General features: G+C 65.7%; 120 protein-coding genes, 1 tRNA gene and 2 pseudogenes (2 of these 123 running past the window's edge). 82 read left to right on the top strand and 41 right to left on the bottom strand.

All coding sequences use genetic code 11. The features are described from left to right. Positions 1-580 carry the 3' portion of a 2-dehydro-3-deoxygalactonokinase gene (locus EGM87_RS16110; protein ID WP_137709729.1) on the top strand. The gene continues 323 nt to the left of window position 1, outside the view, so 580 of the gene's 903 nt are visible here — the last part of the coding sequence; its start codon lies off the left edge, out of view; its stop codon occupies positions 578-580. A gap of 135 nt (positions 581-715) precedes the next feature. Here the strand turns inward: EGM87_RS16110 and EGM87_RS16115 are convergent, their stop codons facing one another. Both EGM87_RS16115 and EGM87_RS16120 read right to left on the bottom strand, forming a co-directional pair. Further along, complete coding sequence (locus tag EGM87_RS16115; protein ID WP_171010007.1) at positions 716-868, bottom strand: hypothetical protein; 153 nt, start codon at positions 866-868, stop codon at positions 716-718. A 7-nt stretch (positions 869-875) separates the two neighbouring features. Further along, positions 876-2,912 carry a hybrid sensor histidine kinase/response regulator gene (locus EGM87_RS16120; protein WP_229742745.1) on the bottom strand — a complete coding sequence of 679 codons (2,037 nt, stop codon included), beginning with the start codon at positions 2,910-2,912 and terminating at the stop codon, positions 876-878. A 146-nt stretch (positions 2,913-3,058) separates the two neighbouring features. On the opposite strand from EGM87_RS16120, the gene EGM87_RS16125 reads away from it, so the two are divergent. From EGM87_RS16125 to rpsI, 4 genes are all read left to right on the top strand, one after another. Beyond that, positions 3,059-4,105 (top strand): COX15/CtaA family protein, encoded by a 1,047-nt coding sequence (locus EGM87_RS16125; protein WP_044661330.1) that lies wholly within the window; start codon positions 3,059-3,061, stop codon positions 4,103-4,105. After that, on the top strand, positions 4,102-4,419 hold the full coding sequence (gene cutA, locus EGM87_RS16130) for a divalent-cation tolerance protein CutA (protein WP_044661331.1): 318 nt from the start codon (positions 4,102-4,104) through the stop codon (positions 4,417-4,419). Before EGM87_RS16125 ends, cutA begins: the two co-directional genes overlap by 4 nt. Positions 4,420-4,556: 137 nt before the next feature. Further along, complete coding sequence (gene rplM, locus EGM87_RS16135; RefSeq protein ID WP_007686594.1) at positions 4,557-5,036, top strand: 50S ribosomal protein L13; 480 nt, start codon at positions 4,557-4,559, stop codon at positions 5,034-5,036. Beyond that, positions 5,036-5,563, top strand: coding sequence for a 30S ribosomal protein S9 (gene rpsI, locus EGM87_RS16140; RefSeq protein WP_044661332.1), 528 nt, complete (start codon positions 5,036-5,038; stop codon positions 5,561-5,563). Before rplM ends, rpsI begins: the two co-directional genes overlap by 1 nt. Positions 5,564-5,700: 137 nt before the next feature. Here the strand turns inward: rpsI and EGM87_RS16145 are convergent, their stop codons facing one another. Then, complete coding sequence (locus tag EGM87_RS16145; protein WP_044661333.1) at positions 5,701-6,879, bottom strand: M23 family metallopeptidase; 1,179 nt, start codon at positions 6,877-6,879, stop codon at positions 5,701-5,703. A gap of 526 nt (positions 6,880-7,405) precedes the next feature. Here EGM87_RS16145 and rpsL point away from each other — a divergent pair. The 29 genes from rpsL to EGM87_RS16290 all read left to right on the top strand — a co-directional run bounded on the left by rpsL (position 7,406) and on the right by EGM87_RS16290 (position 26,325). Continuing rightward, complete coding sequence (gene rpsL / locus EGM87_RS16150; RefSeq protein WP_007686591.1) at positions 7,406-7,777, top strand: 30S ribosomal protein S12; 372 nt, start codon at positions 7,406-7,408, stop codon at positions 7,775-7,777. Positions 7,778-7,792: 15 nt separating this feature from the next. Next, positions 7,793-8,263, top strand: coding sequence for a 30S ribosomal protein S7 (gene rpsG, locus EGM87_RS16155; RefSeq protein WP_007686590.1), 471 nt, complete (start codon positions 7,793-7,795; stop codon positions 8,261-8,263). Between the two features lie 174 nt (positions 8,264-8,437). Then, positions 8,438-10,510 (top strand): elongation factor G, encoded by a 2,073-nt coding sequence (gene fusA / locus EGM87_RS16160; protein ID WP_044661334.1) that lies wholly within the window; start codon positions 8,438-8,440, stop codon positions 10,508-10,510. Between the two features lie 136 nt (positions 10,511-10,646). After that, on the top strand, positions 10,647-11,837 hold the full coding sequence (gene tuf / locus EGM87_RS16165; RefSeq protein WP_025547259.1) for an elongation factor Tu: 1,191 nt from the start codon (positions 10,647-10,649) through the stop codon (positions 11,835-11,837). A gap of 208 nt (positions 11,838-12,045) precedes the next feature. Then, positions 12,046-12,354, top strand: coding sequence for a 30S ribosomal protein S10 (gene rpsJ / locus EGM87_RS16170; RefSeq protein ID WP_007686587.1), 309 nt, complete (start codon positions 12,046-12,048; stop codon positions 12,352-12,354). Positions 12,355-12,628: 274 nt separating this feature from the next. Next, the gene (rplC, locus tag EGM87_RS16175) at positions 12,629-13,384 is read left to right on the top strand and encodes a 50S ribosomal protein L3 (protein ID WP_025547262.1); all 756 of its coding nucleotides are present in this window, start codon (positions 12,629-12,631) and stop codon (positions 13,382-13,384) included. Positions 13,385-13,386: 2 nt separating this feature from the next. After that, positions 13,387-14,010: a 50S ribosomal protein L4 gene (rplD, locus tag EGM87_RS16180; protein WP_025547264.1), complete on the top strand. Its 624-nt coding sequence runs from the start codon at positions 13,387-13,389 to the stop codon at positions 14,008-14,010. Then, positions 14,003-14,320: a 50S ribosomal protein L23 gene (locus tag EGM87_RS16185; RefSeq protein WP_007686581.1), complete on the top strand. Its 318-nt coding sequence runs from the start codon at positions 14,003-14,005 to the stop codon at positions 14,318-14,320. The genes rplD and EGM87_RS16185 overlap by 8 nt, the downstream gene beginning before the upstream one ends. A gap of 2 nt (positions 14,321-14,322) precedes the next feature. Next, positions 14,323-15,159 carry a 50S ribosomal protein L2 gene (gene rplB / locus EGM87_RS16190; RefSeq protein WP_007686579.1) on the top strand — a complete coding sequence of 279 codons (837 nt, stop codon included), beginning with the start codon at positions 14,323-14,325 and terminating at the stop codon, positions 15,157-15,159. 5 nt (positions 15,160-15,164) lie between these two features. Further along, a complete protein-coding gene (gene rpsS / locus EGM87_RS16195; protein WP_007686576.1) occupies positions 15,165-15,443 on the top strand; it encodes a 30S ribosomal protein S19 in 279 nt (92 codons plus the stop codon). Further along, complete coding sequence (rplV, locus tag EGM87_RS16200) at positions 15,443-15,829, top strand: 50S ribosomal protein L22 (protein ID WP_025547267.1); 387 nt, start codon at positions 15,443-15,445, stop codon at positions 15,827-15,829. Before rpsS ends, rplV begins: the two co-directional genes overlap by 1 nt. A gap of 5 nt (positions 15,830-15,834) precedes the next feature. Next, positions 15,835-16,530 carry a 30S ribosomal protein S3 gene (gene rpsC / locus EGM87_RS16205; RefSeq protein WP_021239758.1) on the top strand — a complete coding sequence of 232 codons (696 nt, stop codon included), beginning with the start codon at positions 15,835-15,837 and terminating at the stop codon, positions 16,528-16,530. A 21-nt stretch (positions 16,531-16,551) separates the two neighbouring features. Next, a complete protein-coding gene (rplP, locus tag EGM87_RS16210) occupies positions 16,552-16,983 on the top strand; it encodes a 50S ribosomal protein L16 (RefSeq protein WP_007686573.1) in 432 nt (143 codons plus the stop codon). A gap of 3 nt (positions 16,984-16,986) precedes the next feature. Next, positions 16,987-17,190, top strand: coding sequence for a 50S ribosomal protein L29 (rpmC, locus tag EGM87_RS16215; RefSeq protein ID WP_013847759.1), 204 nt, complete (start codon positions 16,987-16,989; stop codon positions 17,188-17,190). A 15-nt stretch (positions 17,191-17,205) separates the two neighbouring features. Next, the gene (gene rpsQ, locus EGM87_RS16220; RefSeq protein ID WP_006960320.1) at positions 17,206-17,469 is read left to right on the top strand and encodes a 30S ribosomal protein S17; all 264 of its coding nucleotides are present in this window, start codon (positions 17,206-17,208) and stop codon (positions 17,467-17,469) included. Positions 17,470-17,669: 200 nt separating this feature from the next. Continuing rightward, the gene (gene rplN, locus EGM87_RS16225; protein WP_007686569.1) at positions 17,670-18,038 is read left to right on the top strand and encodes a 50S ribosomal protein L14; all 369 of its coding nucleotides are present in this window, start codon (positions 17,670-17,672) and stop codon (positions 18,036-18,038) included. Continuing rightward, complete coding sequence (gene rplX, locus EGM87_RS16230; protein WP_025547274.1) at positions 18,038-18,349, top strand: 50S ribosomal protein L24; 312 nt, start codon at positions 18,038-18,040, stop codon at positions 18,347-18,349. The genes rplN and rplX overlap by 1 nt, the downstream gene beginning before the upstream one ends. After that, a complete protein-coding gene (gene rplE, locus EGM87_RS16235; RefSeq protein WP_037481563.1) occupies positions 18,349-18,921 on the top strand; it encodes a 50S ribosomal protein L5 in 573 nt (190 codons plus the stop codon). Before rplX ends, rplE begins: the two co-directional genes overlap by 1 nt. Before the next feature lie 52 nt (positions 18,922-18,973). Continuing rightward, on the top strand, positions 18,974-19,279 hold the full coding sequence (gene rpsN / locus EGM87_RS16240; protein ID WP_025547277.1) for a 30S ribosomal protein S14: 306 nt from the start codon (positions 18,974-18,976) through the stop codon (positions 19,277-19,279). Positions 19,280-19,291: 12 nt separating this feature from the next. Next, a complete protein-coding gene (gene rpsH / locus EGM87_RS16245) occupies positions 19,292-19,687 on the top strand; it encodes a 30S ribosomal protein S8 (RefSeq protein ID WP_025547278.1) in 396 nt (131 codons plus the stop codon). After that, positions 19,687-20,220, top strand: a complete 534-nt coding sequence (rplF, locus tag EGM87_RS16250; protein WP_025547280.1) for a 50S ribosomal protein L6 — start codon at positions 19,687-19,689, stop codon at positions 20,218-20,220. Before rpsH ends, rplF begins: the two co-directional genes overlap by 1 nt. Before the next feature lies 1 nt (position 20,221). After that, a complete protein-coding gene (rplR, locus tag EGM87_RS16255; protein WP_025547282.1) occupies positions 20,222-20,575 on the top strand; it encodes a 50S ribosomal protein L18 in 354 nt (117 codons plus the stop codon). Between the two features lie 2 nt (positions 20,576-20,577). Further along, positions 20,578-21,294, top strand: a complete 717-nt coding sequence (gene rpsE, locus EGM87_RS16260; RefSeq protein WP_044661335.1) for a 30S ribosomal protein S5 — start codon at positions 20,578-20,580, stop codon at positions 21,292-21,294. A 6-nt stretch (positions 21,295-21,300) separates the two neighbouring features. Beyond that, positions 21,301-21,477 carry a 50S ribosomal protein L30 gene (rpmD, locus tag EGM87_RS16265; RefSeq protein WP_013847753.1) on the top strand — a complete coding sequence of 59 codons (177 nt, stop codon included), beginning with the start codon at positions 21,301-21,303 and terminating at the stop codon, positions 21,475-21,477. 155 nt (positions 21,478-21,632) lie between these two features. Further along, positions 21,633-22,157, top strand: coding sequence for a 50S ribosomal protein L15 (gene rplO / locus EGM87_RS16270; protein WP_025547286.1), 525 nt, complete (start codon positions 21,633-21,635; stop codon positions 22,155-22,157). Between the two features lie 250 nt (positions 22,158-22,407). Continuing rightward, complete coding sequence (gene secY, locus EGM87_RS16275; RefSeq protein WP_013847751.1) at positions 22,408-23,772, top strand: preprotein translocase subunit SecY; 1,365 nt, start codon at positions 22,408-22,410, stop codon at positions 23,770-23,772. A 48-nt stretch (positions 23,773-23,820) separates the two neighbouring features. Beyond that, complete coding sequence (locus tag EGM87_RS16280; protein WP_048576451.1) at positions 23,821-24,477, top strand: adenylate kinase; 657 nt, start codon at positions 23,821-23,823, stop codon at positions 24,475-24,477. A 96-nt stretch (positions 24,478-24,573) separates the two neighbouring features. Next, positions 24,574-25,113: an SRPBCC family protein gene (locus tag EGM87_RS16285; protein ID WP_137709573.1), complete on the top strand. Its 540-nt coding sequence runs from the start codon at positions 24,574-24,576 to the stop codon at positions 25,111-25,113. Positions 25,114-25,284: 171 nt separating this feature from the next. Then, positions 25,285-26,325: an acyltransferase family protein gene (locus EGM87_RS16290; protein WP_137709572.1), complete on the top strand. Its 1,041-nt coding sequence runs from the start codon at positions 25,285-25,287 to the stop codon at positions 26,323-26,325. A 177-nt stretch (positions 26,326-26,502) separates the two neighbouring features. Here the strand turns inward: EGM87_RS16290 and EGM87_RS16295 are convergent, their stop codons facing one another. Continuing rightward, complete coding sequence (locus EGM87_RS16295) at positions 26,503-27,147, bottom strand: glutathione S-transferase family protein (RefSeq protein WP_137709571.1); 645 nt, start codon at positions 27,145-27,147, stop codon at positions 26,503-26,505. A gap of 498 nt (positions 27,148-27,645) precedes the next feature. On the opposite strand from EGM87_RS16295, the gene EGM87_RS16300 reads away from it, so the two are divergent. The 4 genes from EGM87_RS16300 to EGM87_RS16315 all read left to right on the top strand — a co-directional run bounded on the left by EGM87_RS16300 (position 27,646) and on the right by EGM87_RS16315 (position 31,830). After that, positions 27,646-29,601, top strand: a complete 1,956-nt coding sequence (locus EGM87_RS16300; protein ID WP_137709570.1) for a ribonucleoside-diphosphate reductase subunit alpha — start codon at positions 27,646-27,648, stop codon at positions 29,599-29,601. Positions 29,602-29,623: 22 nt separating this feature from the next. Continuing rightward, positions 29,624-30,079, top strand: a complete 456-nt coding sequence (locus EGM87_RS16305; protein WP_137709569.1) for an endonuclease domain-containing protein — start codon at positions 29,624-29,626, stop codon at positions 30,077-30,079. A 5-nt stretch (positions 30,080-30,084) separates the two neighbouring features. Continuing rightward, positions 30,085-31,140, top strand: coding sequence for a ribonucleotide-diphosphate reductase subunit beta (locus EGM87_RS16310; protein ID WP_025547297.1), 1,056 nt, complete (start codon positions 30,085-30,087; stop codon positions 31,138-31,140). 189 nt (positions 31,141-31,329) lie between these two features. After that, entirely contained in the window at positions 31,330-31,830 is a 501-nt protein-coding gene (locus tag EGM87_RS16315) for a glycine zipper 2TM domain-containing protein (protein WP_137709568.1), read from the top strand. Between the two features lie 68 nt (positions 31,831-31,898). On the opposite strand, the gene EGM87_RS16320 is transcribed toward EGM87_RS16315, so the two are convergent. Next, on the bottom strand, positions 31,899-32,474 hold the full coding sequence (locus EGM87_RS16320) for a thermonuclease family protein (protein WP_137709567.1): 576 nt from the start codon (positions 32,472-32,474) through the stop codon (positions 31,899-31,901). 116 nt (positions 32,475-32,590) lie between these two features. On the opposite strand from EGM87_RS16320, the gene EGM87_RS16325 reads away from it, so the two are divergent. After that, the gene (locus EGM87_RS16325) at positions 32,591-32,983 is read left to right on the top strand and encodes a globin domain-containing protein (RefSeq protein WP_025547301.1); all 393 of its coding nucleotides are present in this window, start codon (positions 32,591-32,593) and stop codon (positions 32,981-32,983) included. A 27-nt stretch (positions 32,984-33,010) separates the two neighbouring features. Here the strand turns inward: EGM87_RS16325 and EGM87_RS16330 are convergent, their stop codons facing one another. Next, complete coding sequence (locus EGM87_RS16330) at positions 33,011-33,316, bottom strand: hypothetical protein (protein ID WP_137709566.1); 306 nt, start codon at positions 33,314-33,316, stop codon at positions 33,011-33,013. Between the two features lie 135 nt (positions 33,317-33,451). Between EGM87_RS16330 and EGM87_RS16335 the strand changes: the two genes are divergently transcribed. From EGM87_RS16335 to EGM87_RS16355, 5 genes are all read left to right on the top strand, one after another. Continuing rightward, entirely contained in the window at positions 33,452-33,832 is a 381-nt protein-coding gene (locus EGM87_RS16335; RefSeq protein ID WP_025547304.1) for a RidA family protein, read from the top strand. 5 nt (positions 33,833-33,837) lie between these two features. After that, entirely contained in the window at positions 33,838-34,194 is a 357-nt protein-coding gene (locus tag EGM87_RS16340) for an ArsC family reductase (RefSeq protein ID WP_025547306.1), read from the top strand. An 11-nt stretch (positions 34,195-34,205) separates the two neighbouring features. Beyond that, positions 34,206-35,243 (top strand): glycerophosphodiester phosphodiesterase, encoded by a 1,038-nt coding sequence (locus EGM87_RS16345; protein WP_410483117.1) that lies wholly within the window; start codon positions 34,206-34,208, stop codon positions 35,241-35,243. Positions 35,244-35,282: 39 nt separating this feature from the next. Next, positions 35,283-35,708 (top strand): RrF2 family transcriptional regulator, encoded by a 426-nt coding sequence (locus EGM87_RS16350; protein ID WP_013848211.1) that lies wholly within the window; start codon positions 35,283-35,285, stop codon positions 35,706-35,708. Positions 35,709-35,875: 167 nt separating this feature from the next. After that, a complete protein-coding gene (locus tag EGM87_RS16355; RefSeq protein WP_025547311.1) occupies positions 35,876-36,532 on the top strand; it encodes an MBL fold metallo-hydrolase in 657 nt (218 codons plus the stop codon). A 2-nt stretch (positions 36,533-36,534) separates the two neighbouring features. On the opposite strand, the gene EGM87_RS16360 is transcribed toward EGM87_RS16355, so the two are convergent. Continuing rightward, the gene (locus EGM87_RS16360) at positions 36,535-36,966 is read right to left on the bottom strand and encodes an MAPEG family protein (protein ID WP_025547313.1); all 432 of its coding nucleotides are present in this window, start codon (positions 36,964-36,966) and stop codon (positions 36,535-36,537) included. A gap of 207 nt (positions 36,967-37,173) precedes the next feature. Between EGM87_RS16360 and rpmF the strand changes: the two genes are divergently transcribed. From rpmF to EGM87_RS16385, 5 genes are all read left to right on the top strand, one after another. Continuing rightward, positions 37,174-37,353: a 50S ribosomal protein L32 gene (rpmF, locus tag EGM87_RS16365; RefSeq protein WP_013848214.1), complete on the top strand. Its 180-nt coding sequence runs from the start codon at positions 37,174-37,176 to the stop codon at positions 37,351-37,353. A gap of 68 nt (positions 37,354-37,421) precedes the next feature. Further along, positions 37,422-38,447: a phosphate acyltransferase PlsX gene (gene plsX / locus EGM87_RS16370; protein ID WP_253719162.1), complete on the top strand. Its 1,026-nt coding sequence runs from the start codon at positions 37,422-37,424 to the stop codon at positions 38,445-38,447. After that, positions 38,444-39,412 (top strand): beta-ketoacyl-ACP synthase III, encoded by a 969-nt coding sequence (locus tag EGM87_RS16375; RefSeq protein ID WP_137709564.1) that lies wholly within the window; start codon positions 38,444-38,446, stop codon positions 39,410-39,412. Before plsX ends, EGM87_RS16375 begins: the two co-directional genes overlap by 4 nt. A 573-nt stretch (positions 39,413-39,985) precedes the next feature. Beyond that, positions 39,986-40,282: an integration host factor subunit alpha gene (ihfA, locus tag EGM87_RS16380; RefSeq protein ID WP_007687990.1), complete on the top strand. Its 297-nt coding sequence runs from the start codon at positions 39,986-39,988 to the stop codon at positions 40,280-40,282. Positions 40,283-40,354: 72 nt separating this feature from the next. Then, positions 40,355-40,708, top strand: coding sequence for a MerR family transcriptional regulator (locus EGM87_RS16385; protein WP_044661346.1), 354 nt, complete (start codon positions 40,355-40,357; stop codon positions 40,706-40,708). Between the two features lie 120 nt (positions 40,709-40,828). On the opposite strand, the gene EGM87_RS16390 is transcribed toward EGM87_RS16385, so the two are convergent. The 3 genes from EGM87_RS16390 to EGM87_RS16400 all read right to left on the bottom strand — a co-directional run bounded on the left by EGM87_RS16390 (position 40,829) and on the right by EGM87_RS16400 (position 44,589). Next, positions 40,829-41,371: a SixA phosphatase family protein gene (locus EGM87_RS16390; protein WP_137709563.1), complete on the bottom strand. Its 543-nt coding sequence runs from the start codon at positions 41,369-41,371 to the stop codon at positions 40,829-40,831. A gap of 72 nt (positions 41,372-41,443) precedes the next feature. Further along, positions 41,444-44,179 carry an ATP-dependent DNA helicase gene (locus EGM87_RS16395; RefSeq protein ID WP_061939318.1) on the bottom strand — a complete coding sequence of 912 codons (2,736 nt, stop codon included), beginning with the start codon at positions 44,177-44,179 and terminating at the stop codon, positions 41,444-41,446. A 53-nt stretch (positions 44,180-44,232) separates the two neighbouring features. After that, on the bottom strand, positions 44,233-44,589 hold the full coding sequence (locus tag EGM87_RS16400) for a PilZ domain-containing protein (RefSeq protein ID WP_025547324.1): 357 nt from the start codon (positions 44,587-44,589) through the stop codon (positions 44,233-44,235). Positions 44,590-44,829: 240 nt separating this feature from the next. Here EGM87_RS16400 and EGM87_RS16405 point away from each other — a divergent pair, with 240 nt between their 5' ends. After that, on the top strand, positions 44,830-46,410 hold the full coding sequence (locus tag EGM87_RS16405; protein WP_061939316.1) for a lysine--tRNA ligase: 1,581 nt from the start codon (positions 44,830-44,832) through the stop codon (positions 46,408-46,410). A gap of 218 nt (positions 46,411-46,628) precedes the next feature. Here the strand turns inward: EGM87_RS16405 and EGM87_RS16410 are convergent, their stop codons facing one another. The 3 genes from EGM87_RS16410 to EGM87_RS16420 all read right to left on the bottom strand — a co-directional run bounded on the left by EGM87_RS16410 (position 46,629) and on the right by EGM87_RS16420 (position 48,999). Further along, on the bottom strand, positions 46,629-47,099 hold the full coding sequence (locus EGM87_RS16410) for an RcnB family protein (RefSeq protein WP_025547327.1): 471 nt from the start codon (positions 47,097-47,099) through the stop codon (positions 46,629-46,631). Between the two features lie 193 nt (positions 47,100-47,292). After that, the gene (locus tag EGM87_RS16415) at positions 47,293-47,970 is read right to left on the bottom strand and encodes a prolyl hydroxylase family protein (protein ID WP_137709562.1); all 678 of its coding nucleotides are present in this window, start codon (positions 47,968-47,970) and stop codon (positions 47,293-47,295) included. A 114-nt stretch (positions 47,971-48,084) separates the two neighbouring features. Continuing rightward, entirely contained in the window at positions 48,085-48,999 is a 915-nt protein-coding gene (locus EGM87_RS16420; protein ID WP_048576442.1) for an RcnB family protein, read from the bottom strand. Between the two features lie 221 nt (positions 49,000-49,220). Here EGM87_RS16420 and EGM87_RS16425 point away from each other — a divergent pair, with 221 nt between their 5' ends. The 3 genes from EGM87_RS16425 to EGM87_RS16435 all read left to right on the top strand — a co-directional run bounded on the left by EGM87_RS16425 (position 49,221) and on the right by EGM87_RS16435 (position 53,224). Continuing rightward, complete coding sequence (locus EGM87_RS16425) at positions 49,221-49,760, top strand: biliverdin-producing heme oxygenase (protein WP_410483100.1); 540 nt, start codon at positions 49,221-49,223, stop codon at positions 49,758-49,760. Continuing rightward, positions 49,753-52,320 (top strand): HWE histidine kinase domain-containing protein, encoded by a 2,568-nt coding sequence (locus tag EGM87_RS16430; RefSeq protein ID WP_137709561.1) that lies wholly within the window; start codon positions 49,753-49,755, stop codon positions 52,318-52,320. The genes EGM87_RS16425 and EGM87_RS16430 overlap by 8 nt, the downstream gene beginning before the upstream one ends. Before the next feature lie 94 nt (positions 52,321-52,414). Continuing rightward, on the top strand, positions 52,415-53,224 hold the full coding sequence (locus tag EGM87_RS16435; RefSeq protein WP_137709560.1) for a DODA-type extradiol aromatic ring-opening family dioxygenase: 810 nt from the start codon (positions 52,415-52,417) through the stop codon (positions 53,222-53,224). Between the two features lie 21 nt (positions 53,225-53,245). Here the strand turns inward: EGM87_RS16435 and EGM87_RS16440 are convergent, their stop codons facing one another. The 3 genes from EGM87_RS16440 to EGM87_RS16450 all read right to left on the bottom strand — a co-directional run bounded on the left by EGM87_RS16440 (position 53,246) and on the right by EGM87_RS16450 (position 55,701). Next, positions 53,246-53,782 (bottom strand): (2Fe-2S)-binding protein, encoded by a 537-nt coding sequence (locus EGM87_RS16440; protein ID WP_025547336.1) that lies wholly within the window; start codon positions 53,780-53,782, stop codon positions 53,246-53,248. Beyond that, entirely contained in the window at positions 53,779-54,255 is a 477-nt protein-coding gene (locus tag EGM87_RS16445; RefSeq protein ID WP_025547338.1) for a DUF2721 domain-containing protein, read from the bottom strand. The genes EGM87_RS16440 and EGM87_RS16445 overlap by 4 nt, the downstream gene beginning before the upstream one ends. Before the next feature lie 237 nt (positions 54,256-54,492). Further along, complete coding sequence (locus tag EGM87_RS16450) at positions 54,493-55,701, bottom strand: LL-diaminopimelate aminotransferase (RefSeq protein WP_025547340.1); 1,209 nt, start codon at positions 55,699-55,701, stop codon at positions 54,493-54,495. A gap of 139 nt (positions 55,702-55,840) precedes the next feature. Here EGM87_RS16450 and EGM87_RS16455 point away from each other — a divergent pair, with 139 nt between their 5' ends. The 4 genes from EGM87_RS16455 (at position 55,841) to EGM87_RS16470 (ending at position 60,369) form a co-directional block, all read left to right on the top strand. After that, positions 55,841-57,580, top strand: a complete 1,740-nt coding sequence (locus tag EGM87_RS16455; RefSeq protein WP_137709559.1) for a PHA/PHB synthase family protein — start codon at positions 55,841-55,843, stop codon at positions 57,578-57,580. 153 nt (positions 57,581-57,733) lie between these two features. Then, on the top strand, positions 57,734-58,633 hold the full coding sequence (locus EGM87_RS16460; RefSeq protein WP_137709558.1) for a phasin family protein: 900 nt from the start codon (positions 57,734-57,736) through the stop codon (positions 58,631-58,633). A gap of 330 nt (positions 58,634-58,963) precedes the next feature. Then, the gene (locus EGM87_RS16465; RefSeq protein WP_025547343.1) at positions 58,964-59,794 is read left to right on the top strand and encodes a sulfite exporter TauE/SafE family protein; all 831 of its coding nucleotides are present in this window, start codon (positions 58,964-58,966) and stop codon (positions 59,792-59,794) included. A 209-nt stretch (positions 59,795-60,003) separates the two neighbouring features. Continuing rightward, positions 60,004-60,369, top strand: coding sequence for a hypothetical protein (locus EGM87_RS16470; RefSeq protein WP_025547345.1), 366 nt, complete (start codon positions 60,004-60,006; stop codon positions 60,367-60,369). 146 nt (positions 60,370-60,515) lie between these two features. Here the strand turns inward: EGM87_RS16470 and EGM87_RS16475 are convergent, their stop codons facing one another. The 6 genes from EGM87_RS16475 to ung form a co-directional block, all read right to left on the bottom strand. Then, entirely contained in the window at positions 60,516-61,406 is an 891-nt protein-coding gene (locus EGM87_RS16475; protein ID WP_137709557.1) for a transglutaminase family protein, read from the bottom strand. Further along, positions 61,403-63,874, bottom strand: a complete 2,472-nt coding sequence (locus tag EGM87_RS16480; protein WP_137709556.1) for a circularly permuted type 2 ATP-grasp protein — start codon at positions 63,872-63,874, stop codon at positions 61,403-61,405. Before EGM87_RS16480 ends, EGM87_RS16475 begins: the two co-directional genes overlap by 4 nt. Next, on the bottom strand, positions 63,871-67,200 hold the full coding sequence (locus EGM87_RS16485; RefSeq protein ID WP_171407202.1) for a transglutaminase family protein: 3,330 nt from the start codon (positions 67,198-67,200) through the stop codon (positions 63,871-63,873). The genes EGM87_RS16480 and EGM87_RS16485 overlap by 4 nt, the downstream gene beginning before the upstream one ends. Positions 67,201-67,312: 112 nt before the next feature. Then, positions 67,313-67,744, bottom strand: coding sequence for a DUF488 domain-containing protein (locus tag EGM87_RS16490; RefSeq protein WP_025552249.1), 432 nt, complete (start codon positions 67,742-67,744; stop codon positions 67,313-67,315). Positions 67,745-67,783: 39 nt separating this feature from the next. Further along, on the bottom strand, positions 67,784-68,044 hold the full coding sequence (locus EGM87_RS16495) for a hypothetical protein (RefSeq protein ID WP_137709554.1): 261 nt from the start codon (positions 68,042-68,044) through the stop codon (positions 67,784-67,786). After that, positions 68,041-68,736, bottom strand: a complete 696-nt coding sequence (ung, locus tag EGM87_RS16500; RefSeq protein ID WP_137709553.1) for a uracil-DNA glycosylase — start codon at positions 68,734-68,736, stop codon at positions 68,041-68,043. The genes EGM87_RS16495 and ung overlap by 4 nt, the downstream gene beginning before the upstream one ends. A 79-nt stretch (positions 68,737-68,815) precedes the next feature. Between ung and EGM87_RS16505 the strand changes: the two genes are divergently transcribed. From EGM87_RS16505 to EGM87_RS16515, 3 genes are all read left to right on the top strand, one after another. Further along, entirely contained in the window at positions 68,816-69,787 is a 972-nt protein-coding gene (locus EGM87_RS16505) for a serine hydrolase (RefSeq protein ID WP_137709552.1), read from the top strand. 65 nt (positions 69,788-69,852) lie between these two features. Beyond that, entirely contained in the window at positions 69,853-70,221 is a 369-nt protein-coding gene (locus EGM87_RS16510; RefSeq protein WP_137709551.1) for an Mpo1-like protein, read from the top strand. 264 nt (positions 70,222-70,485) lie between these two features. Beyond that, positions 70,486-71,541 (top strand): GNAT family N-acetyltransferase, encoded by a 1,056-nt coding sequence (locus tag EGM87_RS16515; RefSeq protein WP_137709550.1) that lies wholly within the window; start codon positions 70,486-70,488, stop codon positions 71,539-71,541. Here EGM87_RS16515 and EGM87_RS16520 read toward each other — a convergent pair. The 3 genes from EGM87_RS16520 to EGM87_RS16530 are packed head-to-tail and all read right to left on the bottom strand — an operon-like array spanning position 71,519 to position 74,755. Beyond that, the gene (locus tag EGM87_RS16520; RefSeq protein ID WP_137709549.1) at positions 71,519-72,379 is read right to left on the bottom strand and encodes a cupin-like domain-containing protein; all 861 of its coding nucleotides are present in this window, start codon (positions 72,377-72,379) and stop codon (positions 71,519-71,521) included. The genes EGM87_RS16515 and EGM87_RS16520 overlap by 23 nt on opposite strands. Next, positions 72,376-73,491, bottom strand: coding sequence for a GNAT family N-acetyltransferase (locus EGM87_RS16525; protein WP_137709548.1), 1,116 nt, complete (start codon positions 73,489-73,491; stop codon positions 72,376-72,378). Before EGM87_RS16525 ends, EGM87_RS16520 begins: the two co-directional genes overlap by 4 nt. Positions 73,492-73,525: 34 nt before the next feature. Beyond that, a complete protein-coding gene (locus tag EGM87_RS16530; protein WP_044662997.1) occupies positions 73,526-74,755 on the bottom strand; it encodes a polyhydroxyalkanoate depolymerase in 1,230 nt (409 codons plus the stop codon). 125 nt (positions 74,756-74,880) lie between these two features. Between EGM87_RS16530 and EGM87_RS16535 the strand changes: the two genes are divergently transcribed. Next, the gene (locus EGM87_RS16535) at positions 74,881-75,537 is read left to right on the top strand and encodes a glutathione S-transferase (protein ID WP_103001475.1); all 657 of its coding nucleotides are present in this window, start codon (positions 74,881-74,883) and stop codon (positions 75,535-75,537) included. A 51-nt stretch (positions 75,538-75,588) separates the two neighbouring features. Here the strand turns inward: EGM87_RS16535 and EGM87_RS16540 are convergent, their stop codons facing one another. Both EGM87_RS16540 and EGM87_RS16545 read right to left on the bottom strand, forming a co-directional pair. After that, positions 75,589-76,314: a glutamine amidotransferase gene (locus tag EGM87_RS16540; protein ID WP_048576291.1), complete on the bottom strand. Its 726-nt coding sequence runs from the start codon at positions 76,312-76,314 to the stop codon at positions 75,589-75,591. 71 nt (positions 76,315-76,385) lie between these two features. After that, positions 76,386-76,625: a CBU_0592 family membrane protein gene (locus EGM87_RS16545; protein ID WP_044661366.1), complete on the bottom strand. Its 240-nt coding sequence runs from the start codon at positions 76,623-76,625 to the stop codon at positions 76,386-76,388. 493 nt (positions 76,626-77,118) lie between these two features. Here EGM87_RS16545 and EGM87_RS16550 point away from each other — a divergent pair, with 493 nt between their 5' ends. From EGM87_RS16550 to EGM87_RS16565, 4 genes are all read left to right on the top strand, one after another. Next, positions 77,119-78,129, top strand: a complete 1,011-nt coding sequence (locus EGM87_RS16550; protein ID WP_099186370.1) for an NAD-dependent epimerase/dehydratase family protein — start codon at positions 77,119-77,121, stop codon at positions 78,127-78,129. A gap of 342 nt (positions 78,130-78,471) precedes the next feature. Then, a complete protein-coding gene (locus EGM87_RS16555; protein ID WP_044661368.1) occupies positions 78,472-79,479 on the top strand; it encodes a KpsF/GutQ family sugar-phosphate isomerase in 1,008 nt (335 codons plus the stop codon). A gap of 342 nt (positions 79,480-79,821) precedes the next feature. Further along, a complete protein-coding gene (locus EGM87_RS16560) occupies positions 79,822-80,631 on the top strand; it encodes a 3-deoxy-manno-octulosonate cytidylyltransferase (RefSeq protein ID WP_137709547.1) in 810 nt (269 codons plus the stop codon). Positions 80,632-80,683: 52 nt separating this feature from the next. Next, positions 80,684-81,274, top strand: coding sequence for a histidine phosphatase family protein (locus EGM87_RS16565; protein ID WP_137709546.1), 591 nt, complete (start codon positions 80,684-80,686; stop codon positions 81,272-81,274). Positions 81,275-81,476: 202 nt separating this feature from the next. Here the strand turns inward: EGM87_RS16565 and EGM87_RS16570 are convergent, their stop codons facing one another. The 3 genes from EGM87_RS16570 to EGM87_RS16580 are packed head-to-tail and all read right to left on the bottom strand — an operon-like array spanning position 81,477 to position 83,316. Further along, entirely contained in the window at positions 81,477-82,040 is a 564-nt protein-coding gene (locus EGM87_RS16570; RefSeq protein WP_137709545.1) for an LptA/OstA family protein, read from the bottom strand. Further along, positions 82,040-82,687 carry an LPS export ABC transporter periplasmic protein LptC gene (locus EGM87_RS16575; protein WP_044661371.1) on the bottom strand — a complete coding sequence of 216 codons (648 nt, stop codon included), beginning with the start codon at positions 82,685-82,687 and terminating at the stop codon, positions 82,040-82,042. The genes EGM87_RS16570 and EGM87_RS16575 overlap by 1 nt, the downstream gene beginning before the upstream one ends. Before the next feature lie 11 nt (positions 82,688-82,698). Further along, the gene (locus EGM87_RS16580) at positions 82,699-83,316 is read right to left on the bottom strand and encodes a ribonuclease D (protein WP_025552208.1); all 618 of its coding nucleotides are present in this window, start codon (positions 83,314-83,316) and stop codon (positions 82,699-82,701) included. A 247-nt stretch (positions 83,317-83,563) separates the two neighbouring features. Here EGM87_RS16580 and EGM87_RS16585 point away from each other — a divergent pair, with 247 nt between their 5' ends. Together EGM87_RS16585 and EGM87_RS16590 are read left to right on the top strand one after the other, a co-directional pair. Then, positions 83,564-84,388 carry a cold-shock protein gene (locus tag EGM87_RS16585; RefSeq protein WP_137709544.1) on the top strand — a complete coding sequence of 275 codons (825 nt, stop codon included), beginning with the start codon at positions 83,564-83,566 and terminating at the stop codon, positions 84,386-84,388. A gap of 243 nt (positions 84,389-84,631) precedes the next feature. Next, the gene (locus EGM87_RS16590; RefSeq protein WP_137709543.1) at positions 84,632-85,252 is read left to right on the top strand and encodes an ATP-binding cassette domain-containing protein; all 621 of its coding nucleotides are present in this window, start codon (positions 84,632-84,634) and stop codon (positions 85,250-85,252) included. Between the two features lie 16 nt (positions 85,253-85,268). On the opposite strand, the pseudogene EGM87_RS16595 reads toward EGM87_RS16590, so the two are convergent. Then, positions 85,269-85,652: pseudogene (locus tag EGM87_RS16595) on the bottom strand (transposase family protein); the annotation flags it as partial. A 22-nt stretch (positions 85,653-85,674) separates the two neighbouring features. Continuing rightward, a protein-coding gene (locus EGM87_RS16600; RefSeq protein WP_101756503.1) for an IS3 family transposase occupies positions 85,675-86,846 on the bottom strand; the annotation gives its coding sequence in 2 pieces (ribosomal slippage) (positions 85,675-86,594 and positions 86,594-86,846; 1,173 coding nt in all). 67 nt (positions 86,847-86,913) lie between these two features. Here EGM87_RS16600 and EGM87_RS16605 point away from each other — a divergent pair. Further along, positions 86,914-87,303, top strand: a complete 390-nt coding sequence (locus tag EGM87_RS16605) for a hypothetical protein (protein WP_171010004.1) — start codon at positions 86,914-86,916, stop codon at positions 87,301-87,303. 93 nt (positions 87,304-87,396) lie between these two features. Here EGM87_RS16605 and EGM87_RS16610 read toward each other — a convergent pair whose 3' ends face one another. Next, entirely contained in the window at positions 87,397-88,812 is a 1,416-nt protein-coding gene (locus EGM87_RS16610) for a helix-turn-helix domain-containing protein (RefSeq protein ID WP_137709541.1), read from the bottom strand. Positions 88,813-88,935: 123 nt separating this feature from the next. Between EGM87_RS16610 and EGM87_RS16615 the strand changes: the two genes are divergently transcribed. Next, entirely contained in the window at positions 88,936-89,103 is a 168-nt protein-coding gene (locus tag EGM87_RS16615) for a hypothetical protein (protein WP_007682549.1), read from the top strand. A gap of 61 nt (positions 89,104-89,164) precedes the next feature. Here the strand turns inward: EGM87_RS16615 and EGM87_RS16620 are convergent. The 4 genes and pseudogenes from EGM87_RS16620 to EGM87_RS16635 form a co-directional block, all read right to left on the bottom strand. Beyond that, positions 89,165-90,165 (bottom strand): annotated as a pseudogene (locus EGM87_RS16620) (inorganic phosphate transporter). An 18-nt stretch (positions 90,166-90,183) separates the two neighbouring features. Continuing rightward, positions 90,184-91,299, bottom strand: coding sequence for a DUF47 family protein (locus tag EGM87_RS16625; RefSeq protein ID WP_044661376.1), 1,116 nt, complete (start codon positions 91,297-91,299; stop codon positions 90,184-90,186). A gap of 106 nt (positions 91,300-91,405) precedes the next feature. Next, positions 91,406-93,520: a TonB-dependent receptor domain-containing protein gene (locus EGM87_RS16630; RefSeq protein WP_137709540.1), complete on the bottom strand. Its 2,115-nt coding sequence runs from the start codon at positions 93,518-93,520 to the stop codon at positions 91,406-91,408. 127 nt (positions 93,521-93,647) lie between these two features. Beyond that, positions 93,648-94,562 (bottom strand): LysR substrate-binding domain-containing protein, encoded by a 915-nt coding sequence (locus tag EGM87_RS16635; RefSeq protein WP_048576279.1) that lies wholly within the window; start codon positions 94,560-94,562, stop codon positions 93,648-93,650. A gap of 110 nt (positions 94,563-94,672) precedes the next feature. Here EGM87_RS16635 and EGM87_RS16640 point away from each other — a divergent pair. The 7 genes from EGM87_RS16640 (at position 94,673) to EGM87_RS16670 (ending at position 100,434) form a co-directional block, all read left to right on the top strand. Next, positions 94,673-94,746: transfer RNA gene (locus EGM87_RS16640), tRNA-Gly, on the top strand. Positions 94,747-94,773: 27 nt separating this feature from the next. Further along, on the top strand, positions 94,774-94,968 hold the full coding sequence (locus EGM87_RS16645) for a DUF4169 family protein (protein WP_044661379.1): 195 nt from the start codon (positions 94,774-94,776) through the stop codon (positions 94,966-94,968). 173 nt (positions 94,969-95,141) lie between these two features. After that, positions 95,142-96,086, top strand: coding sequence for a hypothetical protein (locus EGM87_RS16650; RefSeq protein WP_244309641.1), 945 nt, complete (start codon positions 95,142-95,144; stop codon positions 96,084-96,086). Between the two features lie 160 nt (positions 96,087-96,246). Further along, the gene (locus EGM87_RS16655) at positions 96,247-97,464 is read left to right on the top strand and encodes an argininosuccinate synthase (protein WP_103000800.1); all 1,218 of its coding nucleotides are present in this window, start codon (positions 96,247-96,249) and stop codon (positions 97,462-97,464) included. Positions 97,465-97,638: 174 nt separating this feature from the next. Continuing rightward, positions 97,639-98,289, top strand: coding sequence for an EF-hand domain-containing protein (locus tag EGM87_RS16660; protein WP_137709539.1), 651 nt, complete (start codon positions 97,639-97,641; stop codon positions 98,287-98,289). Positions 98,290-98,362: 73 nt separating this feature from the next. Beyond that, positions 98,363-99,082, top strand: coding sequence for a response regulator (locus EGM87_RS16665; protein WP_025551099.1), 720 nt, complete (start codon positions 98,363-98,365; stop codon positions 99,080-99,082). Continuing rightward, positions 99,079-100,434 (top strand): sensor histidine kinase, encoded by a 1,356-nt coding sequence (locus EGM87_RS16670; RefSeq protein ID WP_137709538.1) that lies wholly within the window; start codon positions 99,079-99,081, stop codon positions 100,432-100,434. The genes EGM87_RS16665 and EGM87_RS16670 overlap by 4 nt, the downstream gene beginning before the upstream one ends. 533 nt (positions 100,435-100,967) lie before the next feature. Here the strand turns inward: EGM87_RS16670 and arsC are convergent. The 4 genes from arsC to aroQ all read right to left on the bottom strand — a co-directional run bounded on the left by arsC (position 100,968) and on the right by aroQ (position 103,690). Further along, positions 100,968-101,312 (bottom strand): arsenate reductase (glutaredoxin), encoded by a 345-nt coding sequence (gene arsC, locus EGM87_RS16675; protein ID WP_137709537.1) that lies wholly within the window; start codon positions 101,310-101,312, stop codon positions 100,968-100,970. Between the two features lie 6 nt (positions 101,313-101,318). Then, entirely contained in the window at positions 101,319-102,665 is a 1,347-nt protein-coding gene (gene accC, locus EGM87_RS16680; RefSeq protein ID WP_025549844.1) for an acetyl-CoA carboxylase biotin carboxylase subunit, read from the bottom strand. Between the two features lie 14 nt (positions 102,666-102,679). After that, positions 102,680-103,165: an acetyl-CoA carboxylase biotin carboxyl carrier protein gene (gene accB / locus EGM87_RS16685; RefSeq protein WP_025772776.1), complete on the bottom strand. Its 486-nt coding sequence runs from the start codon at positions 103,163-103,165 to the stop codon at positions 102,680-102,682. An 84-nt stretch (positions 103,166-103,249) separates the two neighbouring features. Next, the gene (gene aroQ / locus EGM87_RS16690) at positions 103,250-103,690 is read right to left on the bottom strand and encodes a type II 3-dehydroquinate dehydratase (RefSeq protein ID WP_044661384.1); all 441 of its coding nucleotides are present in this window, start codon (positions 103,688-103,690) and stop codon (positions 103,250-103,252) included. A 110-nt stretch (positions 103,691-103,800) separates the two neighbouring features. Here aroQ and thiS point away from each other — a divergent pair, with 110 nt between their 5' ends. The 6 genes from thiS to EGM87_RS16720 form a co-directional block, all read left to right on the top strand. Beyond that, entirely contained in the window at positions 103,801-104,826 is a 1,026-nt protein-coding gene (thiS, locus tag EGM87_RS16695) for a sulfur carrier protein ThiS (protein ID WP_099185234.1), read from the top strand. A 226-nt stretch (positions 104,827-105,052) separates the two neighbouring features. Then, positions 105,053-105,763 carry a CoA transferase subunit A gene (locus EGM87_RS16700; protein ID WP_044661385.1) on the top strand — a complete coding sequence of 237 codons (711 nt, stop codon included), beginning with the start codon at positions 105,053-105,055 and terminating at the stop codon, positions 105,761-105,763. Between the two features lie 64 nt (positions 105,764-105,827). Beyond that, on the top strand, positions 105,828-106,661 hold the full coding sequence (locus EGM87_RS16705) for an HAD family acid phosphatase (protein ID WP_137709535.1): 834 nt from the start codon (positions 105,828-105,830) through the stop codon (positions 106,659-106,661). 1 nt (position 106,662) lies between these two features. Continuing rightward, entirely contained in the window at positions 106,663-107,298 is a 636-nt protein-coding gene (locus tag EGM87_RS16710) for a CoA transferase subunit B (protein WP_137709534.1), read from the top strand. Positions 107,299-107,406: 108 nt separating this feature from the next. Next, positions 107,407-107,847 carry an HIT family protein gene (locus EGM87_RS16715; protein ID WP_044661388.1) on the top strand — a complete coding sequence of 147 codons (441 nt, stop codon included), beginning with the start codon at positions 107,407-107,409 and terminating at the stop codon, positions 107,845-107,847. A 30-nt stretch (positions 107,848-107,877) separates the two neighbouring features. Continuing rightward, positions 107,878-108,489 carry the 5' portion of a glycosyltransferase family 4 protein gene (locus EGM87_RS16720; protein WP_044661389.1) on the top strand. It continues 687 nt past the right edge of the window, so 612 of the gene's 1,299 nt are visible here — the first part of the coding sequence; its start codon is at positions 107,878-107,880; its stop codon lies beyond the right edge, outside the window.

Consider the following 108,489-nt stretch of genomic DNA (forward strand, 5'->3'; position numbering starts at 1 on the left):
CGCCTGCACCGGGACGACCGGCGCGCCCGACCTCATGCGCGGAGAGGAAACGCAGATATTCGGCGCCATCGCGCGCGATCCGGCGCTGGGGCAGGGCCGCCGGCTCATCGTCCTGCCCGGCACCCACAATAAATGGGCGGTGGTGCAGGATGGCCGCGTCACCTCCTTCCGCACCATGCCGACGGGGGAGCTTTTCGCCCTGCTGCGGGATCGTTCCACCCTGGGCGCGCCGGCCGACCGGCCCGATCCGGCGCAGGAGGCGCAGGGCTTCGCCGACGGCCTGCGCCGGGCGGAGGAGGAGGGGCGTCTGCTCTCCTCCCTGTTCGCCGCGCGCAGCATGCGGCTGCGCGACGGGCGTTCGGCGGACTGGTCGGCAGGCTATCTGTCCGGCCTGCTGATCGGGTCGGAGGTCGCGGAAATCCTCGCCACGTCCGGACTCGCCACGTCCGGACAGGCGGACGACATATGGCTGATCGGGGACGCCCGACTCTCGGTGCGCTACGCCCAGGCGCTGGGCAGGCGCGGCGTGCCGAGCGAGACGCTGGACGGCGACGCCTGCTCGCTCGCCGGCCTGTCCTGATGGGGGCCTGTCCTGATGGGGGCCTGTCCTGATGGGGGCTGTCCCGATGGGGGGCTGTCCTGACGAGGACCGGGGAGGAGAGAGGCTGTTCCCGCCGCCCCATCCGCCAACGCCCCATCCCCCCAATGCCCCATCTCACGGAGACCCCTCATGACCCTGGACGACCTGCTGGCCGAAGGCGCGCCGCCCATTTGCGCGATCCGGCGCGGCATCGGGCCGGAGGAAGCGCTTGCGGTTGGCGCCGCCCTGATAGGGGCGGGCATCCGCATTCTCGAACTTCCCTTCCACTCGGGCTTCACCCCACCTGCCGCGCTCCGTTCCGGTCCAGCATGTCGCGCACCTTGGCGGCCAGTTCGGCATAGGTGAACGGCTTGGTCAGCAGTTCCACGCCCGGATCGAGCCGCCCGTGATGGATGATGGCGTTGCGCGCATAGCCGGTGGCGAACAGCACCCTCAGCCCCGGCCGCTCCGCGCGCGCCTGTTGCGCAATGTCGGCCCCGGTCATGCCGCCGGGCAGGATGACGTCGGTGAACAGCAGGTCGATGGACTGCGAAGCGCTGTCCAGCGCCTGCAAGGCCGCCGCGCCGTCATTCGCCTCGATCACCCGATAGCCCAGTTCCTTCAGCACATCGACGGTATAGGCGCGCACCTTCTCGTCATCCTCGCACACCAGCACCGTCTCGTCGCCGCCGCATATCGGCGCGGCGCGGTCCACCGACCCGGTGTCGTTGTCCGGCAGCGGACCGTAGAAGCGGGGAAGGTAGATCTTGACCGTCGTGCCATGGCCGCTTTCGGAATAGACGCGGATATGGCCGCCGGACTGCTTGATGAAGCCATAGACCATCGACAGGCCAAGGCCGGTGCCCCGCCCGACCTCCTTGGTGGTGAAGAAGGGTTCGATGGCGTGGCTCAGCACCTCCTCGTCCATGCCCTCGCCCGTATCGGACACGCTGATCAGCACATATTGGCCGGGCTTTACCTCCACCTCCTGCGCGGCATAATCCTCGTCGATATGGGTATTGGCCACCTCTATGGTCAGCTTGCCGCCGTCCGGCATGGCGTCGCGCGCATTCACCGCCAGGTTCAGCAGCGCATTCTCCATCTGGTTGACGTCGATCTCGATCGGCCAGATGCGCGCGCTCTGGATCGTCTCCACCTCTATCGTCTCGCCCAATGTGCGGTTGAGCAGGTCGGACATGCCGCTGACCAGCCGGTTGGGGTCGATCCGCTCGGGCGCCAGCGGCTGGCGGCGGGAAAAGGCGAGCAGCCGCTGCGTCAGCAACGCGGCGCGCTCCGCGCCCGCCATGGCATTGTCGGCGGCGCGCCGCAGCCGCGCCTGATCCTCGTGAAGGCCGCGTTGCAGCAGTTCCAGATTGCCGGTGACGATCTGCAGCAGATTGTTGAAGTCATGCGCGACGCCGCCGGTCAACTGGCCCAGCGTCTCCATCTTCTGCGCCTGCCGCAGCGCCTCTTCCGCCTCCGCCAGCGCCCGGGCATGGGCGCGCTGCTCGGTCACGTCGCGGGCGACGCAATAGATAAGGTCGTTTTCCGGCACCGCCGTCCAGCTGAAATTGCGGTAGCTGCCGTCCTTCGCCCGGAACCGGTTTTCGAATCGCACCGTCGGCATGCCCCGCGCCAGCCCGGCGATCTCCCCCTTCGTCTTCTCCAGATCGTCGGGATGCTCCATCCATTCGGACGTGCGCCCGATCAGGTCCGCCTCGCTCCATCCCAATATTTCGGTCCAGGCGGGGCTGGCGGCCAGCCAAGTGCCGTCCCGGTCGGCGACCAGGAACGGGTCGCGCGCCAATGCCCAGAGGCGGGCGCGATCGGCGCGCATCTCCTTTTCCGCGACCACCCGCTTGGTGGTCTCGCTGACGATGCACAGCGCGCCGCCGACGGAGCCGTCCGTCTCGAACACCGGGGAATAGTTGATGTCGAAGAACACCTGTTCGCCCTGTCCGCCGTCCCGCTCGATATAGAAGGGGCGGTCCTTGGCATGCACGGACTGCCCCTGGTCGACGACGGAACGCAGCAGCGGCTCCAGATCGTCCCACAGTTCCGTCCACCCCTCCCGCGCCGGGCGGCCCAGCACGCGGGGATGCTTGTCCCCGATGGTGGGCGCATAGGCTTCGTTGTAGAGCGCGCAGAGATCGGGGCCCCAGAACAGCACGATCTCCGCCTGCGACGACAGCATCAGCCGGACGGTCGACACCAGCGCCGGGGACCAGCCGTGCACCGGCCCCAGCGGCGATCCGGCGTCGATGCGCGCGGTCAGGGCGCCCAGCGGCCCCTGCGCGGCGATCATCTCCGCTATGCCCGGCGCGCCGCTCATCGATTATCCTCGGTCAGCCTGTTCATAGGGCGAGATACGCCTGTCCGGCGCTTTGTATCCGTTCAGGCAGAAGGCGTTACGACCTTTTGTCCACCGGTCAGGGTTATCCTTGCAACAGGCGAAACAAGCGCGCATGGATCGGCGCCATGACCGCGACGACCCTGAGCCGCCCCGCCACCGCCGTCCCACGCCCCGCGCCGATCGCGCGCTGGCTGCTGACGGTCGCCGCCCTCGTCTTCTGCATGGTCGTGGTCGGCGGCATCACCCGCCTGACCGAATCCGGCCTGTCGATCACGCAATGGAAACCGATCAGCGGCGCCATCCCGCCGCTGACCCACGACCAGTGGATGGAGGCGTTTCGCGCCTATCAGCAGATTCCCGAATATCGGCAGTTGCGGCAGGGCATGACGCTGGGCGATTTCCAGTTCATCTTCTTCTGGGAATGGGTGCACCGGCTGCTCGGGCGGCTGATCGGCGTCGCCTTCGCGCTGCCGCTGCTCTGGTTCGCGTGGAAACGGGCGATCCCGCAGGGCTATGGCTTCCGTCTCGTCGCGCTGCTGGCGCTTGGCGGGCTGCAGGGCGCGATCGGCTGGTGGATGGTGGAATCGGGCCTGTCGGTGCGCACCGACGTCAGCCATTACCGGCTGGCGGTGCATCTGCTGACGGCGCTGTTCATCATGGGCGGGCTGATCTGGACCGCGCTCGACCTGCTGACCCGTGCGAACACCCCCTTCGCCAGGCCCGCCATGCTCCATCCCTTCGCGGTGGTCGCGCTGCTGGCGCTGCTGGTGCAGCTCATGTTCGGCGCCTTCACCGCCGGTCTGGACGCGGGCTATGTCTCCAGCACCTGGCCGCTGATGAACGACCATCTGGTGCCGGAGGGGATCGAATGGCTGGGTTCGCTCTGGGCCACCCTTTCCAGCGATCCCTATCTCGTCCATTTCATCCATCGCTGGTGGGCCTGGGTCGCCGCGATCCTGCTGGTCATGCTGGCGCGCATGGCGAAGCAGGCGGGGCAGCGCGGCCCCTCCATCGCGATCAACGCGGCGGTGGGCACGCAGGTCGCGCTCGGCATCGCCACGGTCATTAGCGGCATCGCCCTGCCGCTGGCGGTGCTGCACCAGGCGGTCGGCGCGCTGGTGGTGGCGTCCGCGACCTGGGGCGCCCATGCGCTGGGGGAACGCCGGGGATGAGCGCCGTCGCGCTCGTCTACACGCTGTTCGGCTCGCGCGAGGCCGCGACCCGCATCGCCCGCCAGCTGGTGGAGGAAAGGCTGGCCGCCTGCGCGAACCTGCTGGGGGAGGCGACCTCCATCTACGAATGGAACGGCGCGGTCGATACCGCGGCGGAGGTGCCCGTCCTCTTCAAGACCGCGCCCGCCCGCCGTGACGCGCTGATGGCGCGCATCGCGGAACTGCACGATTATCGGGTTCCGGCGATCCTCGCTCTGCCCGTAGACGCCGCCCACGCCGCCTTCGCCCGGTGGGTGGACGATCGGACGGGCTGATCGACAGGTATTATTTTACCCGTCAGCAAAGCCGCCGAATCTCTTGACTTGCGCCCTTCCACCCGTCATTAGCCCGCATCTTCCGAAAGCTGGAAACAGCCTTCAATTCACTGTTTCATTCTTGGAGTATTGGCACCATGAAGGCGCTGATGAAGACCACCAAGCCGGCGACCCCGGCCACGGTCGAAAAGAAGTGGGTCCTGATCGACGCGGAAGGCCTCGTCGTCGGCCGCCTCGCCTCGACCGTCGCGAACATCCTGCGCGGCAAGCACAAGCCGAGCTTCACCCCCCATGTCGATTGCGGTGACAATGTCATCATCATCAACGCGGAAAAGGTGAAGTTCACCGGCCGCAAGCTGACCGACAAGGTCTATTACAAGCACACCGGCTATGCCGGCGGCATCAAGGAAACCACCCCCCAGAAGGTTCTGGAAGGCCGTTTCCCCGAACGCGTCCTGGAAAAGGCCGTCGAGCGCATGATCCCCCGCGGTCCGCTGGGCCGTCAGCAGATGCGCAACCTGCGCATCTTCGCCGGCGCCGAACATCCGCACGCCGCGCAGAACCCCGAAGTGCTCGACTTCGCGTCGCGCAACCGCAAGAACAAGGTGGGTGCATAATGTCCGATAACCGCCAGTCTCTGTCCGACCTCGCGTCGCTGACCGCTAACGCTCCGGCCGCTGCCGAAACCGTCGCCGCCGACGCGCCGATCGCTCCGGTCCAGCCCTCGGCTCCGCTGCGCGCCCAGGAAATCGACAGCCTCGGCCGCGCCTATGCGACCGGCCGCCGCAAGGATGCCGTCGCCCGCGTCTGGGTGAAGCCCGGCACCGGCAAGATCACGGTCAACGGCCGCGATCAGGAAATCTACTTCGCCCGCCCGACCCTGCGTCTGGTGATCAACCAGCCCTTCGGCGTCACCGAGCGCGAAGGCCAGTATGACGTGATCGCCACCGTCAAGGGCGGCGGCCTGTCCGGCCAGGCCGGCGCAGTCAAGCACGGCATCGCCCAGGCGCTCGCCAAGTACGAGCCGGCGCTGCGCAGCGCGGTCAAGGCCGAAGGCTTCCTGACCCGCGACAGCCGCGCCGTCGAGCGCAAGAAGTACGGCAAGGCCAAGGCCCGCCGCAGCTTCCAGTTCTCGAAGCGCTGATCGGTTCGACCGTTACGAATGCAAGGGAAGGGGTCGGGTTTCCGGCCCCTTTTCCTTTTGGGGCAGATGAACCCCCGGCAGGCAGGGCGCGCGGATCAGGCGGAGCTGGAAATCCGGATCAGCCGAAAGCAAAAGCGCTAACCGCGGCCGCCGACATCCGCCAGGCGCGCCGTGGCGATCTGCTGGATCTGGAGGACATCCTTGCGCGCCTCCAGGAAGCGGCGGGGATTGATGGCATTGCCGTTCACCCGCACCTCGAAATGAAGATGCGGCCCCGTGGAGCGGCCTGTCGATCCCATCCGCGCAATGGCGTCGCCGCGCGCCACCTGCTGGCCGACCCGCGCGCTGAAGCCCGAAAGATGGGCATATCGGGTCAGGATGCCATTGCCATGGGTGACCTCGACCACATTGCCATAGCCGTTGCGCTGGCCCACGAAGCTGACCTTGCCCGATGCGGCCGCCAGGATCGGCTGGCCCATGCTGCCGGGAAAATCCAGACCCGCGTGAAAGGCCGCATGGCCGTTGAACGGATCGCTCCGATAGCCATAGCTGCTGCTCAGCATCGGCGTCGCCGTGGGCTTGCCGGAGGGGATGGCGAGCAGGCTCCCTTCCAGAAATTCCATGCGGGACAGCGCCTGGGCGAGCTTTTCGAACTCGTCCGGCAGGACGTCCTGCCCTTCCCATGGCACGAAAGGGCCGCCCTGTGCGCGGGCCGCCGTGCGGGCGAGGCTGTCGGGATTGAGGCCGAAGCTGCGGATCGCGGCGGCGGCCTTGTCGGCACGATGCCGGACGGCGTCGGTCAGCAGGGCGGCAAAACGGCGCTGCCGTGCGTCGATCCGGAACAACGGCGCCGCTTCGGGCGCGACGCTGATCTTGGTGTCGAGCTTGGACGTGCCGTTCCTGGTTCCGCTGTCGGCCTTGCCGACCACATCGCCGGCCGGGGCCGCGCCCTCCTGACCGAAATGCGTGCGGTAGAGGTCGTCCATGAAATCCTGGCGTTCCTGCAACTCCTGCGCGAGCTGGTCGACCGACTTGCGGTAGCGCTCGACCTGGCTGGCGCTGTTGGCAACGGCCTTGTCACGGGCGGCGAGGGCGGCGCGCTCCTGCTCGATCTCCGCGTTGTTGGCGGCCATGGACAGGGATAGCGCAAGCCCACCGATCAAGGCGGAAGAGAGCAGGCCGACCGTGGCGAGCTGCGCCCTGCGCGAGATACGGATGAACTTCACCTGGCCGCCGGAGCGCAGGAAAATCTCCCGTTCCGGACACAGCTTCGAACACCGGGCAGTCATGCCGGCCCAGAGGGCGGCTGCCCCCATCTTGCTCCATTGCGACAATTGCGACCCCGCGTGCTTTTTTAGTGAACGGGGCGCTAACAAAAGGAATCGAGTCGCGCGAATCCGGGGGAGCGGAGTCGTGACGAGTCGAAAGATGAACGGGGTGAAACGTGGAACCGGGCAAAGGGTTCCGGTCCCCCGCGAAATTTTTGCCGGCGCTCTCCGCCCTTCGCAAACCGGCCTCGCCAGCCTCTGCGGCGCTGGATAGAAAGGCGTCATCTCCTGGCGTCCCCGCCACGTCGGATCGGGACGGGGCGGATCGTCGGGCCTGTTCTTGACCGGCGGCCGCCACATGGCTATAGGCGCGCCTGCCCAAAGGCCGGAATGGACGGATTCGTTCGCGCCGAACCCCGGTCCTCAGGGCATCAGAGCTGAACATTGCCGGTGCTCTTGCGGCTCCGGGCGGGTTTCCGCCGGAGCCTTTGCTGTTTGGAGGCGATTCGTTTTCCAGGCCGCAAGGAACGCGGGAATGCATGCGGTAAAGTAACTGAAAGAGGTGAAGGGCTTCATGCCAACGATCAACCAGCTGGTCCGCAAGGGCCGCGAACTGCAGAAGACCAAGTCGAAGGTCCCTGCAATGGAAGCGAACCCGCAGAAGCGCGGCGTTTGCACCCGTGTCTACACGACGACCCCGAAGAAGCCGAACTCGGCTCTCCGCAAGGTGGCGAAGGTGCGCCTGGTCAACCAGCGCGAAGTCATCACCTACATTCCGGGCGAAGGCCACAACCTTCAGGAGCACAGCGTCGTGCTGATCCGCGGCGGCCGCGTGCGCGACCTTCCCGGTGTGCGCTATCATGTGCTGCGCGGCGTTCTGGATACCCAGGGCGTCAAGGACCGCAAGCAGAGCCGTTCGAAGTACGGCGCCAAGCGTCCGAAGTAAGGGGAGACCAGTAATATGTCACGTCGTCGTCGCCCCGAAAAGCGCGTCATCCTGCCCGATCCCAAATTCGGTGATGTCGTGCTGTCGAAGTTCATGAACAGCATCATGCAGGACGGCAAGAAGGCCGTCGCCGAGTCCATCGTGTACGGCGCTCTCGACACTGTCGAGGCGAAGTCCAAGAAGGACCCGATCGCCATGTTCCATGACGCGCTGAACAATGTGAAGCCCGGCATCGAGGTCCGCAGCCGCCGCGTCGGCGGTGCGACCTACCAGGTCCCCGTCGAAGTGCGCCCGGAGCGCGCCCAGGCGCTGGCGATCCGCTGGCTGATCACCGCGTCGCGCAACCGCAGCGAAACCACCATGGCCGCCCGCCTGTCGGGTGAACTGCTGGACGCCGCCAACAACCGCGGCAATGCCGTCAAGAAGCGCGAAGACACGCACCGCATGGCGGAAGCGAACCGCGCCTTCTCGCACTATCGCTGGTAATCCGGCGCTGGAAAAAGGCGAAGCGGGCGCCCATATCGTCCGCTTCCTCTCATGGTTTCGAAAAATCGGTCCGTTCGCCACGGGTGGCTACCCATGGCGGACGGATTGGTTTAGGGGCCACGCGCAGATTTAACGAATCCCCAACCGCCGGCGCGCCGGCAACGGAGAAGCATCATGGCCCGCAGCCATCCGCTCGAACGCTATCGCAATTTCGGTATCATGGCGCATATCGACGCCGGCAAGACCACCACGACCGAGCGTATCCTTTACTATACCGGCAAGTCCTACAAGATCGGCGAAGTCCATGACGGCGCCGCCACCATGGACTGGATGGAGCAGGAGCAGGAGCGTGGGATCACCATCACGTCGGCTGCGACGACCTGCTTCTGGAACGATCATCGCCTGAACATCATCGACACCCCCGGCCACGTCGACTTCACCATTGAAGTCGAGCGTTCGCTGCGCGTGCTCGATGGCGCGGTCGCCGCGTTCGACGGCGTCGCGGGCGTTGAGCCGCAGTCGGAAACCGTGTGGCGCCAGGCGGACAAGTACAAGGTTCCGCGGATGTGCTTCATCAACAAGCTCGACCGCACCGGCGCCAACTTCTATTATTGCGTGCAGACGATCATCGACCGTCTGGGCGCCACCCCGGCCGTCCTCTATCTGCCCATCGGCGCGGAATCGGACTTCAAGGGCCTGGTCGACCTGGTCGAGAACCGCGCCATCATCTGGAAGGATGAGAATCTGGGCGCCGAGTTCACCTATGAGGAGATTCCGGCCGACCTCGCCGACAAGGCCGCCGAATATCGCGAGAAGCTGATCGAGCTCGCCGTCGAACAGGACGACGATGCGATGGAAGCCTATCTGGAAGGCAATCTGCCCGACGTCGCCACGCTCAAGAAGCTGATCCGCAAGGGCACGCTGGGCCATGCCTTCGTGCCGGTGCTGTGCGGTTCGGCGTTCAAGAACAAGGGCGTGCAGCCGCTGCTCGACGCGGTGGTCGACTATCTGCCCTCGCCGCTCGACATTCCCGACGTTCAGGGCATCAACCCCGATACCGACGAGCCCGACAGCCGCAAGACGGCCGACGATGCGCCCTTCTCGGGTCTGGCGTTCAAGATCATGAACGACCCGTTCGTGGGTTCGCTCACCTTCCTGCGCGTCTATTCGGGCACGCTGACCAAGGGCAGCTATCTGAACTCGGTCAAGGACAAGAAGGAAAAGATCGGCCGCATGCTCCTCATGCACGCCAACTCGCGTGAGGACATCGACACCGCCTATGCCGGCGACATCGTCGCCCTGGCGGGCCTCAAGGAAACCACCACCGGCGATACGCTGTGCGCCGAGCGCCAGCCGATCATCCTGGAGCGGATGGAATTCCCCGAGCCGGTGATCGAGCTGTCGGTCGAACCCAAGACCAAGGCCGACCAGGAAAAGATGGGCATCGCGCTCAACCGCCTGGCCGCCGAGGATCCGTCCTTCCGCGTCTCGACCGACCACGAATCGGGCCAGACCATCATCAAGGGCATGGGCGAACTGCACCTCGAAATCCTCGTCGACCGCATGAAGCGCGAGTTCAAGGTCGAGGCCAATGTCGGCGCGCCGCAGGTCGCCTATCGCGAATATCTCGCGAAGAAGGTCGACATCGACTACACCCACAAGAAGCAGTCGGGCGGCTCGGGCCAGTTCGGCCGCGTCAAGGTCACCGTCATCCCCGGCGAGCGCGGTTCGGGCTACCAGTTCTTCGACGAGATCAAGGGCGGCAACATCCCGCGCGAATATATCCCGTCGGTGGAAAAGGGCTTCCGCGAGACGGCCGAGACCGGTCATCTCATCGGCTTCCCGATCATCGACTTCGAAGTCCACCTGACGGACGGCGCCTATCACGACGTCGACTCGTCGGCCCTGGCCTTTGAAATCTGCGCCCGCGGCGCCATGCGCGAGGCGGCCGCCAAGTCGGGCATCAAGCTGCTTGAACCGATCATGAAGGTCGAGGTCGTGACCCCGGAGGAATATCTGGGCGACGTCATCGGCGACATGAACAGCCGCCGCGGCCAGATCCAGGGCACCGACAGCCGCGGCAACGCGCAGGTGGTCGAGGCGATGGTCCCGCTGGCCAACATGTTCGGCTATGTGAACCAGCTTCGCTCGTTCACCCAGGGGCGCGCGAACTACTCGATGATCTTCTCGCACTATGACGAAGTGCCGCAGAATGTGGCGGACGAGGTCAAGGCGAAGATGGCCTGATGAATTTCCCGGGCCGGGCCGCGCAAGCGGCTCGGTTTTGGGCTGGCATTCTCTAAATTTGCTGCTATGGACGCGCCTTCGCGAGGCGCGGCCGAGCGGTCAGACCAAAGCTGATTTGATTAGAAGGTAGGATAAAATGGCTAAGGCTAAGTTTGAGCGGAACAAGCCGCACTGCAACATCGGCACCATCGGTCACGTCGACCATGGCAAGACCTCGCTGACCGCGGCGATCACCAAGGTGCTCGCCGAAACCGGCGGCGCGACCTTCGTCGACTATGCCAATATCGACAAGGCGCCCGAAGAGCGCGAGCGCGGCATCACCATCTCGACCGCCCACGTCGAATATGAGACCGAAGCCCGTCACTACGCGCACGTCGACTGCCCGGGTCACGCCGACTACGTCAAGAACATGATCACCGGCGCGGCCCAGATGGACGGCGCGATCCTCGTCGTTTCGGCCACCGACGGCCCGATGCCGCAGACCCGCGAGCACATCCTGCTCGCCCGCCAGGTCGGCGTGCCGCAGCTCGTCGTGTTCATGAACAAGGTCGACCTCGTCGACGATCCGGAAATCTTGGAACTGGTCGAGCTGGAAATCCGCGAGCTGCTGTCGTCCTACGACTTCGACGGCGACAACATCCCCGTCATCCCCGGTTCGGCCGTCAAGGCTCTGGACGGTTCGAACGACGAAATCGGCAAGAACGCCGTTCTGAAGCTGATGGCCGCTGTCGACTCGTTCATCCCGCAGCCGGAGCGTCCGGTCGATCGTCCGTTCCTGATGCCGATCGAAGACGTGTTCTCGATCTCGGGTCGCGGCACCGTCGTGACCGGCCGCGTCGAGACCGGCATCGTCAAGGTTGGCGAGGAAGTCGAGATCGTCGGTCTGAAGGATACCCGCAAGACCACCGTGACCGGCGTCGAAATGTTCCGCAAGCTGCTCGATCAGGGTGAGGCCGGCGACAACATCGGCGCGCTGATCCGTGGCGTGGGCCGTGAAGAAGTCGAGCGCGGTCAGGTTCTGGCCAAGCCCGGCACCATCACCCCGCACACCGAGTTCGACGCGGAAGTCTACGTCCTGTCGAAGGAAGAAGGCGGCCGTCACACTCCGTTCTTCGCCAACTATCGTCCGCAGTTCTACTTCCGCACCACCGACGTGACCGGCGAAGTGATCCTGCCCGAGGGCACCGAGATGGTCATGCCCGGCGATAACGTGAAGCTCGGCGTGAAGCTGATCGCCCCGATCGCGATGGACGCGGGTCTCCGCTTCGCCATCCGCGAAGGCGGCCGCACCGTCGGCGCAGGGGTTGTCGGCACGATCTCGAAGTAATATAGGACCGCAGCGGCGCGAATCGCCTGATTCGCGCCGCTGAGTTTTTTACCGCCCCGGATCGCCTTTCTCCGGCTCCAGTCGAGCTAGAAGGGCAAGGAACGGGGCGGATATTTTTTGGTTGGCGCATTTTCATAAATCATCGGCTGCTCCGGCTGATTTCTGAAAATGCTCCGGGTTTTGGCTCTTTCGCATCGGTACAGGAACAATGGACAGCAACATCCGCATTCGCCTCAAGGCGTTCGATCATCGCGTGCTCGATCAGGCGACCGGCGACATCGCCGACACCGCCCGCCGCACCGGCGCCCTTATCCGCGGTCCGATTCCCCTTCCGACGCGCATCGAAAAGTTCACGGTCAACCGTGGCCCGCACATCGACAAGAAGTCGCGCGAGCAGTTCGAGGTCCGCACCTACAAGCGCATGCTTGACATTGTGCAGCCGACGCCGCAGACGGTCGACGCGCTGATGAAGCTGGATCTGGCTGCCGGCGTGAACGTCGAAATCAAGCTGGCCTGAAGCCGGCAAGTCCCTGCCAACCCGCAAGGTGGGCAGGGTATCGGGCATTCCGCTGGCCGGAAGCTCAAAAGACACAGGGATACCGCACGGCCTCTCCGGTGAACCGGAAAGGGCTCGTGGTCCTGGTCCCCCGTCGCTGGTCCCGAATAGGGGTCGGCATCCAACCCGGACGGGGTGATCTATATTGGGGTTGGGCCGCGAGGGAGAAATCCTGAGCGGTTTTTTCGTTGGATACGCCCGCTGCTAAGGCGGGCCTCTATGGGAGTAATCGGTGATGCGCACAGGCGTGATCGCTAAGAAAGTCGGGATGACCCGTCTGTTCCAGGAGGACGGACGTCATATTCCGGTTACGGTTCTGGCCCTTGAGGGCAATCAGGTCGTGGCCCGCAAGGAAACCGATCGCGACGGCTATGTCGCGGTTCAGCTCGGTGCGGGCGTCGCGAAGGTCAAGAATGTCGCCAAGCCGCAGCGCGGTCACTTCGCCAAGGCGGAAGTGGAGCCGAAAGCGCGCCTGGTCGAATTCCGCGTTGCCGAGGATGCGCTCCTCGATGTCGGCGCCGAGATCGCGGCCGACCACTTCATCGCCGGCCAGCTGGTCGACGTTGCCGGCCACACCCAGGGTAAGGGTTTCGCCGGCGCCATGAAGCGCTGGGGCTTCGGCGGTATGCGCGCCACCCACGGCGTCTCGATCAGCCACCGTGCCCATGGTTCGACCGGTAACCGTCAGGACCCGGGCCGCGTCTTCAAGAACAAGAAGATGGCCGGTCACATGGGTGACCGCGAGCGCACCCAGCAGAATCTCGAAATCGTCCGCACGGACGTCGAGCGCGGCCTGCTGTTCGTCAAGGGCAGCGTCCCCGGCGCCAAGGGCACCTGGCTGACCGTCTGCGACGCCGTCAAGGTCAAGCGTCCAGCCGACGCTCCCTATCCGGCGAGCCTGAAGCAGGCTGCCAACAGCAACAACGCTCCGGCCGAAACGCCCGCTGAAGAAGCGGCCGCTCCCGAAGCGACCGAAGGCCAGGAGGGCTAATCATGAAGGTCAAGGTACAGACCCTCGATGCCGCAGCCGCCGGTGAAGTGGAACTGAACGATGCCGTGTTCGGCGTCGAACCCCGCACCGACATCCTGCACCGCGTCGTCACCTGGCAACTCGAAAAGCGTCGCGCCCCGGCCCGCGCCACCCGCGAGCGTTCGGACGTTGCCCGCACCGGCAAGAAGTTCGGCCGCCAGAAGGGCGGCGGCACCGCCCGTCACGGCGACCGCAAGGCGCCCGTGTTCATCGGCGGTGGTAAGGCGCACGGCGCCCGCGCCCGCACCTTCGGCCACGACCTCAACAAGAAGGTTCGTGCGCTCGGCCTGAAAATGGCCCTGTCGTCGAAGGCCAAGGACGGATCGCTGATCGTTCTCGACAATCTCGACGTGGCGGAAGGCAAGACCAAGGCTCTGGTCGCGCACCTCGCCAAGCTGAACCTCAACAAGGCTCTGTTCATCGACGGCGACGCGGTGAACGTCAGCTTCGCGAAGGCTTCGGCGAACATCGTCGGCGTGGACCTGCTGCCGGCCGTCGGCGCCAATGTCTACGACATCCTTAAGGCGGATTCGCTGGTGCTGACGCGCGCCGCGGTCGAAAAGCTGGAGGCGCGTTTCAATGGCTAAGAAAGAAGCCGCGACCGTCGACAACCGTCATTATGACGTCGTTGTCGCGCCGGTCATCACCGAGAAGTCGACCCTTCTCTCCGAGAACAACGCCGTGGTCTTCAAGGTCGCCAACGATGCGTCGAAGCCGGAGATCAAGGCCGCCGTCGAAGCCATTTGGGGCGTGACGGTCAAGAGCGTGAACACGCTGGTCGCCAAGGGCAAGACCAAGAAGTGGAAGGGCAAGCCCTATACGCGCTCGGACGTCAAGAAGGCGATCGTTCGCCTGGCCGATGGCCAGTCGATCGACATCACCGAAGGAGTGCGCTGACCATGGCGCTTAAGAGCTACAACCCGACCAGCCCCGCCCAGCGCGGCCTGATCCTCGTCGACCGCAGCGCGCTGCACAAGGGCAAGCCCGTCAAGGCGCTGACCGAAGGCAAGCGCAAGACCGGCGGCCGCAACAACAAGGGTCATGTGACCTCGCGCGGCATCGCCGGCGGTCACAAGCAGCGCTACCGCATCATCGACTTCAAGCGTCGCCTGTGGGACGTCGAGGGCACGGTCGAGCGTCTGGAATATGACCCCAACCGCACCGCCTTCATCGCGCTGGTCAACTATCCCGACGGCACCCAGGCCTATATCCTGGCGCCGCAGCGTCTGGCTCCCGGCGACAAGGTCGTCGCGGGCAAGAAGACCGACGTGAAGCCGGGCAATGCGATGGAACTCGGCCAGATGCCGGTCGGCACCATCATCCACAATATCGAGATGAAGCCCGGCAAGGGCGGTCAGCTCTGCCGTTCGGCGGGCACCTATGCCCAGCTCGTCGGCCGCGATCGTGGCATGGTGATGGTCCGCCTGTCCTCGGGCGAGCAGCGCTACATCCGTTCGGACTGCATGGGCACCGTCGGTGCCGTGTCGAACCCGGACAACGCCAACACCAATCTCGCCAAGGCCGGTCGCAATCGCTGGCTCGGCAAGCGTCCGCTGACGCGCGGTGTGGCGAAGAACCCGGTCGACCACCCGCATGGCGGTGGTGAAGGCCGGACCTCGGGCGGCCGTCATCCGGTCACGCCCTGGGGCAAGCCGACCAAGGGTGCGCGCACCCGCCACAACAAGGCGACGGACAAGTTCATCATCCGTAGCCGCCACGCGAAGAAGAAGAGGTAAGCGAGATGGCTCGTTCCGTCTGGAAAGGTCCGTTCGTGGACCTCAGCCTTCTGAAGAAGGCGGAAGTGGCGCAGGACGCCGGTGGCCGTTCGGGTCCGATCAAGACCTGGTCGCGCCGTTCCACCATCCTGCCGCAGTTCGTCGGCCTGACGTTCAACGTCTATAACGGCCGCAAGCATGTGCCGGTCTCGGTGAACGAGGACATGGTGGGTCACAAGCTGGGCGAATTCGCCCCGACCCGCTACTTCCCCGGCCACGCCGCCGACAAGAAGGGCAAGCGCTAATGAGCAAGGAAAAGGCTCCCCGTCGCGTTGCTGACAATGAGGCGCTGGCCGTCGGCACGCAGATCCGCGGTTCGGCCCAGAAGCTGAACCTGGTCGCCACGCTCATCCGCGGCCGCAAGGTCGAGGACGCGCTGAACATCCTCGCCTTCTCGAAGAAGGCGATGGCGGTCGACGTGCGCAAGGTGCTGGCTTCGGCCATCGCCAATGCGGAAAACAATCATAATCTGGACGTCGACTCGCTGGTCGTCGCGGAAGCATCGGTGGGCAAGAGCTTCACCATGAAGCGCTTCCACGCTCGCGGCCGCGGCAAGTCGACCCGGATCCTGAAGCCCTTCAGCCGCGTGCGCATCGTCGTTCGCGAAGCAGCTGAAGAAGCGGAGGCGTAAGAGACATGGGTCACAAGAGCAATCCGATCGGTCTGCGTCTGCAGATCAACCGTACCTGGGACAGCCGCTGGTTCGCGGAAGGCGCCGACTATGGCCGCCTGCTGCTGGAGGATCTGAAGATCCGCCAGTATATCATGAAGAACCTGCCGCAGGCCGCGATCTCCAAGGTCGTGATAGAGCGTCCCGCCAAGCTGTGCCGCGTGTCGATCTACGCTGCCCGCCCCGGTGTCATCATCGGCAAGAAGGGCGCGGACATTGAGAAGCTGCGCAAGAAGCTGGGCAGCCTGACCTCTTCGGACGTCAGCCTGAACATCGTCGAGATCCGCAAGCCGGAAATCGACTCCAAGCTCGTCGCGCAGGGCATTGCCGACCAGCTGGAGCGCCGCGTGGCGTTCCGCCGTGCAATGAAGCGCGCGGTGCAGAGCGCCCTGCGTCTCGGCGCCGAAGGCATCAAGATCACCTGCGGCGGCCGTCTGGGCGGCGCGGAGATCGCCCGCGTGGAATGGTATCGCGAAGGCCGCGTTCCGCTGCACACGCTGCGCGCGAATGTCGACTATGCCGAAGCCGAAGCGCACACCGCTTATGGCGTCTGCGGCATCAAGGTCTGGATCTTCAAGGGCGAAATCCTTGGTCACGATCCGATGGCTACCGACCGGCTGATGCTGGAGGCTCAGACCTCCGGCGTGCGCCCGGCGCGCTGAGAATAAGGTAGGTATAGCGTCATGCTGCAACCGAAGAAAATGAAGTTCCGCAAGACCTTCAAGGGCCGGATCAAGGGCGACGCCAAGGGCGGTTCGGCCCTGAACTTCGGCGCTTACGGTCTGAAGGCTCTGGAACCCGAGCGCGTCACCGCCCGCCAGATCGAGGCGGCCCGCCGCGCGATCCAGCGTCACCTTCGCCGTCAGGGCCGTCTGTGGATCCGCGTGTTCCCTGACGTGCCGGTGTCGAAGAAGCCCGCCGAAGTCCGGCAGGGCAAGGGCAAGGGTTCGGTCGAATATTGGGCGGCCCGCGTCAAGCCCGGCCGCATCCTGTTCGAACTGGACGGCGTTCCCGGCCCGCTCGCAGCAGAGGCCTTCTCGCGCGCCGCGATGAAGCTGCCCATCAAGACCAAGGTCGTTGCCCGCCTCGGCGACACCTCGCACCTGGAGGGCTAAGCCGTGGCGAACGTTGCCGACCTCAAGACCAAGACGGACGACGAACTGTCGACCGAACTCAACAACCTGAAGCGCGAGCAGTTCAACCTGCGCTTCCAGGCGGCCACCAACCAGCTGGAAAAGCCCAGCCGCGTGCGTGAAGTCCGCCGGTCGATCGCGCAGATCAAGACCCTTCAGTCCGAGCGTTCGCGCTCGGCTGCGAAGTAAGAAGGAAATCACACGATGCCCAAGCGCGTGCTGACGGGAACGGTGGTTTCCGACAAGACCGACAAGACGGTGGTGGTTCGCGTGGAGCGCAAGGTTAAGCATGCGCTCTACGGCAAGATCATCCGCCGTTCGAAGAAGTACCATGCCCATGACGAGGGCAATGTCTACAAGGAAGGCGAAACGGTCCGCATAGAGGAGACCGCTCCGATTTCCAAGCTCAAGACCTGGAAGGTCATCGAGCGCGTGGACACCCACAAGTCGCCGGAAACGGCGGCCTGAGGGAGGCTCGCTGAGCCTTTGAAGAAAAGTGTCGCGCGGGGCTGGCCTTTTCCGCCTGGAAAGGGTACAGGCCCGCGCTTCGCGTAGAGTCAGATGGCTCCTCAAAGGAGAGTCAGATGGTTCGCCAAGGGCTCTAGTGCAGTGAAATTCGGAACCGCCGGGAATTGTCCCGGTAGGCCAAATAAGAAGGAACCGGATCCATGATCCAGATGCAATCCAATCTTGACGTCGCTGACAACAGCGGCGCCAAGCGCGTCCAGTGCATCAAGGTGCTGGGCGGCTCGAAGCGTCGCTTCGCGAGCGTGGGCGACATCATCGTCGTCTCGATCAAGGAAGCTGCGCCTCGTGGCAAGGTGAAGAAGGGTGACGTGCACCGCGCCGTCATCGTGCGCACCGCCAAGGACGTGCGTCGCGCTGACGGTAGCGTGATTCGCTTCGACGGCAATGCCGCCGTGCTGATCAACAAGAACGAGGAGCCGATCGGCACCCGTATCTTTGGCCCGGTCGTTCGCGAACTGCGCGCCAAGAAGCACATGAAGATCATCTCGCTCGCCCCCGAGGTGCTGTAATGAGCGCTGCCAAGATCAAGAAGGGCGACAAGGTCGTCATCCTGGCCGGCAAGGACAAGGGCCGCACCGGCGCCGTCCTGCAGGTGCTGCCGAAGGAGGACAAGGTCCTCGTCGAAGGCATCAACGTGCATGCGCGTCACCGCAAGCCCGACCAGGCGAACCCGCAGGGCGGCATCGAGCGCAAGCCCGCGCCGCTCCACATTTCGAACGTCGCTGTCGCCGACAAGGATGGCAAGCCGACCCGCGTCCGCTTCGAGGATCGCGACGGCAAGAAGGTCCGTGTCGCCGTCAAGTCCGGTGAGGTGCTGTAATGAGCGACAAGTACATCCCGCGCTCGAAGGCGCTCTATGACGCCGAAATCGCCAAGGCGATGACCGAGAAGTTCGGTTACAAGAACGTCATGGAAGTGCCGAAGATCGAGAAGATCACGCTCAACATGGGCGTTGGCGAAGCCACGCAGGACAAGAAGAAGGTCACTTCGGCCGCCGAGGAAATGGAACTGATCGCCGGCCAGAAGCCGGTCATCACCAAGGCCCGCAAGTCGATCGCGCAGTTCAAGCTGCGTGAAGGCATGCCGATCGGCGCCAAGGTCACGCTGCGCCGCGAGCGCATGTATGAGTTCCTTGATCGCCTGATCAACATCGCTCTGCCCCGCGTGCGCGACTTCCGCGGTCTCAACCCGAAGAGCTTCGACGGCCGCGGCAACTATGCCTTCGGCATCAAGGAGCAGATCATCTTCCCCGAGATCAACTATGACCGCATCGACAAGGTGCGCGGCATGGACATCATCGTGACCACCACGGCGAAGACGGACGAGGAAGCGCGCGAACTGCTGCGTCTCTTCGGCTTCCCCTTCCCGCTCGAAGAGAAGCAGGCGGCCTGAAAAGGTCCCGCTTCTCTTTCCAACCGTTAGGCTAAGAAAGAGAACTTAAGTCATGGCGAAACTGAGTTCGATCAACAAGAATGAGCGCCGCAAGAAGCTGGTGAAGAAATATGCCGGCCGCTATGCGAAGCTCAAGGCGATCGCAGCCGATACCGCGCTCGACGACACGGAGCGTCTGATCGCGCGTCTGAAGATGGCGGAAATCCCCCGCAACGGCAACCCGACCCGCGTGCGCAATCGCTGCGAGCTGACGGGCCGTCCCCGGGCCTATTACCGCAAATTCCGTCTCTGCCGCGTGCAGTTGCGTGATCTGGCCAACAAGGGCCTGATCCCCGGCGTCACCAAGTCGAGCTGGTAAGGATCATTTGAGATGGCATTGACCGATCCCCTGGGTGATATGCTCACCCGCATCCGCAACGGGCAGCAGGCGAAGAAGGACAGCGTTGTGTCCCCCGCTTCGAAGCTCCGCGCCCGCGTGCTCGACGTGCTGCAGCGCGAAGGCTATATCCGCGGCTATTCCGAGGAACTGCTCGGCAAGCATGCCGGCCTGCGCATCGAGCTGAAATATTTCGAGGGCCAGCCGGCGATCAAGCATGTCGCCCGCGTGTCCAAGCCGGGCCGCCGCGTCTATTCGGGTTCCAAGGAACTTCCCGTCGTGCGCAACGGCCTTGGCATCACCATTGTCTCGACGCCCAAGGGCGTTCTGTCCGACGCCGAAGCGCGCGAGCAGAATGTCGGCGGCGAAGTGCTGGCGGAGGTGTTCTGATGAGCCGTACTGGTAAGAAGCCGGTTGCCGTCCCCGCGGGCGTCACCGCGGCCATCGCCGACGGCCAGCTTTCGGTGAAGGGTCCCAAGGGCACCCTGTCGCTGCCGCTGGCCGACGAAGTCACCTACAGCATCGAGGAAGGCTCGATCGCGGTGAAGCCTGCCAATGACAGCAAGCGCGCCCGCGCTTTCTGGGGCATGCAGCGCACGCTGATCCAGAACCTGATCACCGGCGTGACGGAGGGCTTCTCGAAGAAGCTGCTGATCACCGGTGTCGGCTACCGCGCCAATGCCCAGGGCAAGACCCTGAAGCTGCAGCTCGGCTATTCGCATGACGTCGACTTCGCGGTGCCCGAAGGCATCGAGATCAAGACCCCGGACAACACCACGGTCGAGATCAGCGGCATCGACAAGCAGCAGGTGGGTCAGGTTGCCGCCGAGATCCGCCGCTGGCGCAAGCCCGAACCCTATAAGGGCAAGGGCATCAAGTACGCCGGCGAGTTCATCTTCCGCAAGGAAGGGAAGAAGAAGTAAGATGGCAAAGCTTTCCCTCTTCGCGCGGCGTCGCCGCCGCGTCCGCACCGCGCTCAAGGCTGTTTCGGGCACCCGTCCGCGCCTCAGCGTCCACCGTTCGGGCCGTCACATCTACGCCCAGATCATCGACGATGCGCAGGGCAAGACCCTGGCCGCCGCGTCGACCCTGGACAAGGATGTCCGCGGCAATACCGGCGCCACCGCCGATGCCGCTGCGGATGTCGGCAAGCGCGTTGCCGCTGCGGCGACCGCCGCCGGCGTCACCCGGGTCGTCTTCGACCGTGGTGGCTTCCTGTTCCATGGCCGCGTCAAAGCGCTGGCCGATGCGGCCCGTGAAGCCGGGCTGGAGTTCTGATCATGGCTGACGAAAACGATATCCAGGCCCAGCCGGGCGCACCCGCGGCCGTTGAAGGCGGCGAGCAGACCGAAGGCCGGGGTCCCGGTCGGGGCCGTGGCCGTGGCGGCGACCGCAACCGTGGCGAGCGTGGCGGCCGTGGCCGTCGCGACGACCGTCGCGGCAATCGTGACGAGGAACAGGGTGAGGAGCTGATCGAGAAGCTGGTTCACATCAACCGCGTCTCGAAGACGGTGAAGGGCGGCAAGCGCTTCGGTTTCGCCGCTCTGGTCGTCGTTGGTGACGGCAAGGGCCGTGCGGGCTTCGGCCATGGCAAGGCGCGCGAAGTGCCCGAAGCCATCAGCAAGGCGACCGCTTCGGCGAAGAAGGCGATGGTCCGCGTTCCGCTGAAGGAAGGCCGCACCCTGCACCATGACGGCAAGGGCCATTTCGGCGCCGGCAAGGTGACCGTGCGTTCGGCGCCTGCCGGTACGGGCATCATCGCGGGCGGTCCGATGCGCGCCGTGTTCGAAAGCCTCGGCGTCGCTGACGTCGTGACCAAGTCGAACGGCACGTCGAACCCCTACAACATGATCCGGGCGACCTTCGAGGCGCTGGGTGAACAGGTCAGCCCCAAGGCGGTGGCGCAGCGTCGCGGCAAGAAGGTTGCCGACCTGCTCCGTCGCGGCGGCGCCTCGGCCGAAGTCGCCCAGGCGGATGCCGAAGCGATTGCGGAGTAAGACATCATGGCGAAGATCAAGATCAAGCAGATCGGCTCACCGATCCGCCGTCCCGAAGCCCAGAAGAAGATTCTGATCGGCCTCGGCCTTGGCAAGATGCACCGCGTGGTGGAGCTGGAAGACACTGCGGAAGTCCGCGGCGCCATCGCGAAGCTGCCCCATATGGTGGCGGTGGTGGACTAAACCGTCATCCCGGCGCAAGCCGGGATCTCAAACCGCTGGGCGCTTCTTCCAACGGGATGTGCCCAGCCTCACGAGGCCCCGGCATTCGCCGGGGCTCCAGCCCGGTCCTGGTGGATCGGGCCTTCGCGCGAACATAGCGAAAGCGAGTGCAGATTATGACCAAGCTTAACGAACTCAATGACAATGCCGGCGCCCGCAAGGGCCGGATGCGCGTCGGCCGTGGTATCGGCTCGGGCAAGGGCAAGACCGCCGGTCGCGGCCAGAAGGGCGCGAAGGCGCGTTCGGGCGTCAGCATCAACGGCTTCGAAGGCGGCCAGATGCCGCTCCACATGCGTCTGCCGAAGCGCGGCTTCAACAACATCTTCGCCAAGGATTACGCGATCGTGAACCTCGGCGCGGTGCAGAAGGCGATCGACGCCGGCAAGCTGGACGCCAATGCCACCATCGACCACGCGGCGCTGAAGGCGGCCGCCCTGGCCCGTGGCGGCAAGGATGGCGTGCGTCTGCTCGGCAAGGGCGAGCTGACGGCCAAGGTCAACCTGCTCGTCGCCGGCGCGTCGAAGGGCGCTGTCGAAGCCGTCGAAAAGGCTGGCGGCAAGGTCGAAGTGATCGCCGTCGTTCCCGCCGCTGAAAAGGCCGCCGCCAAGAAGGGCAGCGCCAAGGCCGCGAAGAAGGCGTGAATTAAGCCGTAAGGCTTGCAAGCATGGCCCCGCTGCCCGATATGGGTGAGCGGGGCCACGTGTTTTGGGGACTCCGGAACCCTCGACGTCCGTATCGAGTGGAGGCTGAGCCTGTCGACAGGCGCAAGGCCATTCGGAATGGACGGGGTGCAATTCCCGGTTCGACAGCGCCCCATCGCCCCGCTAAGGGGTTAGCGATTCCGCTCCGGGCTTTCCAAATCCCGGCAAGATGTTTTGAAGGGCAGCCAAGATGGCATCGAGAGCCGACCAGCTCGCATCCAATCTCAGCCTGGCGAAGTTCAGCCAGGCGACCGACCTCAAGAAGCGCCTGTGGTTCACCCTGGGCGCGCTGATCGTTTTCCGCTTCCTGAGCTTCGTGCCGCTGCCGGGCGTCGATCCGACCGCGTTGTCGCAGCTTTACAAGCAGACCAATGGCGGCATCCTCGACATCTTCAACACCTTCTCGGGCGGGTCGCTCTCGCGCATGAGCCTGATCGCGCTGGGCGTGATGCCTTATATCACGGCGTCGATCGTGGTGCAGCTCGCCGCCTCGCTCTCGCCGCAACTCGCGGCGATCAAGAAGGAAGGCGAAAGCGGCCGCAAGAAGCTGAACCAATATACCCGCTACGGCACGGTGGGCCTGACCGCCGTCCAGGGCTATTTCATCGCCGTGGGGCTGGAAAGCTTCGGCGCCCAGTCGGGCGTGCAGGCGGTGGTCGATCCGGGCTATCTGTTCCGCGTCGCGGCGGTGATCTCGCTGATCGGCGGCACCATGTTCCTGATGTGGCTGGGTGAGCAGATCACCTCGCGCGGCATCGGCAACGGCGTCTCGCTCATCATCATGGCGGGCATCGTCGCGCAATTGCCGGTGACGCTCAGCAACCTGTTCAAGTCGAGCAGCACGGGCGCGATTTCCGGCCTGGTCATCTTCCTGGTGATCGTTCTGGGCTTCGGCCTCATCGCCTTCATCTGCTTCATGGAGCGGGCGCAGCGCCGGGTGCTGATCCAATATCCCAAGCGCCAGACGCGCCAGGGCCTGATGCAGGCCGACCGCAGCCATCTGCCGCTGAAGGTCAACACGGCGGGCGTGATCCCGCCGATCTTCGCCAGCTCGCTGCTGCTGATGCCGCTCACCGTCTCGCAATTCGCCGGCCAGACCGTGGCGGGCGAGAGCAGGCTGGGCGATTTCGTGCTGACGCTGAACCAGTATCTGTCGCACGGCAGCCCGGTCTATATGGCGCTCTACGGTCTCGGCATCGTCTTCTTCTGCTTCTTCTACACCGCCGTGGTGTTCAATCCGGAAGAGACGGCCGACAATCTGAAGCGCAATGGCGGCTTCATTCCCGGCATCCGTCCGGGCAAGAACACCGAAAATTATCTCGACTATGTGCTCACCCGGATCACGGTGATCGGTGCGGCCTATCTGGCCTTCATCTGCCTGGTGCCGGAATTCGTGATCGCCCGGGCGGGCATTCCCTTCTACCTTGGTGGGACTAGCCTGTTGATCGTCGTCAATGTTACGGTCGACACCGTGACGCAGATCCAGAGCCACCTGCTCGCCCATCAATATGGGGATCTGATCAAGAAGGCGAAGCTGAAAGGGCGTCTGCGCTAAGCAGCGCGGAACGTTAAAAAGCGCGAAGAACAGGGGAGAATGCGCGACATGAATATCATTCTGCTCGGCCCTCCGGGCGCCGGCAAGGGAACGCAGGCGACGCGCCTGGTGGATAGCCGGGCCATGGTGCAACTCTCGACCGGCGACATGCTGCGCGCGGCGGTGAAGGCCGGGACGCCCATCGGCCTCAAGGCCAAGGCGGTGATGGAGGCCGGCGAACTGGTGTCGGACGAGATCGTCTCCGGCATCATCGGGGAGGCGCTGGATGCCCTGGCGCCCGAAACCGGCGTGATCTTCGACGGCTATCCGCGGACCGAGGCGCAGGCCCATTCGCTGGACGGCATATTGGCCGACCGCAACCGCACCCTAGACCATGTGATCGAACTGGAAGTGAACGAGGATGCCCTGGTAGAGCGCATCACCGGCCGCTTCACCTGCGCGACCTGTGGCGAGGGCTATCACGACAGCTTCAAGCAGCCCAGGGTCGAGGGCGAGTGCGACAAGTGCCATGGGCACGAGTTCAAGCGCCGTCCCGACGACAATGAGGAGACCGTCCGCACCCGCATGGCCGAATATCGCGCCAAGACCGCGCCGATCCTGCCGATCTACGAAGCGCGCGGCATCGTCTCGCGGGTCGACGGCATGGCCGATATGGACGATGTGACGGTCGCGATTGCCGCCATATTGGACGGCAAAGGCGCCTGACACCTCTCCGTTCGCGCCGGATTGTCGCATTCGGCCGCTCGGCAAATGCGGCAATCGGCATTAGGCTACCCTCCTGATCAGGGAAGGGAAGGCGCGATGGGAAAGCATCGGATATGGATATGGGCTGGCGTGGCGATGGCTGCGCCGGCCCATTCTGCCGTCACGGGCAGCAGCGATCATGGCTTCGCCGTGGAGAACAGCGTCCACATCTCCGCCGACGCGGCCACCGTCTATCGGCTGTTGGGGCAGCCGGGGCGCTGGTGGAGCGGGCAGCATACATATAGCGGCGACGCCGCCAATCTCAGCCTCGATCCCATAGCCGGCGGCTGCTTTTGCGAGAAGGTGCCGGGAAAGGACGGCAGGCCGGGCAGCGTCGAACATGGCCGCGTGATCCAGGCGCAGCCCGACAGGCAGTTGCGCCTGTCCGGAGCGCTGGGGCCTTTGCAGGCGGAGGCGGTGACCGGCACGCTCACCTACGACATTGCGCCCGACGGCCAGGGCGCGCGTGTCGGGATGAGCTATGTCGTCGGCGGCTATCTCCGCACCGGTGCGGCGGGCATCGCTCCGATCGTCGACAGGGTGCTGGCCGAACAGTTGCAGGGGCTGAAACGCGCCGCGGAAGCAGGCGGGCAATAGCTTTCCATCCCGGTTGCCCCGCTGACGCGCAATGCCATGCCAGCCGATAGGCCAACGGGCGCGCAACGGGCCTCGTCGCGCCACCGCCGCTTTTTTCCGGAAATGCCGCCGAGCTGCGCGTTAACCACGATATTAACGGTATGATTGCTGTTCTGTTGCTATGGCGGACTCATGACGGGGCCGCGCCCTTCCACCCGCCGCCTGACGGAATTGGACGCCTTGCGGGGGCTGGGCGCGCTGTGCGTGCTCGTCTTCCACTATTCGACGCGCTTCCATGAGCTGTTCCCCCAGGCGGCCCATGTGCCCTTCCGCTTTCTGGGCGGCAATTACCGGGTGCTGCTGTTCTTCGCCATCTCCGGCTTCGCGATCTTCTTCACGCTCGATCGCATCCGCACCACCGCCGATTTCCTGATCAACCGTTTCGCCCGGCTCTATCCCGCCTATCTGGTCGCCATGCTGCTGACGCTGGGCGTCGAATATCTGGCCCATGTCTCGCAACTGCTGATCGGGCCGGGCGCGATCCTGGCCAATGTCACCATGCTGCAGGGCTTCGCCTTCCTGCCGGAGGTCGACGGCGCCTATTGGACGCTGACGGTAGAGATCGCCTTCTATGTCTGCATGCTGTCGATCTGGAAGTGGACGGGCCTTAGGCGGCTGGAACCCGTACTGCTCGCCTGGCTGGCCCTGCGCTGGCTCTATGCGCTGTGGCCGGGCATGCCGGAGCGGATCGTGATGCTGCTGGTGCTGCGCTACGTGCCCTTCTTCATCATCGGCATATTGTCCTATCGCGTCTGGGCAGGGCAGCGGAGCTGGCGGCAACAGGCGCCCTATGCCGCGCTTGCGCTGCTGTCGATCGCGACGATCGACAGCCCGGACATCATGCTGACCGGCCTCCTGCTGCTCGCTGCCTTCGCAGCGCTGAACGCCGGGCGGCTGCACTTCCTCAGCCTTCGTCCGCTCGTCTGGATGGGGGGTATCAGCTATTCCTTCTACCTCATCCACCAGCATGTCGGTTTCGTCGTGATGCTCAAGATGGCGGAGGCGGGATATAGCCCCTGGGCGGGATTTGCGGCGGCGTTCGCCGTGGCGCTGGCGCTGGGCACGCTGATCAACCGGCTGGTCGAGCGGCCGGCTGGCGAGGCGATATTGGGCTGGTGGCGCCGTCGCCGGGAACGCGCCGCGCCGCGCGAGACGGCGCCGAGCCGGGCCTGAGGCGATTCGGAAGCGCTGCCCGATCACTAAGGCCTAAAGCCAATCGACATTCAGAAGATGACGAGCCGAAAATGATGGTTTTCCGTGACCCGGAGCGCAGCCTACTCAAGGTAGGTGAGCACCGGAAGCACGGAAAAGCGTCATTTGCAGGCCGTCAGGGCTGAATGTCGATTGGCTCTAATCCGCAAAGGGAAACATGGACCACCAGGGCTGCTTCTCCCGCAGCACCCGGGCAAAGCTTTCCCGCGCCTCCAACCGTTCCAGATAGGCGCGCAGCCCCGGAAAGCCCCCGCGCATCGGCTCGATCTTGTCGGCATAGAACAGCGCCGGGGCCGCCGCGCAATCGGCCAAGGTGAAATCGTCGCCCGCCGCCCAGCGCCGCCCCGCCATCCGCGCCTCCAGCAACGCATAGGCCTTGCCCAGCATTCGCCGCGCCTCCCCCACGCCATGGGAATCGCGGGCCACGCCCTCGGGCCGGATCTTGTCCGCGACGATCGCCTGCATCGGCGTCATCACATAGAGGTCGAACAGCCGGTCCATCAGCCGCACCTCCTGTGCCGCGTCGGCATCCTCGGGAATCGGCCGGAAGGGGCCGGGATGATGCCGTCCCAGATATTCGACGATGATGCTGGTTTCCGCGACCGTCCTGTCCCGCGCCTCGTCCCGCAGCACGGGGAACTTCCCCAGCGGCCACAGCGCCAGCCACGCCTCCGCAACGGCCGGATCGTCCAGCATGCGCGCCTCGAAAGCCGTGCCGTTCTCGTAAAGGGCGATCAGCACCTTCCAGCTGCAGGAGGAGAGGGGGTGGTAATAGAGAATCATGTCGGCTCCTCTCGTCGGCCATGGGTTCGTGCCATTCCGTTCCCCTGTCTTGTCATCCATCCGTCACGAAGCGCCAAGCGCGGAATCGCCCGGCCCGGGGAATTGCGTGGCAAGCCAAATTTATTTTCCGCGCCAAATTGTCCCTCTTGCCTTTTGCAAAGCCAAGGAAAGTCCGTGCGTCGCTGCGCTGCGCCGTGCCGGACCGTCGATGAAATGAGTCTCCGCGTCGATGAACCGAGTCCCCGAACTGTCATTTACCCCCTTGAAAGGAAATGAAGCTGTGGCACTATCCCTTGTATCGGGTTAACGGGGGTTACCCAACAGATTGTGATCGCACCAACCGGGCCGGTTCCCGGAGGGAGGCTGTTTTTGCCCTTGCGATCGCGTCTGCTGGCCCCATCTCCGTGCCTGACCGGGTCGATAATGCTACATTCGTTCGGCCCGGCCGGCAGTGGCTTGACCGAATCGAACGAAACAGGAACATTCGGGGAGCTGGTCATGGATTTTCGAGACAGCGAACAGGTGAGTGCAAGCGACGTGGCAACCGTGATTGACGAAGTGGTCGAAACCGTGGCGGACAAGAAGAAGGCTCCCGCTCCTTCGGACCAGGCGCTGGCCCCCAAGGCCGATCCCACGCCGGGCTCGTCAACCGTGCTGGAACGCCGTTTCCATGTCGTGACCGACGCCAGCCGCGACGCGCTGCTGACCGATTTCGGCAAGGACACGCTGCAGGACCGCTATCTGCTGCCCGGCGAGAGCTATCAGGACCTGTTCGCCCGCGTCGCCGCCGCCTATGCCGACGACGCCGACCATGCCCAGCGCGTCTACGACTATATCTCGCGCCTCTGGTTCATGCCCGCGACGCCTGTCCTGTCGAACGGCGGCACCGGCCGCGGCCTGCCCATCAGCTGCTATCTGAACTCGGTCGACGACAGCCTGGAAGGCATCGTCAACACCTGGAACGAGAATGTCTGGCTCGCCAGCCGGGGCGGCGGCATCGGCACCTATTGGGGCAATGTGCGCGGCATCGGGGAGCCGGTGGGCCTCAACGGCAAGACCAGCGGCATCATCCCCTTCGTCCGCGTGATGGACTCGCTGACCCTCGCGATCAGCCAGGGCAGCCTGCGCCGCGGCTCGGCCGCCTGCTATCTCGACATCTCCCATCCGGAGATCGAGGAATTCCTGGAAATCCGCAAGACGTCGGGCGACTTCAACCGCAAGGCGCTGAACCTGCACCACGGCGTCCTGCTGACCGACGAGTTCATGGAGGCGGTGCGCGACGGCAAGGACTTCGCCCTGCGCAGCCCGAAGGACCAGTCGGTGCGCGGCAGCGTCAACGCCCGCGCCCTGTTCCAGAAACTGGTGGAGGTCCGCCTCGCCACCGGCGAACCCTATATCGTCTTCAACGACACCGTGAACCGCACGATGCCCAAGCATCACCGCGATCTGGGGCTCAAGGTGTCGACCTCCAACCTCTGCTCCGAAATCACTTTGCCGACGGGTCGCGACCATATCGGCAATGACCGCACGGCCGTCTGCTGTCTTTCCTCCCTCAATCTCGAAACCTGGGATGAGTGGAAGGACGACAGGCAGTTTGTCGAGGATGTCATGCGCTTCCTCGACAATGTGCTGCAGGACTATATCGACCGCGCGCCGCCGGAAATGGCGCGGGCGAAATATAGTGCGAGCCGTGAACGGTCGGTGGGCCTGGGGGTGATGGGGTTCCACTCCTTCCTCCAGGCCCGGGGACTTCCCTTCGAAGGCGCGATGGCCAAGTCGTGGAACCTGCGCATCTTCAAGCACATCAACGAGAAGGTGAACGAGGCCTCGATGCAGCTCGCGGTTGAGCGCGGTCCGTGCCCGGACGCCGCCGACATGGGCGTGATGGAGCGCTTCTCCTGCAAGATGGCGATCGCGCCCACCGCGTCGATCAGCATCATCTGCGGCGGCGCGTCGGCCTGCATCGAACCGATCCCGGCGAACATCTACACCCACAAGACGCTGTCGGGCAGCTTCGCGGTCAAGAACCCCTATCTCGAAAAGCTGCTGGTCGAAAAGGCGAAGGACTCGACGGCCGTGTGGAATTCGATCCTGGAAAAGGGCGGCAGCGTCCAGCATCTCGACTTCCTGACCCAGGAAGAAAAGGATGTGTTCAAGACCAGCTTCGAGATCGACCAGCGCTGGCTGCTCGAACTGGCCGCCGACCGCACGCCCTATATCGACCAGGCGCAGTCGCTGAACCTGTTCATCCCCGCCGACGTGGAGAAATGGGACCTGCTGATGCTCCACTACCGGGCGTGGGAGTTGGGCATCAAGTCGCTCTATTATCTCCGCTCCAAGTCGGTCCAGCGCGCCGGCTTCGCGGGCGGGGTGGAAGCGGACAACACCATCGACGCCCCCAAATTCGAAATCGGCGAGACCACCGACTATGACGAGTGCCTCGCCTGCCAGTGACCCGATAATTTCCTTTCCCCTTGTGGGAGAGGAAGGGGCCCGCGCGGCAAAGCCGCGTGGGAAGGTGAGGGGTAAGGCCCCAAACCCGACGATCGCCCGTGCGAGAGAACTGCGCCGCAACGCCACGGATGCTGAGAAGCTGCTCTGGAAGCATCTCCGCCAAAAGCTGTCCGCAGCGAAGTTCCGCCGCCAGGTTCCCATCGGCCCCTATTTCGCAGACTGCGCCTCTCATGCCGCCCGCCTGGTCGTCGAACTGGATGGCGGCCAACATGAAGAAGCGGCAGATGCGCCCCGCACGGCCTTCCTCGAACGGGAAGGCTATCGCGTGATCCGCTTCTGGAACCATGACGTGATGCAGAATCTGGAAGGCGTGCTGGCAACCATCGCCGCCTTCACCCCTCACCCTCCCATCGCCGACGCGATGGGCCCCTCCCTCTCCCACAAGGGGAGAGGGTCTGGTATAAGTTTCGCGGAGTAAAAACCATGCCCCTTCTTCAAGCCAGCAAGGTCTACAAGCCCTTCGAATATCCCTGGGCCTATGAGTTCTGGAAGCGCCAGCAGCAGCTCCACTGGCTGCCGGAGGAAGTGCCCCTGGGCGAGGATTGCCGCGATTGGGCGCAAAAGCTCAGCGACCATGAACGCAACCTTCTGACGCAGATTTTCCGCTTCTTCACCCAGGCGGACGTGGAGGTGCAGGACTGCTACCACGAAAAATACGGCCGCGTGTTCAAGCCGACCGAAATCAAGATGATGCTGACCGCCTTCAGCAACATGGAAACGGTCCACATCGCGGCCTATTCGCACCTGCTCGACACGATCGGCATGCCGGAAAGCGAATATAGCGCCTTCATGCAGTATAAGGAGATGAAGGACAAACACGACTATCTCCAGCAGTTCGGCGTCGACACGGACGAGGACATCGCCAAGACGCTGGCCATGTTCGGCGGCTTCACCGAGGGGCTGCAGCTTTTCGCCAGCTTCGCGATGCTGATGAACTTCCCGCGCTTCAACAAGATGAAGGGCATGGGCCAGATCGTGAGCTGGTCGGTCCGCGACGAGACGCTGCACTGCGAGGGCATCGTCCGCCTGTTCCACGCCTTCGTGAAGGAACGCGACTGCCTGACCCCGGCGGTCAAGGACGACATCATGGACATGTGCCAGAAGACCGTCCGCATCGAGGACGCCTTCGTCGACCTCGTCTTCGAAATGGGCCCGGTGCCCGGCATGACGCCCAAGGACATCAAGAAATATGTCCGCTACATCGCCGACTGGCGCCTGGGGCAATTGGGCCTGAAGCCCATCTACATGATCGACGAGCACCCGCTCCCCTGGCTGACTCCGCTGCTGAACGGCGTGGAGCACGCCAATTTCTTCGAAACCCGCGCCACCGAATATTCGAAGGCAGCGACCCGCGGCCAGTGGAACGACGTGTGGGATGCGTTCGACCGCCGCTCCAAGCTCAAGGGCGGCACCGCCGCCAATGCGGATGAAGCGGGCGATCCAGATATGTTCAAGGCCGCCGGGATCGCGGCGGAATAATCATGACAGGCGAAAAGGCGGCACCGCTCCCACGGTGCCGCCTTTCGGTCCAAGGCAATGCTTCCCGGCCGTCCCCGCCGGCCGGCAAGCTGACCCCCGTATGAACGCTCTGTTTTGTTCCGTTCATGCAACGTTTATCTGCTTTGGTTTGTTGTGCTCCCATCGAAAAGTCGACCAAGGGAGCCAGAGATGAAATCCACCCTGAAAGCTGTTTTCGCCGCCCTGTCGCTTGGCGCCGTGACGCTGAGCGCCGCCCCCGCCGCCGCCGATCCGCCGCCCTGGGCCGGACATGGCAAGGGCCATGGCCGCGACGACTGGAAGCATGGCGGCCGCCACGACAATGGCCGTCACGAAGGCTGGCGCCGTCCCGGCGGCGTGATCTACAGCTATGACTGGAACCGGCCGGACCCGCGCTATGGCCGCTACTATCGGCCCGACCGCTATTATCGCGGCGGCTATGAGCCGATCCGCGTCACCCGCTCCACCCGCATCTATCGCGGCTATGACGACCGCTATTATTGCCGCCGTTCGGACGGCACCACCGGCCTCATCGTCGGCGCGGCGCTGGGCGGCCTGCTCGGCGGCCAACTCGACCGCGGCTATTCGAACACGGCGGGCATCCTCATCGGCGCAGGCGCGGGCGCGCTGCTGGGCCGGGAGATCGACCGCGGCAATCTGAGCTGCCGCTAAGCGGTGGGGGGAGGGCGAAGGCCCTCCCCTCCCGACCCGCTTAACACCGGGCCATCAATAGCGGGCCATCAACACCATGGATGCCGCGCCCCGTCCCATTCCCGCGCCAGCCCTTCGGTCACCAGCATCTCGCCGATCGACTGCCCGCCGCGCGTCACCACCCGCAACGCCCGCCCATAGCGGTCCGTCTCCCGATCCCCGCTCTCCAGCGAGAAAGGGCCGGCATTCATCAACTGCTGCAATCGCTGCGTCGCCCGCGCTCCCAGAGCGGCTTCCTCGGCACAGCGCGGCCCGTGCGTTTCCGGCGCGTCGATGTCCATCACCCGCACCTTCTCGCCATGGAACCAGAAGGTGTCTCCGTCGACCACGCAATTGACGCCCCCGCCCACATGGCAGAAGCCGAATTGCGCCGACAGGCTGTCCCCTGCGACGGGAAAGGCGGCCTCCCGCCCACTCCTCTGGAAGCGCTGCGCCAGGTCCTGCCCGAACCAGCCCAGCGCCGCGCCGATCAGCACCCCGCCGATCACCAGCACGGCGATGGAGGGCCCACGGGACTTCCTGGGTTGCAGGCGCCCGCGCCCAGCCCGACGCGCCTCCGCCAACCAGACCGTTTCGCTGCGCTTCTTCCTCGACCCTCGGCTCATGACGGGGCCATAACGAAAGCCGCTCCTGCCGTCTCGCGCTAAAAGCGTCCGATTTGACCCTGATCAATGATCGCCGCCCGCAAGCCGCCACGCTGTGCCCATCCGCAGGAGGCTCCATGACCACCCCCTATGCCCGCATCGGCGGCGAAGCGACCGTCGCCGCCATCGCCAACCGTTTCTACGACCTGATCGACCGGGACCCCGCCTATGCCGATCTGCGCGCCATCCATGCGGCCGACCTCAGCGCCGTGCGCCATGGTCTCACCCGCTTTCTGGCGGGATGGTCCGGCGGCCCGCGCGACTGGTTCGAACGCGGCCAGTGCATCATGTCGCTGCACCGCGCCTTTCCGATCACCTCGGCGCTGGCGGATCGATGGTCCGCCGCCATGACCCGCGCCATAAAGGCGCAACCGGGCATCGACCCGCAACTCGCCGCCGCCATGGCCGACGCGCTCGGCCATATGGCGCGGGGGATGATCAACCTGTCGCTGGACCAGAACGCGGCTTAGCCGGATAGCAGGCCGGCGGGCCGGACCTTATTCCTCGTCCTCGGTCGGCCCCAATATATCCTCCTCATCGTCCATCTGCGGTTCGCCGGCGAAGGCGTCATTGTCGATCCGGCCGGATCGGTTCATCTCCTCCATCCGCTCGACCAGATCGGGCGTGTCGTCGGGCAGGATCTGCGCCGGGTTGGGCCGCCCGCCGCGCTCGCTGTCCTCGGCCGGGTCCGTCGACCGCACCCGCGCCTCGTCGGCCACGTCCTGCGCCTGCGAACCCGCTTCGGCCTGTTCGTCATTCTCCTCGCCCGTGTCGGGAAAGGGACTGTTGTCGGGTCGGTTCATGCTCTGTCTCCTTTCCCGCTCCAACGGCCGGCGGCCCGCGCCGTTCCCGCCGGGCAAAAGGCGCTGGACAGCATCCCGCGAACGGGGCAAGAGCCGCGGCGATCCTTTTCGCTTCGTTCTGCACAAGGAACTTCCATGCCCCGCCAGCTTATTTCCTCCGGCTCGCCCTTCGAGGCGCAGGTCGGCTATTCGCGCGCCGTCGTCCAGGGCGACTGGTGCTTCGTCGCCGGCACCACCGGCACCGATCCCGAAACCAGGGCCATGCCCGAATCCGTCGTCGATCAGGGCAGGAACGCGCTGAAGGTCATCGGCCGGGCGCTGGAGGAGGCGGGCTTCTCCTTCGCGGACGTGGTGCGCGTCACCTATTACATCACGGACCCGGCCTATTGGGATGTGCTGGGGGAGGCGACCGCACCGGTCTTCGGCGACATCCGCCCCGCCGCGAGCTGCATCGTCACCGGCCTCATCAAGCCGGAGATGAAGATCGAGATCGAAGTCACCGCGTTCAAGGGATAACAGCCATGCTGACCATGTACGGCATCAAGAATTGCGACACGATCAAGAAGGCGCGCAATTTCCTCGACAATAGCGGCAAGGCCTACAGCTTCCACGACTATAAGGTGTCGGGCGTCGACAAGGCGAAGCTGGAGGAATGGGTGATGGAACATGGGTGGGAAACCATCCTCAACCGTTCCGGCACCACCTTCAAGGCGCTGGACGCGGGCGACAAGGCGCATATCGACTCGGAAAAGGCGATTCTGCTGATGATGAGCAACCCCTCGATGATCAAGCGCCCGATCCTGGACCTGGGCGACCGCACCATCGTCGGCTTCAAGGCGACCACCTATGAGGACGCTCTGGAGGGCGTGAAGGCATGACCGTGGGGAGGATGCTCCGGCCGGGCATGTATCGGGCCGCCATCCTCCTCCTCACCCTGTTGATGGCGGCGCCCGCGATGGCCGAACCCTTCATCATCGCCCATCGCGGCGCCAGCGGCGAGCGGCCCGAACATACGCTCGCCGCCTATGAGCGCGCGATCGACCAGGGCGCCGACTATATCGAGCCGGACCTGGTGCTGACCCGCGACGGCGTCCTCGTCGCCCGGCACGAAAATGAGATTGGCGGCACCACCGATGTCGCGGATCATCCCGAATTCGCTACCCGCAGAACCAGCAGGACCATCGACGGTCAGCCCGTCTCCGGCTGGTTCACGGAGGATTTCACGCTCGCGGAACTGCGCACGCTGCGCGCCCGCGAACGGCTGCCGCAGCTTCGCCCCGCCAACAGCCGCTTCAACGACCTGTACCTCATTCCGACCTTCGAGGAGATATTGAAGCTGGTCCGCGCCAAGGAGGCGGAGCTTGGCCGCCGCATCGGCCTCTATCCCGAAACCAAGCATCCCGGCTATTTCGCGGGCATCGGCCTGCCGCATCAGGAGCCCTTGCTCGCGCTGCTCAGCCGATATGGCTATCAGACGGAGGCCGATCCGGTCTTCATCCAGTCCTTCGAGGTCGGCAACCTCAAGGCCCTGCGCGCGGCGACCCGCCTGCGCCTGATCCAGCTGGTGGACGGCGAGGGCGGACCGGCCGATGAACCCGGCACCACCTATGCCGACATGATGACGACCCAGGGGCTGCAACGGATCGCTGACTATGCCGACGGCATCGGCCCTGCGACCGCCATGGTGCTTGCCCCCGACGGGTCGACGGGCCTTGTCGACCGCGTCCATCACGCCGGGTTGCAGGTCCATGTCTGGACGCTGCGCATGGAAAACGGCTTCCTGCCCGCCGCCTTCCAGCGTCCGGACGATCCGCAGGGCAGGGGGGACTTTGCCGGCTATGTCCGGGCGGTCGCCGGCACGGGCGTCGACGCGATGTTCAGCGATTTTCCGAAACAGGCGCGGCAGGCGCTGAATCCCGCGCCCTGATGTCTTGTCAAATCTCCGGCGGGAGCGAATAACAGCCCTATGCTTTCGCAGAAGACCCGTTACGCCATCCGCGCCCTCCAGCATCTCGCAGACCGCTACCGGCAAGGCCCGGTGCCCCTGAACGAGATCGCCACGCGCCAGAATATCCCGTCCAAATTCCTGACGGTGATCCTGTCGGAACTGGCGCGCGAAGGGTTGGTCGCGACGCAGCGGGGGCGGGATGGCGGCTATTGGCTGGCGCTGGCCCCGGTCGACATCAGCTATGGCGACATCGTCCGGCTGACGCGTGGCTCGCTTGCGCTCACCCCTTGCGCCAGCCGTTTCGCGCATGAGACCTGCACCAACTGCCTGCCCGAATCGGAATGCCGCCTGCACCGGGTGATGCTCCGCGTGCGCGACGAAACCGCCAAGGTGCTCGACAGCATCAGCCTGGCGGAACCCTTCGCGACGGAGGAAATGGGCTAGGAACCTTGGCCGGTTGAGCCATCAGGCGCGCCGTGCTCCTGCCTTCGCGGGAGCAGCTTGTGCATCGGGGAAAGCGGAAAAGCAGCAAGCCGCCCCAGCCCCCTCGAATGCCCCTCGCTGCTCCCCAAGGCCTTGCACCCGGCGCGCAGCTTCGCCACATCAGCGCCATGACGACTCCGCCCCTCAAAGCCGCCCTGATCCCCGTCACGCCGCTCCAGCAGAATTGCACGCTCTTCTGGTGCACGGCGACCCATCGCGGCGCCTTCGTCGATCCGGGCGCGGACCTGCCCATTCTGAAAAGGGCGGCCGAGCAGCATGGCGTCACCATAGAGAAGATCCTCGTCACCCATGGTCATATCGACCATTGCGGCCAGGCGGGCATCCTCGCCCGCGATCTGGGCGTTCCGATCGAGGGACCGCATGAAGCCGACCGCTTCTGGATCGACCGGCTGGGCGAGGACGGCGCCCGATACGGCATCGACGGCGAAAGCTTCGAACCCGACCGCTGGCTGGAGGACGGCGATCAGGTCACGGTCGGCGACCTCACGCTCGACGTCTATCACTGCCCCGGCCACACGCCCGGCCACGTCGTCTTCCACCATGCGCCCAGCAAGCTCGCCATCGTCGGGGACGTGCTGTTTCAGGGGTCGATCGGTCGCACCGACTTCCCCATGGGCAATCATCAGCAGTTGGTCGATGCGATCACCGGCAAGCTCTGGCCGTTGGGCGGCGACACGGCCTTCGTCCCCGGCCACGGCCCGATGAGCAACTTCGCCCATGAACGCCGCACCAATCCCTTCGTGGGGGATGCCGTCCTCGCCTGACCCTATCGAACCATCGCCATGGCGGGCGGCGCCGGCACCTCCCGCGTCGCGCCATAGGCGACAGTGAGCGCCGCCACCGCCATGCCGACCATCACCGCCCAGGTCAGCAGCGCTCCTGCGCCGCGCCAGACGGTCGGCTTCTCCGCATCCATCCCGAAGCCATGGGCGATTCGCGCCAGCACCAGCGCCAGCGCCGCGCCCCAGAGCCAGATCGACGCCCCGACCGCCAGTTCCACCAGTCCGAAGAGAATCAGCGTCACCGGCACATATTCGATGAAATTGGCATGCGCGCGCATCCGCTTGGCCAACAGCGCGCTGCCACCGTCGCCGTGCAGCACATGATCCGAAATCCGGATTCGCGCGCATCGAATCCCCAGCCACATGTTGAGCAGCGCGCAGGCGGCGGCCAGCGTCAGCGTGATCGGCAGCAACATCGGATTTCCCCCCTTTCATGGCGACGCCCCCAGAATAGGGCAGCGGCATGGCGGGGCAAGAAGGACTTGCGCACGGGCCAAAAAACGCTATAGGCGCAGGGCTTCGCGATCATCCGGGCCGCATGGGTCTGCGGCGCCGTTGGCGTCGTCATCCATCGGATACGGCCAGTCGCACTAACAGATCAATTTATGGAATAAGGTGCCGACATGGCTGTCCCCAAGAGGAAAACGTCTCCGTCCCGCCGCGGCATGCGCCGCAGCCATGACTCGCTGCGTGTCGAGGCCTATCAGGAATGCTCGAACTGCGGCGAACTGAAACGCCCGCACAATCTCTGCGACGCCTGCGGCCACTATAACGGCCGTGAAGTCGTCGCCGTCGGGGCCTGACGCTCAAGCATTTCTCCTGAAAAGGGTGCGTTAACTTGTCCAGCCAACCGCGAATCGCAATCGACGCGATGGGCGGGGATGAAGGCGTATGCGTGATGATGGCGGGCGTGGCGCTCGCCCGTCGCCGTCACGAAGGGTTGCGCTTCACCCTTTTCGGGGACGAGGCGCGGATCAAGTCCGCGCTCGACAACCACCCCAATCTGCGCGCCGCGTCGGAAATCGTCCACGCGCCCGATGTGGTGGCTTCAGGCGACAAGCCCAGCGTCGCCATCCGCAAGAAGACCAGCTCGATGAGCATGGCCATCGCGGCGGTGAAGGCGGGCGATTGCGGCGCTGCGGTCTCCTCCGGCAATACCGGCGCGCTGATGGCGATGGCGAAGCTCGCCCTGCGCACCATGAAGGGCGTCGACCGGCCCGCGCTGGCCGCCATGCTGCCGACCCTGGGCGATAATGACGTGGTCATGCTGGACCTGGGCGCCAACACCGAATGCGACGCCCGCAACCTCGTGCAGTTCGCGGTGATGGGCGCGGCCTACGCCCGCATCGCGCTCGATCTGGAGCGGCCCCGCGTCCGCCTGATGAACATCGGCACGGAAGAAATGAAGGGGACGGAGGAAATCCGCGACGCCGCCGCGATCCTGCGCGCCGCGACCAGCCTGCCGCTCTCCTTTGAAGGCTTTACGGAGGGCGACAAGATCGGCCGCGGCGATGTCGACGTCATCGTGTCGGACGGCTTTTCCGGCAATGTGGCGCTCAAGACGGCGGAGGGCACGGCCCGCTTCGTCACCGACCTGCTGCGCACCGCCTTCACCAGCTCGATCCGTTCCAAGCTCGGCTTCCTGATCTCCAAGCCCGCGATGCACCTGCTGCGCCATCATCTCGACCCCAACAACCATAATGGCGCCGTTTTCCTCGGCCTCAATGGCGTGGTCGTGAAAAGCCATGGCAGCGCAAACGACAAGGGCGTCGCCAATGCCGTCCATGTCGCCGCGCGGCTGCTGGAGGAAGACATCACCCGGCGCATCGCCGCCGACATGCACGGGATCGAGGGGTTGACCGCCCCCGCATCCAGGATGGAGCTGCCCGCAAAGTGATCCGCCGATCCGTTCTCCTGGGCACGGGCTCCGCCCTGCCGGTCCGCGCCGTCACCAATGCCGAATTGGCGCAGACCGTGGACACAAGCGACGAATGGATCGTCGAGCGCACCGGCATCCGCACCCGCTACATCGCGGGGGAGGGCGAAACCACCGCGACGCTCGCCACGAACGCTGCCAAGGCTGCTCTGGAAGCTGCCGGCCTGTCCGCGCAGGACATCGACCTGATCGTGCTGGCGACCGCCACGCCCGACCAGACCTTCCCGGCCACCGCCACCATCGTTCAGGCCGCGCTCGGCATCAACGATTGCGTCGCCTTCGACGTGGCGGCGGTCTGCTCCGGCTTCCTCTATGCCATCACCGTGGCCGACAGCATGATCTGCTCGGGCGCGGCGCGAAACGCCATCGTGATCGGCTCGGAAACCTTCAGCCGCATCCTCGACTGGGAAGACCGCACCACCTGCGTGCTCTTCGGCGACGGCGCAGGCGCGGTCGTGCTGGGCGCGGAGGAAAGCACCGATGGCAAGCGGGGCATCCTCGCTGCGAAACTGCACGCCGACGGCCGCCACAACCAGCTTCTCTATGTCGACGGCGGCCCCTCCACCACGCAGACGGTCGGCAAGCTGCGGATGAAGGGACAGGAAGTCTTCCGCCACGCCGTCACCAACCTGGCCTCGGTGCTGACCGAAGTGATGGCCGCTGCCGACATGACCGCGGCGGACATCGACTGGCTGGTCCCGCATCAGGCCAATGCCCGCATCCTCGATGCGACCGCGCGCAAGCTGAAGCTCGCGCCGGAAAAGGTGGTGATGACGGTGGATCGCCATGCGAACACCTCCGCCGCATCGGTTCCCCTGGCCCTCGACCTCGCCATGCGCGACGGGCGCATCCAGTCCGGCGACCTGCTGGTGCTGGAGGCGATGGGCGGCGGCTTCACCTGGGGCGCCTGCGTCCTGCGGGTGTAGGGCCAGGATCGGTCCTGGAACATCGTGCGGAAAAGCCGGTCCTGAGCCTGTCGACGAATGGGAACCGGCTTTCTGCCTGAAAGAAGGCGACAGCAAAAAGCTGGAGCGCGCGACCTGCGCCGGATTTAACGCAGCGCGCTCTGGAGCCGCCGATCCGATGCAGTCGATCGGAATCCGTTCCGGAGCAGGCCAAAAAGGAACCGTTCAGGCCGGGCCCGTCCGACGCCTTGCCTTTCCTAGGCCCACAGTTCCAAAGAAGCGAAGCCCTTCGACAGGTTCAGCGCGAACGGGTGAGAAAAAGCGGCCTGTCTGCTTTCCAGACCTCTTCACTTCCGACTCAACCAACCAGCGCCTCGGCAGCATCCCCTTGCCAGGCCGATGCCACCCAAAATGGATGGCATCCCTGCGCCATATTCTTCCCCAGTCCCATTGCGGGACCGCTACACCGCCCATTTTTCACGGTTTTTTAAGGATTTCGCCGGGTGGTCATCTTGCCGAATCATGCAGAATCGCGCACATTGTCAAATGATCACCCGCATTTAGGCTCGACGGGTGTCAAGGTGGGGAAATGCGATGAGCGGTAACGGAACTCTGACGCGCGCGGATCTCGCGGAGAGCGTGAACCGTCATATTGGCCTTTCACGGGCAGAAGCGGCAACCTTAATCGAATCCATTTTGGAGCATATGTCCGCCGCGCTCGAACGCGGGGAGAATGTGAAAATCTCCAGCTTCGGCACCTTCGTGTTGCGCGACAAGACGCAGCGCATGGGCCGCAACCCCAAGACGGGCGTGGAAGTGCCGATCGAGCCGCGCCGGGTGCTGACCTTCCGCGCCAGCCAGACGATGCGGGACCGCGTCGCCTCGGCCTGAGGGGGCCATCGGCAAAACAGCCATTTTCCCGAAGGTTGACCTTTGCGCCGCTAAAGGTGCAACATCAGGACCATGGAAAAGGCAGAGGGCGCATTTCTGACGATCAGTGAGCTGGCGAGCGAACTCGATTTGCCGCAGCACATATTGCGCTATTGGGAAACCCGCTTCACCCAGCTCCGTCCGCTCCAGCGATCGGGCAACCGGCGCTATTACCGCCCGGCCGACGTGGCGCTGGTGCGGCGCATCAACCATCTGCTGAATGTCGAGGGCTTCACCGTCCGTGGCGCGCAAAAGGCACTGGCCGATGGAGGTGGCGAGCCGCCGGTCGCGCCCGCGCCCAAAAATGGCGAAACGGCCCCCCACGCCGATCTTCTGCCGCGCCTGGAAGCCATCCGCGCCCTATTGGTCAGGGCGATCGGGGAATAGGGACCGCACGTTCCGATCTGGACATATGCTGCACGCCATCATGCGCCTTTCCGGTCACGTCCGGACAGCCGTCATCCCATCGCCGCCGCCACCGCCAGAGGGTCGGCGTAACCGTCAGGTTCAGCGCGATCCCGGCCCCAGCGCCGGGTCCAGGTCGCGCGGGCGCGTGAAGCTGGCCAGGGTCGCGATATTGGGCTTCGCCTCGCTCCAATGTTCGATGGGCAGGTCCATCACCGCGATCGAGGCGGTCGGGAACTTCACCTCCACATCCTCGCGCAGCGGGCTCGCGCCATCGTCGGGCACGAGGTCGAGGACCAGTTCCTCCAGGCCCGGATTATGCCCGGACATCAGCACGCTGCCGGCGCTGTCGGGCAGGTCGCGGATCACGTCGAACAGGGTGGGCGGGGAGGCGAGATAGATGCGCCGGTCCCAATGCGGGTCGATCACCTCGCCATAGCCGGTGAAGAAGACGTTCAGCGTCTCCACCACCCGCACGGCCGGGGAGGCGACCACCATGTCGAAATGCAGGTCGCGCGCCTTGGCGAATTCCCCCATCACCAGCGCCGCCTTTTCCCCCCGGCGGTTGAGCGGCCGGTCGAAGTCCCGCGCAACCGGATCGTCCCAATCGGACTTGGCGTGACGGAACAGGATCAACCGCTTCATTTTTTCTCCAGGTCCCAGAGTGATTTCGAAGCAGGTGGAACGCCTGCTGACTCGGAAATCACGAAAATACAGTCACCAGGTGCCGGATTCGAGTCCCTGAAGCCCTAGCGTTGCATTACCGTTAAGGCCAGCGCGGGATTGCCCGCTGACCGAGATGATGGCCTCGTCCAGCGTCAGGCGGCGGATCGGCGTGCCGGCGGGGAAAGCGCTCAACAACCGGCTGGGCATGGCGGCGGACAGGATGACGAAGCTGCCCCGGTCCTCCGCCCGTCGGATCAGCCGGCCAAAGGCCTGCGCCATCCGCGCCCGGATCAGCCGGTCGTCATAGGCGCTTCCGCCGCCCGCCAGCTTGCGCGCCGCGTGCAGCACGGTGGGCTTGGACCAGGGCACCCCCTCCATCACCACCAGCCGCAGCGAATGGCCGGGCACGTCCACCCCGTCGCGCAAGGCATCGGTGCCCAGCAGCGAGGCGCGGGGATCGTCACGGAAAATATCGATCAGCGTGCCCGTGTCCATCGGATCGACATGCTGCGCGTAGAGCGGCAGCCCCGCCCGCGCCAGCCTGTCGGCGATCCGCGCATGCACCGCGCGCAGCCGCCGGATCGCGGTGAACAGCCCCAGCGTCCCACCGCCCGCCGCCTCGATCAGCCGGGCATAGGCGCCCGACAGCGCCGCAATGTCGCCGCGCTTGATGTCGGTGACGATCAGCACTTCCGACCGTTCCGGATAGTCGAACGGGCTGCTCGCCTCGAACTGCTCCGCCCCGCGCGGCAGATGTGTCGCCCCGCTCCGGCTCGCCGCATTGTCCCAGTCGCCGCCGCCCTTCAGCGTGGCGGATGTGATCAGCACGCCCTGCGCCGGTTTCAGCACCGCCTGCGCCAGCGGCCGCGTCGGGTCCAGCCAGTGGCGGTGGATGCCGATGTCGAACTCCCGCCCCTCGATCCGCTCGACCGCCAGCCAGTCCACGAAATCCGCGTCCGCCGGCCCGCCGATCCGCGCCAGCAGCGCCAGCCAGGCCGTCACCAGATCGCGCCGCCAGCCAAGCGAGGCAATCGCCCCCTCGACCCGCGCCCGCGCCGCGCCGTCCAGCCAGTCGGGCGCTTCCTCGATCACGGCTTCCATCCGCTTGCCAAGATGGGTCAGCGGCCGCAGCAGCGCGTCCAGCGCCCGCGCCGCCTCCTGCGCCGCCTCGACCAGCGCGCCGTCAGGTTCCGCCAGCTCGGTCTCCAGCCCATAGCCTGCATCCGCCTCGCCGCCATCGGCGGCCCGCGCATAGACCGTGCCCCGCACCGCCGCGAGCAGCTCCTCGACCGGCCCGAACGGCTCGCCCGCGACGATCCGCTTCAGCCATTCGTCGGCCGGCAGCGCCCTCGCGGCCTCCGCCGCCGCCCGGATCGCCTCGCCGCCCTGCTCGTCATAGCTGGCAAGGTCCGACAGCCGCGCCGCCAGACCCCGGCGACGCCCCCGCGAATTGCCCTCCGGCCCCATCACCCAGCGGCGCAGCTCGATGGCTTCCTGCCCCGACAGGGCGACGGAAAAGGTCGAATCCGCCGCATCGAACAGATGATGGCCCTCGTCGAACACGATGCGCTGCGGCGCCTGCCCCGTTTCCCGCCCCCGCGCCGCGTTGATCATCACCAGCGCATGATTGGCGATCACGATGTCCGCATCGGCCGAAGCCCGCGCCGATCGTTCGATGAAGCACTTCCGGTAATGCGGACAGCCCGCATAGATGCACTCGCCCCGCCGGTCGGTCAGCGCGGTGGAGCCGTTGCGCCGGAACAAGGTCGGCAGCCATCCCGGCAGGTCGCCGCCGATCATGTCGCCATCCTTGGTGAACGCCGCCCAGCGCGCCACCAGTTGCGCCAGAATCGCCGCGCGCCCCGCAAAGCCGCCTTGCAGCGCGTCCTCCAGATTGAGCAGGCAGAGATAATTTTCCCGCCCCTTGCGCACCACCACGCGCTTCGCCGCCACGGCGGGATCGGGGAAGAGGCGCAGGCTTTCCCGGTCCAACTGCCGCTGCAACGCCTTGGTAAAGGTGGAAATCCACACCGTCCCCTGCGCCTCCCCGGCCCAGAGCGAGGCGGGGGCGAGATAGCCCAGGGTCTTGCCGATCCCGGTCCCGGCCTCCGCCAGCAGCATATTGGGCTGGTCGCGATGCGCCTTGGGCCGGAACACCTCCGCCGCCGCCGCCGCATAGGCGCGCTGTCCCGGTCGCGCTTCGGCTCCCGCGCCCGTCAACTGCTCCAGCCGCGCCACCACCGCGTCGGGTTGCAGCGATACCGAACGGGGGGCAGGGCGGGGTGGGCTCTCCTCCCATTCCGGCAATTTGGAGAAGAGCCAACGCTCCGCCTCCTTCGGCTGGGCGATGCGCCCGGCCACCAGCGGCGCCCAGGGCCAGCGCAACCGGTGCAGCGACTGCGCCGCCGTCCAGCCGCCCTCGCGCTCGGTCCATGCGGGGGATTCCAGCGTCGCCAGCAGGGCGCCGGTCGCCGCCTGCAACAATTGGGGAATGTCGGCCTCGCTCGCCGGACGAGGCAGGTCCAGCGCTTCGGCCAGCCCCTTGGGCGTCGGCACCAGAAAGCGCGCGGGATGGATGAAGGCCCACAATTCCAGCAGGTCCAGGCCATTCAAATCGGGATAGCCCAGCCGCTGCCCGGTCAGCGGCGCGTTCAGCAGCAGCGTCGGCGTTTCCGCCGTCCGCGCGATGGCGGTGCCCTTGGCGACCGCTGCGGTCCGATCCCCTTCCCGAAGCCATATACCGCCATGGCTGGCGTGAAGGGCGGGCAGGGCAGCGGGGTCGATCACCTCTCCCGCTTAGGCGAACGGGAACAAAAGGGAAACCTGAAAAAGCGCCCGATTCAGCCGAACCGACGCCCGAAACCGCCCGCCGGACGCCCGCCGGGCATGCGCGGCTGAAAGGCCGTGGGCGTCAGCCGCGCGGCCCGTGCGATCTCCAGCCGGTCGAACAGCGGTCCGTCGGTCAGTTCATAGGGGAAGCGGATGCCCATGCGGTCCTCTTCGGACCATTGCACCGTGCCGAACACGACATGGCCCTCATAGTCGATCTGGCACTGGCTGCGCACCGGCAGGCCGCAGCCCGCAATCTGCGCGCCGCCCTCGCTCAGGTCGACGATCATTCCTTCCACGCTGTCGAGCACCGTCGTCACGACGACGGGTATATCGACCGTTATTCTGTGACGGCTGCGCGGCTGCATAGTCCCTCCTGAGCCCCCTAAGCTCCCGATAAATATGCCTGAACAGGGTTAATCAAAGTTAAAGAGCTGGCGGGAAAAGCCGCCATTCGTCTCCATTTCGGCACCTGGAATCGCCGCGTCGGGTCCAAAATGAAGCTTGATCTATATTAATGAAGCCTTTGCCGTTCCTTCCGCCGCATGATGTTTTCCGAGTCGTCAGATGTTTTCAACGGCCGCGAAAATGCTTAGGGGGCATGCATCATGACCGTGTCCGAACTCATCCGCACCGCCGCGCAGGCGTCCAAGGCCTGGCCCTATGAGGAAGCGCGCAAGCTCCTGAAGCGCTATCAAAACGGCGCGCCCGAAAAGGGCTATGTGCTGTTCGAGACGGGCTATGGCCCCTCCGGCCTGCCGCATATCGGCACGTTCAACGAAGTGCTGCGCACCACCATGGTCCGCAACGCCTATCATGCGCTGTCGGACATCCCCACGCGCCTGATCGCGTTCAGCGACGACATGGACGGGCTGCGCAAGGTGCCGGACAATGTGCCCAACCAGGCGATGCTGGCGCAGCATCTGGGCAAGCCGCTGACGCAGGTGCCCGATCCGTTCGGGAAGTTCGAGAGCTTCGCGCATCACAACAACGCCATGCTGCGGGAATTTCTCGACCGCTTCGGCTTCGACTATGAATTCGTCTCCGCCACGGAGCGCTACAGGTCCGGCGCCTTTGACGACGCGCTGAAGAATGTCCTGCGCCACTATCGGGACATCATGGACATCATGCTGCCGACGCTGCGCAAGGAACGGCAGGCGACCTATTCGCCGGTGCTGCCGATCTCGCCCAAAAGCGGCATCGTGCTTCAGGTCCCGGTCGAGGTGATCGACGCCGATGCCGGCCTCGTCCGCTTCGAGGATGAGGGCGAGCTGATCGAACGGTCGATCCTGTCCGGCGGCGCGAAGCTGCAATGGAAGGTCGACTGGGCGATGCGCTGGGTCGCGCTGGGCGTCGATTATGAGATGGCGGGCAAGGACCTGATCGATTCCGTCACCCAATCCTCGAAGATCTGCCGCGCGCTCGGCGCCCGCCCGCCCGAGGGCTTCAATTACGAAATGTTCCTCGACGAAAAGGGCGAGAAGATCTCCAAGTCCAAGGGCAACGGCCTCAGCCTGGAACAATGGCTGACCTATGGCCCGCAGGAGAGCCTCGCCTTCTACGCCTATCGCGAACCGAAGAAGGCGAAGCAGCTCCACATGGGCGTGATCCCCCGCGCCGTGGACGAATATTGGCAGTTCCGCGGCAATTATCCGAACCAGCCGGTCGAACAGCAACTCGGCAATCCGGTGCACCACATCCATGACGGCAAGCTGCCGCAGGGCCGCCTGCCGGTGACATTCGGCCTGCTGCTCAATCTGGTCGGCGTGATGGGCGACGCCAGCCGCGAACAGGTCTGGGGCTATCTCCAGAACTATGTCGCCGACGCCAATGCGGAAAGCTATCCGGAACTGGACGCGCTGATCGGCCATGCGCTCGCCTATCACCGTGATTTCGTCGCCCCGACGCTCCAGCGCCGCGCGCCGACCGAAGGCGAAGCCGCCGCCCTGCGCAGGCTGGACGCCGAACTCGCCGCCCTGCCCGCAGGCGCCTCGGCGGAGGACATCCAGAATATCGTCTATGCCATCGGCAAGGACGAAGCCTATGGCTTTGCCGAACTGCGCGACTGGTTCAAGGCGCTCTACCAGACCCTGCTGGGGGCCGACCAGGGGCCCCGGATGGGCAGCTTCATCGCGCTCTACGGCATCGAAAACAGCCGCCGCCTGATCGCGGAGGCCCTGGCCGCCTGAGCGGCGCACGGCGGAACATAACGGGGCGCGGGGCGTTTCGGCATATGGTCCACCCCCTTTCGGACTGATGGTGCGCCCAGCGCGCGCCATCGGCCGCGCCCGCCCGGAAACGAGCGGCGCGGCCAAGGGGGGTAAACGGACCGGAAGCGCCATAGCGCAAAAGGAAACGGCCCCTCGGATCTTCCGGGGGCCGTTTCGTTTTTCACGCCTGGCGGCTCTTACCAGAAGAAGCCGCGATGCACTTCCATCACCCGGCCGGTCCGCACATTGACCAGCAGCACGTCGTTATAATGCCTCACCCACCGCAGGTTCGCGCCGGCGCGGGGCAGGCGATAGCGATAGGGGTCGGAAATATAGTAGCGCGAATTATAATAGTTGGGCTGAAGCCGCGCGCCGACTTCCCAGCGATTGTAGCGGAAGGGGGCCCGCCAGTTGCCGCCGCGATAGACGTCGCGGTGCGACCTGCGGTAATCGCGCCAGTCCTCGCGCAATTCCTGCCGGGCTTCGCGCACGTCCCGACGCTCCTCGCGGACGTCGCGCCGGTTGCCGTAGCGCTGCGCATCGCGCAGGTCGCGCTGTTCGTGGCGCAGCTCACGGGCGCTGTCGCGCACCTCCGCGCGGGACTGGGCCATGGCGGCCCCCGGCATGACGGTAGCGGCCATCAGGCCCAAGATGATCAATTTACGCATAGGTCTTCTCCCATTGCCTGGCGGCTGAAGTGCGGTGGGGGAGGGGAGAACTTTCCCCGGCCCGACCGGTTCCGCCGACCACGAAGACGGATATGCGCCCCGCCACCTGAACATGCCGGGAATGAAACGGTCAGGAATCAGTCATTTATGTCGCACTTTGTATCAGGGGCCGCCGGGCCCGGCGGTCCGGGGATCAGGGCGTCCAGGGCCGCTCGCGAAACCATTTGGTGACGACATATTTGGTGCCCCGCTCCACCGGGCGCGCGGCGTGCAGGCTGGATCGGTTGGGCGATCCGTCCCGCTCCATATTGTTCCACATCAGCAGCATGCCCTCCACGGGCGGGACCATGAACCCGCAATGCGGGAAATGCGTCTCCCCGCCCGCTTCCACCGGGGAGAGGTAGATCATCGCCGTCCAGCTCCGCTGTCCCCCGGTCTTCAGCATGGCCGGCCAATAACTGGCCGTCACCGGAAAATAGTCGCAATGCGCCTTATATTCCTGGCCCGGCTGGTATCGCTGCCCCTGCAGCGTCTCGCCATGTTCCGCCGCCAGGCCCATCAGCGCGCAGATGCGGTCGCTGATCCCCCCGACCAGCGGGCTCCAGGGGCTGAGGTTGCAGCTCGCGCTGGTGCGGTAATCGGCATTGGCGCTGCCGGAAAACAGGGTGGAGGGCTGCGCCCCCGCATCGATCAGCTCCCGCAGGCCCGCACATTCCTCCGCGCTCAGAAATTCCTGCCGGCCATAGATTTCAAGCTGCGGCGTATCGATCCGGCTGACCATCGGATTGCGCTCCAGCCGCGCCCGCACCGAATCCCCGATCCGCGCCCGCGCCGCGGAGGCGACCCCGCCATCGTCAACAATCTCGCTCATGCCGCTCTCCTGCCACCGGCCCGCGCCCCTGCGCAAATGAAAAGGACCTGGAACGTCGCCGTCCCAGGTCCAGTATGTCCTGAAGGCCAGTTCAGGAGCGCATGTCTTCCGGCATCACCAGAAGAAATCGTGGATCACGTCGACCACATAGCCGTCGCGTATGTCGACCAGCAGCGCGTCGTCATAATAGCGAATCCAGCGCAGCGAGCCGTAGGCCGGCGGCAGGCGGTAGGAATAGGGATCGTCGATCCAGTAGCTGTTCGAATAGAGCAGGCTGTTCAGGAAGATCCCGATGGAAAAGCGCGAATAGCCGTAGTTCCAGCCGCGCGGCGCATAATAGCGGCCGATCCGGTAGCGGTCGCCATAGCGGGAACGATAGCTGTACCAGTCATAGCGCCGGTCGTTGCGCCAGCCATTGTCCCAGCGCCTCTGTCCTTGCCACCGGGTGCGGTCGTCGAAGCGCCGTCCGTTGTTCCAGCCCGGATTGCCGCCATTCCAACGCCGGTCGTCATCGTTCCAGCGGCGGTCGTTGCGGTCGTCGCGCCGATCCCAGCCGCCCCGATCCCGGTCGTTCCGGTTCCGGTCGTTCCGGTTCCAGTCCCGGCCGTCATTGTCGCGCCGATTGTCCTGCCAGTTCTGCCGATCGCGGTCGTTTCCGCCCCAGTTGCCGCCACCCCTGTCGCCACCTCTGTCGCCACCACGGGGTGTGGTCTCGAAGCGCTGCTGGTCGCGGTTCCAGCGGGTGACCGTCGCGGGGCCGCGCTGGTCGGGCCGCGCCTCATTGCCGCGCCATTGCGGCTGGGCGACCTGCGCCGGCCGTTCCGGCCGCTGCTGCCGCATCTCGCCGCCCTGCCACTGGCGCTGCGCCTGTCCGTTGCCCTGGCCGCCACGGCCGCCTTCGGGCCGGCCCGCCCGTTCGCCGCCACGGCCGCGCCAGCCGCCATCGTCGCCCCGCTGGGCATAGGCCGGGGCGATCCCGCCCAGTACCGTCGCGGTCATCAAGCCCGCCAGCATCATTTTCCTCAACATGCCGTTCGCCTTTGTTTCACGGGGCCATTCGCCCCTCATATGTCGCTTTTAGGACTTGTGCGATGTCACGATGCTGAACTTGTCTGTCAGCGATTTGAAAGAATCCCCGGCGGCGCCTCAAAGGCTGCTTTGCGCCGAAATCCCCGGAAATGTGACCGAAGGAAGGCCAAAGCTGATCCAGATCAGTGCGCCCCCCCCGCAAAGCCCCTTAGGAATGCCGGGTGACGATAACGCCCACTGCCGGCAGCGCCCGACAGGCCCTGCGCCAAGCGACGATGGAAAGCCATCAGCGTGTCGACGACCTGTTCTCGCATTTTTCGCTGGACGATCGCCCCGGCTACGCCGCCTTCCTGAAGGCCCATGCCCGGGCGCTCGCCCCGCTGGAGCGGATGACCCGCCCCGATGCGCCGCGCCTGCCGCTGCTGACCCGGGACCTTGCGGCCCTGGGCGAACCGCAGCCCGCGCCGCTCGCTGCGCCGGCGCCCCCGTCCGATGCCTATCGCTGGGGCCTGCGCTACACGCTGGAAGGATCGCGCCTGGGCGGCGCCATGCTCGCCCGGCGCGTCGGCCCCGGCCTGCCGCGCGCCTATCTGTCCGCCGTGCATGAAAAGGGCGGCTGGGCGGATTTCCAGCGACGACTGGATGAAGCCGCGGCCGATGGGGGCCAGCCATGGATCGGCGACGCGATCCGCGGCGCGGAGGCCGCCTTCGATCTGTTCGCCGCCGCCGCCAGGGGCGAAGTGGCGCCCGTCCATGGCTGACGGCAATATCCCGGCCCAGGATTTCGCCGTCGACCTCAGCAATTGCGACCGGGAGCCGATCCATGTGCTGGGCACGGTCCAGCCCTTCGGTTTCCTGATCGCGCTGACCGCCGACTGGCTGGTGTCGCGCGTGTCGGCCAACAGCGCCGATCATATCGGCCTTTCGCCCGAACAGATGCTGGGCCGGCCGATCGGCGGCATCTTCAGCGGGGAGGCGGTCCATTCCCTGCGCAACCGCATCACCCTGCTGCGCGGCCCCGACGCGGTGGAGCGCATCTTCTCCCTCACCCTGATCGAGGGGATCGCGCCGTTCGACGTCGCCGTCCACTTCTCCGGATCGCTGGTCGTGATCGAGGCCGAACCGGCGTCCCATGACGAGATGGAGGCCAGCAGCATGGTCCGCTCCATGGTGTCGCGGCTCGGCCAGACGCAGGGCATGGCCGCCTTCCTGCGGGATGGCGCGCGGCAGGTGCGGGCGCTGACGGGCTTCGACCGGGTGATGGTCTATCGCTTTGCGGAGGGCGGCGACGGCGAAGTCGTGGCCGAAGCGCTGCGTCCCGGCATCGACAGCTTCTTCGGTCTGCATTATCCCGCGTCCGACATTCCGGCGCAGGCGCGGGCGCTCTACCTGCGCAACATCTTCCGCGTGATCGCGGACGTGCAGGCGCAGCCGGTTCCCATCGTGCCGCAGCTCGACCCCTCTGGCGCCGCGCTCGACATGTCGCTCTGCCTGACGCGGGCGGTGTCGCCCATCCATATCGAATATCTCGGCAATATGGGGGTAGGGGCCTCGCTCTCCATCTCGATCGTCGTCGAAGGGCGGCTCTGGGGCCTGTTCGCCTGCCACCATTATGGCCCCCGCCTGCCCAGCTTCGCGCAGCGCAGCGCCGCCGAACTGTTCGGCCAGATCTTCTCGATGATGCTCGAAAACCGGGAGCGCAGCGAAACCTCCGCCTATGAGGGCAAGGCGCGGCAGGTGGCCGACCGGCTGATGTCGGCGGTGGCGCAGGACCATGACCTGCTGTCCAACGCCCGCTGGCTGGGCGAGGTGATCTTCGACACCATCCCAGCCGACGGCGTCGGGGTCTATATCGACGGCCAGATGACCTTTTCCGGCCTCGCCCCGGACGAGCGCAGCTTCGCCGCCATCGTCGCCATGCTGAACCGGGCCGCCGCCGGCCAGGTCTTCACCACCGATCATCTGGCGCGCCTGCTGCCCGAATCGTCCGCCCATGCCGACCGCGCGGCGGGACTGCTCGCCATCCCGCTCTCGCGCCGCCCGCGCGACTATGTGGTGCTGTTCCGGGCGGAACAGCTCCGCTCGGTGCGCTGGGCGGGAAGCCCGGAAAAGCATATCGAATATGGCCCCAACGGCCCCCGCCTGACCCCGCGCAAGAGCTTCGAACAATGGTCGGAACTGGTGCGCGGCACCGCCGTGCCCTTCACCGCCGCCGAACTGCGCGTGGCGGAGGCGCTGCGCACCGCCCTGCTGGAAGTCATATTGCGCCTGTCCGATTCCGCCCATGATGAACGGCAGAAGGCGCATGAGAAGCAGGAATTGCTGATCGCGGAACTCAATCATCGCGTCCGCAACATCCTCTCGCTGATCCGGGGGCTGCTGTCCCAGACCCGCGACAGCGCCGAATCGGTCGACCAGTTCATCGACACGCTGGAAAGCCGCGTCCACGCCCTGGCCCGCGCCCATGACCAGATCACCGCCGACCGCTGGGCGCCCGCCCGGCTCTACGACCTGATAGAGGTGGAATCGGCCGCCTATCTGGCCGAACGGCGCGACCGGGTGAAGCTGACCGGTCCCAATGTGCTGCTCACCCCGGCCGCCTTCACGGTGCTGGCGCTGGTGATCCATGAGATGCTGACCAACGCCGCCAAATATGGCGCTCTGTCCGACAATGGCAGCGTGGCCATCGGCTGGAGGGTCGATGCCGACGGCAGCCTGCTGCTCGACTGGCGGGAAAGCGGCGGGCCCGCCGTGGTCGCGCCCACCCGCCGGGGCTTCGGATCGACCGTGATCGAACGGTCCATCCCCTATGATCTCGATGGCCGGGCGGAGGTGCATTACCGCCTTTCCGGTCTGGAGGCGCGATTCTGCATCCCCTCCGCCCATGTCGCCTCCGTCCTGCCCGACGTCGTCGGCATCGAACGCGCCAGCCCCGCCCCGGCGCCCACGCCGACGCTGCTCAAGGGGCGCAACGTCCTGCTGGTCGAAGACAATATGATCATCGCCATGGATGGCGAGGACGCGCTGCGCGACCTCGGCGCCGAAGTGATCACCGCCGCCAGCGTCAGCCGCGCGCGGGATGCGATCGCGAACCATGACGTCGATCTGGCGGTCCTGGACTTCAACCTCGGCAATGAAACCAGCCTTCCCGTGGCGGAACTGCTGGCGGAAAAGGGCGTCTCCTTCCTCTTCGCCACCGGCTATGGCGACGGGCTGGACCTGCCCGAACGCTTCGGCGACGTGACCCTGCTCAAAAAGCCCTATTCCGGCGCCACTCTGGCCCAGGCCATCGCCCCCGTGCTGGAAGAAAACGAAGCTTGAGGGCCGCCCGCCGCCGCCTTTCACGCCCCACCCGAAACAATCCGTTTCCAGCGCCCCGCTTGCGCCGCGCCCAAATCCATCCGATCTCCTGGGCATGAGACAACCGACTCTCTTCATCCCCCATGGCGGCGGCCCCTGCTTCTTCATGGACCCCAGCGACCCCGATCGCCCGCATTGCGACCCGATGTGGCAGCCGATGCAGGACTATCTGGCGGGCATCGTCGCGACCCTGCCCGAACGCCCCCGTGCGATCCTGCTGGTCTCCGGCCATTGGGAGGAAAGCCCGTTCACCGTCCATGACGGCGAAAGGCCCGGCCTGCTGTTCGACTATTACGGCTTTCCCCCGCACACATATGCGCTCCGCTGGGACGCGCCCGGCGCGCCCGCGCTCGCCCGCCGGGCCGCCAGCCTGCTGGAACAGGCGGGCTTCCCCACCGGCAGGGAGGATGCGCGCGGCTGGGACCATGGCGTCTTCATCCCGATGAAGGTCGCCCTGCCCCAGGCCGACATCCCCGTCGCCCAGCTCTCGCTCCGCGGCGATCTCGATCCCGACGCGCATCTCGCCGCAGGCCGGGCGCTCGCGCCGCTGCGCGACGAGGGCGTCCTCATCATCGGATCGGGAATGAGCTTCCACAATCTGCGCGTGCGCGGCGCACAGGCGACCCAGCCTTCGATGCTCTGGGACGAAGCCCTGACCGCCGCCGTCACCGACCCCGATCCGGCCAGCCGGGCGCAGCGCGTCGCCGCCTGGGCCGACCTGCCCCATGCCCGCTTCGCCCATCCGCGCGAGGAACATCTCCTGCCGCTGATGGTCGCCCTGGGCGCGGGCGGGGAGGATGCGGCCGTGCGCGACCACGCCAGCAATGTGCTGGGCTGGGCCGTGTCGGGCTACCGCTTCGGCTGAACGGCAGGAACGCGGATGGCCTCAGGGCTTCCGCAGCGCCGGAACCGCCTTCGCCGCTTCGTCCGGCGTGATGCCGGATGGCGGCACGGCGTCCACCACCTCCTCGCCCCGCATCACCCGTCCCGCCCGCTGGATCGCACCCCGCAACCGGGGATAGATGCCGCACCGGCAGATATTGGTGATCGCCGCGTCGATCTCCTCGTCGCCCGGATCGCTGGTCCGCCGCAGCAGCACCGACGCCGCCATGATGACGCCGGGGATGCAGTAACCGCATTGCGAGACATTGTCCGCCGCGAACACCTGTTGCAGCGGATGGCCGCGGTCGGGCGACAATCCCTCTATGGTGGTGACGAACTTGCCCTCCGTGGCGGCGATCGTCACCTGGCAGGAGCGTACGGCTTCCCCGTCTATGTCGACCGTGCAGGCGCCGCAATCGCCCGTGCCGCAGCCATATTTCGTCCCGGTCAGGTTCGATGCGTCGCGCAGCGCCCACAGCAGCGGCGTCGCCGGGTCCATGCGATATTGGACGGGCCGGTCGTTGACCGTGAACTTCGTCATCCCGCGCCCTCTTCCTCGACCTTGTGATAGAGCACCTCGTTGCGGATGTGGATGGTGCGCGAGGCGAGCCGGATTTCCTGGATGAAGGTGCCGAAGGCCGCCGCCTGCAACACCATGGCCAGGATGAAGAGGATCGCGATCGGCGTGCCCAGATGCACCCCGAACAGATTGGCCGCGAACAGCAGGATGACCACCAGACAGACGGCGCAGGCCGACGCCACCGACAGGAAGATCGCGCCGTTGACCACGCTCATCCGCCGGTCCAGCACGCGGATTTCGCTGACCATCCGGTCATGTTCCTTGCCGCGGGACGCGAGGATCTTCTCCTCCACCTTCCGCGCCCGGTCGATGATCCGCGCCAGCCGCCCGACGCAGACGTTCAGGAACGCCCCGATGCCCGCAAGCAGGAAGACGGGAGCCAAAGCGAGCTGAATAGTCTGTGCGACCTGGGAAACCTGGGGGAGTGCGATCATCGTTTCACAGCAGCGCAGCGCGAAGGAAATGGCAAGGGTTGAAATGATGGCATGGGGCTCACGCCATCATGACTTGGAGGAAACGCGCTCCTGCGGAGGCAGGAGCCCAGTTCCGCCGTCCGGGTATCACTCAACCCTCCGAACCGGGCTGCATGCGAGCCGCCTGTCCCGCTTCAGCGCCTCCGCAGGAGCGCAATCCAATATTCCTCAGGCCTATATTCCTCAGGCCTATATTTCTCAGGCAGCGCCCTTGGCCGGCGTATTGACGCCCATGGACTTCAGATAGTGCCGGATATTGCGCGCGGCCTGCCGCAGCCGCTGCTCATTCTCCACCATGGCGATGCGGACATAGCCCTCGCCATCCTCGCCATAGCCGACCCCCGGCGCGACCGCGACCTTGGCATGGGTAAGGAGCTGCTTGGAAAATTCCAGGCTCCCCATGTCCTTGAGGGCAGGGGGCAGCGGCGCCCAGGCGAACATCGACGCCTTGGGCGCGGGAATGTCCCAGCCCGCCCGGCCAAAGGCCTCCACCATCACGTCGCGGCGCTTGTGGTAGAGTTCGCGGTTCTTCTGCACGATGTCCTGCGGCCCGTTCAATGCCGCGCAGGCCGCCGCCTGGATCGGCGTGAACGCGCCATAGTCCAGATAGGACTTCACCCGCTTCAACGCCGCGATCAGTTGCCGGTTGCCCACGGCGAAGCCGATGCGCCAGCCCGCCATGGAATAGGTCTTGCTGAGCGAGGTGAACTCGACCGCGACATCCTTGGCGCCCGGCACCTGCAGGATGGAGGGCGTCGGATTGCCGTCATAATAAAGCTCGGAATAGGCAAGGTCGCTCAGCACCCAGACCTTGTTCTCCTTCGCCCAGGCGACCAGCCGCTCGTAGAAGGCGAGGTCGACCGTCTCCGCCGTCGGATTGCTGGGATAGCCCACCACGAGGATCGACGGGCGCGGCACGGTGAAGGCCATGGCCCGTTCCAGCGACTGCCAATAATGTTCGTCCGGCGTGGTCGGCACGGATCGGATGGTCGCCCCCGCGATGATGAAGCCGAACATGTGGATCGGATAGCTGGGATTGGGCGCCAGCACGACGTCGCCCGGCGCGGTGATCGCAGTGGCCAGGCTGGCGAGGCCCTCCTTCGACCCCATGGTCACGACCACCTCGGTCTCCGGGTCCAGATCGACGCCGAAACGGCGGCCATAATAATTGGCCTGCGCCCGGCGCAGCCCCGGAATCCCCATCGACTGGGAATAGCCATGCGCGCTCGGCTTCTGCGCGACCTCGCACAGCTTGGCGATGACATGGTCGGGGGGCGGCAGGTCGGGATTGCCCATGCCTAAGTCGATAATGTCCTCCCCCGCGGCGCGTGCGGCGGCCCGCATCGCGTTCACTTCGGCGATGACATAGGGCGGCAGACGCTTCATGCGGTAGAATTCTTCGGACATTGGGGCTTTCCTGAAAGCTCGCTGTAAGGAATAGTGCGTGACGCGCATTCGGCTTGTCACGATCCGGCTATAACCCGCCAGCCCGCGACACGCCAGAGAAAGCGGCGGACCGGACCATGCCAGGCGAAGGAAGGTGGCCATGAAAGCACAGGACGTCATGGAACCCCATCTCCCCACGCTGGAGGACATGCAGCAATGGACGCAGGTGCTGGGCCGGGCGCAGCAGTTGCTGCTGGAACAGGCGGCGGGCGCGACCGGGCGCACGCTGCCCTTCGATCCCGAAGCCGTGGCGCGCATCCAGACCGGCTTCGCCGACGAAGGCTTGGCGCTGTGGCAGCGTTTCCTGGATTCCGGCGGCCTGCTGCGCGACCAGCCGGAGCCGCCGCCCTCGGGCAGCCCCGCCGCCGCGCGCGACCGCCGCTTCGCCGACCCGGCCTGGACGCAGCATCCCTTCTACGACCTGATCCGGCAGAGCTATCTGCTGCTCTCCGATTATCTGATGAAGCTGGCCGACGCGGTGGACGGCGTCGATCCGAAGCAGAAGGCAAAGCTGCGCTTCGCCACCACCGGCCTGCTCGACGCCATCGCCCCCAGCAATTTCCCGCTGACCAACCCGCTGGTCGTGCAGAAGACGATCCAGAGCGGCGGCGAGAATCTGGTCAAGGGCCTCCAGCACATGCTGGCCGATCTGGAAAAGGGCCAGCTCACCCACACGGACGGCACGGCGTTCGAGCTTGGCCGCAACATCGCCTCCACGCCGGGCAAGGTGATCAGGGAAACGCCGCTCTACCAGTTGATCCACTATGCCCCGACGACGGACAAGGTGCTGGAAACGCCGCTGATCATCTTCCCGCCATGGATCAACCGCTTCTACATTCTCGACCTGTCGCCGGAAAAAAGCTTCGTCAAATGGGCCGTGGACCAGGGGATCAGCGTCTTCCTGGTGTCGTGGAAATCGGCCGACGCCTCGATGAAGGATCTGGTCTGGGACGATTATATACTGAACGGCCAGATCGACGCGATCGACACGGTGCGCGACCTGCTGGGCGTGCCCGGCGTCCACGCCATCGGCTATTGCGTCGCGGGCACCACCCTTGCCGCCACGCTGGCGCTGCTGGCGGCGCGTGGGGAGGGGGAAAAGGTCGCCAGCGCCACCTTCTTCACCGCCCAGGTCGATTTCAGCAAGGCAGGGGACCTCAGCCTGTTCGTCGATGACGAGCAGATGAAGATGGTGGAGCAGCTTTCCTCCGGCGGCTTCCTCGACGGGCGCTACATGGCCGCGACCTTCAACCTGCTGCGCGGGCGCGACCTCATCTGGAACTATGTGGTCAACAATTACCTGCTGGGGCAGGATTATCCGCCCTTCGACCTGCTCTACTGGAATGGCGACACCACCAACCTGCCGGCGCGCTGGCACAGGGATTATCTGACCCAGCTCTATCGCGACAACCTGCTGGTCCGGCCGGGCGCGATCAGTGTCGCGGGCACGCCCATCGACCTGCGCCAGGTCAGGACCCCCGCCTATGTGCAGGCAGGACGGGAAGATCATATCGCCCCGCTGGAAAGCGTGTGGAAACTGACCGAACATTTCTCCGGCCCGATCCGTTTCCTGCTGGCGGGGTCGGGGCATATAGCGGGCGTGGTGAACCCGCCCGCCGCCGGCAAATATCAATATTGGACCTGCACCGAATCGCAGCCCACCCTGGAGGCCTTCCTTGCACAGGCGAAGGAGACGAAGGGGAGCTGGTGGCCCGACTGGATCGAGTGGATTCGCGGGCAGACCCCCGCCACGGTCCCGGTGAAGGGCGCCCGCCGCCCGGGCAGGGGCCGACTCAAGGCCATTGAGGATGCGCCCGGCCGCTATGTGAAAACCCGTTAGTTCCTTCACGTGGGACAGATGGGACAGGGTTTGCGGCAGCCCGCCTCGTTGCAGCGACGGGCTGTATGAGGCATTTTTGTTGCACTGCACAAAAACACTTGCAACCGCATTTCGATCCCTATATTGTGCACTGCAACAAATGGAGGTTGGTCCATGGCCGTTACCCCAAAGCCAGTGCGTAAGAAGCCTGCCGCCAAGAAGGCGTCGTCGACCCTGTCCGCCAGTGAGGCGCTCAAGGCCGCCGAAGCTGCGATCAAGGCCCCGGCCCCGACGAAGGCGAAGCCCGCCGTCAGGAAACCGGCGCCGCCCAAGCCCGTCGCTCCAGCCCCCAGGCCGGCGCCCGTGGCGAAGGCCGATCCGGTGGCGGTGATCGCGGCGACCACGGCGGTCGACGCCGCGCCTGAGCCCGAGCTGGTGAAGGATGCGACGCCCGAACCCACCCCCGTCGCCGCGGCGCCGGCGGTGAAGACGCCGAAGTTTGAGCCGGTTGCGGAACCGACGCCGACCGAACCGGAGCTATGGAAGAGCCTGTCGTCCAAGGCCGGGCCGCTAGAGCCCATGTTGCTGCCCGCCACAGAAGGAACGAAGATGATGAACGACGTGATCGAGACCGGAAAGAAATTCGCTGAAGAAACCAAGGCCAAGCTCGAAACGGTCTATGCCGACCTGAACGAGAAGGCGAAGGTGAGCGTCGAGAAGTCGACCAAGGCGATCGAGGAGTTCAGCGACATCGCCAAGGGCAATGTCGAAGCGCTGGTCGAATCCGGCAAGATCGCGGCCAAGGGCTTTGAGACCCTGGGCCAGGAAGCCGTGGACTACAGCCGCAAGAGCTTCGAAAAGGCGACTGCCTCGTTCAAGAGCTTCTCGACCGTGAAGACGCCGACCGAATTCTTCCAGCTCCAGAGCCAGCTGCTCTCCAGCAGCTTCGACGAATTCACCAAGGAAGCGGCCAAGAGCAGCGAAGCGCTGATCAAGCTGGCCGGCGACGTGGCCTCGCCGCTGACCGCCCGCGTGACCGTGGTGACCGACAAGGTGAAGGCGCTCGCCGCCTGATCCCCCCTCGGTTTTCTGAAACAGGGAAACGGCTCCGTGATCGGGGCCGTTTTCTTTTTTGCCAAGCGCGCAGATGCCCGGTCCGGGCCCTGGAATCCACCCGCATCCTCTCCCGCTCCCCCACAATATTGCGCCTCTCCTTTGCGGGTTCCCCAACTTCGTTCGTCTTGGGAAGATGTGGGGCAGTTGATCGTCCCCGCCACTTACATTCCGCCGAAGAGAGGCATGGGTTTCCATCATGGTCGATTGCACAGCTTCCGCCGCCTTGATCCACCAGGGCATCTTCCCCCATAACGCCGCCCGCACGGCACCGGCAGGGGAGCAGCGCTGATGCACGGTGACGTGATGACCTGGCTCCTGCCGCTGGTCGCGATGCTGGGGGCGGGACTGTTCGCCGGTTTCGCGGCGGGGATTTTCGGGATCGGCGGCGGCTTCGTGGTGGTGCCTGCGCTGTTCGTGGTGCTGCCGCTGCTGGGCGGCACGCATGACGCCATCGCCCATGTCGCCATCGGCACGTCGGCGGCGACGATCATCGTGACGTCGATCCGTTCCCTCCTCGCCCATGCCAAGCGCGGCGCGGTGGAGTTCGAAGTGCTCAAGACCTGGGCGCCGTGGATCATCCTGGGCGACGGCGCGGGCGTGCTGCTGGCCGGCCATGTCGACGGACGCATCCTGACCATGATCTTCGCGATCGGCGTGTTCCTGATGTCGCTCAACTTCCTGCTGCCCAAGGTCGGCGGCAAGGTGATCAGCGACACCATGCCCTCGGGCATCGCCCGCGTCGGCATCGCCGGGGGCCTGGGCACCTTCTCCGCCCTGCTCGGCATCGGCGGCGGCACCATCGCCATCATGGTGATGACGCTGTGCGGCCGCTCGATCCACCGCGCCATCGCCACCGCGTCGGGCATCGGCACGCTCATCGCCATTCCCAGCGCCATCGGCTTCGCGCTGATCGGCCTCAAGGAAGGCGGCCTGCCCTGGGGATCGCTGGGCTATGTCAACATCCCCGCGACGCTCGCCATCGCCTCCATGTCCGTGCTCACCGCGCCGCTGGGCGTCGCCGTCGCGCACGCCATGCCCGCCGCCCCGCTCAAGAAGATCTTCGGCGTCTATCTGGTGATCATCGCCTTCGTCATGTTCCGCAACGCGATCCGCATGTGACCCGCTTCCCCTTCCCGCCCATGGCCGCTGCAAGGGCCATGGGCGGGATTTTGCCATAACCTTTTGAAATAGAGTAATTTCCGGCCGGTTTCCCTTTTCCGCCGGTCGCCGCGGGGATGCGCTTCATCCATTCTGCACAACCGTTCATGCGCAAAATCCCTTTCCTCGCACGTTGACCCTCCATCGGGACGAGGAAGAGGAGAAGAGACATGAAACGCTCGACTGTCGCCAGCGCCCTTGCCATGCTCGCCATGGCGCCGCTTTCCGCAACGGCCATGCCCCATGGCGCGATGAGCTATGAAGAAAGGCTCGCCGCGATGGAGGACGACATGACCTTGCCCGCGCCGATTGCGGGCGTGCAGAATAAATATTGGTTCAACTATCGCACCGATGTTGCGGAGGCCCGCAAGGAACTGGCCCACGACCTGCGCCACGCCACCGATGCGGAGGATGAGCGCGACGCCTGGGACGAATATCGCGCGGAACTGGCCGACGCCCGCCGCGACTATGCGAAGGAAATGCGCGAGAAGGGCTATCGCACCGGGCAGGTGCGGGTCCACGGCTCCGGTCGCTGACCATGACATGGGCTGGAGGGTGGTAGAGCCGCCGGAGCATCGTGCGCAAAACCGGTTCCCACTTTTGCGCACGATGCTCTGGAAAGGATGCGGCAGAAAGCCGGAGCGCGCTGCGTGCGATTGGCGCAGCGCGCTCCGGGCGCGCCTTACGCCGCTTCATCCTCCGGCATGACGTCCACCATCACCTGCACGCTCTGGCCCGCGCCGCCGACGAACAGCCCGTCCATCGGCGCGACATCGGCATAGTCCCGCCCCATGGCGACGAACAGATGCCCGTCCCCGGCGATCACGCCGTTGGTCGGATCAAGGCCGATCCACCCCCGCGCCGGCCCGCACCACAGCATCGCCCAAGCATGCATCGCGTCCGCGCCCACCAGCCGCGCCATGCCCGGCGGCGGATCGGTGCGCAGATAGCCGCTGACATAGGCGGCGGGCAGCCCGAACCAGCGCAACGCCGCCACCATCACATGGGCAAAGTCCTGGCACACCCCATGGCGCGCCGCAAAGGCCTCCGCCACTGGCGTCGCCGCGTCCGTCGCCCCGCTCACATAAGCGAATTCGCCCTTGATCCGCTGCGCCAGCGCCAGCGCGGCCCCGACAATCGGTCGCTCCGGGACAAGCAAATCCGCCGCCCAAGCCCCGATCTCCGCCGCCAATGGCACACGCGGGGAGGCGTGGAGATAATGCGCCGGCCCCGCCGGTCCCATGTCCCGCGCCACCAGCGCCGCCTCCGCCACCGCGCCGACGGTGGGATCATCGTCCCGCGCTTCCGCCGCTGGCCCGCCCTGCACCCCGGCGCGAAAGCTGCTGTCGATGCTGATCCGGCGCAGCGGACTGTCGATCTCCAGCCGGGCGACATGCACGGGCCATGCCCCCGGCCGCGATTCGATGGAGGAAGGGGCCGGATCGACCGCCAGATGATAGTCCGACGTCCACTGCCCCGGCCAGGGCGCGGGCCGCAGCCGTAGGTTCAGGCGCGCCAGTTGCACCGGCGCATCATAATGCACGATGGTCTGATGCCGGATGCGGTAGATCATGACAGCAGGCTGGCGCCCTCGCTCTTTTCCTTGCGGCGCTGCAGGAAATAGCGCTGCCCGATGGCGTCCGACAGTTCCAGCAACCGGCCCTCCGCATCGCTCAAGTCCGCCATGCCGAGCACATCCCCCGTCAGCGGCGCCAGCCGCGCCGCCAGCATCGCCGCCAGCCGTTGAGGCTCCTCGGGCATGCCGTCGCCATGCAGCGTCGGCAGCGCCCCGACATGCTCCGCCAGCCTCTCCGCCTGATAGACGATGGAGCGCGGATTATGCGGCTCCAGCGCCACCAGATCGCGCACCGGCGCCAGGGCGGGCCCGGCCAGATAGCGGTTGCGATAGCTGATCTGGCTGTCGTTGAGGTCCAGCAGCACGGTCAGGTCGTCCGCCGAAGCCCCATCGCCCCCGAACAGCATCGCCAGACGGCAGCCATTGATCGCCCGCTCCATCCGCCGCCCCATGTCGTGGAAGCGCCACCCCTCGGTCCGTCCCATATTCTCCGCCGCCAGCCCCGACAGCGCGGAAATCCGCTCGATCATCCGGGATGACGCCTTCAGCAGGGTCTCCGTCACCCCGCCGTCGAAATCGGGCAGGGGCAGCCGCACCAGCCGCCAGTAATCCACCGCCAGCCGGTCGCGCAGCCCTTCCCCTATGCCCGCCACCGCCGCCAGCAGGGCCCGCACGCTGCCCGGCTGCGCGCCATCGCCCAACGCCTGCGCGCAGAGCGGCCCGACCGCCCCCGCAACAGCCGGAATCGCGCCCCAGGACGCAAGCTGCCCCATCAGCCGGTCCATGGCGGGCGATCCCACCGCCGGCCCCAGATCGGCCTCGATGGACCCGCCGACGATCGCCCGGATCACCCGCGCCGTCATCTCCATCCGCTCGATATAGCGGCCCAGCCAATAGAGATTGTCCGCCGCCTTGGCGGGCAGCATGCCGCCCACCCGCCGGATCGCCGGAGCCGCCGCCGACAGTCCGTCCTGCGGCACCGGCTTGCCGTCCAGCACGCACATGTCCGCCGACAGGTCGCCTTCGCCCATCAGCGCGGCGCGAATGTCGCCATGCGCCGCCAGCCGCGCAAAGGCGCCCGGCATGATCCGCCATTGCCCCAGCTCGTCCCGCGCCAGGAACACCCGCAGGGTGAAGGGCAGGGCGGTCAGCCTGCCCCCGACGATCGCGGGCGTGGTCGACAGCCGCACCACTTCCTGCCCGACATAATCCATCGGCCGCCGCGCCATCGCCTCCAGCAGGGCCGCCCGCTGCGCCGCATCCATCCCCGATCCGGGCAGGAACCGCGTTCCCGTCAGCCCCGCCACGTCCCGGTCGAAGGCGGACCCCACCACCAGCTCGTCCATCGCCCCCGCCACATGCGCCCGCTCGGCCGCCTGCCCGCACCACCATGTCGCGATATTGGGCAGGATGAGGTCCGTCCCCAGCACCTCCCGCGCCAGCCCCGGCAGGAAGGCCGCCATCGCCCGCGATTCGATCACGCCCACGCCCGGCCAGTTGGCCAGCATCAGCCCGCCCTTGACGCAGGCGTCGAACAGGTCCGGCACGCCGATGCGCGATTCCGCGTCGAACGCCAGCGGATCGAGGAAGCGGCTGTCCATCCAGCGCCAGAGGCCATCGACGCGCTTCAGTCCCTGGATCGTCCGGACGAACAATTGCCCGTCCGACACGATCAGGTCGTCGCCCTCGACCAGCAACAGGCCCAGATAGCGCGCCAGATGCGCCTGCTCGGCATAGCTCTGGTTGAACCGCCCCGGCGACAGCAGCCCGATGCGCGGATCGCTCCGTTCGCAATCCGCCGCCAGCCCGCGCCGCAAATCGCTCAGGAACGGCGCCAGCCGCCGCACATTGAGCGCGCCCAGCAGGTCCCCGGTCGCCCGCGACAGGGCCAGCCGGTTCTCCAGCGCATAACCGACGCCCACGGGCGTCCGCACCCGGTCCGCCAGCACCCGCCAATCGCCCTGCGGCCCCCGCGCCAGATCGGCGGCGTAGAAATGGACGAAATGCCCATGCGGCGGCGGCGCGCCGGTCATCACCCGCCAGTGATGGGGGCTGCCGGTGATGACGCTCGCGGGCAGCTTCCCATCGCGCACCAGGGATTGGGTGGAATAGATGTCGCTGATCACCCGCTCCAGCAACTGCGCCCGCTGGATCAGCCCCTGCTCGATATGCGTCCATTCCCGCGCCCCGATCAGCAGCGGAATGGGGCTGAGCGGCCAGGGCCTTTCCTGCTGGTCCCCGGTCAGCCGGAACGCCAGCCCCAGGTCGACCGCCTGCCGCTCGACATTGCCCGCCAGCACCGCCGGATCGCCCTGCGCCTGCGCCGACAGCCGTTCCAGCATCGTCCGCCAGTGCCCGGCCATCTCCGCGCTCGCTCCGGCGAACAGGTCGCCCTCCGGCGCCCGCGCCAGATAGGCGTCGGCCCAACCGGCCGCTTCCACGACAGGGGCGCTCGCCACGGTCATGGATGCCGGAAACGCAGGTCCAGCGTCATCGGAAATTCGCCCGGGGCCTCGGCGGGCGGCATGTCGACCGGCCCCGGCGTATGGCCATGGTCCTGGAACCGCGCCTTGCGCCGCGCCTCCGCCTCATAGGCGTTGATCGGCAGCGTGTCGTAATTGCGCCCGCCCGGATGCGCGACATGATAGACGCAGCCGCCCAGCGACCGCCCGCTCCAGCTATCCAGCACGTCGAAGGTCAACGGCGCGTTGACCGGCAGGGCAGGGTGCAGGCAGGCGGCCGGCGCCCATGCCTTGTACCGCACGCCGCCCACCGCCTCGCCCGGCACGGCGGTCGGCGTCATCGGCACGCGCCGCCCGTTGCAGGCGACGACATGCCGCCCCGCGACCAGCCCCGTCGCCCGCACCTGCAACCGCTCCGTCGAACTGTCGACATAGCGCACGGTCCCGCCAATGGCCCCGGTCTCGCCCAGCACATTCCACGGCTCCAGCGCATGGGCAATCTCCAGCCCCACGCCGCCCGCATCCACCGCGCCATGCACCGGAAAACGGAACTGCCGCTGCGCCTCGAACCAGTTGGGATCGAACGCGTAACCCGCCCCGCGCAGGTCGCCCAGCACCTCCAGAAAATCCGCCCAGACGAAATGCGGCAGCATGAAGCGGTCGTGGAGCGCCGTCCCCCAGCGCACCAGACCGCCCTGCTGCGGCTGCCGCCAGAACCACGCCGTCAGCGCCCGCAACAGCAATTGCTGGGCAAGGCTCATCCTCGGCTCCGGCGGCATCTCGAAGCCCCGAAACTCCAGCAGCCCCAACCGCCCGGTCGGCCCGTCGGGGGAGAACATCTTGTCGATGCAGATTTCGGTGCGATGGGTATTGCCCGTCACATCGACCAGCAGGTTGCGGAACAGCCGGTCGACCAGCCATGGCGGCGGCGCATCGCCTTCTCCGGGCGCGGGAACCTGCGCCAGCGCGATCTCCAGCTCATACAGCCCGTCATGCCGCGCCTCGTCGATGCGCGGCGCCTGGCTGGTCGGCCCGATGCACAGCCCCGAAAACAGATAGGACAGCGAAGGATGCCGCTGCCAGTACAGCACGAAACTCTTCAGCAGGTCGGGCCGCCGGATGAAGGGGGAATCGTTCAAACTCGGCCCGCCCAGCACGATATGATTGCCGCCCCCGGTCCCCACCGAACGCCCGTCCACCATGAACTTGTCGGCGGTAAGGTCGCAGGTCCGCGCCAGCGCATAGAGCCGCTCGGTGATCTCCACCGTCTCGTCCCAGCTTGACGAAGGCTGGATATTCACCTCGATCACGCCGGGATCGGGCGTGGCCTTCAGCACCTGCAGGCGCGGATCGGGCGGCGGCGCATAGCCTTCGATCCGCACCGGAATCCGCATCGCCTCCGCCGCGCCCTCGGCCTCGGCGATCAGTTCCAGATAATCCTCCAGCGCCTCCACCGGCGGCAGGAAGACGGACAGGAAGTGCCCCCTCGGCTCCACCGTCACGGCGGTGCGCACCGCCCCCTCGATATGGAACTGCTCGACCCGCTCCTGCGCCACGGCCCCGCCCGGCGCGTCGGGCACCCGCTGCACCGGCTGCGCATGCACCTCGTCCAACGTCGCCCGGAAATCGGGCAAGGGGCCGCGCGGCTCGCTCGGATCGCGGGGATGGATATAGGGAAAGGCCGCCTCCGGCACATGCGGCAACGACCCCAGGGGCAGGCGATAGCCCAGGGCCGAATCCCCCGGCACCGCGAACAGCCGCCCGCGCCGCAATTGCCAAATCTCGCTCTGCCAGCGCGGCGTCGCGGCCTGAGCCTGCCACCGCTGCACCGGCAGCACATAGCCGACCGGCTGGTCCAGCCCCCGCTCGAACGCCCGCACCATCCGCGCCCGCGCCTCCGGATCGGCGATCTTGGGATCGTCGGGCGAGGTGTTGACCGGCAGGTCCGCCTCCTTGACCGCCCATACCGCCGGGTCTTCGAAAACCGGCTGGATATGATCGGCGGAAAAGCCCATCGCCCCCGCCATATGCGCGATGAAGGCCTGCGCATCCTCCGCCGTCACGACCCGCGCATCCTCCGGCGCGACCTCATCCGCGATCAGCCCGGCATCGCGCCAGATCGGCACCCCGTCCTGCCGCCAATATACCGCATAGGCCCAGCGCGGCAGGCTCTCGCCCGGATACCATTTGCCCTGCCCGTGATGCAGCATCCCGCCCGGCGCGAAGGCCTCCCGCAGCCCCCGGATCAGCCGGTCGGCATAACCCGCCTTGGTCGGCCCCACGGCATCGCCGTTCCACTCGCCCGAATCGCCGCCATTCTCCGCCACGAAGGTCGGCTCGCCCCCGGTCGTCAGCCGCACGTCCTGCGCCTGCAAATCGGTGTCAACCTGCGCGCCCAGCGCCATCACCGCATCCCAGCGCGCATCGGTGAAGGGCTTGGTGATCCGCACCGCCTCGGCAATGCGGCTGACGCCCATGGAAAAGTGAAAGTCCACCTCCGCCGGTTCCGCCATCCCGCTGATCGGCGCGGCGGAGCGATAATGCGGCGTCGCGCAGAGCGGGATATGCCCCTCTCCGGCGAACATCCCCGAAGTCGCATCGAGCGCCACCCAGCCCGCGCCCGGCACATAGGCCTCCGCCCAGGCATGCAGATCGACCACGTCCTGCGAAACCCCCTTCGGCCCCTCCAGCGGCTCGACGTCTGCCACAAGCTGGATCGAGTATCCCGATACGAAGCGCGCCGCAAAGCCCAGCCGCCGCAGCAACTGCACCAGCAGCCAGGCCGAATCCCGGCACGACCCGGTGCCGATCTCCAGCGTCTCCTCCGGCGACTGCACCCCGGCCTCCATCCGGATCACATAGCCGACCCGTTGCTGAAGCTGCCGGTTCACCTCGACCAGAAAGTCGATCGTCCGCCCCTCAAACCCCTTGTGGCTCTCCACCAGAGCCTCGAACAGCGGCCCCTGATCCTCCAGATCGAAATAGGCGGCGAGGTCGGTCTTCAACTGCTCGTCATAGGCGAAGGGATACTCCTCCGCATAAGGCTCCACGAAGAAATCGAATGGATTGATGATGTCGAGATCGGCCAGCAGGTCGACCTCGACGGAGAAACGGTCGACCGGCTCGGGAAAGACGATCCGCGCCAGCCAATTGCCATGCGGGTCCTGCTGCCAGTTCAGGAAATGCCCCGGCGGATCGATCTTCAACGCATAATTGGGGATTTTCGTCCGGCTGTGCGGCGCGGGCCGCAACCGGATCACCTGCGGCCCAAGCGTGATCGGGCGACTGTAGCGATAGGACGTCAGGTGGTGGAGCGCGGCCTTCAGCATGAAAGCGATGAAACGCCACCCCCTGCTGCAATGCAATATGGAATCGCTTCGGCGGCAAAGAAACTGAATTTATATATAGAAGCCCCCCTTCAGGGGAGGGGAAGCGCGCTCCTCAAGGCACAAGATCCACCCGCTCCGCATCCGGCATGACCGCATCGATCAGCAACGACCGGTGACAGGCCGCCGCATCCCGCTCGAAGCACAGCAGCGCCACCGCCTGCTCCTCCGCCATCTCCACCAGTTGCGCGGCCTGCACCATCGCCTCGGGCAGCTCCAGCTGCCCCGCATAAATCTCCGCCAGCCGCTGGTGCTGCCCCTTGCGCGCCGCCTCCCGCCCGGCGGCGGGCGTCCCCAGCGCCTTCAACCCGACATAATCGATCCCCGCCTCGCGCAGCCCGGCGGCGAGGATATTCTTGGAAAAGCCCGGCCGCCGCGACAGCGGCACCGCCCGCACATCGGCCAGCATCGTCACCCCCGCCGCACGCAGGGCGGCGATCACCTCGTCCTGCGTCGCGCCCTCATAACCGATGGTGAAGATTCGCATGCCCGACAGATTACCCTGTTCCTGCGCGGCGGCAAAACCCTACTCGTCCTCGGCCCGTTCCATCATCTCCATGAAGTCCCGCGCCGCGTCCCGGTCCGCCGGGTCCTCGAACGCCTCGTCCAGATCGGGCGCCGCCCCCAGCAGGAACATCAGCGACCACAGCGCAAAGCGCCGCCGCCCGTCCGTCTCCAGCCCGAAATCCACCTGCATGCGCTCCAGCCCCGCTTCCAGGGCATCGGGCGTCAGCGCGTCCACATCCCGCACCCCGAAATAGCGGTGCAACTGGTCGTCGAAATTCATGCCGCCGCCGTCTCCGGCAATCCCCAGTCGATCGCCCCGCGCCCCTTCTCCTCCAGAAAGGCGTTGGCCTGCGAAAAATGCCGGCACCCCAGGAACCCGTTATGCGCCGAAAGGGGGGAGGGGTGCGCCGCCTTCAGCACCAGATGCCGGCTCCGGTCGACGAATTCCGCCTTGCGCTGCGCATAGCTGCCCCACAGCAGGAACACGACCGGCTCGCGCTGCTGGTTGACCAGCCGGATGATCGCGTCGGTGAACTGTTCCCAGCCGCGCTTCTGGTGCGACGCCGCCTTGCCCATCTCCACCGTCAGCACGCTGTTCAGCAGCAGCACGCCCTGCCGCGCCCAATGCTCCAGGAAACCGTGGCGCGGCGGCGGCAGGCCCAGGTCGCTCTGCAATTCCTTGTAGATATTGACCAGCGACGGCGGCGTCCGCACCCCCGGCTTCACCGAAAAGCACAGGCCATGCGCCTGCCCCTCGCCATGATAGGGGTCCTGCCCCAGCACCACCACCTTCACCCTGTCCAGCGGCGTCAGGTCCAGCGCCCGGAAATATTCGCTGCCCTTGGGGAAGATGCGCTTGCCCTGCGCCTTCTCCTCCTGAAGGAAGCGCTTCAGCCCCTGCATATAGGGGCTCTCGAATTCCCGCAGCAGCGGTGCGCGCCAGCTCTCGTCCAGCTTGATCGTATCGCTCATGGCCCGGCGTGATGAACCCCGCGCCGATCCGCTGTCAACAGTGCTTGCCCTTCTCCGGCAAATCGGGGAAACAGGCGGCATGCCGCGCCTTCGTACCAAGCTGATCGCCTTTCTGGGCCTGTTCCTGGCTCCGCTGCCCACCGCCGACGCCTTCGGCCCGACGCCCAATCCGGTCCAGCACAGCGCCGAATCCCGCCTGATGGCCGAATTCGCCCGTTTCGCCACGCTGACCGACGGCACGGTCGGCATCGCCGTGCGCGACCTCGGCACTGGGGAGACGCTCGCCTATAATGGCGACACGCTGTTCCCGATGGCCAGCACCTACAAGGTGGCGGTCACGGCCAAGATCCTCTCGCTGCTGGACGCGGGCAGCCTCAGCCTCGACGAACCGCTCATGCGCCTCGGCCGCCCGCTGCCGGTGCGCACCCTGATCGACATGAGCCTGACGCTCAGCGACAATGAGGCGACCGACGCCCTCGTCGCCCGCGCCGGCGGGCCGCAGGCGGTCAACGACTGGGTCCGCGCCGCCGGGATCAGGGGGCTGCGCGTCGACAGCAACACCCGCGACCTGCTCGCCCGCGCCAAGGTGACGGGCATTGGCTTCGGCGATGAAGCGGCGATGGAATCCGGCCTTTCCGCGGCGCAGCGCGACGCCCGCGACATGCCCAATCTGGGCTTCGCCGCCGACCCGCGCGACACCGCCACGCCGCGGGCGATGGACGACCTGCTCGCCGCGATCCGCCTGGGCAGGGTGCTGCGGCCCCAGACGACCGCGCTGATGCTGTCGGTCATGGAACGCTGCAAGACCGGCAAGGCCCGGCTGCGCGCCATGCTGCCGCCGGGCACCCGCATCGCGCACAAGACCGGGACGCTGAACGGCCTCGGCAACGACGCGGGCATCGTCACGCTGCCCGATGGCCGCATGTTCGTCATCTCGGTCTTCGTGATGAAGGACCATATGGGCCATGAACTGCGCGACCGCATCATGGCCGAAGCGGCGCGGGCGGCCTATGATTATTTCCTGTTCGCCCCCGATCGGCACACGGCCTGACGCATCCATCTTAACTTCCATCCCGTTTCCCGATAGGCTTGCGGACACAGGCAGGAGGGGATGCGATGGACGACAAGACGGCGGCGTTCCGCGACTTTTGGCCCTATTATCTCCAGGAACATGCCCATGCGGGCACGCGGGCGATGCACTATGCCGGCACCAGCCTGGTCGTGCTGCTGATCGCCGCGCTGCCGGTCGCGGGAAGCTGGTGGATGATCCCCGCCGTGCCCCTCGCCGGCTATGGCTTCGCCTGGATCGGCCACAGCCTGATCGAACATAACCGCCCGGCGACCTTCCGCTATCCCTTCTGGTCGCTGCGGGCCGATTTCGTGATGTGGTACCGGTTCCTGACGGGGAAAATGGGCCGCGACCTCAAACGCGCGGGCGTCCGCCCCGATGGCTCGGTCGACCCCGCATTGCGCCGCGAATTGTGATGGTCCCGACCGGTTTGGGTGGTTTATAGTCATTCCCCCTCCCGCAGGCGGGAGGGGGTTAGGGGGTGGGCTGGCGCGACGCCGGCGGCGGTTTTCAACGGCTAAACCGGAAGCTCGCTTCGCTCGCGGCCCACCCCTAACCCCTCCCGCCTGCGGGAGGGGAATGTCTTGGATTGGCCATTCCCCACCTTCCCCACCTGCCCATACAGCTTGAGGTGCTGCAAGCTTGACCCCCGCCGCCGCTCTGCCAAAAGGGGGCCCGCAATGGCCCTCACCGCCCACTTCACCCGCCTGCCCGACCTCGCGAGCCTGGCCCCCCGCTGGCAGGCGCTGGAGTCCCGCGCCGCCGCCAGCTTCTTCCTCGGCTGGACCTGGATCGGCGCCTGGCTGGAAAGCTACGCCGTCCGCCCCGAACTGCTCGCCGTCACCGACGCGCAGGGCCGGGACATCGCGCTCGCCCTCTTCGGCCATGCCCTGCAACCCCGCCTGCTGGGCCGCAGCGCCACCCTGTCGCTCAACCAGTCCGGCGACCCCGGCGCCGACCGCCCCTTCATCGAATATAATGGCTTGCTGGCCGCAAAGGGCAGGGAAGGGGAGGCGACACGGGCCGCCCTCCAGGCCCTGCAAAACCGCAACGACTGGCGCGCCCTCCGCCTGGACGGTATCGCCCCCGACTCGCCGCTCCTGACAATCCCCGCCCGCCGCAAGACCCGCCTCGACCGCTCCCCGGTCTATCAGGTCGACCTCGCCGCCGTCCGCGCCGCCGACTATCTGTCGCTGCTCAGTTCCAACAGCCGCGCCCAGATCCGCCGCGCCCTCAAGGACCATGGCGGCGCGCTCCCGGCCATCGCCAAAGCCGCCCCAGCCGACATCGCCCCATGGCTGGACGAAATGCGGTCCCTCAACACCGGCCGCCACGCCGACAATGCCTGGGACGACCCTGCCTTTCGCCGCTTCGCCGCCACCCTCGCAAGCCGCGACGAAAAGGTCGAACTGCTGCGCTTCACCGATGGCGGCGGAACCGTCGGCCTGCTCCTCAACGTCCTTCACGACGGCACGGCGATGAATTATCAGTCCGCCTTCGCCGCCCCCCGCGCGACGAAGGACAAGCCCGGCCTGCTCTGCCATGCCGCCGCCGTCGCCCATTATGCCGAACGCGGCCTCGCGCTCTACTCGCTGCTCGCGGGCAAGGACCGCTACAAGCAGAGCCTCGCCACCCGCGAGGAAGCCCTTGAATGGTGGCAGGTCGACCGCTTCAGCCCCCGCCTCGAAGCCGAGGCCGCCTTGCGCAAAATCCTCAGACGCCCAGCTTCCGCATGATCCGATAGGCGATCCGCCGCGCGCCCTGCGCCTCCGGCCGCGCCCCGATCCGCCCGACCGGCAGCCCGCGCCGCCGCAGCAGCGCGTTCAGGCTGTGCAACTCGCCCTCCGCCACGCTCCGCTCCGACCGCCACGTCACCGACAGGCTGACCGAAACGACAGGGCCATTCTCCACGAAATGCGGCGCCTTGACCGGCACATGGATCGCATCGCCCGGCAACAGCGTCACCGCCATGCCCCGCTCGCGAAACCCGTCCCGCCAGTCCAGATTGCGATGCCCGCCCGCATGGAACGCCTCGCTCTGCACCGCCGGCACCAGTTCCTCGTCGCCCGCCGGAAAGACCGTCATCGTCTTCTCGCCCCGGATCTGGAGCAGGATATTATGCTCCGGGTCCATATGGAACGGCGTCACGCTGCCGGGCGAGGACAGGAAGATGAACGCCTCCCGATGCAGCATCGGCCCGGTCTCCCGCTCCACCAGCGGCGCCAGTTCCGCCAGCGCCCGGTCCAGCAGCGCGCCATAATCCGCGTCCCGCTCGACATTCTTCAGCACCGCCCAACTGCCGTTGGTTTCTATGGTCCGGATCGTCTCGCCCAGCGTCAGCCCGTTGGACGGCGTATCCTCCGCCCGCACCCCCAAAGGCAGCTTGCCCAGATTATACTCCACGGAGTCGACCGGCATCCGCTCCGCCAGCCCGGCCAGAGCCTCCAGCGTCAGCAGCGCATGCCCCGCCAGCCCATGGCTCAACTTCGCCGCCCTGTCCGGATAAGCCGCCGCGAAGGCCGCCCGCGCCTCTTCCGGAAACACCGCCGCCTCGATGGCGCTCACCGCGTTCATATCTGCCCCTTCAACCTCTGCCCCAGCGCCTCGACGCCATTGGCCAGCGCAAAGGCGACGCTTCGCCCCGCGCCTCGCAGGGCGATGCGATATTGCGTGATCGTCCGCCGCTCGCCCCACAGACTATCGATCATCGGATGATCCGCCGCCGCGCAGCTATCCATCCAGCCGATGGCGGGATCGCCCAGCACCGCCTGCAGATTGGCGATCTCGATCAGCACCCCCGGCGAAAAGCGCCCCAGCGCCTCGTCAAAGGCGATCTTGAAGGAAAAGGCCCCTTCGCCATGCCGGAAATTGACCAGCATCGCGATCGCCCGCCCATCCAGGTCCATGCGCAGGAAATGCAGCCGCCCGTTCTCGAAAGCCGCCGCGCAGGCCGCCCGGAAGAAAGCCGCATCCTCATCCCTGCAGGCCAGCGCCGATCCTTCCGCCCCCTTCCAGCCCGCGGCCTCCAGCGCCAGAAATTCCCCGCACCACGCGGCCAGCTCCGCCCCGTCGACCAGCAGCCGGCTCCCGACCGTGCCCAGTTCGGCCAGCCGCTTCTGCAGGCGCCGCAATTCCTTGCGCTTCTTGGCCCGCACATTGGTTTCCCAATAGGCGTCCGCGTCCAGTTCCGACCGCAGCATCGCCCGGTCGTACCGATGCACCTCCCGCCGCCCGCGCCGCTGCTCGACGCACAGCGCCTCCAGCGCCGCCGCATTCGCCCCCGCCGCGTCCAGCCCCCGCAGATGCAGGAAGCCCGGCGCCCAATCCGCCTCGTCCAGCTGCTCCAGCAACCCCCGCCACGCCGCCACTTCCTCCCCCCGCCGGATCAGCGGCGCGCCGAAGAAGCAATGATCGTGCATCCAGTTGGTGACGCAGCGCAGCGGCAACCGCCCATGCCGCGCCGAAACCGTCACAGGCATCAGCCCGATCAGTTCCCCGTCCCGCTGCGCCTCCAGCACGCGCACGGCGGTGCCGCCCGCCAGATGGTCCAGCGCCGCGCACAGCATGTCGGGCATGTAGAAGGCATTGGCCTCCGCCGCCGCGTCCGCCAGCGCGGCCCAGCGCGCCCGCTGCACCGGCGCATAGGCGCGCGCATGCGCCATTGCGGGATGGGAAGCCATGTCCATGCCCCGGCCATATCCGCCAATGATTAGGGAAAGGCTAACCCGCGTTCATCGCCAGGATCATGTTCCGCACCTGCGGATAGACCTGCTTTTCCCATTTGCTGCCGGAAAAGACGCCATAATGGCCGACGCCCGGCTGCAGGTGATGGCGTTTCAGATGCGGGCGCAGGCCCGTGCAGAGCGCATGGGCGGCCGCGGTCTGGCCCACGGCGCACACGTCGTCCTTTTCCCCTTCGACCGTCAGCAGCGCCGTCTTGTGGATGGCGCCCGGATTGACCTTCCGCCCGCGATAGGTGAGTTCGCCCTTGGCCAGCAGCGTCCGCTGGAACACCTTGTCCACCGTTTCCAGATAAAATTCCGCCGTCATGTCGAGCACGGCGAAATATTCCTCGTAAAAGGTCTTGATCTTGTCCGCCTCGACCTGCCTGCCGTCGGCCAGCAGCTGGTAAAGCTCGCGGTGCGCGGCGCCATGCCGGTCCATGTTCATCGACATGAAGGCGGAAAGCTGGAGGAAGCCGGGATAGACCCGCCGGCCGCGCCCGGCATAGCGCATCGGCACCAGGCTGATCAGATTTTCCTCGAACCATTTGATCGACTGTTCATTGGCCAGTTCGTTGACGACCGTGGGCGCGGCGCGCGTGTCGATCGGTCCGCCCATCAGCGTCATGGAGCGCGGCGTCGCCGGGTCCTTGTCCTCCGACATGATCGACACCGCCGCCATGGCGGGCACGCAGGGCTGGCACACCGAAACCAGATGCGATCCCGGCCCGATTTCCTGCATGAAGGTCATGATGTAGTCGACATAATCGTCGAATCCGAAGCGCCCGGCGCTCAGCGGCACGTCCCGGGCGTTCTTCCAGTCGGTGATGTACACGTCATGGTCGCGCAGCAGCGTCTGAACGGTGTTGCGCAGCAGGGTCGAGAAATGGCCCGACATGGGGGCAACCACCAGCACCCTGGGCTGCGGCGTTTCGACATCGTCCTTCGCGAAGTGCAGCAGGTTGCCGAACGGCAGGTCCAGCGCCACCTCTTCCCGCACGGCGACCACCGCATTGCCGCTATGCACCTCCGTTATGCCATAGGCCGGCCGGCGATGCGTCAGCTTCGCGCCCTGGAACACGTCCATCAGGGCGAACATGCGGCGGGGCATGGCCCAATCCGCCACCGGTCCCATCTTGTCCTTGAAGGAGAGAGCGATCTGAGCACCGAAGCGCGCAGGGGCCATCATGTCGTTCCAGGCCTGATAGCCGCTATATAGCATCATCATCTTGCTCAAACGCGTCCTAAGCTCTTTCGGTGCCGATTCGGTCCCATGCAGGACCGTTATACAGGTTTTGCATATTGCACCGCATCATGATTGATGAAACATAGGGATGAAGCGGGAGGAACGCCATGGCCGACGCCGAACTCACCATTTCCAGCAAGACTTATTCGTCCTGGTCCCTGCGCGGATGGCTGCTGTGCCGCATGGCCGGGCTGAAGGTCGTGGAAAAGACGATTGCGCTCGACGATCCGGAAAACCGGGCGGAATTGCTGCTTCTGTCGCCGTCCGTGCTGGTGCCCCGCCTGACCCATGAGGGGGCGGGCGTGTGGGATACGCTCGCCATTGCGGAATATCTGCATGAACTCTATCCGCATGCCGGCCTTTATCCCGCGGAGCGGATCGCGCGGGCGCACTGCCGTTCGGTTTCGGGCGAAATCCACTCCGGCTTCATCAACCTGCGCTCGGCCCTGCCGATGAACCTGAAGGTGCGGCACGAAAAGTTCCCGGTCTTTTCCGGGGCCAAGCAGGACATCGAGCGGATCGAGGAAATCTGGACCGAATGCCTCGGCGCCTATGGCGGACCCTGGCTGTTCGGGGAAAGGCCGACCGTGGCCGATGCGATGTTCGCCCCCGTGGCGCAGCGTTTCCTGACCTATGCCGTGGCGCTGTCCGGGCGGTCGGCCGCCTATTGCAACTGGAGCAACGACTGGGACCTGATGCGCGAGTGGATCGACGCCGCCCGCGGGGAGAAGGATGAGGTCGAGGAACTGGAAGTCGAATTTTAGGGCGCGCCGCGTTCAATCGGACGCAGGCCGCGCGCGCTCATTTGCAGGCCGTCATGGCCTGAATGCCGATCGGTCCTGGTTCCCGATTCCGCTCAACCACTCGCCGATCATCGCGCGTCCGGCAGCGACGGCTGCGGGGCCATGGTCGGCATGATCCTGCCGAAGGGCAGTGCCGCATTGCTTCGCTATGTCGAGATCGGCCCAGAAATGCGTGAGCCAATCCTCGAAACGCGGGTCTTCGCCCATTTCCGCGTGGAACTGCAACGCCAGCAGGTTGGGACCGCGGCGAAAGGCCTGATGGGCATAGTTTTCGGTCGACGCCAGCAGCTCGACCCCGGTCGGCATGTCGAAAGTGTCGCTGTGCCAGTGGAGGACGGGCACGCCGTCCAGATGGCGCAGCGGGGATTCCGCGCCCGCCTCGTTCAGCATGACCGGCGCGAAGCCCAACTCCATCCGCCCGCCGGGATAGACGGGCGCGCCGAGCGCGGCGGCGATCATCTGGCTGCCCAGGCAGACGCCCAGGGTCGGCAGGTCCTGCTCCAGCCGGGCGGACAGCTTTTCGATCTGGAGCGGAATCCAGGGGTGCAGGTCCTGCTCATAGACGCCCATCGGGCCGCCCATCATGATCAACAGGTCCGGGGTACAGAGGTCGACATCGGCAAAGTCGGGGCTGGCGACGTCGATCCGTTCGATCGCATAGCCCGCGGCCTCGATCGGCTGGAGATAGCCTGCCGCTCCCTCCCGCGGCACATGTCGGACGATCAGCGCTTTCTTCATCTCCACCATGCTGGTAGCCAAAGAGAACATGGCCTGCCACCCCAGCCTTTCTTGGGTTTTTGAAATGAGGGCTATTGGCGGGCGATGCGCATCAACGCGACCGCGCCTATGCCGAGCCAGATGATGTTGAGCACCATCGAGGGGATGGCGCCGTGCCACCATGTGTTGAGGATGAACAGCGTCGAACCCAGAGCGTTCATCCCTTGGAACAGGGCCGACTTGCCGGACACATGCCCGCTCGACACGAGCAGATAGGCGCCCAACACCAGCAACGCGCCCAGCCATCCGGCGATTTCGACAAGGATCGGCAATCCATCCCCCGGGAAAAGGGATGGTCTAGCTTGCCGAAGGCGGACCTGAATAGTGGCTTTGGATCATCTGGGCTCGATCCAGGCAAGTCGTGCGTCTGCAAGGGCCGGTCCCAGTCCCACCCTTATTGCAGTCCCACCCTTATGCAGTCCCACCCTCATGCAATATCCCATCTGCCCGGGGCTACCGGACGACAATGCTTCCCCTCCCCTTCAGGGGAGGGGACCGAGGGGTGGGGGCGTGCCCCACGCGCAAACTCAGCCTGTAGAGGCACTCCCCCACCCCAACCCTTCAAACGAGTCACGTGCCTCGTTTGACCCTGAAGGGGAGGGGCTTGATGGCAGGAAAACCACCCATTTCCGCCAGCCCATCCGCATCCCTCCCCGGCAATTTTTAGGGACTAACACGGAGCTTCTGGGGAAAGCCCTTTACATCGCCTCCCGGATTGTCTGTGAAAGACTCCAGCGCCAAGGCAAGGACAGGAACCCGCAACCCATGACAATCCTCGTGACCGGCGCCGCCGGCTTCATCGGCATGGCCGTCGCGGACCGTCTTCTGTCCGAAGGCCGGGCCGTCTTCGGCATCGACAATATGAACGACTATTACCCCGTCTCGCTGAAGCGGGACCGGATCGCCGCCCTGCACGATCGCCATGGCGGCCTGTTCACCTTCGCGGAGCTGGACTTCGCCGACATGGACGCGCTCCAGGCGGCGCTGCACGACCATCCCGTCGACGCGATCGTCCATCTGGGCGCGCAGGCCGGCGTGCGCTATTCGCTGATCAACCCGCACGCCTATGTCCGCTCCAACCTCGCGGGCCATGTCAACATGCTGGAAGTGGCGCGGGAAAGGCGGGTGCGGCACCTCGTCTACGCCTCCTCCTCCTCGGTCTATGGCGGCAACGACACGCTGCCCTTCCGGGTCGAGGACCGCGCCGACCACCCCGTCTCGCTCTATGCCGCGACCAAGCGCGCGGACGAGCTGATGAGCGAGACCTATGCCCATCTCTTCCGCATTCCCATGACGGGCCTGCGATTCTTCACCGTCTACGGCCCGTGGGGCCGCCCCGACATGGCGATGTGGATCTTCACCTCGAAAATCCTCTCGGGCCAGCCGATCCCCGTCTTCAACCACGGCCGGATGCAGCGCGACTTCACCTATATAGACGACATCGTCAGCGGCGTGATCGGCTGCCTCGACCATGCGCCGGAAGATGACGGCGCGCCCAAGGCGGGGGGCAGCCGCTCGCCCCACCGGCTCTACAATATCGGCAACAACCGGCCCGAGGAGTTGATGCACCTCATCTCCGTCCTGGAGGAAGCCTGCGGCCGCAAGGCGGAGATCGACTTCCAGCCGATGCAGCCGGGCGACGTGCCGGCGACCTTCGCGGACATCAGCGCCATCGCGCAGGACATCGGCTTCGCGCCGACCACCGGGATCGAACTGGGGGTGCCCCGCTTCGTCGACTGGTACCGCGCCTATCATGGTGGGGCGGCAGGCGCATAAACGGCGCGCTTTACAGGTTTATCCCCTGACCGTGGCGCAATGCAGCACGGCGCCCCACAACCGCTTCCCTCATAAAAGGTTCCGCCATCCGCCGATATTATTCGGCGGCTCATCGCTTTTTCATCCATTGTGGCGTTAATGGCGCGGAAATCATCATTCGCGCTTGCGAAATCGATTGCCAATACTAGGGGAAGACGCTTATCCCCGGCAGCCGGGTGCCGGTCGTTTCGACCGGTCGGGTCGCGGAACGAGGTAAGGACGGAACACCCTGGGACGGTGGATCGTCGCCGCTGTCGTCAGTCGGAAAAAGCCGGCGGCGGCGGTGGAAAAAAGGGCTTACGCGTGTCGACAGTAACGAAGATCGTGCCATTCGGCTCAGGCGGGCGCATTGCGGAAACCGCGCGCCGGACATTGTCCATCGCGGCCGAAGGGCTGAGCGCTCTCGAAAACCAGTTCAACGACCGGGAATTTTCAGCGACCTTCCTGCGGCTGGTCGGCATCATCATGAATGTGCGCGGCCGCCTGATCGTCACCGGCATGGGCAAGAGCGGCATCGTCGCGCGCAAGATGACGGCGACGCTCACCTCGACCGGCACGCCCGCCATCTTCCTGCACCCCGCCGATGCGGGCCATGGCGACCTGGGCATGGTCACGCCGGACGACGTCGTGCTGATGCTGTCCCATTCGGGCGAATCCAACGAACTCGGCCCGATCATCCAATATTGCAAGCGCTTCGCCATCCCCCTGCTGGGCATGACCGCGCGCAAGCGCAGCACGGTCGCGGCGGCGTCCGACATCTGCATCCTGATGCCCGACGTGAAGGAAGCGTGCCCCAATTCGCTGGCGCCCACCACCTCCACCACGATCCAGATGGCCTTCGGGGACGCGCTCGCCATCGCGCTCATGGAAATGCGCGGCTTCTCGGCGGACGACTTCCATAAATTCCATCCCAATGGCCGGCTCGGCGCGCAGCTCGTCAAGGTGCGCGAACTCATGGCCTCGGGCGGCGACGTGCCCCGCGTGGAGGAGGACGCCTCGCTGCTCGACGCCACCATCGAAATGACCCGCGCCCGGCTTGGCGGCACGGCGGTGGTCAACGGCAAGGGCGAACTGATCGGCGCCTTCACCGACGGCGACCTGCGCCGCACCGTCACCGGCACCCGCCACATGAACGAGCCGGTCGGCCGCTACATGACGGTCAGGCCCGTGTCGGTCGGCCCGGAAGAACTTGCTTCCGAAGCGCTCCGCCTGATGCACGACCATAATATCACGCTCCTTTTCGTCTGCGAAAAGGACCGCCTGGTCGGCGCGCTCCACATGCACGACCTCCTCCACGCGGGCGTCGCCTGAGCGCCATTCGCCCCAGGGACGACCGCACTCCCGCAAAGGCGGAAGCCGGGGCGGGCAAATTCGGGGTTCTTCAGCCTGATCGATTTGGGTGGAAAGCCGCCATTAAGCCCCTCCCCTTCAAGGGAGGGGTTGGGGTGGGGGCGTGCCTCTACAGGCTGAGTTTGCGCGTGGGGCACGCCCCCACCCTTGAAGGGGAGGGCAACACCCCGCGTCCGCTCCTGGCCATGTCCCCCATCCCGATCCGTCCCCCATCCCGATCCGTCCACCCGCCCCTGTCCCGCCCCCTGACCGCCTTTCCGCACATGCCCCTTCACGCAGCTCCTCAACGGCATTGCTCCTGAAATGACCCCGCCCACCCTCATCGTCATCCCCGCCCGCGCCGGCTCCTCCCGCCTCCCGCGCAAGCCGCTGCGCCCGATCGCGGGCCGCACGCTGCTGCACCGGACCATCGCCATGGCCCGCGCCGCCACGACCGGCCTCTCCGACATCCAGCTGCTCGTCGCCACCGACGACGAGGAAATCGCCGCCCACGCCCGCGCCGCGGGCTGCGACGCCGCCCTGACCGACAGCGCCATCGCCACCGGTTCCGGCCGCGCCCTCGCCGCCGCCCGCCAGTGCGACAGCCAACCCCGCTTCATCGTCAACCTCCAGGGCGACAGCCCCTTCCAGCCCCAGGACGCTCTCCGCGCCGTCATCGCCGCGCTGGAATCCGGCGCACAGGTCGCCACCCCCGTCATCGCCCTCGACTGGCCCGCGCTCGACGCCCTGCGCGACCACAAGACCCGCTCGCCCTTCAGCGGCACCACCTGCGCCCGCGCGCCCGACGGCCGCGCCCTCTGGTTCTCGAAGACCATCATCCCCGCCATCCGCAACGAGGACGCCCTGCGCCAAAGCCAGCCGCTCTCCCCGGTCTGGCGCCATGTCGGCCTCTACGGCTACACGCTCGCAGCCCTGACCCGCTTCGAAGCCACGCCCCCCACGGCGCTGGAAAATCTCGAAGGCCTCGAACAGCTCCGCCTGCTCGAACTCGGCATCCCCATCACCACAGTCCCGGTATCCCCGCCGGTCTTCGACAGCTCCGGCATCGACACCGAAGCCGACATCGCCCGTGTCGAGGCGCTGATCGCCGCCCATGGCGACCCCACCCCCTGATCCTCAACATCTTCCGTTCGTTTCGAGCGAAGTCGGGAAACATCATCGGTCCATGCGCCGCATCTTCATCATCCGCCACGGCAACACCTTCGAAAGCAGCGCGCAGGCCCGCCGCATCGGCGCGCGCACCGACATTCCGCTGGTGGAAAGCGGCCATGCCCAGGCCGACCGCCTCGGCGTCTGGTTCGCGGCGCAGAACTTGCCGATCCGCCGCCTCCACAGCAGCCCGCTCCTCCGCGCCCGGCAGACCGCCGCCAGCATCGCCGCCGCCACCGGCCACGCCAGCGACGGCTCCCTTCCCTGGCTCAACGAGATCGACCACGGCCCCGACGAAGGCCAACCGGAGGCGCAGGTCCTGACCCGCCTCGGCCCCCAGGCCCTCGCCGCCTGGGACCAGCAGGGCATCCCCCCCAGGGACTGGAAAGTCGACGCCGAACCGCGCATCGCCGCCTGGAAGCAATGGTTCGCGCAAGCAGGGGAGGGCGCCGATCTCCTCGTCACCAGCAACGGCGCCGCCCGCTTCGCGCTCCTTGCGCTAGGCCTGCCGCTCGCCGACCTCAAACTCCGCACCGGCGCCTTCGGCGAACTGACGGTGGGGGGAGGGGGCGAGGTCGATCTCATCCGGTGGGACGTCCGCCCATAACCGCCGCCGAAAGCCCAAAACGACAACCAAGAGCAGTCAGCAAACCCCATTATCCCTCTCCCTCAAGGGAGAGGGCTGCGCAGACTTGGCAGCTTGCTGCCTAGTCGTAGCTGGGTGAGGGGGTTGCGATCCCAGGGATCGCGCGGGCCACAGGCCCGCCCCCTTCATCCAACTCCGCCCAGGCTCCTTACGTCGCCCCGGCTCAATCCTTCCGCTGCGGCACCGTGAAAGTCCCCGACACGCGCCCGCCCGAGCCGCTCCCGGAAATCCCCGGACCGCCGCCCCCGGCAGCCCGCCCGTCCACGGTCGAGCGCCCGCTGGTCAGGTCGATCACCAGCCGCCCCCCGGTCAGCCGGTTCGCCCCCTGCGTCAGCGACACATTGCCCAGCATGGTGATCAGCCTGCTGTTGAGGTCGTAGATCGCGACATTGCCCTTCGCCGTCTGGTCCGCCTTGCGCACCACGACATTGCCGGACGCATCGATCCGGTCGATCTCCACGCCGCCCGGCCCGGTCCCGCCCCCCGGCTGGTTCCGGTAAGCCACCGTCATCCGCGCCGCATTCAGCGTCATGCCCGCCTGCGTCACCTCGACATTGCCGGACACCACGACGCGGTCGGCGCGGTCCTGCACCTCGATCCGGTCGGCGGTGAAGTTGACCGGCGCATTGCTGTCATGATTCTTCAGCACCTGCGCGTCCGCCCCCGCATAAAGGAGGCCCGCCGCGCCCACCGCGCCCAGCGACAGCAAAAGAAGGGGCTTTCTCATCACCTTTGCCCTTTGAGACCATTTTGTTCGATACGCAAGCTCGCCCGCCCGTTCAGCGTCACTGTCCGCGCGCTCAGGTCGGCCTCCAGATGGTCGCCGCTGAACGTCCCGATGGGTATCCGCCCGTCGACCCGCCCCGCGCTCTGCATCCGCCGCGTCTTGAGGTCCACGCCCACGTCCCGCGTGGTCATCCGGTATCCGCCCTCCGACTGGAACTGCACCGGCCCGTCGATCGCGACCCGCTCCGTATCCATGTCGTACCGCCCCTTCTGCGCCCGCAGCAGCGCCTGCCCGTCGGACAGCAGGATCCGCGCCGACATGTCGTTAAGGTCGACGATCGGCTCGCGCGAACTCTTCTGCACGGCAGAGCCAGCCCGCAGGGAAAAGGGCTGCCCCTTGCTGTCCTCCCCGCGATAGAGCGCCTCGGTCACGCGCATCCGTTCCTTCGCCACCTCGACCTTGTTCTTGTCGAGCACGAAGCTCACCTTGTCCCCCCCGGTGAAGGGCGCCGTCGCCAGCAACGCCGCCAGCACGCCCACCGACACCGGCAACCAGTTCTTGAGCAGCCCGACCAGCCGGTCGTGGCTCCCCCCCGGCCGCGCCCAGTGACGGCGCACATTGCGTTGCTGATCGGCCTGTATCGACATGGGTTCAGCCCTCACATATGCGCGAAGATGTCGATCTCCGGCCAACCCGCCAGGTCCAGCTCCGCCCGGTGCGGCAGGAAATCGAAACAGGCCTGCGCCAGTTCCATCCGCCCCTCGCGCACCAGCCGCTTGTCCAGCTCCGCCTTCAGCGCATGCAGGTACCGGACGTCCGACGCCGCATAATCCTTCTGCGCGTCGGACAGCACGGGCGCGCCCCAGTCGCTCGACTGCTGCTGCTTGCTGATCTCCTGCCCCAGCAGCTCGCGCACCAGTTCTTTAAGGCCATGCCGGTCGGTATAGGTCCGCACCAGCCGCGACGCGATCTTGGTGCAATAGACGGGCGCCGCCACCACGCCCAGATAATGGCGTATCGCCGCAATGTCGAAACGCCCGAAATGATAGAGCTTCAGCCGCTCCGGATCGGCCAGCGCCGCGCGCAGGTTCGGCGCGGCATAATCGCTGCCGGGGTTGAAGCGGACCAGATGCTCGTCCCCCCCGCCGTCGCTGATCTGCACGACGCACAGGCGGTCGCGGGGCGTGATCAGCCCCATGGTTTCGGTGTCGACGGCGATCGGGCCGGGGGCAAGGACGCCCTCGGGCAAATCCTCTTCATGGAAATGGACGGTCATGATTCCCCTCTATGGCCAAAGCCGCCGGTTCGCAATCGCCCCTTGGCGACCGGGAACGAAAGGCGACCGGGGCGGTCGCAAAGCCGCCATTTTCAGGCCTTTTACCCGCCTCAAAAATCATTCGCCTGTCCCGGAAAAGTTGATATAGTGATTCCCAAACCGCGCGTGAGCGGTGGATTCTGCATGTCATTCGCCCGACATGCTTGTCTGGTTTAGTCTGGGGCGAAGCGAAAGTGACCAACAGGGCATGAGTTTTGATAGAGGTCGCCGCGGCGGGCGCGGCAAGGACAAGCGCGACAGTTTCGGCGACGACAGTTTCTATGAAGGCGGCCGTGGCGGCTTCGGCGGTGGGTTCGACCGCGGCGGTTTCGGTGGTGATCGTGGTGGCTTCGGCGGCGGCGACCGCTTCGGCGGCGGCGGTGGCGGCTTCGGCGGCGACCGTGGCGGTTTCGGCGGCGGCGGCGGTGGCGGCGGCTTTGGCGGTGGTCGCGGCGGCGGCGGCGGTTTCGGCGGCGGTGGCCGCGGCATGCCCGCGCAGGTCGTCGGTGAAGGCACCGGCGTGGTCAAATTCTTCAACGGGCAGAAGGGCTTCGGCTTCATCGTCCGCGACGATGGCGGCGAAGACGTGTTCGTCCACATCAGCGCCGTCGAGCAGGCGGGCCTGACGGGCCTCGCCGAAGGCCAGCCGCTCGGCTTCACCCTGGTGGATCGCGGCGGCAAGGTGTCGGCCACCGATCTCAAGATCGAGGGCGAACCGCTCCCCGTCACCGAACGCGCCCCCCGCGAACCCCGCGCCGGCGGCTTCGGCGATCGTCCGGGCGGCGGCGACCGCGGCCCGCAGCGCCAGCTCACCGGCGAACGCGCCAGCGGCACGGTCAAGTTCTTCAACGCCATGAAGGGCTTCGGCTTCATCCAGCGCGACGACGGCCAGCCCGACGCGTTCGTGCACATCAGCGCCGTAGAACGCGCCGGCATGAGCGCCCTGAATGAAGGCGACCGCCTCGACTTCGAACTGGAAGTCGACCGCCGCGGCAAATATGCGGCCGTCAACCTTCAGACGAAGGCCGACTAAAGAACAGCCTGCCCGCTTTAGGGAGAGGATAGAAGGGGTCGCCTGCCCGGCGGCCCCTTTTTGTTTGCCTGCTAACTTGGGCTTCGGCAGCTTTGCGCCCGTCTTCGCCGTTCGGACCGCTTGCCGCTATTCCCGAAAGCTGCCACCATTTTTGGAAGCATTGCTATTGCGTCTTAGAACAGAAAATTGGTTGCTGTTGCAGTCGATGATGGCGTCACAGGTGGAATTTTCGTGGAAAGCCAGATGAAAGACACGTTACGGATAGAACGCCTGCGATTTGTAGCTGGCAGTGCACCTGACCAACCTCCTCTTGAAATTGAATGCCCAAATGTGACCATACTGGTTGGACCGAACAGTGCGGGCAAAAGCCAGACCTTGCGCGAAATTGAGGCGTATTGCTCGGGCCTAGAAGTGTCGTCTGTCCTTTTAGACCAAATCGAAATTGCCATGCCCCAAAACGGTGAGGCGATTGATCGAATGATGATGGTGTACCGGACGGAAGCCCCCCAAGGGCAGGGAGTGCAACCAGGAATTCTCTGGTTTTTTCGCCCACGATCTAGAAATAACGAGCAAGAGCTTAGAACTCAAATACAGAGTACGAGCTTTGTTGATTGGCATAAAAACAATCAAATTTTACAACTTCGTCAGTATTTTGTTCGATTTTTCACTACTCGACTTGATGGTCGCACGCGGTTTGAGCTGATCGACCCAAAGCCAACGGGAGATCTTGATCGCCCGCCCGAAAATCTGCTGTGGCATCTCTTTAAGTCGAAAAAAATTCGCGAAGCAGTTCGTAAGTTCACTGAGCAAGCTTTTGGGAAATTTTTTGTTGTTGATCCAACCGGTATTGACCTGACCCCCTGATTTCCACCAGCGCGGATTAGAGGCTGGCAGCTTTGTTGCGCATGAGCGCGGGTTGAGCAATGGCCTGCGCAGCGGAGCCCGTAGGGCGTAGCGAAGCAGGCCATTGCTTATGCAGTTCAGCGGCGAAGGCCGCAGGGGTTTCGTATCCAAGGGATGAGTGCGGCCTCTCCTGGTTGTAATCCTCTGCCCAAGCGGCGATCACCACCCGGGCATGGTCCAGGCTCAGGAACAGGGTCTCGTTGAGCAGCTCGTCGCGCATCCGACCGTTGAAGCTCTCGACGTAACCATTCTGCATCGGCTTGCCCGGGGCGATATAGTGCCACTCCACCCCGACTTCCCCGCACCAGGCGAGGACGGCGTTCGAGGTCAGCTCGGTGCCATTGTCGCTGATGACCTGACCCCCTGATTTCCACCAGCGCGGATTAGAGGCTGGCAGCTTTGTTGCGCATGAGCGCGGGTTGAGCAATGGCCTGCGCAGCGGAGCCCGTAGGGCGTAGCGAAGCAGGCCATTGCTTATGCAGTTCAGCGGCGAAGGCCGCAGGGGTTTCGTATCCAAGGGATGAGTGCGGCCTCTCCTGGTTGTAATCCTCTGCCCAAGCGGCGATCACCACCCGGGCATGGTCCAGGCTCAGGAACAGGGTCTCGTTGAGCAGCTCGTCGCGCATCCGACCGTTGAAGCTCTCGACGTAACCATTCTGCATCGGCTTGCCCGGGGCGATATAGTGCCACTCCACCCCGACTTCCCCGCACCAGGCGAGGACGGCGTTCGAGGTCAGCTCGGTGCCATTGTCGCTGACAATCATCCCAGGTTTGCCGCGTTCGGCGATCAGCTCGCTGAGCTCGCGCACCACCCGACGCCCCGAGATCGAAGTGTCCGGCACCGCGCGCAGGCACTCGCGGGTTACATCATCGACGATGTTGAGCACCCGGAACCGGCGTCCCGTAGCCAGCTGATCATGGACGAAGTCCAGGCTCCATCGCTGGTTGGGTAGCGCCAGAACCGGAGCCGGTGCCCGTGCGCCGATGGCACGACGCCGGTTGCGCCTGCGTCGGACCGCCAGCTTCTCCTCGCTATAAAGACGCTGTGTCTTCTTCCGGTTGATCACCACGCCCTCCCGCCGCAGCAGGATGTGCAGCCGACGATAGCCAAACCGGCGGCGCTGCTGCGCAAGCTCGCGCAGCTTCGACCGAAGGTCAGCATCATCTTCCCGCTGTGACCGATAGCGCATGCTCTTCCGGTCAGCGCCGATAACACGGCACGCCCGCCGCTCGCTCATCCCCAGTACCGCCTGGAGACGAGCGACCGCCTCTCGCTTGGCAGCGGGCGTTACCAATTTTTTGCGAGAAGATCCTTCAGGCCGGCATTATCCAGCATCGCCTCGGCCAGCAGTCGCTTCAGCTTGGCGTTCTCGTCCTCAAGCGCCCGCAGCCGCTTGGCCTCCGAGACCTCCAGACCGCCATACTTGGCTTTCCAGTTGTAGATCGTCGCTTCCGACACGCCGTGGCGACGAGCCAAGTCGACAGTCTTCGCGCCAGCCTCCTGCTCCTTCAGCACGCCGATGATCTGCTCTTCTGTGAACCTTGCTCGCTTCATTCGTCCGTCCTTCCATCAGGTCAGACTCTAATCAAGCTTGGAGGAAAATCCGGGGGTCAGGTCACAATTGGTGAATTTAGATGCCGCATCGCTTCACGGTCTACAAGAAGAGCGGGCATCGATAAAATTAGCTATGGAGAAAGCTGGTCGCGCCAACTGTAAAAAACTTGGTCTTGATGCCTTAGGTTCCGACAAAAGCGCTGCGGAAGATTTACTCAGTCGATTTGCATCCTTTGGCGTCATGTTTGTACCGGTCGGCGAATTAGAGTGTTGGCTGAAGACTAAAATTCCGGAACAGGTTTCAAAGCAAAATTGGTTGATGGCCATGTTCGAAGCAATGGGGGCCGACCCAGAAGATGCGCTTTATCTGAAAGCCGGGGTTGATGATGTGTGGGCATTTATTGAGACGGCTCGACTCTGGGTTGACAATCCTGAGCGTCAAGGCATGCCAAACTGAGGAGATGAGAGATTTTCCTAATTGAATTAGAGGAGGGCGGCTTTCTGCTAAACGGCGCCCTAAGCCGACATTCCGCCACCGGCCAAATCCCCCTCAAACCCGCCGAAACGGAAACGGCGCCACCGTCCGCTCATAACCATGCAGATCCAGCGCCCGCGTCACCGGCGGCAGGGCGCGATCCGGACACCCCCGCCGCTCGCACAGATGGCAGGTCGGCCCCACCTCGGTCGCCGCGCCTTTCTCGAAATCGATCCCGTCGGCATGCACGATCCGCGCCCCATGCTTCGCCTCGCAGCCCAGCGCGATCACCGACCGCCCCCGCGCGCCGCCCTCCTTGGGCAACCCCACCGTCAGGCTGACGAAGCGCCGCCCGTCCACCGTCTCGATCAGTTGCGTGTGCACCGCATCCGGCGCCTGCGCCTCATGCGCGTCCCAGCGCGGGCAGGTGCCCCCCAGCCGCGCAAAGGGCCACGCCTCCCCGTCGAACCGCTTCGACACGATGCCCGCCCGGTCCACCTTCGCCATGAAGAAGGGCACGCCGCGCGCCCCCGTCCGCCCCAGGCTGGTCAGCCGATGCGCCAGTTGCTCCATCGACACGCCGAAGCGCGCCCGCAGCAGCGGCAGGTCGTGCCGGCTCTGCTCCGCCGCCTTGGCGAAACGGTCATAGGGCATGATCAGCGCCGCCGCCGCATAGTTGGTGAGCGCGATTCCGGCGAGGCGGCGGCTGTCCTCGTCCGGCGGCCCCGCCCGCGTCACCTGCCCGCTTATGGCGTCCGCCAGTTCCTGCGCGCAAAGCTGATAGGCCACCGCGAACAGCCGCCCCGAAGAGGCCAGCCGCTCGCTCAGCAACAGCCGCCGCCGGTGCATGTCATAATGGCGCAGCGTTCCCGTCAGCACATCCTCCCGCACGATCTGCACGGCCATGCCATGCCGCTCCTTCAGCCGCGCCCGGATGCCCGCCTGCAAGGCCGATGGATCGTCGCCCAGTTCCCCCGCCAGCGACTCCGCCGCCGCATCCAGCTCCGCGAAATGATTGCCCGCCCGCGCGATCGTCTCGCGCAGCCAGTCGAGCGGCGCATGCAGCGGCGCCACGCTCCCCGGCGCCCCCGCCAGTCCGGACGCCACCTGCTCCGGCAGGCGCCGCAAATCGCTGAGCGCCCGGTAAAATCGTCCGATCGCCTCGCTCACCCCCGGATAATTTTCCGCGACCTCCAGCACTTCGTCGCGGGCGATGCCGATGTCGCGCACCAGCGCGTCGGACAATATCTCCCCCAGCGCGCTGGCGGCCCCTTCCTGCGTGCTGGCGACGAAATCGCGAATGTCGATGTCATAGACATTGGCCAGCCGCAGCAGCATCTGCGCCGTCAACGGCCGCTGGTTGCGCTCCAGATGGTTGAGATAGCTGGGCGACACCCCCAGTTCCTCCGCCATCCGCGTCTGGTTCAGCCCCAGCTCCCGCCGCAAAACCCGCAGCTTCGGCCCCAGATAGAGTTTCCGATCGTCCGCCATACTGTCACTATGTCAAAAAATGACAATATGAACAAGTCACCGCATGACACCGCTTCACTAATCGGCCTTCATTGACCGACTCGTTCATGGTTTGATGCGTCATCCCAACGGAAAGGAAGACCCATGGAAACGACCGAAGCACCCCAGCCCGCCCGCTCCCGCGCGGTTTTCTCCCAGGAGGATTTCGGCCTGATCCGAACCGCCATCGCCCATTATCTGCGCGAGGTTCAGGACAAGCCGGAATCTGTCAAATACGCCAATCTCTACCACCGCCTCGGCCGGGTGAGCTGAGCGTTTCAGGGTTCAGGAGAGGGAAGGGCGCGGCGGAAAAACCGACCGCGCCCTTTTCCCGTCAGAACAGCCGCGTCAGCCCGTAAAAGGCCGCGCCGATCACCGCCGCCGCCGGCAGCGTCACCACCCAGGCGACGATAATGCTCGACGCCACGTTCCACCGCACCGCCGACAGCCGCCGCGAAGCCCCGACGCCCACGATCGCGCCGGTGATGGTGTGGGTCGTCGACACCGGCACGCCCAGATGCGTCGCCAGGAACAGCGTCAGCGCCCCGCCGGTCTCCGCGCAAAATCCCTGTCCGGGCGTCAGCCGCGTGATCTTCGACCCCATGGTGTGGACGATCTTCCACCCGCCAGCAGCGTCCCAAGGCCCATCGCCGCCTGACAGCTCAGCACCACCCAGAAGGGCACATGGAATCCGCCCGTCAGCATGCCCTGCGAATAGAGCAGCACCGCGATGATCCCCATCGTCTTCTGCGCATCATTGCCGCCATGCCCCAGCGAATAGAGCGACGCCGACACAAGCTGCATCTTGCGGAACACCCGGTCCGCCCCCTGCGGCGTGAAGCGCCGGAAAATCCAGCTCACGACCAGCACCAGCAGCAATGCCAGCACCAGCCCGATGGCGGGCGACAGCACGATGGCGGCGCTGGTCTTGAACACCCCGCTCCACACCACGGCGGAAAGTCCCGCCTTGGCCGTCCCCGCGCCCAGCAACCCGCCGATCAGCGCATGGCTGCTGGAGGAGGGGATGCCCAGCCCCCAGGTGATGAGGTTCCAGGCGATGGCCCCCATCAGCGCGCCGAAAATCACCGCCGGATCGATGATGCTGGCGTCGACAATGCCCTTGCCCACGGTCTCCGCCACATGCAGCCCAAAGAAGAGGAAGGCGATGAAGTTGAAGAACGCCGCCCAGGCGACCGCATATTGCGGCTTCAATACGCGCGTCGACACGATGGTCGCGATCGAATTGGCGGCGTCGTGCAGCCCGTTCAGGAAATCGAACAGCAGCGCGACCCCGATCAGCGCGATCAGCAGCGGAAAGGCGATATGGGCTTCCATCTATCTGCTCTGGCCGGATCAGGCGTGGTCGATGACCAGGCCGGAAATCTCGTTGGCGACATCCTCGAACCGGTCCGTCACCTTCTCCAGATGGCTGTAGATTTCGTTGCCGACGACGAAATCCATCGGATTGCCCTGCCGCGCCTGGTTGTAGAGCGCTTTCAGCCCCGCCTCATGCAGGATGTCGGCATGCCCCTCCAGCTTCACCAGCCGTTCGGTCAGGTCATGCAGCCGCGCCGAATTCAGGTTCAGCGACCGCAGCAGCGGCATCGCCTCCGCCGTGATCCGCGCGCATTCGACGATCAGGGCGCTCATGTCCTGCATCTGCGACGGAAATTCCTTCACCTCGAACAGCGCGATGGCTTTCGCCGTCTGGTTCATCTGGTCGATCGCGTCGTCCATCACCCCGATCAGCCCCGTAATGGCGCTGCGGTCGAACGGCGTCACGAAGATGCGGCGCACATCCTGCAGCACTTCGCGGATGATGTCGTCCGCCTCATGCTCCCGGTCCGAAATCTCCTTGATGTGGGCGTCGATGTCCGGCCCGCCCTTCAGCAGCTTGGCGAGCGCATCGGCGCCGGCGACCAAAGTCGCGGCATGATCCTCGAACTGCTCGAAAAAGCGCCCTTGCTTGGGCATCAGCGCGTGAAACCAGCGCAGCATTCCAGTCCTTTCGCTTTGCCATTCCTTGACCCGCAGCAACGTCCGCACGAACAGGCCCGGGTCCCGGGGCGGTTCGCGGAAAGCGGCGATGATGGATTGCAGATCGGGTTCGTCGACAGCCTTTGCAGCTTCGGCAACGGGGAACCAACGCAGTTCCCGCTGCCCTTGTTCGGGCCATTGCGACAACTGGCCCGTCACCGCAAGCGGGAAAACCTCGACGGTCGCCTCTTTCGTGTCGCCCCGCCGCCGTTTCTTGTCATAGCGATAGCGGCCGAGCGGCGCGGGACAGGCAATGCCGTGAATGCCCGCCTCTTCATAGGCCTCCAGCTCTGCGGCGCGGTGGCCGGCCATGCCCTTGATGCGATTGCCCTTGGGAATCACCCATCGCCGCGTATCGCGAGAGGTGATCAGCAGGATACGCATCGACCCGTCGGGGCCGGTCGAATAAGGAAGGGCGGCGATCTGACGCATTCAGCCGCCCTTATACGCCCGCCGGCGCATCCGATCGAGTTTCGCCCACCCCTGGTCCATCCGCGCCTTGTAACGAAATCGTCACATTGCGCAATCAACCAGGTTATCAGATCGACAGGCGGGCCGTCAGGCGGATGTCCCGTCCCGCCAGGGGGGCGTAATCCTTCAGGAAACTGGCCGCCCGCCGCGCCTCCACATCGAAGATGTTGTTGGCGGAAAGGGTGATGGTGGTCCGGTCATTGCCCTTGAGCGGCTTGAAGGAGAGCGAGGCGTTGACCAGCGTGAAACCGTCGGTCGGCGTTTCGGTGTCCGCGATGCGGTTCTGGGCGAAGCTGCGCTCGACCTCGCCCCGCAGGCTCAGCCGGTCGCCCTGCAATTCCACGCCGCCCAGCAGACGAAGCGGGGGTATGCGCGGCGCCGGACCCGATCCGACGATGGTGGCGCGCACATAGTCGGCCACGCCATCCAGGTTGAGGGCATAGCCGCCGATCTGCCCCAGCTTCACCGTGCCTTCCGCCTCAAAGCCGAGATAGCGAGCATTCGCCTGCAGATTCTGGTAGCAGGGGAAATCCAGCGGTTCTCCGCCATTGGCGGCCATGCAGACGCTGTCGTCGGCCAGCGTATCGTAGATATAGCCGTCGAACCAGTTGTGATAGGCGGAAAGCGAGAGGGTATAGCCATTGCCCTGGCCGCGCAGCGTGCCTTCGACGCCCCAGCTCTTTTCCAGCCCGAAATCGGGATTACCGAGTTCAAAGGCCTGCGTTCCGGCATGGTTGCCGCGGGCGAACAGCTCCTCGGCCGAAGGAGCGCGCTCCGTGCGGGACAGGTTCAACCCGACCCGCCAGCCAGGAGCGAGTTCCTGACTGATCCCCAGCGAACCGGAAAGTGCATTGAAGCTGCGATGATAGGCGGGATTGAGCAGCGTCTCGTCCGCATCGGCCCCGACCCGCGTATGTTCATAACGCCCGCCCAGCTCGACCCGGGTGGTGCCGAGGTCGAAGGATTGCAGCGTGAAGAAGCCCAGTTGCTCCGTCTCGTTGCGCGGCAGGAATTTTTCTTCCCCCACCACGTGGAAGTTGCGTGCAAAGAACTGCGCGCCGATCGCGCCGTCCCAGCCGCCGCGCCTGGCCTGGACCAGTTCCAGCCGCGATTCGATCGACTGGTTGTAGAATGTCGTGCCGACCTCGCCCGTCTCCTCTATCTCCTGATGCTGATAATCGGCGAAGCCCGCGCGCAGGCGGATCGATTCCAGGAAGCCGCCATTGACGGGCAGTTCGGCGCGCAGGTCGGCCCGATCCTGCTTCATGTGCAGCCGCACCTTTTCCGCTTCGCCATCGGGATCGAGCGAATAGCGGACCGGCACGCCGTAGAAATTGTCGGTATGCGCCACCGAAAAGCCCAGATTGCCGCCATCGGTGATGAGCGCCGCGCCGCCCGCCACTTCCCATGTCCGCGCCGCGCTGTTGGGCAACTTGCCGCGCAGGGTGGCGAGGTCGCGGATTTCCGGGTCGCTGCTGGCATTCGCCTGGGCCCGCAGGGCGGGGGTCAGGATATAGCTGCCGGTGTCCAGATCGCCGCTCTTGGAATAGCTGCCGTCGAAATGGACAACGAACTTGTCACCGATGGGGGCCTCGATCTCGCCCGATCCGGTGCGTTCATTGGCTGCGCTGCCATAGGTGGCGATGCCGTCGACGTGGATCGGTTCGTCCGGCACGCGGCGGGGGATGCGGCTGTCGATCACATTGACCACGCCGCCAATGGCGGAGGAGCCGTAGAGCAGCGCCGCAGGGCCCCGCAGCACCTCGATCCGGTCGGCAGTGAGGGGATTGATCGCCACGGCATGGTCGACGGAGGTGTTCGACACGTCGAAGCTGCCGATGCCGTCGGTCAGGATGCGCACGCGCTCGCCCTGGAAGCCGCGCAGCACGGGGCGGGAAGCATTGGGACCGAAGGAGGTTGCCGAGACGCCGGGCTGGTGCGCCAGAGTGTCGCCGATGGTGGGGCGCAGCGCCCGGGTGAGTTCTTCGCCGGATACGACCGACGTCCCTGAAAGAATATCGCCCTGCCGGCGTGGAATGATGGCGGTGACAACGATGTCCACTCGTTGATCATGATAGGCTTGGGGCGCCGCGTCGGCGGGTGCGTCCTGAGCGAAGACGGGAAGGGCGGCAGACAATGCGGAAAAGGCGCAACCGGCACGCAACAGTGCGGAACGATACATTCGGTTCGTCATCCTTGAATGGGAGGAGATGCGCTCTCCTATCTGAAATGATATAGCATATCAATACTGCTTGGCGCGGGATCGATCGCTTGCCCGCGAAATCGGCTCAGCCAGTCGCAGCGGATGATCAGAGAAAGAGGAATTCCGCCAGCGCGGCAGCCGCGGCCGGGCTTTCGGGGCGGAGAGCCTGCCGCACTTCGATGGCCGGGAGCGGACGTTCGAGCGCGATCCGTCTGATCCCGGTCATCCGGCCCAGATCGCGGGCGAGGGGGCCGAAGGCGGCGAAGCAGCCCGCCCCTTCGCGCAATATGGTCATGATGTCGAACAGATTGTCGGTCTCCAGCACCGGATCGCCCAGTCGGACGCCGCCGCGCAGCAGCGCCTCGTCGATGATCCGCCGCAGGCCGTTGCGCGGCTCCATCGCCAATGTCGGCATGGCGGCAAGCTCTCCGGTCGCAACGCTGTCGCGGCGGGCGAGCGGATGGTCCGCGCCGGCATAGAGGTTGATCTGCTCCGACCAGCCATAGCGGGAGGATGGCTCATCCGTCTCGCCCAACGCATAGAAATAGGCGATGTCGGCCTTTCCCCGGCGGAGCGCCCAGGCAGCTTCGTCGGCCAGGTGGATCGTCAGGTCGAGCGTGATGGCGATGTCGTCATTCGCGGCCTCGAACGCGGCCAGCGCTTCCTGGAAATGGCCGAAGACCGGGGCGGGCGCGGCCAGGACGATGCTTTGCCGCGATGGCGCCGATTCCGACGGAGGGGCGGCGGGGATCATGCCGTCCGCCTGATCGACCCCCCAGTTTTCCGGCTGATCCTGCGACAACAGGGTCATGGCCTCCGCCGTTTTCCGACCGGCGGCGGTCAGGCGGGGGGCGCCAGCAAGATCGTCGAAGAGGCGGTAGCCCAGACGCAGCTCCAGCGAGGCCAGATCGCGGGCGACATCATCGGGTGTGATCCCCAGATCGCTGGCGCAGCGCGAGAGGCTGCCCGATGCCACCATCTGCGCGAATATATCCAACTGGCGCAGGGAAGGCGTGGCCATGGCCCCTGATAGTGCAAATATCGCGCGGGGTTAAGGCCGATATTGGGTGAATATCGCTTTGGCATATTGACGAAGGCTGCCCAAAGATGGCAGGGCGCTCAGCCTGACGGGCGGGTATAGCTCAATGGTAGAGCACTAGCCTTCCAAGCTTGTGATGCGGGTTCGATCCCCGCTACCCGCTCCATCCCCTCATGGAGGCCCGTCCACGCCCATGGGCGACATCGTCAATCTACGACAGGCGCGCAAGGCGAAGGCTCGGGCGGACAAGGAACGCCAGGCGCAGGGCAATCGCGTCAAATTCGGCCGCACCAAGGCGGAACGTCTGGCGCAGTCAGCGGAAGAAGAACGGAACAGGCGGCTGATCGAAGGCGCGCGCCGTGACAATAGGGATGATAGTCCCAAATAATAGATCGCTGATTCTGGACCGCAGGCAAGAATATAAAGTCTAAAACATCATCCATCAAAATGAACGAATGTTCATGTTGGCCATGTTCTGATCATTTCGTCGGCCCTTTGGCTCGATTGATCGGGAATAGCCTTCAGGCTTTGCGCTGAATCGTGAGGCTCGCGGGTTTGATCATGGCTATGACTGGAAACATTCGCTCACTTCGCCCCGCCAGGGCCGCGATTGCCGCTGTTCTGGCTTTCAGTTCGCCTCCGCTGCTCGCGCAGACCATCGTGCCGCCGAGCCAGCCGGTGATTGTCAATCCAGCCGCGGAACCGGAGCAACCGCCGGCTTCGTCCGCTCCAGCATTTGCGCCCGCGCAGCCTGTGGTTCAATCGACGCCTTCGGTCGAACAGCGGCTGGATGCCGCCATTGCGGCGTCGCAGGCGGAGGAGAAGGCGCAGACTGTGGTAGCGGCTCCGGTGGAGCGGCGCGCACCAAGGCCAGCGACCCGAACGGCAGCGCGGACCGAGCCTGTCGCGTCCCCGCAACGCGCTACGGCCCCGGTACAAAGCGAAGCGCCTGTCCCGGCGCCTGTACAGGCGGCCGCTCCGCCGGCAGCCGCCGCTCCTGTCAGGCCGGCGCCGGTTCCTCCGTCGCAAGCCGGGATCGATCCCGCGCTGCTTTGGGCGCTGGGCGGCGGCTCGCTGCTGATGGCGGGCCTCGCGGGCGCTGCCCTGTTGCGCAGGCGCAAGCGTCGTGAGGAGCAGTGGGAAGGCCAGGAGCATTGGGAGGGCGAGGTGGTCCAGCCCATGCCTGCGGCACCAGCTCCCGCCATGCCGCTGATGACGCCACCGCCCGTGATTGCTCCTGCGCGGAGCGAGGAGGAAAGCAGCTTGGAAGCGATGGTTGCTGCGCCGCCCAGCCCGGAAAACCCGTTCCGAACCCACGCCAAGCGCATGACCCGCGCAAAATTCCTCCTCGCGCAGCGGCAGAAGCAGGGGGCGACCCCGGCGGCGGAGGAAACCATGGCAGCGCCGCCAGTATCGGCCAGGCCCGCGCCTGCGGCCACGCAGACGGTCTATCGTTTCGGTTCCGACCGGCGCCGCGACAGCGTCTTCAAGCCGCGGACGAGCTGAGCCCGATTCGATTCCTTGCGGAAAGGGGATGTCGGTTCCGATCGGCATCCCCTTCGTCATGCGATAGTTCCGCCGTTGCGGTTGCGTTGGACCGCCCGGCCTGATACCGGCCCGCCGGTAATTGCATGGCCGCCCAGGCCCGCTTCAAGGAAAGTTGCCCATGTCCGACAAGATCAACCGCATCGTTCTTGCCTTCTCAGGTGGGCTGGATACCAGCGTGATCCTGAAATGGCTGCAACAGACCTACCAGTGCGAGGTGGTGACCTTCACCGCCGATCTGGGACAGGGCGAGGAACTGGAGCCCGCCCGCGCCAAGGCGCGTCTGATGGGCGTCAAGGAAGAGCATATCTTCATCGATGACCTGCGCGAGGAATTCGTGAAGGACTATGTCTTCCCGATGATGCGCTCCAACGCGCTTTATGAAGGGCTTTACCTGCTCGGCACGTCCATCGCCCGGCCACTGATCGCCAAGCGGCAGATCGAGATCGCGAAGCAGGTCGGGGCGGATGCCGTCAGCCACGGCGCAACCGGCAAGGGCAATGACCAGGTGCGCTTCGAACTTGGCTATTACGGTCTCGCGCCCGACATCAAGGTGATCGCGCCCTGGCGCGAATGGGACCTCACCAGCCGCACCAGGCTGATCGAATTCGCTGAGAAGCACCAGATTCCGATCCCCCGCGACAAGCGCGGCGAAAGCCCCTTCTCGACGGACGCGAACATGCTGCACACCTCTTCGGAGGGCAAGGTGCTGGAAGATCCGTGGGAAGAAACCCCGGACTATGTCTATTCGCGCACGGTGAATCCGGAGGATGCGCCCGACGCGCCCGAATATATCACCATCGATTTCGAGCGCGGCGACGGCGTGGCGATCAATGGCGTCGGCATGTCGCCCGCGACCCTGCTGGAAACGCTCAACGACTATGGCCGCAAGCATGGCATCGGCCGTCTCGATCTGGTCGAAAACCGCTTCGTCGGCATGAAGTCGCGCGGCATGTATGAAACGCCGGGCGGCACCATCTACCACCTCGCCCATCGCGGGATCGAGCAACTGACGCTCGACCGGGGCGCGGCGCATCTGAAGGACGAGTTGGCGCCGCGCTATGCCGAACTCATCTATAACGGCTTCTGGTTCTCGCCCGAGCGCGAGATGCTGCAGGCGGCGATCGACTTCAGCCAGGAGAAGGTGACCGGCACGGTTCGCCTGAAGCTCTACAAGGGCGGCGTCTATGTCGTCGGCCGCAAGTCGCCCCATTCGCTCTACAGCGAGAAGGTCGTGACCTTCGAGGATGATGCGGGCGCCTATGACCAGCGCGACGCGGCGGGCTTCATCAAGCTGAACGCGCTTCGCCTGCGTCTGCTGGGACGCCGGGATCGTTGAATTTGATTGTCGTTCCCGCGAAGGAGGTTTGGAACCGAAGCCAAGCCTCCGCCCGATACAAATTGCGACATTTTATCGGGTGACGTGACAAAATTGCGGGACAAAACTCCCCGATAAGCGTCTTCAAGGACGGCAGGGCGCCGTTCGTGACAGACGCTTTGAAGGAAGATTTCCATGATCCGCAAATTCATGACCACGGTGGCGCTGGGCTCGCTGTTCGTCGGCGGGCTTGCTGCCTCGCACCTTGCTTTCGCTCAGGACGACAGCGCCGGACCGCGTGGCGGCGGCATGCTGATGATGGCCGACGCCAACAAGGACGGCGCCGTCACAAAGGTGGAACTGACCGCCGCCCTCGAAGCCCGCTTCGCCAGGCTGGACGCCAACAAGGATGGCAAGCTCGACCAGGCGGATCGCGACATCCTCCGTCAGCAGCGGCTAGATGAGCGTTTCGCGGCGCTCGATACCGACAGGAACGGCCAGATCAGCAAGGCGGAATTTGCCGCCGGGCATCAGGGCCGGGACGGCATGCACGACCGCATGGGCAAGCCCGGCGGGCCGGACGGCCATGGCTGGGGCCATCGCGGTTGGGGAAAGCATGGTGGCGGACAATATGGTGGGGCACAGGGCATGCGCGGCGGTCCGGGCGCTGAAATGAAGAAGGACGGCACCATCACCAAGGCCGAATTCATGACCCGCCCGCTCGCCATGTTCGACAAGGCCGACGCCAATCATGATGGCAAGGTGACCGCCGATGAGATGAAGGCGGCGCGGCAGGCCTTCCGCGACGGCTGGCGCGACCGCAAGGGGCCGCCGCCCGCCAATTGAGGGCAGGGGTGAAGGCGTCGATTGCGCGCCTTCGCCCTTCCCACCCGCATCCAGCCATGACAAGAGCCGGACCATGAGCGAACGACCCCATCTGCTGCTCGTCGACGACGAGCGCTCGATCCGCGAGCCGCTGGCGCAATATCTCGGCCGCAACGGCTTTCGCGTGACGGCCGTCGAAAATGCGTCGGAAGCGCGGATGCGCCTTAACGCCAACGCCATCGACCTGGTGATCCTGGACATCATGATGCCGGGCGAGGACGGGTTGTCGCTCTGCCGCCACATCCGTGAGACCAGCGAGATTCCGGTGATCCTGCTGACCGCGAAATCGGAGGAGACGGACCGTATCGTCGGGCTGGAAATGGGCGCGGACGATTATGTGCTGAAGCCCTTTTCCCCGCGCGAGCTGGTCGCCCGCATCAAGGTGATCTTCCGCCGCGTCGCGACCGGCGGGCAGCGGGTCACGGCCCCCGATGGCGCAACCTATGCCTTCGCCAACTGGCTGCTCAAGACGCAGGAGCGCACGCTGGTCGACGGCGAGGGGGTGGCGTTGCCCCTTTCCACGGCGGAATATAATCTGATGCTGGCCTTCGCCACCCGGCCCAATCAGGTGTTGAGCCGCGACCAGTTGCTGGACATCACCCAGGGGCGGGAGGCCAATGCCTTCGACCGGGCGATCGACAACCAGATCAGCCGCCTGCGCAAGAAGATAGAGCCGGACCCGAAGAACCCGACCCTCATCAAGACGGTCTGGGGCGGCGGCTACACCCTGTCCGCGGACGTGCGGAAGCTGTGAGGCGGCTGCGCCTTTGGCCGCAGAGCGTCGTCGGCCAGATCATCATCCTCGTCGCGCTGGCGCTGTTCGTGGCGCAGGCGATCAATTTCACCCTGTTGCTGCGCGAGCGCCAACGGATCGAGCTGACCGCGCAGACGGCGCCGGGCGTCTATCGCATCGTCGACGCGCTCGACAACCGGCCGGACCGGCGCGGCGGCGACGAGGCGGATCGGCGGGGAAGGGTGCGCTTCCTGAATGCTGCCCCGCCCTTGCCGGGGCAAGCCCGGCCGGACGTCGAGCGCCGCGCGAGGGCGATGTTCGACGATGTCGGCCTTTCGGTCCGCTCCATCCGTGCGGCCGAACAGCCGCAGCTGCTGCCGCTGCGGCGCTGGGACAATTTCCGCATGCGCGCGGCCGGCGGCAGGCATGATCATGTGCATATGACGCGTCTGGCGATGGCGGTCGAATATCAGCCGGGCAAATGGGCGCTGACGCAGACGCGCATCGGGGACCGGCCGCCCCGCTTCGGCGGATGGCTGGTGGGGCAGACGCTGATCCTCTACGCGATCGTGCTGCTGCCGCTGCTCTGGGTCGGGCGCAGGCTGGCGCGGCCGTTGAAGCAGTTGACCCTTTCGGCGGAGCAGTTCGCCCGCACCGGATCGGCCGACCCGGTGGAGGAACGCGGCCCCGGCGACGTGCGGCAGCTCACCATAGCCTTCAACGCGATGCGCAGCCGCATCTTTGCGATGTTGAACGAGAAGGACCGGATGCTGGGCGCCATCGGCCATGACCTGCGCACGCCCCTGGCCTCGCTGCGCGTGCGCGCCGAATCGGTGGAGGACGAGGGCGAGCGGGCCCGCATGTCCGAGACGATCGACGAGATGAACCGGATGCTGGAGGATATTCTCTCGCTCGCCCGCGCGGGTCGCAGCAGCGAAGCCCGGCAGAAGGTCGATATGTCGGCGCTGGCGGACGCCGTGGTCGAGGATTTTCTGGAACTCGGGTCTCCGGTCGATCTGGCCGACAGCGATCGCGCGGTCGCCAATGTGCGTCCGCAACAGATTCGCCGCGCGCTGCGCAACCTGATCGAGAATGCCATCGTCTATGGCGAGCGGGCTCATGTCTCGGTCGAAAGAGGGGATGGCACCATCCGGCTGATCGTGGCGGACGATGGACCCGGCATATCGGAAGACCGGATGGAAGAGATGATGGAGCCCTTCACCCGGCTGGAGGGCTCGCGCAATCGGGACACTGGCGGGGCCGGCCTGGGGCTGGCGCTGGTTCGGGCGATCATGACCGAACATGGCGGCGCGCTGAAGCTCGCCAACCGGGCGCAGGGCGGATTGGAAGCGAGTCTGGTCCTGCCGGCCTGAAAATGGCGATTTTCAGCCGAAGTTCACAGTGTATGCGCGCGCGTGCCCGGGCGCGCGTAGGCGCATCGCGCAATGCGTCGGACGTTTCAAAGAGGGGTGGGCGATAGGCCGGCCGGCGGACAATAGGACAGGCCGAATTGGGTCATGTCGGGGAAATAGGATATTTTGTCAGGAGCCTGTTGCGCTTGGGTCACATGCTCCTGCGGGGGGCTTGGGGCGAGGTCGGGAGCAGAATGGCTGGAAATTGGCCAGTTCGAGACCTTCCTTCTTTCTTGAGGGAGAAGAATAGGAAGTCTTGGCGGCGAAGGAGCCCAGGCTGATTTGGATGAGGGGGGAGCGGGCCTGCGGCCCGCGCGATCCCCTGGATCGCAACCCCCTCACCCAGCTACGACTAAGGCAGCAAGCTGCCAAGTCTGCGCAGCCCTCTCCCTCAAGGGAGAGGGATAAAGCGGGTGTCCGCTTACCATCCTTTTTCGTCTTCCATTTCGGCCTTAGCCCTGGGCCGAGCGCAGGATGACGCGTAACGACGCAGGCTAGAGGATTTCATTGGCCCTTTCAGGAGGGCGGGCGATCACCGCGCCCTTGTCCGTGATCACGATGGCGCGTTCGATCAGGATCGGGTGCGTGGCCATCGCGTCGAGGACGGCCTTGTCGTCCGATACGTCCAGGCCGATTTCCTTCACTATGCCCTCGCCCTTGCGGACGGCTTCCGATGGGCGGACGCCCGCCCTCTTCAGGACCGCCTCGATTTCGGCGCGGCCGGGCGGGGTCTTGAGATATTCGACGACCTCTACGTCGACCCCCGGTGCATTTTCCAGGATCGCGAGCGCCGCGCGCGACTTGGAGCAGCGGGGGTTGTGCCAGATGGTCGCCCTCATGCCTTCTTATCCCTCACGTTCCAGCCACTCTTCCAGCCACTTGATCGTGTAGTCGCCGTTGAGGAAGTCCGGGTCGGTCAGCAGCTTCTGGTGGAGCGGGATCGTGGTCTTCATCCCCTCGATCACATATTCCTCCAGCGCGCGGCGCAGGCGCATGATCGCGCCTTCGCGGGTGCGGCCATAGACGATCAGCTTGCCGATCATGCTGTCATAATAGGGCGGCACCTTATAGCCCTGGTACAGCCCGCTATCGACGCGGACATGCATGCCGCCCGGCACATGATAGCTGGTGACGGTGCCCGGCGAGGGCGCGAAAGTGCGCGGGTCTTCGGCGTTGATGCGGCATTCGATGGCGTGGCCGGTGAAGACCAGGTCCTTCTGCTCGACCGAGAGCGGCTTGCCCTCCGCTACGCGGATCTGTTCGCGCACCAGATCGACGCCCGTGATCATCTCCGTCACCGGATGCTCCACCTGCAGGCGGGTGTTCATCTCGATGAAGTAGAATTCGCCGTCTTCCCAGAGGAATTCGATGGTGCCCGCGCCGCGATAGGCCATGTCGGCCATCGCCTTGCGCACGACTTCGCCCATCCGGTCGCGCTCGGCGGTGGAGAGGACGGGGGAGGGCGCCTCCTCCAGCACCTTCTGGTGGCGGCGCTGGAGCGAGCAGTCGCGTTCGCCCAGGTGGATGGCGTTGCCGTTGCCGTCGCCGAAGACCTGGAATTCGATATGCCGGGGATTGCCCAGATATTTTTCCATATAGACGGTGTCGTCGCCGAAGGCGGCCTTGGCTTCGGAGCCGGCCTGCTTCATCAGCGTTTCGAGCTGGTCTTCGGAAGGCACGACCTTCATGCCGCGTCCGCCGCCGCCAGAGGCCGCCTTGATGAGCACGGGGTAGCCGATCTTCGCGGCGATTTCCTTCGCTTCCGCGATGTCGGAGATCGCGCCGTCGGAGCCGGGAACCAGCGGCAGGCCGAGCGCGCCGGCGGTGCGCTTTGCCTCCACCTTGTCGCCCATGATGCGGATATGTTCGGGCTTGGGACCGACGAAGGCGATGTTGTGCGCCTCCACGATTTCGGCGAACTGGGCGTTTTCCGAGAGGAAGCCATAGCCCGGATGGATCGCGTCCGCGCCGGAGATTTCGGCGGCGGAGATGATCGCGGCGATGTTGAGATAGCTGTCCTTCGCCGCGGGCGGGCCGATGCAGATCGCTTCGTCGGCGAGGCGCACATGCATGGCGTCGGCGTCGGCGGTCGAATGCACCGCCACCGTCTTGATGCCCATTTCATGGCAGGCGCGATGGATGCGGAGCGCGATTTCGCCCCGGTTCGCGATCAGCAGCTTTTCGATGGCCATGTGTGAAGCGGCCCTTATTCGATGACGATCAGCGGCTGGTCATATTCGACCGGCTGGCCGTTATCGACCAGCACGGCCTTGACCGTGCCGGCATGGGGCGCGGTGATGGCGTTCATGACCTTCATGGCTTCGACGATCAGCACGGTGTCGCCCGCCTTCACGGTCGAACCGACGGCGGCATAGGGCGCCGCGCCCGGTTCGGCGGCGAGATAGGCGGTGCCGACGATGGGCGAGCGGATGGCGTTGGCGGCCACGGCCGGGGCGGCGGCTTCGGCTGGAGCGGGGGCGGCGGCCGGCGCGGCCGTGGCGACCGGAGCGGCGGCGACGGGCGGGGGCGCATAGGTGACGGCGCCGCCGCCGACCTTGCGCGCGACGCGGATCTTGCGGTCGCCGTCCTCCACCTCGATTTCCGTCAGGTTGGTGTCGTCGAGCAGCGCGGCGAGATCGCGCACCAATTGTACGTCCACCTGCATTGCGCCCTTTTCAGCCTTGTCGTTCATTTTCAGTCCCTGGACGGTGAATTTCGTGTTCCGATGCCCGCGCCTATGCGCATTTGCGCCGGAGCGCAACTTATGTGCGTCGAGCTACAGTTCGAGCGCCGCCTCCAGCGCGAGCATGTAGGACAGGGCGCCGAAGCCCGCGATGGTCCCCTTCGCCGCCATGCCGACATAGCTTTTGTGGCGGAATTCCTCGCGCCGGTGGGGGTTGGAGAGGTGCACCTCTATCACCGGGACCGTGATGGCCTTGATCGCGTCGTGCAGCGCGACGGAGCTGTGGGTAAGGCCGGCGGCGTTGAGGATGACGGCGTGCGCGCCCTCCGCATGCGCCTCCTGCAGCCAGTCGACCAGATGGCCTTCATGGTTGGACTGGCGGAAATCGATCTCGACATGGGCGCGGTTGGCGGCGTCCTCCATCCGCTCGGCAATGTCGTCCAGCGTGTCATAGCCGTAGATTTCAGGCTCCCGCGTGCCGAGCATGTTGATGTTGGGACCGTTCAGGACATAGATTTTGCGCGTTTCGGCCATGGCGGTCCCCTTATGGTTGCGGGTGGGGCGTCGACGCCCCTATATGCGCGCTGATCTTTAGCCCTTCGTGTCGCGCCAAGTCGAGACACCTTGTTTGACAGGACAGAGCATTGAGCGTCGACGGAACCGTGTCCATCCATATCAATGGCGAGCATCGCCGCGTGCGTGCGGGCATGACGCTGGCGGAGCTGGCGAGCGAACTGGGTTTCGTGCCGGAGAAGGTGGCGGTGGAGCGCAATCTGGAGGTGGTGCCGCGATCGACGCTGGCGCAGGTGTGCGTCGAGGATGGCGACGAACTGGAGATCGTGCATTTCGTTGGCGGTGGCGACCATCCGGTCGCGGGCGGCGGCGATGTCCCGGCGGTGGATGAGGATGGCTGGACCGTGGCGGGCCGGACCTTCCGTTCGCGGCTGATCGTCGGCACGGGCAAGTACAGGGATTTCGAGCAGAATGCGGCGGCCGTCGCGGCTTCGGGGGCGGAGATCGTCACCGTGGCGGTGCGGCGGGTCAATGTGTCGGACCCCAAGGCGCCGATGCTGACGGATTTCATCGATCCCCGGAAGATCACCTATCTGCCCAATACGGCGGGCTGCTACACGGGGGAGGAGGCGATCCGCACCTTGCGCCTGGCGCGCGAGGCGGGCGGTTGGGATCTGGTGAAGCTGGAAGTGCTGGGCGAGGCGCGGACGCTCTATCCCGACATGGTGGAAACGCTGCGGGCGACCGAGATACTGGCCAGGGAAGGCTTCAAGCCGATGGTCTATTGCGTGGACGATCCCATTGCGGCGAAGCGGCTGGAGGATGCGGGCGCGGTGGCGATCATGCCGCTGGGCGCGCCGATCGGGTCGGGGCTGGGCATCCAGAATCGCGTGACGATAAGGCTGATCGTGGAAGGGACCCGGCTGCCGGTGCTGGTCGATGCGGGCGTGGGGACGGCTTCCGAAGCGGCCGAGGCGATGGAACTGGGCTGCACCGGCGTGCTGATGAACACGGCCATTGCCGAGGCGAAGGACCCGGTGCTGATGGCCGCCGCGATGAAGGCCGGGGTCGAGGCGGGCCGGATGGCCTATCGGGCCGGACGGATGGCGAAGCGCATGTATGCCGATCCTTCAAGTCCATTGGCTGGGCTGATCTGAGGCGCTGGCAAGAGGGTGCGCCATGCTCCCGCGGAGGCAGGAGCCTGTTAGGATGGTGTCTGAACGGGGCGGGACGGGGTGGTCATGAGCCGCCTGCCTCATTGGAGCGCCTGCGCGGGAGTTATTGCGGTATCGGCGGGGTTGCGACTTTCGCCGTTGCAGCAAATTGACCCTTTGCCGGGTTGCTTCTATCTCCTTGGGCGGATTCCCGGCAGGAGGACAGGCGATGGTGAACAAGCTCTACCCCGATGCGGCGAGTGCGTTGGAGGGTTTGCTGTTCGACGGCATGCATCTGTGCGCTGGCGGGTTCGGTCTGTGCGGGATACCCGAGCGGCTGATCGATGCGATCCGGGATTCGGGCGTCAGGGATCTGACCATCGCCTCCAACAATGCGGGGGTAGATGGCGAGGGGCTGGGCAAGCTGCTGCGCACGCGTCAGGTCAGGAAGATGATCTCCAGCTATGTGGGCGAGAACAAGGAGTTCGAGCGGCAATATCTGGCCGGGGAGCTGGAGGTGGAGTTCTGCCCGCAGGGCACGCTGGCTGAACGCTGCCGGGCGGGCGGCGCGGGCATTCCGGGCTTCTACACCAGGACGGGCGTCGGCACGGCGGTGGCCGAGGGCAAGGAAGTGAAGAGCTTCGACGGGCAGGATTATATATTGGAGCGCGGCATCTTCGCCGATGTGGCGGTCATCAAGGGCTGGAAGGCCGATGAGAGCGGCAACCTCATCTTCCGCAAGACGGCGCGCAACTTCAACCAGCCCATGGCGACGGCGGCGAAGATCTGCGTCGCGGAAGTGGAGGAGGTGGTGCCCACCGGCAGCCTCGACCCCGATGCGATCCATCTGCCCGGCATCTACGTCAAGCGCATGATCGTCGGAGCGCCTTACGACAAGAAAATCGAATTCCGCACCGTCCGCCAGAGGGAGGCGGTTTGACGTGACATGCCCTTCCCCGACCCCTCCCGCGGGTGGGAGGGGGGCTGTCGGCCTGGCGGTTTCGATGATGTTGGCGGGCTGTTCGGCCGATCGGCCGGCGGCGGTTCCGGTCGCGCCCGAAACGCCCCCGGCCGGGATGCAGTATCTTTATGGGTCGGGGGAGGCTTCGGCGCTTTCGCTCCAGGCCTATCAGGCTTTGCTGGCGCATGTCGCGGCGAAGGTGAAGGCGCGCCCGGCCGACAGCGTGATCCTGGCCGAAGGCGCAGGCCTTGACGATCCGCGCTTCGTGCCCTGCGGCGCAAAGCCCCTTGCCGCCGTCTTCGATGTCGATGAGACGGTGATGCTCAACATCGGCTATGAATATCATGCAGCGCGGACGGGCAGGGGATTCGACACGGCCGCCTGGGATGCATGGGAAAGGACGGGCGAAGCTGCGGTCGCGCCGGTTCCGGGCGCGGACCGGATGGTGCGCGCTCTGCGGCAGATGGGCGTGACGGTGGTGTTCAACACCAATCGCGCCGCCGGGAATGCCGAGCCGACCGTCCGCGCCATAAAGGCGGCCGGTCTGGGCGATGCCGTGCATGGGCAGACGCTGTTCCTGAGCGGCGACGACGCCATGGGATCGCGCAAGGACGGGCGGCGGGCGACGATCGCGGCGCGATATTGCGTCATCGCCATGGGCGGCGACCAGTTGGGCGACTTTTCGGACCTGTTCAATGGCGGACCGTCGGTGACGGCGCGGCGTGCCGCGACCATGCAGCCGGCGATCGCGCAGATGTGGGGCAATGGCTGGTTCGTCCTGCCCAATCCGGTTTATGGAAGCGGCCTCAAGGGCGGCTTCGACGAGGTTTTTCCGCTGGACAAGAGGTGGGCCGCGCCTGCCGATGGGGAGAAATAACATGCCCTGGACTCGTGACGAAATGGCCGCGCGGGCGGCGAAGGAATTGCAGGACGGTTTCTACGTGAACCTGGGCATCGGCATCCCGACGCTGGTGGCGAACCATATTCCCGACGGCGTGGAAGTGACGCTGCAGTCGGAGAACGGCATGCTGGGCATCGGCCCCTTCCCCTATGAGGGGGAGGAGGATGCCGACCTGATCAATGCGGGCAAGCAGACGATCAGCGAATTGCCGCAGAGCTGCTATTTTTCCAGCGCCGACAGTTTCGCGATGATCCGGGGCGGGCATATCGACCTGACCGTGCTGGGCGCGATGGAGGTTTCGGAACATGGCGACATCGCCAACTGGATGATCCCGGGCAAGATGATCAAGGGCATGGGCGGCGCGATGGACCTGGTCGCGGGCGTCAAGAAGATCATCGTCGTCATGGAGCACACGTCCAAGGATGGCAGTCCCAAATTCATCCCGGCCTGCACCCTGCCGCTGACCGGCAGGAATGTGGTCGACATGATCGTCACCGACCTCTGCGTGTTCCAGCGGTCCGATCATGACAGCCCGTTCCGCCTCATCGAATGCGCGCCGGGCGTGACGGCGGAGGAAGTCGCCGCCAAGACCAGTGCGCATTATCAGTCCTAGAGCTTCGATCCGATCGAATCGGATCGCCGCTCCGAAGTTTTTTGTTTACCGCGATTTCTTAACCGGCGATCCAGTCGGATCACCTGCAAATCGCTCTGAGGAAGCACGATGAGCCTCGACGGCACCTATGACGATGGCAATGTCTTTGCCCTGATCCTGGCTGGGAAGATTCCTTCGACCAGGCTTTATGAGGACGAGCATACATATGCCTTCCTCGACATCCAGCCGCAGTCCAAGGGGCACAGCCTGGTCATTTCCAAATGGTCGAAGGCGCGGAACATATTGGACGTCGAGGACGAGGCGCTGGCGCAGGTGATGGCGACGGTGAAGAAGGTCGCCAACGCCACCCGCAGGGCGCTGGACCCCGACGGCATCCATGTCGCGCAGTTCAACGGCGCGCCTGCCGGGCAGACCGTGTTCCACCTGCATTTCCACATCGTGCCGCGCTGGGAAGGCCAGCCGCGCGGCTTCGTCGCCCATGCGCAGGGCGACTTTGCCGATCCGGCGGAACTGCAGAAGCTGGCCGAAGAGATTCGCGCCCAGTTCTGATGCGCCAGACCTTCGTGAAAGCGCCCTGAGGTGGCGCTCAAGCCCTTCAAGGCCCCCGGCGCGCGGCTGGCGCTGCGCGCCAAGCGGGAAAGCCGGCGCTTCGCCGGCGGCAGCCGGCCGGCGGAGATCGTCCTGGACATTTCCCGGCTGCTGTCCCGCAGTTTCCATGCCGCGCCGACCGGGATCGACCGGGTCGAGTTCACCTATGCCCGGGAATTGCTGGAGCGGATGCCGGACCGGCTGGCCTTCGCCGCCGTTCATCCGGCGGGCGGCTATTATGGGCGGCTGAAGGATGCGGCGGTGCGCCAGTTCCTGGCCTTCACCGCGGCGCGCTGGCGCAACACGGAGCAGGTGGACGAGCGCGAGAGCAAGGCGGCGGTGATCCGCCACCTGATCGCGCTGCGCCCGCGCCCGGTGCCGGTGGCGCATGGGCCGCGCATCTATCTGCAGGTGTCGCCCCATCATCTGGACGACGCCGATCAGGTCGGCGCGATCCTGCGGGCGGAGGGCGCGCGCTTCGTGACGCTGGTGCATGACGTCATTCCGCTGACCCATCCCGAATTCGCCCGGCCGCAGGGCGCGGAGGAGCATCTGAAGCGGGTGCGCACGATCGACCGCTATGCCGACGGGATCATCGGCAAC

This window comes from Sphingobium sp. RSMS, from assembly GCF_005406185.4.
Classification (GTDB): Bacteria; Pseudomonadota; Alphaproteobacteria; order Sphingomonadales; family Sphingomonadaceae; genus Sphingobium; species Sphingobium fuliginis.

Bases quoted from the DNA above. Each gene is read 5' to 3' on its own strand.
- EGM87_RS16660 (WP_137709539.1), top strand. From the start codon at position 97,639: ATGATCCGCAAATTCATGACCACGGTGGCGCTGGGCTCGCTGTTCGTC.
- EGM87_RS16320 (WP_137709567.1), bottom strand. From the start codon at position 32,474: ATGAGCCGAGGGTCGAGGAAGAAGCGCAGCGAAACGGTCTGGTTGGCG.
- EGM87_RS16440 (WP_025547336.1), bottom strand. From the start codon at position 53,782: ATGACGAAGTTCACGGTCAACGACCGGCCCGTCCAATATCGCATGGAC.
- EGM87_RS16410 (WP_025547327.1), bottom strand. From the start codon at position 47,099: ATGCGTAAATTGATCATCTTGGGCCTGATGGCCGCTACCGTCATGCCG.
- rplR (WP_025547282.1), top strand. From the start codon at position 20,222: ATGGCAAAGCTTTCCCTCTTCGCGCGGCGTCGCCGCCGCGTCCGCACC.
- EGM87_RS16645 (WP_044661379.1), top strand. From the start codon at position 94,774: ATGGGCGACATCGTCAATCTACGACAGGCGCGCAAGGCGAAGGCTCGG.
- rplF (WP_025547280.1), top strand. From the start codon at position 19,687: ATGAGCCGTACTGGTAAGAAGCCGGTTGCCGTCCCCGCGGGCGTCACC.
- EGM87_RS16430 (WP_137709561.1), top strand. From the start codon at position 49,753: ATGGCTGACGGCAATATCCCGGCCCAGGATTTCGCCGTCGACCTCAGC.
- EGM87_RS16570 (WP_137709545.1), bottom strand. From the start codon at position 82,040: ATGAGAAAGCCCCTTCTTTTGCTGTCGCTGGGCGCGGTGGGCGCGGCG.
- EGM87_RS16125 (WP_044661330.1), top strand. From the start codon at position 3,059: ATGACCGCGACGACCCTGAGCCGCCCCGCCACCGCCGTCCCACGCCCC.
- EGM87_RS16665 (WP_025551099.1), top strand. From the start codon at position 98,363: ATGAGCGAACGACCCCATCTGCTGCTCGTCGACGACGAGCGCTCGATC.
- ihfA (WP_007687990.1), top strand. From the start codon at position 39,986: ATGAGCGGTAACGGAACTCTGACGCGCGCGGATCTCGCGGAGAGCGTG.
- EGM87_RS16590 (WP_137709543.1), top strand. From the start codon at position 84,632: ATGAAAGACACGTTACGGATAGAACGCCTGCGATTTGTAGCTGGCAGT.
- EGM87_RS16655 (WP_103000800.1), top strand. From the start codon at position 96,247: ATGTCCGACAAGATCAACCGCATCGTTCTTGCCTTCTCAGGTGGGCTG.
- EGM87_RS16435 (WP_137709560.1), top strand. From the start codon at position 52,415: ATGAGACAACCGACTCTCTTCATCCCCCATGGCGGCGGCCCCTGCTTC.
- EGM87_RS16520 (WP_137709549.1), bottom strand. From the start codon at position 72,379: ATGAACGCGGTGAGCGCCATCGAGGCGGCGGTGTTTCCGGAAGAGGCG.
- ung (WP_137709553.1), bottom strand. From the start codon at position 68,736: ATGAGCGATACGATCAAGCTGGACGAGAGCTGGCGCGCACCGCTGCTG.
- EGM87_RS16300 (WP_137709570.1), top strand. From the start codon at position 27,646: ATGGATTTTCGAGACAGCGAACAGGTGAGTGCAAGCGACGTGGCAACC.
- rplM (WP_007686594.1), top strand. From the start codon at position 4,557: ATGAAGGCGCTGATGAAGACCACCAAGCCGGCGACCCCGGCCACGGTC.
- accC (WP_025549844.1), bottom strand. From the start codon at position 102,665: ATGGCCATCGAAAAGCTGCTGATCGCGAACCGGGGCGAAATCGCGCTC.
- EGM87_RS16580 (WP_025552208.1), bottom strand. From the start codon at position 83,316: ATGACCGTCCATTTCCATGAAGAGGATTTGCCCGAGGGCGTCCTTGCC.
- EGM87_RS16485 (WP_171407202.1), bottom strand. From the start codon at position 67,200: ATGCTGAAGGCCGCGCTCCACCACCTGACGTCCTATCGCTACAGTCGC.
- EGM87_RS16400 (WP_025547324.1), bottom strand. From the start codon at position 44,589: ATGCAGCCGCGCAGCCGTCACAGAATAACGGTCGATATACCCGTCGTC.
- rpsC (WP_021239758.1), top strand. From the start codon at position 15,835: ATGGGTCACAAGAGCAATCCGATCGGTCTGCGTCTGCAGATCAACCGT.
- EGM87_RS16705 (WP_137709535.1), top strand. From the start codon at position 105,828: ATGATGTTGGCGGGCTGTTCGGCCGATCGGCCGGCGGCGGTTCCGGTC.
- rplN (WP_007686569.1), top strand. From the start codon at position 17,670: ATGATCCAGATGCAATCCAATCTTGACGTCGCTGACAACAGCGGCGCC.
- aroQ (WP_044661384.1), bottom strand. From the start codon at position 103,690: ATGGCCGAAACGCGCAAAATCTATGTCCTGAACGGTCCCAACATCAAC.
- EGM87_RS16560 (WP_137709547.1), top strand. From the start codon at position 79,822: ATGACCCCGCCCACCCTCATCGTCATCCCCGCCCGCGCCGGCTCCTCC.
- EGM87_RS16120 (WP_229742745.1), bottom strand. From the start codon at position 2,912: ATGAGCGGCGCGCCGGGCATAGCGGAGATGATCGCCGCGCAGGGGCCG.
- EGM87_RS16585 (WP_137709544.1), top strand. From the start codon at position 83,564: ATGAGTTTTGATAGAGGTCGCCGCGGCGGGCGCGGCAAGGACAAGCGC.
- EGM87_RS16550 (WP_099186370.1), top strand. From the start codon at position 77,119: ATGACAATCCTCGTGACCGGCGCCGCCGGCTTCATCGGCATGGCCGTC.
- rplX (WP_025547274.1), top strand. From the start codon at position 18,038: ATGAGCGCTGCCAAGATCAAGAAGGGCGACAAGGTCGTCATCCTGGCC.
- rplE (WP_037481563.1), top strand. From the start codon at position 18,349: ATGAGCGACAAGTACATCCCGCGCTCGAAGGCGCTCTATGACGCCGAA.
- EGM87_RS16420 (WP_048576442.1), bottom strand. From the start codon at position 48,999: ATGTTGAGGAAAATGATGCTGGCGGGCTTGATGACCGCGACGGTACTG.
- rpsJ (WP_007686587.1), top strand. From the start codon at position 12,046: ATGGACAGCAACATCCGCATTCGCCTCAAGGCGTTCGATCATCGCGTG.
- rplD (WP_025547264.1), top strand. From the start codon at position 13,387: ATGAAGGTCAAGGTACAGACCCTCGATGCCGCAGCCGCCGGTGAAGTG.
- EGM87_RS16360 (WP_025547313.1), bottom strand. From the start codon at position 36,966: ATGTTGCTGCCGATCACGCTGACGCTGGCCGCCGCCTGCGCGCTGCTC.
- rpsN (WP_025547277.1), top strand. From the start codon at position 18,974: ATGGCGAAACTGAGTTCGATCAACAAGAATGAGCGCCGCAAGAAGCTG.
- EGM87_RS16540 (WP_048576291.1), bottom strand. From the start codon at position 76,314: ATGAAGAAAGCGCTGATCGTCCGACATGTGCCGCGGGAGGGAGCGGCA.
- arsC (WP_137709537.1), bottom strand. From the start codon at position 101,312: ATGAGGGCGACCATCTGGCACAACCCCCGCTGCTCCAAGTCGCGCGCG.
- EGM87_RS16340 (WP_025547306.1), top strand. From the start codon at position 33,838: ATGCTGACCATGTACGGCATCAAGAATTGCGACACGATCAAGAAGGCG.
- rpsG (WP_007686590.1), top strand. From the start codon at position 7,793: ATGTCACGTCGTCGTCGCCCCGAAAAGCGCGTCATCCTGCCCGATCCC.
- rpsI (WP_044661332.1), top strand. From the start codon at position 5,036: ATGTCCGATAACCGCCAGTCTCTGTCCGACCTCGCGTCGCTGACCGCT.
- plsX (WP_253719162.1), top strand. From the start codon at position 37,422: ATGGGCGGGGATGAAGGCGTATGCGTGATGATGGCGGGCGTGGCGCTC.
- EGM87_RS16490 (WP_025552249.1), bottom strand. From the start codon at position 67,744: ATGCGAATCTTCACCATCGGTTATGAGGGCGCGACGCAGGACGAGGTG.
- rpmD (WP_013847753.1), top strand. From the start codon at position 21,301: ATGGCGAAGATCAAGATCAAGCAGATCGGCTCACCGATCCGCCGTCCC.
- EGM87_RS16530 (WP_044662997.1), bottom strand. From the start codon at position 74,755: ATGATGATGCTATATAGCGGCTATCAGGCCTGGAACGACATGATGGCC.
- rplP (WP_007686573.1), top strand. From the start codon at position 16,552: ATGCTGCAACCGAAGAAAATGAAGTTCCGCAAGACCTTCAAGGGCCGG.
- rpsE (WP_044661335.1), top strand. From the start codon at position 20,578: ATGGCTGACGAAAACGATATCCAGGCCCAGCCGGGCGCACCCGCGGCC.
- EGM87_RS16415 (WP_137709562.1), bottom strand. From the start codon at position 47,970: ATGAGCGAGATTGTTGACGATGGCGGGGTCGCCTCCGCGGCGCGGGCG.
- rpsL (WP_007686591.1), top strand. From the start codon at position 7,406: ATGCCAACGATCAACCAGCTGGTCCGCAAGGGCCGCGAACTGCAGAAG.
- EGM87_RS16330 (WP_137709566.1), bottom strand. From the start codon at position 33,316: ATGAACCGACCCGACAACAGTCCCTTTCCCGACACGGGCGAGGAGAAT.
- EGM87_RS16635 (WP_048576279.1), bottom strand. From the start codon at position 94,562: ATGGCCACGCCTTCCCTGCGCCAGTTGGATATATTCGCGCAGATGGTG.
- rplV (WP_025547267.1), top strand. From the start codon at position 15,443: ATGAGCAAGGAAAAGGCTCCCCGTCGCGTTGCTGACAATGAGGCGCTG.
- tuf (WP_025547259.1), top strand. From the start codon at position 10,647: ATGGCTAAGGCTAAGTTTGAGCGGAACAAGCCGCACTGCAACATCGGC.
- rplC (WP_025547262.1), top strand. From the start codon at position 12,629: ATGCGCACAGGCGTGATCGCTAAGAAAGTCGGGATGACCCGTCTGTTC.
- EGM87_RS16650 (WP_244309641.1), top strand. From the start codon at position 95,142: ATGGCTATGACTGGAAACATTCGCTCACTTCGCCCCGCCAGGGCCGCG.
- EGM87_RS16460 (WP_137709558.1), top strand. From the start codon at position 57,734: ATGGCCGTTACCCCAAAGCCAGTGCGTAAGAAGCCTGCCGCCAAGAAG.
- EGM87_RS16315 (WP_137709568.1), top strand. From the start codon at position 31,330: ATGAAATCCACCCTGAAAGCTGTTTTCGCCGCCCTGTCGCTTGGCGCC.
- EGM87_RS16535 (WP_103001475.1), top strand. From the start codon at position 74,881: ATGGCCGACGCCGAACTCACCATTTCCAGCAAGACTTATTCGTCCTGG.
- EGM87_RS16335 (WP_025547304.1), top strand. From the start codon at position 33,452: ATGCCCCGCCAGCTTATTTCCTCCGGCTCGCCCTTCGAGGCGCAGGTC.
- EGM87_RS16325 (WP_025547301.1), top strand. From the start codon at position 32,591: ATGACCACCCCCTATGCCCGCATCGGCGGCGAAGCGACCGTCGCCGCC.
- EGM87_RS16455 (WP_137709559.1), top strand. From the start codon at position 55,841: ATGAAAGCACAGGACGTCATGGAACCCCATCTCCCCACGCTGGAGGAC.
- EGM87_RS16495 (WP_137709554.1), bottom strand. From the start codon at position 68,044: ATGAATTTCGACGACCAGTTGCACCGCTATTTCGGGGTGCGGGATGTG.
- EGM87_RS16610 (WP_137709541.1), bottom strand. From the start codon at position 88,812: ATGGCGGACGATCGGAAACTCTATCTGGGGCCGAAGCTGCGGGTTTTG.
- EGM87_RS16285 (WP_137709573.1), top strand. From the start codon at position 24,574: ATGGGAAAGCATCGGATATGGATATGGGCTGGCGTGGCGATGGCTGCG.
- EGM87_RS16310 (WP_025547297.1), top strand. From the start codon at position 30,085: ATGCCCCTTCTTCAAGCCAGCAAGGTCTACAAGCCCTTCGAATATCCC.
- accB (WP_025772776.1), bottom strand. From the start codon at position 103,165: ATGAACGACAAGGCTGAAAAGGGCGCAATGCAGGTGGACGTACAATTG.
- EGM87_RS16525 (WP_137709548.1), bottom strand. From the start codon at position 73,491: ATGGACATGGCTTCCCATCCCGCAATGGCGCATGCGCGCGCCTATGCG.
- cutA (WP_044661331.1), top strand. From the start codon at position 4,102: ATGAGCGCCGTCGCGCTCGTCTACACGCTGTTCGGCTCGCGCGAGGCC.
- EGM87_RS16185 (WP_007686581.1), top strand. From the start codon at position 14,003: ATGGCTAAGAAAGAAGCCGCGACCGTCGACAACCGTCATTATGACGTC.
- EGM87_RS16385 (WP_044661346.1), top strand. From the start codon at position 40,355: ATGGAAAAGGCAGAGGGCGCATTTCTGACGATCAGTGAGCTGGCGAGC.
- rpsQ (WP_006960320.1), top strand. From the start codon at position 17,206: ATGCCCAAGCGCGTGCTGACGGGAACGGTGGTTTCCGACAAGACCGAC.
- rplB (WP_007686579.1), top strand. From the start codon at position 14,323: ATGGCGCTTAAGAGCTACAACCCGACCAGCCCCGCCCAGCGCGGCCTG.
- EGM87_RS16405 (WP_061939316.1), top strand. From the start codon at position 44,830: ATGACCGTGTCCGAACTCATCCGCACCGCCGCGCAGGCGTCCAAGGCC.
- EGM87_RS16295 (WP_137709571.1), bottom strand. From the start codon at position 27,147: ATGATTCTCTATTACCACCCCCTCTCCTCCTGCAGCTGGAAGGTGCTG.
- EGM87_RS16625 (WP_044661376.1), bottom strand. From the start codon at position 91,299: ATGCGTCAGATCGCCGCCCTTCCTTATTCGACCGGCCCCGACGGGTCG.
- rpmF (WP_013848214.1), top strand. From the start codon at position 37,174: ATGGCTGTCCCCAAGAGGAAAACGTCTCCGTCCCGCCGCGGCATGCGC.
- EGM87_RS16700 (WP_044661385.1), top strand. From the start codon at position 105,053: ATGGTGAACAAGCTCTACCCCGATGCGGCGAGTGCGTTGGAGGGTTTG.
- EGM87_RS16280 (WP_048576451.1), top strand. From the start codon at position 23,821: ATGAATATCATTCTGCTCGGCCCTCCGGGCGCCGGCAAGGGAACGCAG.
- EGM87_RS16515 (WP_137709550.1), top strand. From the start codon at position 70,486: ATGGCCCTCACCGCCCACTTCACCCGCCTGCCCGACCTCGCGAGCCTG.
- EGM87_RS16565 (WP_137709546.1), top strand. From the start codon at position 80,684: ATGCGCCGCATCTTCATCATCCGCCACGGCAACACCTTCGAAAGCAGC.
- EGM87_RS16355 (WP_025547311.1), top strand. From the start codon at position 35,876: ATGACGACTCCGCCCCTCAAAGCCGCCCTGATCCCCGTCACGCCGCTC.
- EGM87_RS16345 (WP_410483117.1), top strand. From the start codon at position 34,206: ATGCTCCGGCCGGGCATGTATCGGGCCGCCATCCTCCTCCTCACCCTG.
- EGM87_RS16475 (WP_137709557.1), bottom strand. From the start codon at position 61,406: ATGATCTACCGCATCCGGCATCAGACCATCGTGCATTATGATGCGCCG.
- EGM87_RS16505 (WP_137709552.1), top strand. From the start codon at position 68,816: ATGCCGCGCCTTCGTACCAAGCTGATCGCCTTTCTGGGCCTGTTCCTG.
- EGM87_RS16290 (WP_137709572.1), top strand. From the start codon at position 25,285: ATGACGGGGCCGCGCCCTTCCACCCGCCGCCTGACGGAATTGGACGCC.
- EGM87_RS16715 (WP_044661388.1), top strand. From the start codon at position 107,407: ATGAGCCTCGACGGCACCTATGACGATGGCAATGTCTTTGCCCTGATC.
- EGM87_RS16575 (WP_044661371.1), bottom strand. From the start codon at position 82,687: ATGTCGATACAGGCCGATCAGCAACGCAATGTGCGCCGTCACTGGGCG.
- rpsH (WP_025547278.1), top strand. From the start codon at position 19,292: ATGGCATTGACCGATCCCCTGGGTGATATGCTCACCCGCATCCGCAAC.
- EGM87_RS16470 (WP_025547345.1), top strand. From the start codon at position 60,004: ATGAAACGCTCGACTGTCGCCAGCGCCCTTGCCATGCTCGCCATGGCG.
- EGM87_RS16480 (WP_137709556.1), bottom strand. From the start codon at position 63,874: ATGACCGTGGCGAGCGCCCCTGTCGTGGAAGCGGCCGGTTGGGCCGAC.
- secY (WP_013847751.1), top strand. From the start codon at position 22,408: ATGGCATCGAGAGCCGACCAGCTCGCATCCAATCTCAGCCTGGCGAAG.
- EGM87_RS16390 (WP_137709563.1), bottom strand. From the start codon at position 41,371: ATGAAGCGGTTGATCCTGTTCCGTCACGCCAAGTCCGATTGGGACGAT.
- EGM87_RS16615 (WP_007682549.1), top strand. From the start codon at position 88,936: ATGGAAACGACCGAAGCACCCCAGCCCGCCCGCTCCCGCGCGGTTTTC.
- EGM87_RS16450 (WP_025547340.1), bottom strand. From the start codon at position 55,701: ATGTCCGAAGAATTCTACCGCATGAAGCGTCTGCCGCCCTATGTCATC.
- EGM87_RS16510 (WP_137709551.1), top strand. From the start codon at position 69,853: ATGGACGACAAGACGGCGGCGTTCCGCGACTTTTGGCCCTATTATCTC.
- rpsS (WP_007686576.1), top strand. From the start codon at position 15,165: ATGGCTCGTTCCGTCTGGAAAGGTCCGTTCGTGGACCTCAGCCTTCTG.
- EGM87_RS16445 (WP_025547338.1), bottom strand. From the start codon at position 54,255: ATGATCGCACTCCCCCAGGTTTCCCAGGTCGCACAGACTATTCAGCTC.
- EGM87_RS16350 (WP_013848211.1), top strand. From the start codon at position 35,283: ATGCTTTCGCAGAAGACCCGTTACGCCATCCGCGCCCTCCAGCATCTC.
- EGM87_RS16465 (WP_025547343.1), top strand. From the start codon at position 58,964: ATGCACGGTGACGTGATGACCTGGCTCCTGCCGCTGGTCGCGATGCTG.
- fusA (WP_044661334.1), top strand. From the start codon at position 8,438: ATGGCCCGCAGCCATCCGCTCGAACGCTATCGCAATTTCGGTATCATG.
- rplO (WP_025547286.1), top strand. From the start codon at position 21,633: ATGACCAAGCTTAACGAACTCAATGACAATGCCGGCGCCCGCAAGGGC.
- EGM87_RS16145 (WP_044661333.1), bottom strand. From the start codon at position 6,879: ATGGGGGCAGCCGCCCTCTGGGCCGGCATGACTGCCCGGTGTTCGAAG.
- EGM87_RS16630 (WP_137709540.1), bottom strand. From the start codon at position 93,520: ATGTATCGTTCCGCACTGTTGCGTGCCGGTTGCGCCTTTTCCGCATTG.
- EGM87_RS16710 (WP_137709534.1), top strand. From the start codon at position 106,663: ATGCCCTGGACTCGTGACGAAATGGCCGCGCGGGCGGCGAAGGAATTG.